Below are 115,343 nucleotides of genomic sequence, written 5' to 3'. Positions count from 1 at the left end.
CGGGACCATGTACGCGGGCAGCGCGGCGCGCGCGTGCGCGAGCAGGTCGTCGACGTCCACCGCGGAGCCGGGCACCGGAACGACGTAGGCCACCAGCCGGTCGCCCGCGGACTGCCGCACCAGCGAGACCGCGACGTGGCGCACCTCGTCGTGATCGGCTAGCACGGCCTCGATCTCGCCGAGCTCGACGCGCTGGCCGCGCAGCTTGACCTGGAAGTCGGTGCGGCCCAGGTATTCCAGCGCCGGACCGTCGCCCTCGGCACGCCAGCGCACCACGTCACCGGTGCGGTACAGCCGTCGGCCGTCCTCATACGCGACGAAGCGCTCCGCGGTGAGCGCGGGGGCGCCGTGGTAGCCGCGGGCCAATTGCACGCCCGCGACGTACAGTTCGCCCGCCGCGCCGAGCGGCACCGGGCGCAGCTGGCGGTCGAGCACGAGCGCCTTGGTGTTGGCCACCGGCGTGCCGATCGGCACCGCGGTACCGCGGTCGGCCCGGCCGGGGTGCGCGGTGACGACCGTCGCCTCGGCGGGGCCATACCAGTTCACCAGCTCGGCCGAGGGCAGCGCGGCGGCGAAGGCCTCGGCCGTTTCCGCCGAGAGCGCCTCACCGGCCGCGAACACGCGCCGCAGCGCAGGGTACTCGGTGTGCTCGTCCGTGCCGTCCAGGAAGGCGTCCAGCATGGACGGCACGAAATGCACCGTGCTGATGCCGTATTCGGCGATGACGCGCGCCAGGTAGGCCGGGTCGCGATGACCGTCGGGCTCGGCGATCAGCACGGCGGCGCCGGTCTGCAAGGGCCAGAACAACTCCCACGTCGAGATGTCGAAGGTGATCGGCGTCTTGTGCAGCACCACGTCGGAGCCGTCGTGCGGGTACGTCCGCTGGGCCCAGCGGAACTGGTTGGCCATCTGCCGGTGCGTGATCGCCACGCCCTTCGGGCGGCCGGTCGAACCGGAGGTGTAGATGACGTAGGCGACGTTGTCGGCCCGCACGTCCGCCGGCAAAGCGACGCCCTCGGACGCGGAGAACTCCAGCGTGTCCACCGCGATCACCGGAACGCCGGTTGCCGTGCCGAATCCGGTACGCGCCGTGGTCAATACGCACACCGGTGCGGCGCCGGCCAGCACGTACTCGCTGCGCTCGACCGGATGATCCGGATCGACCGGCACGTACGCGCCGCCCGCGCGCAGCACGGCGTAGATCGCGACCACCAGGTCCACGCTGCGCCGCATCGCCACGGCCACCAGCGATTCCGGTCCGACGCCGCGCGCGGCCAGCTCCCGCGCGAGCCGCCGCGACCTGGCGTCGAGCTCGGCGTAGCTGAGCCGGGCGCTGCCGAAGATCAGCGCCGTCGCGTACGGGGTGCGCGCGACCTGGGTATCGAACAGCGAGAGCAGCGTCGAATCGTCCAGCAGCTCGGGCACTTCGGTGGCGTTGCGGGTGGCGAGCGCGGTGCGCTCCCGAGCCAGCAGCGCGTCGAGCTCTCCGATCCTGGCGCGCGGCTCGGCGACGAACGCGCCGATCAGCATGGCGAGCCGGTCGGCGAGCGTGCGCGCCGCGGCCTCGTCGAACAGATCGCGCAGGTACTTGATCTCGACGTGCAGCTGCTCGCCGAGCGCCACGATGACCGACACCGGGTAGTGCGTGCCGTCGGCGACATGCACGCCGCTGACGCTCATGCCGTCGATCGCGCTGGCGCGTCGCAGTCCCTCCCGGTCCACGGGGTAGGACTCGAACACCACCAGCGAGTCGAACAGCCCGTCCACGCCGATGGCGTCCTGGATCTCGCTCAGGCCGAGGTAGTGGTAGTCCAGCAGCGCGGCCTGCTCGCCCTGCAACGTGCGCAGCAGCTCGGCCACCGTCTGCGCCGCGCCGAGGCGCACCCGCACCGGAATGGCGTTGAGGAACAGGCCGACCATGGTCTCCACGCCGTCCAGCTCGGCGGGCCTGCCGGAGACGGTCGCGCCGAAGACCACGTCGTCGCGGTCGGTGAGGCGTCCGATGAGCAGCGCCCACGCGGCCTGCACCACGGTGTTCACCGTGACGCCTGCGCGCGCCGCGGCGCCGGTCAGCGCCGCGGTCTGATCCGGCGAGAAGACGAAGTCGACCTCGCCGATGCCCGCGGAGATCTCGCGGTTGGCCGCGACCGCGAGCGGCGTCGGCTCGGTGATACCCGCGAGCGCCGAGCGCCACGCCTGCCTGGCCGCGTCCTGATCCTGCGCGACCAGCCACTCGAGGTAGTCGCGGTACGGCCTGACCTTCGGCAGATGACGGGAGCGGACGCCGAGCGCGTAGATGGTCAGCAGCTCACGCATCAGCAGCGGCACCGACCAGCCGTCCAGCAGGATGTGGTGGCTGGTCACGATCAGGTGGAACCGATCGGTGGCCGTGCGCAGCAGCGTGAAGCGCAGCAGCGGCGCGGTCCGCATGTCGAAGTGCTGCGCCATGTCGGCGGCCTTGATCCGCTCGGCCTCGCTCGCGGCGACGGCCGGATCGAGGTGGTCGAGCGCGATCTGACGCCACGGCACCGCGACCGAATCCGGCACCACCTGCACCGCGCGGCCGTCGCCGGTGTCGGCGAAAGCGACCCGCAAATTCGCGTGCCGGTCCACCAGCGCCTTGGCGGCGGAGTGCAACCGGTCCGCGCTCACCCTGCCGTCGAGATCCAGCACGAACTGCAGCATGTACGCGTCGATCGAGGCGTCGGCGAGCTGCGCGTGGAAGAGCATGCCCGACTGCAACGGCGTCATCGGCCAGACGTCGCCCAGTTCCGGGTACGCGCCGCCGAACCGGTCCAGATCGGATTGGGTGAGCCGCACCAGCGGGAAGTCCGACGGCGTGTAGCCGCCCGCGCCGGGACGAAGGGCGTGTTCGGCGAGCCCGCCGAGGGCCCGGACCCAGTGCTCGGCAAAGGTTTTCACGTCGTCGGCGCCGCACGCGGCCGCGGCGAAGTCGAACCTGGCGCGCAGCCCTTCGCGGGTTGTCTCCACCACGATGTCGAGCAGCAGGTCCTCGGCCGCCGCATCGGTGTGCATCTTCGCCGGACGAAGGTCGCGGTAGCGCAGCCGGATCAGGCCCGCTCCCGGCAGTTCCGCCGCGCCGTTCAGGTAGCGCAGCAGGCCGTAGCCGACGCCGCCGGAAGGCACCGCGCGGCGCAGCTCCTTGATCTGGCCCAGCGCGGCGCCCGCGGCCGGACCGCCGACCAGTGCGTCGGCGATGTCGACGCCGGAGAGCCGCAGCGGCAGCGGGTAGTCGGTGGTGAAACCGCCGACCAGGTCCGAATGCGCTCGGTCGCGTGCGTCCGCGGTGAGCCGGACCACCGAACCCGCGGCGCGCGCGAAGTTCTCCTTCTCGGCCGTGCGCAGTGCGATGGCCAGCGCGGTGAGCAGCACCTCCTCGACGGTGGCGTGGTAGGCCTGCGCCATCGTGGTCACCGCGGCAGCGCCTTCGGAGGTGATGGTGAGCGACACCCGCGACCGGATCGAAAGATCAGCTCCCGCAGGCTGTTCCGTGATCGCATCGGCCAATGTCCGCTGCCACCAGGCGAGTTCGGCCACGGTTGCCGGGTCCTCGGCCTTCGCGGCAAGGGATCGCAGCACCGTGCCGAGACCTGATTCGTTCGCGTCCGGTGCGGCGTGACGGTGTCGCGACCAGCCCGCGGTGAGCTGATCGATGACCGTGCGCCACGAGAGGTCGTCCACCACAAGGCCGTTGGCGACGACGACCAGCTGCGCGGCCGTGTCCGGACCCATCCGGACGAACCGGATGTTGCGCCCCTGCGTCGGGTCCAGCGCCGCGGCGGCGGCCTGCACCACGTCGTCGAGCGGGACGGCGGCGGCCGCGGTGTCCTCCAGCAGATAGAACGGCTGGTCGGTCGGCATCGGCGCGGCGGGCAGATCGAAGGCGGCGGGGACGCCGTCGGCCGCCGGGCGCAGCTGCACCCACAGCATCGGGTTCTGTTGCAGCACCGCGTCGATCGCGGCCCGCACCATCGGCACCGGGCGGTCGGCGGGCACGTCGAGCACGATCGCGCGCACCTCGACACCGTCGGGCCTGGCCGCGAGCAGTCGAGCGGCCTCCGGCGTGAGCGGCAGCTCGCCGGTCTGCTCCTCCGCGGCCGTCGACGCCGAGGTGGCGATCGCGGCCAGCGCCGCCACTGTGCGGGCCTCGAAGACGTGGCGCGGGGTGAACAGCACGCCCCTGGCGCGCGCCCGTGCCACCACCTGGATGGACACGATGCTGTCGCCGCCGAGGGCGAAGAAGTCGTCGTCCGCGCCGACGCGCTCGATGCCGAGCACCTCGCCGATGACCGAGGCGACGACCTCTTCCTCCGCCGTGCGCGGTGCGCGGTATTCGCGGGTCGGCAGCACCGGCTCGGGCAGCGCCGACCGGTCCACCTTGCCGACCGAGGTGAGCGGCAGTTCGTCGAGCACGACGACGGCCGCGGGCACCATGTACTCGGGCAGCTGCTGGCCGAGCTGCGCGACGAGCGCGTCGGGGTCGAGTCGCGTGCCCTTCACCGGCACCACGTAGGAGACGAGCGTCATCGCGCGTGCACTGGTTTCGCGTCCGACGGTGATCGCGAAGTCGACGCCTGGCTGCGCGGTCAGCGCGGAGTCGATCTCGCCGAGCTCGATGCGGAAGCCGCGGACCTTCACCTGGAAGTCGGTGCGGCCCCGGTACTCCAGCTCGCCGTCGACGTTCCAGACCACCAGGTCGCCGGTGCGGTACATGCGCGCACCCGGCTCGCCCGAGACCGCCGCGGCGATCGGGTCAGCGACGAAGCGGTCGGCGGTGAGACCGGGCCGCGCGAAGTAGCCGCGCGCCAATTGCGCACCGGCCAGGTACAACTCGCCGGGCACGCCGACCGGGACGGGACGCAGCATGGCGTCCAGCACGTAGACGCGGCTGTTCCACTCCGGCACGCCGATCGGGACGGAGCCCGCGTCGGCATCGGTGACCGGATGGTTGGTGATCGACACCGCCGCCTCGGTCGGGCCGTACAGGTTGAACAGCTCGGTGCCGCCGGCGCGGACCCGCTTGGCCAGCGCGGCGGGCAGCGCCTCACCGATCGCGAGCACCCGGCGCAGCGATTCGGGAAGCCGCCCTTCGGATTCGGTGAGCAGCGCGTCCAGCATCGACGGAACCACGTGCAACGTGGTCACACCGGTCGAACGCATCAACCCGTTCAGGTACGCCGGATCACGGTGACCGTCTGCGGTCGCCACCACCAGGCGGCCACCACTGACCGCGGCCGACCAGAACTCCCACACCGACAGGTCGAAGGTCGCCGCCGTCTTCAGCAGCACCACGTTCTCGCTGTCGAGATCGAATTCCGCTGTCTTCCACAGCAACTGGTTCACGATCGCCCCGTGCGGCACCGCCACACCCTTGGGCTGACCCGTCGAACCCGACGTGAAGATCACATACGCCGTATTCGCCGCGACCAGAACGCCATTGCGCTCGCGCGCCGCGATCGGCGCGGACGAGTAGGCGGTCAGGTCGAGCGTTTCGAGCGACACCGTCTCCGCGGCGGCGCTGGCGAAACCTTCGGCCGCGGTGGTCAGCACGCAGCGCGGCGCGGCGGTGTTCAGGATGTAGTCCACCCGCTCGGCAGGCTGGGCCGGGTCGATCGGCACATACGCCGCACCGGCCTTGGCGACCGCGTACATCGCGATCACCAGATCCGCCGACCGGCGAATCGCCAACGCCACCCGATCCTCCGGACGCACACCGCGACCGATCAGGTACCGCGCCAACCGGTTCACCCGAGCATCCAGCTCGGCGTAGGTCAGCTCGAGCAGGCCCGCGGCGGTGTCGGCGACGAGCGCGGGGGCCTGTGGCCAACCGGCCACGGTCGCGTCGAGCAGCGACACCAGGGTCGCCCTGGCGTCCACCGAGCGCGCGGTGTCGTTCCAGGACCGCAGGATTCGCTCGTTCTCCTCGGCGGAGAGCAGATCGATCTCGCCCACCGACACGGCGGCGTCGGCGATCACGGCGTCCAGCACCCGCTCGAACCGGCCCGCGAAGCCACGCACGGTGTCCTCGTCGAACAGGTCGGTGGCGTAGCTGAAGTCGGCCACCAGCTCGGCGGGTGCGCCGTCGGGGGCGTAGCGGTCGGTCACCGTCAGCTGCAGATCGGTCTTGGCCAGCCTGGCGTCGAAATCCACCGCGCCGACCGTCAATCCGGGCAGCTCGAAGGTGGTCTCGGCGAGGTTCTGGAACGACAGGCCGATCTGGAACAGCGGATTGCGCGCCGTCGACCGCGCCGGGTTCAGCACCTCGACCAGCCGCTCGAACGGCACGTCCGCGTTGGCGAACGCCTCCAGGTCGCGTTCGCGCACCTCGGTGAGCAGGTCGGCGAACCGCTCGCCGGGGCGCACCCTGGTGCGGAACACCACGGTGTTGACGAACATGCCGATCAGATCGTCGAGTTCGCGTTCGCCGCGGCCCGCGAGCGGGGTGCCGACGGCGATGTCGTCGGTGCCGGACAGCCGCGCGAGCAGCACCGCGAGCGCCGCGTGCACCACCATGAACAGCGAGGCGTGGTTGGCCCGCGCCAGCTCTTGCAGCGCGGCGTGCCGGTCCGCCGAGATCACGGTGCGCAACGCGGCGCCGCGGAAGGACTGCACCGGTGGACGCTGGCGGTCGGCGGGCAGCTCCAGCTGATCGGGCAGCCCGGCCAGCGCCGTCCGCCAATAGGAGATCTGCTGGGCGGCAATGGATTCCGGGTCGTCCTCGGAGCCGAGCACCGCGTCGTGCCACAGCGCGTAGTCGGCGTACTGCAGCGGCAGCGGCGCGAACACCGGGACCGCGCCGGCGGCCCTTGCCGCGTACGCCGTCATGACGTCGCGGGCCAGCGGGTTCATCGACGCGCCGTCCGCGGCCACGTGGTGCACCACGATCGCGAGCACATGCTCGGTGGGCGCCAGCCGGAACAGCGTCACGGCGAACGGGACCTCGGCCGTCACGTCGAACGTGGTCAGCGCGAAATCGACCACCGCGGAGTGCAACTCGCCCTCGGGGATGTCGACCGGGACCAGTTCGGCGGGCAGCTCGGACGCGGGATGGATCAGCTGGCGGGGCGCCTCGTCCGATCCCGGGTAGGTGGTGCGCAGCACTTCGTGCCGGGCGACCACGTCGGCGATCGCCTGGCCGAGCGCGTCGACGTCGAGCGCGCCGATGAGCCGCACCGCGAGCGGGATGTTGTCGACGGCCGACGCGGCGGTGTCGAACTGGTTGAGGAACCAGTAGCGCCGCTGCGCCGGCGAGAGCGGAATGATCTCCGGCCGCGGACCGGCGACCAGCGCGGGCCGCGCCGGTGCCGCCGTGTTCTGCGCCAACCGCGCGGCGAGGCCCGCCACGGTGGATGCGTTGAACAGTTCGCGCACCTCGAGACGACCGCCGAGCGCGCTGCCGAGGCGAGCCATCACCTGGGTGGCGATCAGCGAATTGCCGCCGAGCGCGAAGAAGTCGTCGTCCGCGCCGATCGGCTCCTCCGAGCCGAGCGCCTCACCGAACAGGTCGGCGATGAGCTCCTCGAGCGGACCGCTCGGTGCGCGGAACTCCGTGACCTGCAATTGCGGTGCGGGCAGCGCGCGCCGGTCCAGCTTGCCCGCCGGGGTCAGCGGGATCTCGTCGAGCACGGTGACGGCGGTCGGCACCATGTGGCGCGGCAGCGTCTCCTCGGCGAACGCGGTGAGCGTCGCGACATCCACCAGCGCGCCGGGCGCTGCGTGCACGTAGGAGGCGAGAATCGTAGTGCCGCTGTCGAGTTCGTGGCCGACGGTGACCGCGAAGTCCACGCTCTCGTGCGCGGCGAGCACCGCGTCGATCTCGCCGAGCTCGATGCGGAAGCCGCGCACCTTGACCTGGAAGTCGTTGCGGCCCAGGTACTCCAGATCGCCCTTCGGGGTCCAGCGCACCAGGTCGCCGGTGCGGTACATCCGCGAGCCGTCCGCGGTGAACGAGTCAGCGACGAAGCGGCTCGCCGTCAGGCCGGACTGGCCGCCGTAACCGCGTGCCAGCTGCGCGCCGGAGACGTACAGCTCACCGGCCACCCCGGTCGGTACAGGACGCATCCGCTCGTCGAGCACGTACGCGGCGACGCCGCGGATCGGCGCGCCGATGGTCACCGGCAGGTCCGGCGTCATCGAGGAGGTCACGTTGGTCATGACCGTCGCCTCGGTCGGACCGTAGGCGTTGAAGAACTGCCGCATGCCGTGGCCGACGGGAATCACCCAGCGCCGCACCAATTCCGGCGGGCACGCCTCGCCACCGGTGATGAGCACGCGCAGTTCGTCCAGACCGGCCGGGTTCATGGACGCGAGCGCGGCGGGCGTCACGAAGGCATGCGTCACCCGCTCGCGCCGCAACAGCTCCGCCAGACCCGCGCCGCCGTAGACCTCCGGCGCGGCGACGATCATGGTCGCCGCCCCGCCCACCGCGAGCAGCAGTTCGAGCACCGAGGCGTCGAAGGACGGGGACGCGAAGTGCAGCGTCCGCGAATCGGGGGTCACCCGATAGCGTTGCCGCTGTTCGTCGCAGAAGCCCGAGAGACCGGCGTGGGTGACGACGACGCCCTTCGGGGTGCCGGTCGATCCGGAGGTGTAGATCACGTAGGCCGGATGCGCGGGCCGCAGCGGCCGCACCCGGTCCGCGTCGGTGATCGGCGTGGCCGAGTACACCGCCAGCCCGCTGACGAATTCGATGTCGTCGAGCAGCAGCCATTCGACCAGCCCTGGCAGCGCGCGCTGCGCGTCGGAGACCGTCAGGCCGAGCACCGCGCCCGAGTCCTTGACCATGTGGCCGATGCGTTCGGCCGGGTAGTTGGTGTCCACCGGCACGAACGCGGCGCCGGTCTTGGCCACCGCCCACACCGCGAGCACCGATTCCACCGAACGTGGAATGCCGACGGCGACCACGTCGTCCGGGCCGATGCCGCGGTCGATGAGCAGCCGCGCCAGCAGCGTCGAGCGCAGATCCAGTTCGGCGTAGGAGAGCCGGGCGTACCGCTCGGCGGCGTCGGCCACCACGACCGCGATGCCGTTCGGGTTGGCCTGCACGGCGTTGCGCAGCAGCTGCGGCAGCGTGATCTCGCGCGACACCGGAATACGGTTGGGGCGCAGCCGGTCTCGCTCGACGGGCTCGAGCAGGTCGAGCGCGCCGACGCGCTGCTGCGGGTCGGCGGCGACCGCGCTGGCCACCATCGCCAGGCGACGCGCGAACGAGCGCACGGTCGCCTCGTCGAAGATGTCGGTGGCGTAGGTGAAGACGGCCGCGAGCTCGGCGGGCGAGCCGTCCTCGCGGTGGCGCGGTTCGACGTTCAGCAGCAGGTCGAACTTCGCCGCGATGGACTCCGAGTCCAGCACGCCGACGGTCAGACCGGGTAGCTCCAGCGTCGGGCGCTCCAGGTTCTGGAAGGCCAGAACCGCTTGGAACAGTGGATTGTTCGCGCTGGCGCGGCCGGGCGCGACGGTCTCGACCACACGCTCGAACGGGATGTCCGCGTTGGCGAATGCCGTCAGGTCGGTCTCCCGCGCCGCCTGGACCAGCTCGGCGAAGGTGGCGTCCGGATCGACCGTCGTGCGCAGCGTCAGCGTGTTGACGAACATGCCGACCAAGTCGTCGAGCGCGCGGTCGCCGCGGCCCGCGATCGGGGTGCCGATGGCGACATCGGAGTCGCCGGTGAGGCGCGCGAGCAGCACGGCGAGCACCGCGTGCAGCACCATGAACAGCGACGAGTTCTGTTCCCGCGCAAGGCGAGCGAGCTCACCGTGCACCTCGGCGGGCAGCCGGAAGCCGACCGAGGCTCCGCGCATCGACGGCACGGGCGGGTGCGGGCGGTCCTGCGGCAGCGCCGCGGCGCCGGTGAGGCCCGCGAGCTGTTCGGTCCAGTACGCCAGCTGGCGCGCGGCGACGGAATCCGCGTCGTCCACGACGCCGACGACCTCGCGCTGCCACAGCGCGTAGTCGGCGTACTGCACGGTCAGCGGCGCCCAGCCCGGCGCCTCGCCCTCGGTGCGGGCGATGTAGGCGGTCATCAGGTCGCGGGCCAGCGGCGCCAGCGAGGCGCCGTCGGCGGCGATGTGGTGGGCAACGAGGACGAGCAGGTGCTTGTCCGCGACGCCGCCGTTGAGCAGCGCGATCCGCACCGGAGGCTGTGCGGTGACGTCGAAGCCACCCGACATCAGTTCCACGACCCGGCCCATGATGTCGGTCGGCTGTTCCACCGCGAGCCCGCCGGGCAGCGCGTCCGCGACGGTCAGGATCTCCTGGTACGGCAGCTCGCCGACGGCCGCCGCCGGGTAGCGGGTGCGCAGCGCCTCGTGCCGCTCCAGCACGTCGAGCACGGCCTGCTGGAGCGCGGCCACGTCGAGCCTGCCCGCGAGCGTGATGGCGAACGGGATGTTGTAGGCGGCCGAATCCGGATCGATCTGGTTGAGCACCCAGATGCGCTGCTGGGCCAGCGAAAGCGGCACCAGCTCCGGACGGACGGCGGGCACCAGCGGCGGACGGGCGTCACCGGACTCGCCCGGCACGACGCGCGCGGCGAGCGCGGCCACGGTCGGGGCCTCGAAGATCTCGCGGACCTCGATGTTCGCGTCCAGCGCCGCGTTCAGCCTGGCCACCACCCTGGTGGCGAGCAGCGAGTTGCCGCCGAGGGCGAAGAAGTCGTCGTCGAGGCCGACCTCGTTCGCGCCGAGCAGCGCGGCGAACACCTCGGCGACGGCCTGCTCGATGGGCGTGCTCGGCGCACGGAACTCGGCGCCGCCGCCGAACACGGGCGCGGGCAGCATCTTGCGATCCAGCTTGCCGCTGGGGTTCAGCGGGAAGGCGTCCAGCACGACCAGCGCCGCCGGCACCATGTAGCCGGGCAGCACCGCCCCGAGCTCCTTGCGCACGGCTTCGGCATCGAGCGACGAAACCGGCTCGGGCACAACATAACCCACGAGCTGATCACCGGCGTGCGCGTCCGAGCGCAACACAACCACCGACTGCGCGACACCCGGCTGCGCCAGCAGCGCCGCCTCGATCTCGCCCAGCTCGATACGCAGACCACGCAACTTCACCTGGAAGTCGGTGCGGCCCAAGTACTCCAACTCACCAGCGGCAGGCCCACCCGTCGCCCGGCCACCGCTGCCCAACGAATCGCTCCGCGATGGGGGCAGCCATTTGACCAGGTCGCCGGTCCGGTACATCCGGGAACCGGCCGGGCCGTGGGGATTCGCCACGAAACGGTCGGAGGTCAGGTCACTGCGGCCCAGGTAACCCAAGGCCAGCTGGTCGCCCGCGAGATACAGTTCACCCGCGACACCAGGTGCGACCGGATGCAGCCGCGAATCCAGCACGTAGAGCTGGGTATTCCACACCGGGCGACCGATCGGCACCGACGCCTCGTCGGCGTCGACGACCTCGTGGTACGTGACGTCGACCGCGGCCTCGGTCGGCCCGTAGAGATTGTGCAATCGTGCACCGGTCAACTCGCGCAACCGGTGCGCCGTCGGCGCGGGCAACGCCTCACCCGAGGCGAACACCTGACGCAGCGCGGGCACCGCGGCGCCGTCGCCCAGCGTCGAGACGAACACCGACAGCATCGACGGCACGAAATGCGCTGTAGTGACGTTCTGTTCGGCCATCACCGTAGCCAGATACACCGGATCGCGATGGCCGTCCGGCTTCGCCACGACCAACCGCGCGCCGACCTGCAAGGGCCAGAAGAACTCCCACACCGACACGTCGAACGTCGCTGGCGTCTTCTGCAACACCACGTCGTCCGCGCCGAGCGGGTACTCGTGCTGCATCCACAGCAGGCGGTTCACGATCGCGCCGTGCGTGACGGCGACGCCCTTGGGGCGGCCGGTGGAGCCCGACGTGAAGATCACATAGGCGGTGTCGCCCGGCCGAATCGGCCGCACCCGTTCGAAATCCGAGACCGGCGCGGACTCGAAGCCGTTCAGGTCGAGCGTGTCCACCGCGAGCACGGGCGCGGCGGTCGTGGTGAAATCGTCGCGCTCGGTAGTGAGCACGAGGGCGGGCCTGGCCGTCTCCAGGACGTAGTCCACCCGCTCGGCGGGCTGGTCCGGGTCGAGCGGAACGTAGCCCGCGCCCGCCTCCAGCACCGCGTACATCGCGACGACCAACTCGGTCGAACGCCGGATCGCCAGCGCCACAAGCGAACCGGGGCCGACGCCGTCGGCGAGCAGCCGCCGGGCCATGCGGTGCACCCGCGCGCCGAACTCCGCGTAGGTCAGTCGTTCGTCCTCGAACACCAGCGCCGTCGCGTACGAAGTCGCGGCGCGCTGGCGCTCGAACAGCGAGACAAGCGTGGCGGCGGGCACCGGGCGTGCGGTGTCGTTCCATCCGGTGAGCACCGCGGCGCGCTCGTCGGCGGTGAGCAGATCGATGTCGCCGATCACGGCGGTGGGATCGCCCGCGATCGCGGCCAGGATCAGCCCGAAGCGGTCGGCGAACCCGCGGATCGTCGCGGCGTCGAAAAGGTCGGTGGCGTAGGTGATCTCGGCCGAGATGCCCGCGGGGGCACCGGTGAGGTCGAGCTGTTCCGCCAGCGACAGCTGGAGGTCGAACTTGGCCAGCGGCACCGCCATGTCCACGCCGGACACCGTCAGGCCGGGCAGCTCCAATTCGGTCCGCGCCAGGTTCTGGAAGGTCAGCATCACCTGGAACAGCGGGTGACGCGCCGCCGAGCGCACTGGGTCGAGCAGTTCGACAAGTCGCTCGAACGGCAGGTCGGCGTGGCCGAAGGCGGCCAGGTCGCCGTGGCGGACCGCGTCGAGCAGCTGGTCGACGGTTGCGGCCGGGTCGACGTCGTTGCGCAGCACCAGCGTATTGACGAACATGCCGATCAGATCGTCGAGCGCGGCGTCACCGCGGCCGGCGACCGGCGTGCCGATCGCGATGTCCCTGGTGCCGGAGAGGCGGGCCAGCAGCACCGCCAACGCGGTGTGCACCACCATGAACAGCGTCGAATGGTGGCGCTTGGCCACCTCGCCGAGCGCGGCGTGCACGTCGGCGTCGACCTCGAAGCGCAGCACGTCACCGCGGTACGAGGCGACCGAGGGACGCGGGCGGTCGGTGGGCAGCTCCAATTGTTCGGGCAGCCCGGCCAATTCCGCGCGCCAGAAGTCGATCTGCTGCGCGAGCACCGATTCGGGGTCGTCCTCGTCGCCGAGCACCTCGCGCTGCCACAGCGTGAAGTCGGCGTACTGCACCGCGAGCGGAGCCGGCTGCGGCGCGCGTCCCGCGGCGCGGTCCGCGTAGGCGGTCATCAGGTCGCGAGTCAGCGGGCCCATCGAGAAACCGTCACCGGCGATGTGGTGCACCACGCACACCAGCACGTGCTCGGTCTGGCTCAACGCCAGCAGGCGCAACCGGATCGGCGCGGCCGCGGTCACGTCGAAACCCTCGGTCACGGCGGCCGCGACCAGGTCGAACACCGCCGCCTCGGTGGCGGGTTCGGCGACCAGTTCCGGCAGCGCGCGCGGATCGTCGGCGGGCAGCACGAGCTGGTATCCGGCGCCGTCGAATTCGGGGTAGACCGTGCGCAGCACCTCGTGCCGCTGCACCAGGTCCCGCACCGCGGCGCCGAGCGCGGTCACATCGAGCGCGCCGGACAGCCGGACGGCGACGGGAATGTTGTTGACCCCGCTGGCCGGATCGAAGCGGTTCAGGAACCACATGCGCTGCTGGGCGAACGACAGCGGAATCCGCTCCGGACGCGGCTGCGGCTCCAGCGCGCGGCCGAGCGCCGACCCCGCGTGCTGCTCCAGCTGCGCGGCAAGACCGGCCACCGTGGAGGCGTCGAAGAGCAACTGCATCGGCACCCGCGCGCCGAGCGCGGTGCCGATCCGCGCGATGGCCTGCGCGGCGAGCAGCGAGTTGCCGCCCAGGTCGAAGAAGTCGTCGTCCGCGCCGACGCGGGCCTCCGGGTCGTCCGGCAGCAGCAGGGCCGCGAACACCTCGGCGACGATCTCCTCGGTCCTGGTCTCGGGCGCGCGGTACTCCTTGACCTCGAAAACGGGCTCGGGCAGCGCGTTGCGATCCAGCTTGCCCACCGGCGTCAGCGGGATCTCGTCCAGCACCATGATCACCGCGGGCACCATGTAGGCGGGCAGCGACTGGCCGACGAACGCCGAGAGCGCGTCGGTGTCGACGGTCGCGCCCGGCCGCGGCAGCACGTACGACACCAGCGCCGTCGCGCCCGAGGGCAGCGACCGGCCGAGCGTCGCGGCGAAATCGACGTCCTGGTGCGAGGTCAGCGCGTTGTCGATCTCGCCGAGCTCGATGCGCAGGCCGCGGATCTTCACCTGGAAGTCCGAGCGGCCCAGGTACTCGATGGTGCCGTCGGTCTCGCTGCGGCGCACCAGATCACCGGTGCGGTACAGCCGGGCGCCCAGCTGTCCGGTCTCCGCGCCGAACGGGCTGGCGACGAAGCGTTCCGAGGTGAGGCCTGCGCGGTTCAGATAGCCCTGGGCAAGCGCGGGGCCGGACAGGTACAGCTCGCCGACGACACCGGCGGGCACCGGACGCAACCGGGTGTCCAGCACGAACGCACCGACACCGGGGATGGCCGAGCCGATCGTGATCGGCTCGTCGGGGAGCATCGGCGCGGTGCTGGTGGCGAGGATGGTGGCCTCGGTCGGGCCGTAGCCGTTGTAGAACTCGCGCGTCCCGTCGGCCCAGCGCGCGACCAGTTCCGGGCCGAACTTCTCGCCCGCGACCACCACGACGCGCAGGTCGTCGAGACCGGTGGCGTCCACCGATTCCAGCGCGCCAGGCGTGATCAGCATGTGCGTGACGGCTTCGCGGCGCAGCAGATCCGCGAGCTCGTAGCCGCCGAACACCTTCGGCGGCGCGATCACCAGGGTCGCGCCCGCCGAGAAGGTCAGCAGCAGTTCCAGCACCGACACGTCGAAGTTCGGCGAGCAGACGTGTAGCACGCGCGAATCGCCGTCGATCCCGTAGTGGTCCCGCTCGGCGGCCACCAGACCGGCGAGGCCGGAGTGCGTGACGACGACGCCCTTCGGCTTGCCGGTCGATCCGGAGGTGTAGATGACGTAGGCCGGGTGCTGCTCGTTCAGGGCGCGCACGCGGTCGGCGTAGGTGATGGGCCACTCTTCCCGGTCCAGGATGCGCCCGGCCACGACAGGGTCGTCCAGCTCGATCCAGTAGACGCCGGTGCCGAGGGCCCGCCGGTGCGCCTTGGTGGTCAGGCCGAGCACGGCTCCGGAGTCGGAGACGATGTGCGCGATCCGGTCCGGCGGATAGCTCGGATCCACCGGCACGTAGGCCGCGCCGGTCTTGGCGATCGCCCACACCGAGAGCACCGACGCGACGGACCGCGCGATACCGATGGCCACCACGTCGCCGGGGCCGATGCCCCGATCGATCAGTTCCCTTGCCAGGCGCGAGGAGTCCTCGTCGAGCTGACGGTAGGTCAGCTCGATGGCGGTCTCGGGATCGTTGGCGGGGTCGAAACGCACCGCCACCTCATCAGCCGCGGACTCCACCGCGGCAGTGAGGAGCTGCCCGAAGAGGGGACTACCTGGCCTGCGGCGACGACTACCACGTGTAGAACGGCGGGCAGTTTCCATTCGAGCGTATTCACCTCTCGTCGAGCTATCACCGCACGACCGAACGCAGATCAGTCCCCCGTCCCATCCTGAACTGCCATGGGTCGGTGCGGTCCGAGCAATCACATCAGTGTAAGCGGGCAGCCGCAACAGGCCGACCGGTCTGATCGACTCGGATATGAACCCAATCGCGGACGCCGCGCCGCGGCGTTACATTCCCGCAGAGGCTACCGTCAGCCACGTTACCGCCGGGTACTGTGTCACCGATTTCCGTCCAGCAGGGCCGCGAGCACCGGTCCCACTTCGGCGAGCGGTTCAGGGGTGGTCATCGCCCGGTGCGTCGACGCGATCGGGTGCACCTCGATCACGCCGGACACGTGCGGCTCCCACGCGGGCGCACCGCCGTGGCCCCGGCCGTTCGGGTCCGGGATCGTTGCGCGGAAATAATCGACACGCCCCTCGAACACGCCGGGCCTGGCGGCCGTCGCGATCTCCACCGTGCGCAACGCGCCGCGGTAGATGCCGCCGATGCGCTCGGCGGTGAGCACCGCCGAGTCCCAGGTGAGCGCCTCGCCCAGCGTCGCGAGCGCCGTTTCGTCGAGTTCGGCGAGGTCCTGTTCGGCGGGCAGGGTGATGCCGAGCGCCTCGAAGCCCTCCCTGATCTCGGCGTGGAAGTCGGCGATGTCCACGTCGGGGGCGCTGTCCAGGATCGCGAGCAGGTCCACCCTGTCGCCCTCGGCTTGCAGGTCGATCGCCACCGCGTGCGCGAGCACTCCACCGAGCGACCAGCCGAGCAGCCGGTACGGTCCCTCCGGCTGGACCGCCTTGATCTCCGCGACATAGCGGCGCACGATCTCCGCCGCGGCGACCGGACGGTAGTCGGGCTCGGTCAGCGCGGGCGACTGGAGTCCGTAGATCGGCTGGTCGGCGGGCAGGAACCGGGCCAGACCCGCGTAGGTCCATGACATGCCCGACATCGGCGGCAGGCAGAACACCGGCGGACGGGTACCGCCCGCCCGGATCGGCAGCAGCACACGCAGCGCGCTCTCGGCGTTCGCGTCGTAGTCGTGCCCGGCCTCGAGCGCCGCGGCGACCTGCGCCGCGATCCCCGCGACGGTGGGATCGGTGAAGAAGGACGCCACCGTAAGCTCCGCGCCGGTACGAGCCCGCAGCCGCTCGACCACCTGGGTAGCCAGCAGCGAGGTGCCGCCGAGGGAGAAGAAGTCGTCGTCCAAGCCGATCCGCTCCGCGCCGAGCACCTGCTCGAAGACGGTGGCGACCGCCTCCTCCAGCGGCGTCGACGGCGCGCGGAACACGGCCTGCTGGAACACCGGTTCCGGCAGCGCGCGCCGGTCCAGTTTTCCGACGGGCGTCAACGGCACCTCGTCCAGCACCACGACGGCCGCGGGCACCATGTATCCGGGCAAGCTGCGCGCCGCGTGCTCGGTGAGCGCCGCCGGGTCGATCCGGCGACCGGCCGCGGCGAGCACGTAGGACACCAAGGCGGTGGTCCCGGCGGGCGTTTCCCTGCCGAGGGTGAGGACGAACTCGACATCCTCGTGGCGGCCGAGCACCGCGTCGATCTCGCCGAGCTCGATGCGCAGCCCGCGGATCTTCACCTGGAAGTCCGAACGCCCCGCGAAATCCAGCTGCCAATCCATCGCGCCGACCGCGGCATTGCCCGCGCGCTCCCCCGGTTCGGCGAACCAGCGCACCACATCGCCCGTGCGGTACATGCGGTCGCCGGTCGCGCCCCACGGATTCGGCACGAACCGTTCCGCCGTGAGGCCCGGCCTGCCGTGATAGCCCCGCGCCAACGCCGCGCCCGCCAGATACAGCTCACCGGCCACGCCCGGCGGCACCGGGTTCAGCCGCGCGTCGAGGACATACGCGGCGATCCCGCGCACGGGCCTGCCGATGGTGATGTGCCGTCCGGGCAGCTGCGCGCCGTAGGTGGTCATGACGGTGGCCTCGGTGGGACCGTACGCGTTGACGTACTCCCGGCCCGGCTGCCACTTGGCGAGCAGCTCCGGCGAGGTCACGTCGCCGCCCACCGACAGCACCTCGAGGTCTTCGACGCCAAGCGGGTCGACCGTGCCGAGCACCGCTGGCGTGACGATGGTGTGCGTCACGCGTTCGGTGCGCAGCAACTCGGCGAGCTCGGCGCCGCCGATCACCGACGGCGGCACGACCACCAGCGTCGCGCCCGCGTACGCCGCGCACACCCACTCCAGCACCGACGGGTCGAAGCTCGGCGAGCAGATGTGCAGGAACCGATGCCGGGATTCCAGCCGGTACAGGTCCGTGGCCAATCCAACCAGCAGACCGAGGCCGCCGTGAGTCAGCGTGACGCCCTTGGGCTTTCCGGTGGAACCCGAGGTGTAGATGACGTACATCGGATGGCTCGGGTGCAGCGGCGCGAGCCGTTCCTCCGGCGCGACGGGCGCACCGGATTCCGCGGCGACCCGCGCCGCGAACACCGGATCGTCCAGGGTCAGCCACTCGACGTCGGCGGGCAATGCCGCGCGGTGCGCCGAACCGGTGAGACCGACCACCGCGCCGGAGTCGGTGACCATGTGCCGAATCCGGTCCTCGGGGTAGGCCGGATCGACCGGCACGTGCGCGCCGCCCGCCTTGGCCACCGCCCAGAACGCCGCCACCATCTCGTAGGAGCGCGGAAACGCCAGCGCGACAATCCGTTCCGGACCGACGCCGTGCGCGATCAGCACCCTGGCCAGCCGCGAGGAGAACTCGTCCAGCTCCCGGTAGCTGACCGAGCGGCCGTCCACCCGCACCGCGGTTCGCTCCGGATCGAGCGCCGCGCCGGCCGCCAACAGCTCCGGCAGCAGACCGGCGTAACGAGCCTCCGGTCCGCTCATACCGGTGAGCAGGTCGTATTCGGCGGAGTCGAGCAGCGGCAGGTCTCCGACCGGCCGGTGCCGGTCCGCCGCGACGGCGCGCAGCAACCGCACGAACCGGTCCGCGAAGACTCGCACCGTGTCCTCGTCGAAAAGGTCACGGGCATAGGAGAACTCGGCGAACATGCCGCCGGGTTCCGCGCCGCCGGTCGGCCGCACGATCAGCGCGAGGTCGAATTTGGCGGTGTCGTCGGCGAGATCGACCGGGCTCATGCGCAATCCGGGCAGCTCGAATTCGCCGCCGGGCAGGTTCGCGAACGACAACGAGACCTGGAACAGCGGATGCCGCGCGGTCGAGCGCGGCGGATTCAGGATCTCCACGAGGCGCTCGAACGGCATGTCGGCGTGCGAGAAGGCTTGCAGGTCCGTCTCTTTGGCGCTCGCCAGCAGCTCGGCAAAGCTGTGCGCGCCCGAGACGTAGGTACGCAGCGCGAGCGTGTTCACGAACATGCCGATCACGTCGTCCAAGGCGGCCTCACCGCGACCGGCCACCGGCGTGCCGATCACGATGTCCTCGGTGGCGGACAACCTCGCGAGCAGCACCGCCAACGCCGCGTGCACCACCATGAACAGCGTCGCGTTCTCCGCACGCGCCAGCTCCGCCAGCGCGCGATGCACGTCCGCGTCGATCTCGAACGCGACGCGACCGCCCGCGAACGACGGCGTCGCGGGCCGCGGCCGGTCGGCGGGCAGGTTCAGCTCGTCGGGCACACCCGCCAGGGCGGTGCGCCAATACCCGGCCTGCGCCGAGATCAGGCTCTCTGTATCGGATTCCGAGCCGAGCACCGCGCGCTGCCAGACGCTGAAATCGGCGTACTGCACCGGAAGCGGGGCCCACTCCGGTGCATACCCCGCTGCCCGTGCCGCGTAGGCCGTCATCACGTCGCGTGTCAACGGACCCATCGACCAGCCGTCGGCGCTGATGTGATGGGCCACGAAAACCACCACGTGCTCGGTCTTTTCGGTGTCCTCGACGCGCAGCAACGCCACCCGCAGCGGCACCTCGGCGGTCACGTCGAACCCGGCGGCGGCCACCGCGCGCACCCGTTCCGGCAGCCGCTCCGCCCTCACCGGCTCGACGACCACCTCGGGCAGCGCCTGGTCGAGCGGCAGCACCCGCTGCTCCGGACCCTCTTCGGTCGACGGATAGACCGTCCGCAAAACCTCGTGCCTTGCCATCAGGTCGCCGATCGCCCCGACGAGCGCCGCCACGTCCAGGTCACCGGTCAGCCGCACGGCGGCCGGGATGTTGTAGACGGGCGAGGACGGGTCGTAGCGGTTGAGGAACCACATACGCTGCTGGGCGAGCGAAAGCGGAATCCGCTCCGGGCGCGGGCCCGCCACCAGCGCGGGCCGCCCTCCCCCGCCCGCGTGCCGCTCGACGCGCGCCGCCAGCGCCGCCACCGTGGATGCCTCGAACAGCAGCCGCACCGGCACCGCGGTGTCCAACGCCGCGCCAAGCCGGGCCGAAACCTGCGTGGCCAGTAGCGAATTGCCGCCCAGCGCGAAGAAATCGTCGTCGAGACCGAGCCGACCGGCGTGCTCACCCGCCGCGCCGACGCCGAGCACGTCGGCGAACACGCCCGCGACGACCTGCTCCACCGGAGTGCTCGGCGCGCGGAACACGGCCTGTTCGAAGACCGGCTCGGGCAGCGCCCTGCGGTCGAGCTTTCCGTTGGGGTTCAGCGGCATCTCGTCCAGCACCACCAGCGCGGCGGGCACCATGTAGGCGGGCAGCAGCGCGGCCGCGCCCTCGCGGACCGCCGCCACGTCCACCGTCCGCCCCGCGGCGGGCACGACGTAGCCGATCAGGCGATCTCCGGTGTGCGGGTCCGAGCGCACCACCACGACCGCCTGTGCCACCGAATCGTCGGCGCGCAAGGCGGATTCGATTTCCGGCAGCTCGATGCGCAGGCCGCGCAGTTTCACCTGGAAGTCGGTGCGGCCCAGGTAGGTCAGCGCGCCGTCCGGTCCGCGGCGCACCAGGTCGCCGGTGCGGTACATGCGTTCGGCGGGCCCGCCGAACGGGTCGGCGACGAAGCGGTCGGCGGTCAGATCGGGGCGGCCGAGGTAGCCGCGCGCGATCTGATCACCCGCCAGGTACAGCTCGCCCGCGACGCCGGCAGGCACCGGGTGCAGCCGCGCGTCCAGCACGTAGGCCCGCGCGTTCCACACCGGCGCACCGATCGGCACCGCGCCGGTGACGTCGTCGGCGACCGCCGCGTGAGTGGCGTGCACGGTGAACTCGGTGGGTCCGTACAGGTTGTGCAGCGCGGCGCCGGTGACGCGCCGCACGGCGGTCACCACCTCGGGGGTGAAGGCCTCGCCCGCCACCAGCAGTGCGCGCAGCGAGGTCAGCGCCTCGGGCCGCGCGGCACCGGCGAAGACGGTGAGCATCGAGGGCACGAACGACGTGACCGTGACGCGCTCGGCCGCGATGGTCTCGGCCAGGTACTGCGGATCGCGGTGCCCGTCCGGTGTGGCGACGACCAGCCGCGCGCCCGTCGCCAGCGAGCCGAACAACTCCCACACCGAGACGTCGAAGGTGGCCGGGGTCTTGAACAGCACCGTGTCGGCGCGGCCGATGCGGTATTCGGCGGTGAGCCAACGGATCTGGTTCACCACCGCGGCGTGCGACACGGCGACGCCCTTCGGCCGCCCGGTGGAGCCGGACGTGAAGATGACGTACGCCGGGTGCGCGCCGCGCAGCGGAGCGCGGCGCTCGGCGTCGGTCAGCGGCGTGGCCGGGTAGCCGGACAGGTCCTCGGAATCGACGGTGATCGTCGGCAGCGCGGTGTCGAAATACTCGCGCGCGGTGGTCAGCACGCACACCGGTTTCGCGGTGTCGAGCACGTATCCGACGCGTTCGGCGGGCTGGTCGAGGTCCAGAGGCAGGTAGCCGCCGCCCGCCTCCAGCACCGCGTACATGGCGACGACCAGGTCGACCGAGCGACGCATGCCGAGGGCGACCAGCGTCTCGGGGCCGACGCCCGCGTCGACCAGCCTGCGCGCCAAACGGTAGACGCGGGTGGCGAATTCGGCGTAGGTCCACTCCCGCTGGCCCGACGCGGCGCGATCGATGATCGCGGTGGTGAACGGCGTTGCACCGGCCTGCGCTCCGAACAGGTCGACAAGCGTTGCGGCCGGACGGTTCTCGGTTGCAACCCGGCCGGACGGTGCCGGTTCGATTTCCACCGACTCGGGTTGAGCGGTGAACGCCGAGAGCAGCTGGGCGCGTTCGGCTTCGGCGAGCAGATCGATATCGCCGATCGCGGTGTCGGGCCGGGCGGTGACGCCGTCGAGCAGCCGGACGAAGCGCTCGGCGAAGCCGCGTACCGTGTCCTCGTCGAAAAGGTCACGCGCATAGGAGAACTCCGCGTGCAGCGCGGAACCCGACTCTCGCACGGCCAGCATGAGATCGAATTTGGCCGTGTCGATGTCGAAGTCGACACCCTCGACGCGCAGACCGGGCAGCTCGAAGGAGGCTTCCGGCAGGTTCTGCACCGACAGCATGACCTGGAAGAGCGGGTGCCGCGCAGTGGAACGGACCGGGTCGATGATCTCCACCAACCGCTCGAACGGCAGGTCGGCGTGTGCGAACGCAGCCAAATCGGCCTCACGCACCCGGTCGAGCAGTTCGCCGAAGCCCGATTCGCCCGGCACCGCGCTCCGCAGCACCAGCGTGTTGACGAACATGCCGATCACGTCGTCGAGTTCGGCCTCGCCGCGTCCCGCGACCGGTGTGCCGATGGCGATGTCCTCGGTTCCCGAGAGCCGTGCGAGCAGTGCCGCGAGCGCCGCGTGCAGCACCATGAACAGCGTCGCGTTGCGCGCGGCGGCCAGGCCCGCGAGGCGGTCGGCGAGCTCGGCGTCGATGGTGAAGGTGTGGGTGGCGCCCGCGAAGGACTGCGCGGCGGGCCGCGGCCGGTCGGCGGGCAGGCTCAGCTCGTCGGGCAGCCCGGCCAGCGTGTCACGCCAGAAGGCGATCTGCGCCGAGACCAGGCTCTCCGGGTCGGTCTCCGCCCCGAGCACCGCGCGCTGCCACACGCTGAAGTCCGCGTACTGCACCGGCAGCGGCGGCCATTCGGGCGCGCGGCCCGCGCACCGGGCGGCGTAGGCCAGCATGACGTCGCGGGTCAGCGGCCCCATGGACCAGCCGTCGGCGGCGATGTGGTGCGCGACGACCACGAGCACGTGCTCGTCGGTCCCGTCGACCTGGAACAGCTCCGCGCGGAAGGGCGGTTCGGCGGTGACGTCGAATCCCGCGCCGACCACCTCGGCGATGCGTGCGGGCAGCGCGACGGGCGCGACGGTCCGCGACAGGAGTTCGGTCGTCGCCTGATCGGCGGGCAGGATCTCCTGCCGCGCGACGCCGTCCGCTCCCGCCGGGTAGCGGGTGCGCAGGGTCTCGTGCCTGGCGACCAGGTCGGCGATGGCCTGGCGCAGCGCGTCGGCGTTCAGCTCGCCGGTCAGCCGGACGGCCACCGGCAGGTTGTTCACCGCCGAGCCGGTGTCGAAGCGGTTCAGGAACCACATGCGCTGCTGGGCCAGGGACAGCGGGACCGGGTCGGGTCGCGGCCCGGCGGTCAGCGCCACCCGCGCGTGCCCGTTGCCGACGAATTCGGCTGCCGCGAAGGCCAATTCACCGACCGTCGGGTATTCGAAGACGCTGCGCACCGGCACCCTGGCGCCGACCACCGCGCCGAGCCGGGCGGCCACCCTGGTCGCGACGAGCGAATTGCCGCCCAGCTCGAAGAAGTCGTCGTCGGCGCCGACCCGCTCCAGCCCGAGCACCTCGGCGAACACTCCGGCCACGGCGCGCTCCAGCTCGGTGGCCGGTTCCCGGTAGGCGCGGCGCGCGAACTCCGGCTGCGGCAGCGCCTTGCGGTCGAGCTTGCCGCTGGCGTTCAACGGGAAGGCGTCGAGCGTTACGACGGCCGAGGGCACCATGTAGGACGGCAGCGTCGCGCGGACGTGCGCGAGCAGTGCCGCGTCATCGATCGCCGCGCCCGCCGCCGCGACGACGTAGGCGACCAGCCGGTCCCCCGCGCCGCCGCGCACCAGCGCGACCGCGGCCCGCTGCACCGAGTCGTGGCCGAGCAGTACCGCCTCGATCTCGCCGAGCTCGATGCGCTGACCGCGCAGTTTGACTTGGAAGTCGCTGCGGCCCAAGTACTCCAGCGCGGGAGTCGGCCCGTCGACGCGCCAGCGCACCACGTCGCCGGTGCGGTAGAGACGCGTGCCGTCGTGATGCGCGACGAACCGCTCGGCCGTCAGCGCGGGCGCGCCCGCGTAGCCGCGAGCCAGCTGCACGCCCGCCACGTAGAGCTCGCCTGCCGCGCCAAGGGGTGTCTCGCGCAGGTGCCGGTCGAGCACGTGGACGCGGGTGTTGGCGACCGGCGCGCCGATCGGCACCGCGACACCGGCGGCATCGGCGGCCGGGTGCGAGGTGACCACGGTGGCCTCGGCGGGGCCATACCAGTTGGCCAGGTGGGCGCCGGGCAGCGCGGCGGCGAAGCGCGCCGCGGTCTCGGTGGACAGCGCCTCACCCGCCGCGAAGACGTGCCGCAGCGTGGGATACGCACCGGTCGCGCTCTCGAGGAAGGCGTCCAGCATGGATGGCACGAAATGCACTGTGCCGACCGAGAATTCCTCGATGACCCGGCCCAGGTATGCCGGATCGCGGTGGCCGTCCGGCTCGGCGATCACCACCGTGGCGCCGGCTTGCAGCGGCCAGAACAGTTCCCAGGTGGAGATGTCGAAGGTGATCGGGGTCTTGTGCAGCACCACGTCGCCGGGACCGTGCGGGTACACGCCCTGCGCCCAACGGAATTGATTGACCATCTGCCGGTGCGTGATGACCACGCCCTTCGGCCTGCCGGTCGAGCCGGACGTGTAGATCACGTACGCCACGTTGCCGGGGCGCACCGGCGGCGCTTCCACGATCGCGCGGCCTTCCATCGTCTCCATCGCGAGCAGCGGCAGGTCAACGGCGGTGTCGAACCGGTCCGCGGTCCTGGTCAGCACGCACACCGGCGCGGCGCTCGCCAGCACATGGTCGCTGCGTTCGGCCGGATGGTCCGGGTCGATCGGCACATACCCCGCGCCGGTCCGCAGCACCGCGTAGACGGCGACAACCAGTTCGATCGAGCGCCGCATGGCCACCGCGACAAGCGATTCCGGTCCGACACCGCGATCGACCAGTTCACCCGCCAGCGCCAGGGAACGCTGCCGCAGTTCCGCGTAGCTCAGGGTCTCCTCGCCGAAGCGCACGGCGGGCGCGTCGGGGGTGCGCGCGACCTGGGCGTCGAACAGGGTGATCAGCGTCGCGCCGTCGAGCAGATCGGGCGCGTCGGTCGCGTTGCGGGCGGCCAGCTCCGCGCGCTCGGTGTCGGTGAGTACGTCGATCGCGGCGACGGGGGTGTCGCGGTCTCGGACGAAGCGGCGCAGCAGCGCCGAGAAGCGTTGCGCCAGTGTGTGAACCGCGTCCTCGTCGAACACGTCGCGCAGGTACTTGAACGAGAGCTGGAGGCCGCCGTCGGGGATCACCATCACCGTCAGCGGATAGTGCGAGCCGTTCACCGCGGTGGCGCCGGTGACGGTCATGCCGTCCACGATCCCGGCCGCGGCGCTCAGCGCCTCCCGGTCGATCGGGAAGGACTCGAAGACCACCAGCGAGTCGAAAAGGCCCTCCACGCCGACGATCTGCTGGATCTCGCTCAATCCGATGTAGTGGTGATCGAGCAGCGCGGCCTGCTCCGATTGCAGCACGCGCAGCAGATCGGTCACCGTGTCGGTGGCGCGCAGCCGCACCCGGACCGGGATCGCGTTGAGGAACAGGCCGACCATGGTCTCGACCCCCGCCAGCTGCGGCGGGCGGCCGGACACGGTGGCACCGAGCACGACGTCGTCGCGGTCGGTGCTGCGCCCGATCAGCAGGCCCCAGGCCGCCTGGACGACCGTGTTCACGGTGACCCCGGCCTCCGACGCGAGCTTCCCCAGCGCGGCGGTCTCGTCTTCGGAGAGCCCGAGTTCGACGACGCCGACGCCCGAGGCGATCTCGCGGGCCGGGTCCACCGGCGCGAGCGGCGTCGGTTCGGTGACACCCGCCAGCGCGGTCCGCCACGCGGCGCGGCTCGCCTCGGCGTCCTGGGCGTCGAGCCAGGCCAGGTAGTCGCGGTAGGGGCGGGCCTGCGGCAGCCGTGCGCCGTCCGCGCCGAGCGCATAGAGCGTGAGCAGGTCACGCATCAGCAGCGGCATGGACCAGCCGTCGATCAGGATGTGATGCGCGGTCACCAGCAGGTGGTAGGCGTCCGGCGCGGAACGGATCAGCGCGAACCGCAGCAGCGGCGCGACGTCCATCGGGAAGCGCCGCACCAGATCCGCGGCCACGACTCGCTCCAGCGCCACGGCGGGATCGGATTCGTCGGCGAGATCGAGGAACTGCCAGGGCAATTCGACATGGTCCAGCACGATCTGGAGCGGATTGCCTTCCGCGTCCTCGGCGAAGGCGACGCGCAGATTGGGGTGCCGCTCCAGCACGCCCGCCGCGGCGGCGCGCAGCCGGTCCTGATCGACCGCGCCGCCCAGATCGATGACGAACTGGGTGATGTAGGCGTCGATCGAGGATTCCGCCAGCAGTGCGTGGAAGAGCATGCCGGACTGCAACGGTGTCAGCGGCCAGATGTCTTGCAGGCCGGGATGAGTGGCCGCGAGCCGCGCCCGTTCGCCCTCGTCGAGCCGCAGCAGTTCGCGGGTCGCGAGGTCGTCGGTCTCGGCGGCGGGCTCGCCGGACCGCGCCAGTTCGGCCAGCGTGGCGACGGTGCGCGCCTCGAAAAGGTCACGGGGCGTGCAGATCACCCCGCGCGCACGGGCTCTGGACACCACCTGGATGGAGGTGATGCTGTCGCCGCCGAGGGCGAAGAAGTCGTCGTCGAGGCCGATCCGGTCCGCGCCGAGCACCTCTCCGATGACCTCCGCCAGCACCCGCTGGACAGCCGTCTCCGGGGCGCGGTACTCCTTGTGCTCCAGCACCGGTGCGGGCAGCGCGGCCCGGTCCAGCTTGCCGACCGGCGTCAGCGGGATCTCGTCCAGCGCCATCACCGTGGTCGGCACCATGTGCGCGGGCAGACTGCGCTCGGCCCACCGGGTCAGCTCGGCGGTGTCCACCACGGCACCGGAGGCGGCGTGCACGTAGGAGGCGAGAATCATAGTGCCGCTGTCGAGTTCGTGGCCGACGGTGACCGCGAAGTCCACACTCTCGTGCGCGGCGAGCACCGCGTCGATCTCGCCGAGCTCGATGCGGAAGCCGCGCACCTTGACCTGGAAGTCGTTACGGCCCAGGTACTCCAGCGCGCCGGTCGACGTCCAGCGCACCAGGTCGCCGGTGCGGTAGAGCCGGGAGCCGCTCGGCTCGAACGGATTCGCCACGAAGCGGGCGCCGGTCAGCGCCGGGCGGCGATGGTAGCCGCGGGCCAGCTGCGCGCCGGTGATGTAGAGCTCGCCGACCACACCGCTCGGCACCGGATTCAGCCGTTCGTCCAGCACGAACTCGGTGATGTTGCGGATCGGCGCGCCGATCGTCACCGGTTCGCCCGGCGTCAGCGGGTCGCTGATATTGGTCATGATGGTGGTCTCGGTCGGGCCGTACCCGTTGAAGAACTCGCGGACGCGCCCCTGCGAGATCGGCAGCACCCAGCGGCGCACCAGCTCCGGCGGACATGCCTCACCACCCGCGACCACTACGCGCAGCTCGTCGAGTCCGGCCGGGTCGACCGAGGCCAGTGCGGCCGGGGTGATGAAGCCGTGCGTGACGCGCTCGCGCCGCAGCAGCGCGGCGAGATCTTCGCCGCCGAACACCGTCGGCGCGGCGACCACCATGGTGGCCGCGCCGCCCAGCGCGAGCAGCAGCTCCAGCACCGAGGCGTCGAAGGACGGCGAGGCGAAATGCAGTGTGCGCGACGCGCTGGTCACGCGGTAGCGCTCGCGCTGTTCCTCGCAGAAGCTCGCCAGCCCCGCCTGGGTGACGACGACGCCCTTGGGCAGGCCGGTGGAACCGGAGGTGTAGATGACGTAGGCGGCGTCCTCGGCGCGCACCGCGCGGGAGCGATCCGCGTGCGTCACCGGCTCGGCCGAGTACTCCGCCAGCGGCAACTCCGGCGCGTCGACGACCAGCCATTCGACCCGGTCGGCCAGCCGTTCGCGCACCGCGGCGACGGTGAGGCCGAGCACCGCGCCGGAATCGGACACCATGTGCTCGACGCGGTCGGCCGGATAGTTCGGGTCGACCGGTACGAAGCCCGCGCCGGTCTTGGCGACGGCCCACACCGCGACCACCGAGTCCAGCGAGCGCGGCACCCCGACGGCGACCAGATCGCCCGGGCCGACGCCCCGGTCGAGCAGCAGGCGGGCGAGCCGGGTCGATCGCGCGTCGAGCTCGGCGTAAGTCAGCGTGCCGAGCGTGGCCTCGGCGTCGGCGAAGACCACCGCGACACCGTCGGGAACCGCCTCGACCGCCGACGCCATGAGCTGCGGCAGGGTGGTGACACGTTGCCTGCGCGTACGGACGGGCCGTGTCCGAACCGTGCTGGTCATACCTCTACCACCTCACAAAATCACAGAACTCATTCACATGGGGGCGGCAACGCGCCCGCCCGCCGAACATCGATCGCGCCCGTTTCGGGTGCCCGGCACACAGCGCCGTGGCGACGCTTCTGTGGGTCGCCGGGCGTATCACGGCCGCGAGTCACACCCGCATCGGTAGCAATTCGGCCAGTGCGACAACCAGTTCCACCGCGCCGACGGTCGGTGGAATCTCCGTGTCGTCGACGACAACGACCCGCAGATCCTCCAAGTCGTCGGTCCGGATCGCGTCCAGCCGCATCCGGTCGGCAAGCAGGTGGGTGACCCACTCGTCGGCCAGCGCTTCCGACAGCTCGGCTCGCGGATCGGGAACGAGCACCACCGAAGCGCCTGCGATGCCTGCCGCCACCAGCTCCAGCAGCGCCGCGAACGAACCGGGCCTGCCGCCGTGATAGGTGCGCGATTCGAACGTCAGCTCGGTCCGCGCGCGGAGCCGGGCGACCGCCGCGGCCAGCTCGTCGTAGCTGCGGACGACGTCGACGGACACGAACGCCGGATCGGCGCCGCGCAGCGCGCGCGTGCGATGGGCATAGGTCACCGGGCGCGCCGACTGCGCCGCCGCTTCCGCCAGCACCGCTGGGTCGTCGAGCGCCAGCCAGTCGATGCCGCCGGTGAGCACCGGCTCGCCCGCCATCAGGCCGATCTCGACGGGCAGCCCCGTGGGCACCCCCGCTTCGGCTTCGGTCGTCGCCACCACGGCGGCGCCCGCCTTGAGCACGGCCCACGCGGCAACCGCCCAGGCGACACCGCGTTTGAGCTGGATTGCGACGCCGGAGCCCGGCCCGACGCCCCGGGCGATGAGCAGTCGCGCCAGCCGCGAGGACCGCGCGTCGAGCTCCTGGTAGGAGATCTCCTCCTCGCCCCAGGCCAGCGCGGGACCATCGGGATCGTCCTCGACGGCCGCGGTGAACGCCTGGGCGAGCGTCGTCCCACCGGTGGTGGTCGCGGGCTCGGCCGTGCTGCTCGCCGCGCCGCCGAGCAGCCGCTCGCGCTCGTCGGCGTCGAGAATGTCGATGTCGCCCACCAGAATCTGCGGGTCGGCGACCACGGCGGCCAGGATGCGCTCGAAGCGGCGGCCCAGCGTGTGCACGGTCGCCTCGTCGTACAGGTCGGTGGCGTAGGTGAAGACGGTGGCCAGCCCGCAGGGCGCGCCCTGCTCGGAGTAGGTCGGCGCGACGTTCACCTGAAGGTCGAACTTGGCGGCCACCGCACCCGAATCCACCGCGGCGACGGTCGATCCGGGCAGCGCGAGCCGCGGCGTCTCGGTGTTCTGGAAGTTCAGCACCACCTGGAACAGCGGGTTGTGCGCGCTGCCACGGCCGGGCGCGGCCACCTCGGCGACCCGCTCGAACGGGACGTCGGCGTTGGCGAACGCGCCGAGATCGGTTTCCCGCGCCCGCTCCACCAGCTCGTCGAAGGTGGCCGACGCGGCGACCGGTGTCCGCAGGGTGAGGGTGTTGACGAACATGCCGACCAGATCGTCCAGCGCCCGCTCGCCGCGACCGGCGACGGCGGTGCCGATCGCGATGTCCGAAACGCCGGACAGCCGCGCCAGCAGCACCGCCAGTGCGGCGTGCACAACCATGAACAGCGACGACCTGTGGTCGCGCGCGATGCGTTCCAGCCCGGCGTGGATCTCCGGGGCGATCCACAGATCGGCGGTCGCGCCGCGCGTCGAAGGCACCGCGGGCCGCGGACGATCCTGCGGCAGTTCGAGCAGGCCCGGCAGGCCCGTGAGCCGTTCCCGCCAGTACACGAGCTGCCTTGCCGCCAAAGAGTTCTCGTCGTCCTCCGCACCGACAACCGCGCGCTGCCAGAGCGCGAAATCGGCGTACTGGACCGCGAGCGGCGGCCAGGCCGGTTCCTGTCCCGCGGTCCTGGCGAGGTAGGCCGTCATCAGGTCGCGGGAGAGCGGGGCGACCGAAGCGCCGTCGGCGCAGATGTGGTGCACCACGACGACGAGCAGCCAGCCCGCATCGTCGGCGAGCAACCGGATACGCACCGGAACCAGTTGCGTCACATCGAATCCCGTGTCGACGAGGGCAGCCGCGGCGGCCTGCGCGTCGTCGACGGTCGCCACCTCGAGCCCCTCCGGCAGCACCTCGCGCACCGAGAGGATCTCCTGGTACGGAGCCTGCCCGTGCCCGTCCGCAGGGAAGCGCGTACGCAGCGACTCGTGCCTGGCCAGCACGTCCTCGACCGCGGCGGAGAGCGCAGGGACATCCAGCGCGCCGCCGAGCCGGATGACGAAAGGGATGTTGTACGACGCCGAGGCCGGGTCCAGCTGGTTGAGCACCCACATGCGCTGCTGGGCCAGCGACAGCGGCACCCGCTCCGGTCGGGCCGCGGCGGTCAGCGGCGGACGGGACGCACCGCCGGTCGCGCCCGGCACCACCCGGGCCGCCAGCGCGGCGACAGTCGATGCCTCGAACAGTTCGCGCACCGAGATCCCGGTGTCCAGCGCCTCGTTGACGCGAGCGACGGCGCGGGTGGCCAGCAGCGAGTTGCCGCCGAGTGCGAAGAAATCGTCGTCCAAGCCGACCGTCTTCGCGCCGAGCAGTTCGGAGAACACCTCGGCCACCGCGAGTTCGATGGGCGTGACCGGTGCGCGGTAGGCGGCCGCACCGGCGAAGACGGGCGCGGGCAGGGCTTTGCGATCCAGTTTGCCGGAGGCATTGACCGGGAAGGCGTCCAGCACGACCAGCGCGGCGGGCACCATGTACCCGGGCAGGGACGCGCCGAGGGCGGCGGTCAGATCGCGGGTGTCGATCACGGTATCCGGTTCGGCGACAACGTAACCCACCAGCTGATCACCGGCGTGCTGATCCGAGCGCACCACGACCACCGACTGCGCGACACCCGGCTGCGCCAGCAGCGCAGCCTCGATCTCACCCAGCTCGATACGTAGGCCACGCAACTTCACCTGGAAGTCGGTGCGACCCAAGTACTCCAGCTCACCTGTGGCGGGCCCACCCCTCATCGAATCGGTTCGTGATGCGGGCAGCCATTTGACCAAGTCACCCGTGCGATACATCCGCGAACCGGCCGCACCGTAGGGGTTGGCGACGAAACGATCCGACGTCAGATCGCTGCGACCCAGGTACCCGAGCGCCAGCTGATCGCCAGCCAGGTACAACTCACCCGCCACACCGGGCGCGACCGGGCCGAGCCTGGCATCGAGGACGTAGACCTGCGTGTTCCACACCGGACGACCGATCGGCACCGACACCTCATCGGCGTCGATCACCTCGTGGTAGGTGACGTCCACGGCCGCCTCGGTCGGGCCGTAGAGATTGTGCACACGCGCACCGGTCAGCTCACGCAACCGCTGCGCCGTCGGCGCGGGCAACGCCTCACCGGACGCGAACACCTGACGCAGGCTCGTCGTGGAAGCGTGTGCGCCGCCACGATTTTCGTCGCCCAACGTCGAGACGAAGACGGAGAGCATCGACGGCACGAAATGCGCTGTCGTCACGCCCTGTTCGGCGATGACTTGCGCGAGGTACATCGGATCGCGATGACCGTCCGGCTTCGCCACGACCAAGCGCGCACCGACCTGCAACGGCCAGAAGAACTCCCACACCGACACGTCGAACGTCGCTGGCGTCTTCTGCAACACCACGTCGTCGACGTCCAGCGGGTACTCGTGCTGCATCCACGCCAGGCGGTTCACGATCGCGGCATGGCTCACGGCGACGCCCTTGGGCCTGCCGGTGGAACCGGACGTGAAGATCACGTAGGCGATGTCACCGGGCCGGATCGGGCGGACGCGTTCCCGGTCCGTGATCGGCTTGGCGCCGAACGCATTCGATTCCAAGTCGTTCAGGTCGAGCACGGTCGTCCGCTCGGATCGGAAGTCGTCCCGCGACGTCGTCAGCACCATTGCGGGCCGAGCCGTCTCCAGCACGTGATCCACACGCTCGGCGGGTTGATCCGGATCGAGCGGGACGTACCCCGCGCCCGCCTCCAGTACCGCGTACATCGCGACGACCAACTCGGTCGACCGTCGAATCGCCAGAGCCACAAGCGAACCGGGGCCGACACCGCGCGCGTGCAGCGCTCGCGCGACCCGGTGCACCCGCACCGCGAACCGCGCGTAGTTCAGCCGTTCGCCCTCGAACACCACGGCCGTCGCGTACGGCATCGCCGCGGCTTGTTTCTGGAACAGCGAGACCAGCGTCGCGGCGGGCACCCGGTGCGCCGTGTCGTTCCAGCCGGTGAGCACGGCCGCGCGCTCGTCGGCGGTGAGCAGGTCGATGTCACCCACCGGCATTCGCGAATCGGCGACCACGGCGGTCAGCACGCGCACGAACCGCTCCGCGAAACCACGGACCGTCGCCTCATCGAAAATGTCGGTGGCGTAGGTGATCTCGGCCGAAATACCCTGCGCCGCATCGCGGCGATCGCCGCGTTCGGCGAAGGCGAACTGCAAGTCGAACTTGGCCAGCGGCACCGCCATGTCCACACCGGACACCGTCAAGCCGGGCAGCTCCAACTCGGTCCGTGCCAAATTCTGGAAGGTCAGCATCACCTGGAACAGCGGATGACGCGCCGCCGAACGCACCGGGTCGAGCAGCTCGACCAGCCGCTCGAACGGCACGTCGGCGTGACCGAAGGCCGCCACGTCCGTGGCGCGCACGGCAGCGAGCAGGTCACCGAAACTCGCCGACGGGTCGACGTCGGAGCGCAGCACCAGGGTGTTGACGAACATGCCGATCACGTCGTCGAGCGCCGCGTCGCCGCGACCGGCGATGGGCGTGCCGATGGCGATGTCCCGCGTGCCGGAAAGACGGGCGAGCAGCGCGGAGAGCGCCGCGTGCACCACCATGAACAACGTCGAATTGTGTTCCTGTGCCAGCTGATTCAGCGCGGCATGAACTTCGGGCGCGATCTCGAAAGTGTGCGCGCCGCCGCGATAGGTGGCCGCGGCGGGACGCGGGCGATCGGCGGGCAGCTCCAATTGCTCGGGCAGCCCGGCCAATTCCGCGCGCCAGAACTCGATCTGCTGCGCCAGCACCGAATCCGGATCGTCCTCGCTGCCGAGCACCTCGCGCTGCCACAGCGTGAAATCGGCGTACTGCACGGTGGGTTCGGGAATTCGCGCCGCGCCGCCGGACAGACGTCGACCGTAGGCTGTCATCAGATCGCGCGTCAGCGGGCCCATCGAGAAACCGTCACCGGCGATGTGGTGCACCACGCACACCAGCACGTGCTCGGTCTCGCTCACCGCCAGCAGGCCTACGCGCACCGGAGGGGCGGACGTCACGTCGAAGCCGGTGGTCACCGCGGCCGCAACCAGGGCGGGCACGTCGGCCGACGTCGTCGTTTCGACCGCGAGCTCCGGCACCGCGCGCGGATCGTCCACGGGCAGCACCCGCTGGAAGCCTTCGCCGTCGACGTCCGGATAGACGGTCCGCAGCACCTCGTGCCCCGCGACCAGATCGCGGACCGCACCGCGCAGCGCCTCGACGTCCAGCGGACCGGACAGCCGCACGGCCACCGGGATGTTGTTCACCGCGCTCGCCGGATCGAACCTGTTCAGGAACCACATCCGCTGCTGCGCATAGGAAAGCGGAATCCGCTCGGGGCGGGTCCGCGGCCCGAGCTCCTGCCCGCCCGCCGACCCGGCCCGCCGCTCGACCAGTTCGGCCAGCGCCGCCACCGTGCTCGCCTCGAACAGCAGCTGCACCGGCACCCTGGTGTCGAGCGCGGCGCCGATACGGGCCGCGGCCTGCGCGGCGAGCAGCGAATTCCCGCCGAGCTCGAAGAAGTCGTCGTCCGCGCCGACCCGGGCGGCGTCGGGCGCGCCCACCAGCAGGAGCGCGCCGAACACGTCGGCCACGATCTCCTCCACCGGCGTCGAGGGGGCGCGAAACTCGCGCGCGGCGAACTCCGGCTCCGGCAGCGCGGCGCGGTCCAGCTTGCCCACCGGGGTCAGCGGGATCTCGTCCAGCACCACCAGCGCGGCGGGAATCATGTAGCCGGGCAACGAGTCCCCGAGCTGGGATCGCACGGCGTCCACGTCCAGCGTCGCGCCCGCGCGCGGCAGCAGGTAGGCCACCAGCGCGGTCGCGCCGGAAGACAACGTCTTTCCGATGGTCACCGCGTAATCGATGTCGGGGTGCGCGGTCAGCGCGTTGTCGATCTCGCCGAGCTCGATGCGGAAACCGCGGATCTTCACCTGGAAGTCCGAGCGGCCGAGGTACTCGATGACGCCGTCGGATTCGCCGCGGCGCACCAGGTCACCGGTCCGGTACAGCCGAGAGCCCAGCTGCCCGGTCTCCGCGCCGAACGGGCTCGCCACGAAACGTTCCGCCGTCAGGCCGGGACGGCCGAGATAGCCCTGCGCCAGCGCGGGTCCGGCCAGATACAGCTCGCCGACCACGCCCGCGGGAACCGGACGCAGCTGAGTGTCCAGCACGAACGCACCGACACCCGGAATGGACGTGCCGATGGTCACCGGCGCGTCCGCCCGCATCGGTGGAGTGCTCGTCGCCAGGATGGTGGCCTCGGTGGGGCCGTAGCCGTTGTAGAAGCGGCGATCGCCGACGGCCCAGCGGCCGACGAGCTCCGGGCCGAACCGGTCACCGGCCACCACCACGACGCGCAGGTCGTCCAGTCCGGCGGGATCCACCGACTCCAGCGCGCCCGGCGTGATCAGCATGTGCGTCACCCGTTCGCGGCGCAGCAGATCGGCGAGCTCGAACCCGCCGAACACGCCCGGCGGCGAGATCACCAGCGTCGCACCGGCCGAGAACGCGAGCAGCAACTCCAGCACGGACACGTCGAAGTTCGGCGAGCACACGTGCAGCACACGCGAATCGCCGTCGACCCCGTAGTGATCGCGCTCGGCGGCCACCAACCCGGCCAGTCCGGAGTGGGTGACCACGACACCCTTCGGCCTTCCGGTCGAACCGGAGGTGTAGATGACGTACGCCGGATGCCGCTCGTCCAGGGTGCGCACCCGGTCGGCGTAGGAGATGGGATGCGTGGGCAGCCCGGCGATCCGGGCGCTGTGTCCGGGATCGTCCAGCGGCAGCCACGCGATCGCGTCGTCGAACGCGGCACGGTGCGCCGCTGTGGTGAGACCGAGGACGGCCCCGGAGTCGGACACGATGTGCGCGATGCGCTCGGCGGGATAGGCCGGATCGACCGGAACGTAGGCGGCGCCGGTCTTGGCGATCGCCCAGACCGACAGCACCGACTCGATGCCGCGGGCGATCCCGATGGCCACCACGTCGCCGGGACCGATGCCGCGCCCGATGAGCTCGCGGGCCAGGCGAGAGGACGATTCGTCCAGGTCACGATAGGTGAGCTCGCGGTCGTCCTCGGGCGCGCCGGTCGGGTTGTAGCGCACCGCAATCGAATCGGACGCCGACTCCACCGCCGCGGTTAGCAGCTGACCGAACAGCGGGCTGCTCACCCTCCGGCGACGGCTGCCACGGACCGAGCGACGGGCTCCATCCATCGAGTTACTTCACCTCTCGCATCGCGAGGCCGTCCGACCACGCTGTCGAACCGTCCCCACCCCTGCAGTTGGGCCCTGAACCGCGGCCCCGTGCCGCAGACCAATATACGCAGACCGATCGCACCGTCTGCGCGAGCGTGGACGCGCGCGCAGACGCTGATAGCCGCCCGCAACCATTGGTCTGCAGCGGAAGTGCTGTGAAAGCCACAATCCCGCTAAACAATTAGTGTGTCAGCTCACAGCCAACCGCGGCGGGTGGCTTGTACGCCCGCTTGGAATCGGGTGCTCGCGCCGAGTCGCTCCAGCAGCCGCGCGGTGCGGCGCACCACCGTGCGCCGGGACATGCCGAGCCTGCGGGCGATCGTGTCGTCGGTGGCGCCGAGGCCCATGAGCGTGAGGATCGCCTTGTCACGGTCGTCGAGTTCGTCGGCGGCGGGGTTCACCGAGATCGGCGCGGCAAGCGACCACAGCACGTCGAAGGTACGCACCAGCAGCCGCAGTGCGGGAGATGCGGTGAAGCGCAAGCCCATCGGGTCGGGGCGGCGTTCGTCGGCGTGCAGCACCAGGTTGGCGCGCTCGTCGTCGACGATGATCAGCTTGAACGGCGGTTCGGGCAGCGTCCGCGCCTGCGCGCCGCTGGCGTTGGTGGACAGCGCGTGACGTAGTCGTTCCGCGTCCTGGTAGATCGTGTCCTGGTAGAGGGTTTGGTAGCGGATGCCCTCGCCGATCCTGGCCCGCTTCAACAGGTACTGCTGGTTCTCGCGCTCGACGTCGCTCAGATAGGGGCCGCGTTCGATGATCTTGACCGAGTTGCGCGCCGAGGTCTGCATCTCCTCGAAATCGGCCAGCATCTCCAGGCGTTCGAAGACCGGAACGATCGAACCGTTGCCGCGCGGCGACCGTCGCACCGAGCGGAACGTCTCGCTGAGCCGGGCGGCGGCGGCGTGCATCTGATTGATCTCGTGCTGGCGGCGTCGAGCCTCGGCCTCCGACAACGATTCCGGGGCGTGCGCGTCCCAGATCGGTTCGCCCTCGGAATCCTCCAGCCGGACGGCGGCCTGCAACGCGCACAGGATCTCCAGCGTGGCGGCCGCCTCTTCCGGCGTCACGTCGAGATAGCGCGCGATATCGGCCAGGCCGGATCGGGGATGGTGCACCAGCACGGCGTAGGTGCGCCCGTGCGGTGATCCTGGCTCGAAGATATCGCCCAGCTCGGTCACGGCCCGAGCCTAACCGGCGCAGCCGGACGAGCCGGAGCGGATGCGGAGGTACGCCTAACCGGCACTGCCGGAAGGCAATCCGTCGAGTGGAGGGGAAACTTCAAGCCGGGCAGCGGGTTCAGTGCGCGGACGGGCCCCAGTGCATCGGGACGCCCTTGGACGCGAGATACGGCATCGGGTCGATCTTGGCGCCGTTCCGGTCCCAGATCTCCAGGTGCAGGTGCGGGCCGGTGGACTGGCCGCGGTTGCCGACGGAGGCGATCACGTCGCCCGCGCGGACCCGCTGGCCCTCGCTGACGAACATGTCGTTGACGTGGCCGTAGACGGCGGTGGTGCCGTCGTCCTGCAGCACACGCACCCACAGGCCGAAGCCGGACGCCGGGCCCGCCTCGATCACGGTGCCGTTGCTGACGGAGTGGATCGGCGCGCCGAGCTGGTCGGCGAAGTCGATGCCGTAGTGGAACTGGCCCCAGCGGGTGCCGTATCCGGAGCTGATCGCGCCCGCGACCGGACGCACCGCAGGCGCGGGGGCGACCTGCTGGTGCACGCCCTTGAGGACGTCCTCGACCTGGGCCAGCGGGCCCGCGATCTCGGGCGGCAGGTTGTTGAAGCCGAAGGGAGCGGCGACCGGCGCGGCCACGGGGGCCGCCTCGGGCGCGGCGACCTCGGCCACCGGCGCCGCGACCTGCTTGGCCGCCGCGACATTCTGGATATCGGCGGTGCCCTTGAAGGTGATCTCGTCCGCGGCGTTGTCGGCGTCGCGCGAGGGCGCCAGCGGGGAGGCGTTGGCAATGGCCGGAGCGAGCTGGGCGACGCCGCCGATCAGCGCGCCTGCGGCGACAGCCGCACCCGCGGCCACGCGGACCCGCTCGATCTGGCCCGACTCGGCACGGTGCCGCGTCCGCCGACCCGTAACGCCATCGCCGATGAGGCTCTCGACCGTAATGGAACTGGGGCCTACCCGGTGCTGCGACAAAGCTTCGTCCTAGCGTCCGACAATATTTGTGAACGAAGGCCGCCGCGTCGCGAACGTGATACCGGTCCGGCCGAAACCCGCGATGTCCGAGGGTTCGGATTTCCCGGTGACCGAAGTTTGTAACGTTTCGGCATCCGTTGTGACGGGAACTCTACCCTGTCGTGACCATTCCGCAACCTTCGATGGTGAAATCGCAGGTGAGAGCTGGGTACTGGTCTCGATGGGCGAGACTTGGGCCGTGATCATCGATGAATTACGCGTCCCGATCGTGCTCGCGCCCATGGCGGGCGGACCCTCCACCCCGGAGCTGACCGCCGCGGTCGCCGACGCGGGCGGACTCGGCGTCCTGGCCGCCGGTTACCTGAGCGCGGCCGACACCGCCGACCGAATCGCCGCGACCCGCGCGCTCACCGACGCGCCGCTCGGCGTGAACCTCTTCGCACCGGGACCGCCGGCCCCGCCCGCCGACTACGCGGACTACCTCGCCGAGCTCGGCGCCGGGCACCAGCTCGGCACGGCGAAGCACGACACCGACGACTGGGACGCCAAGCTCGACCTGCTCGTCGAGACTCCGGTCGCGGTCGTCACCACGACCTTCGGCTGCCCCACCGCCGCCGAGGTGCACCGGCTGCACGCGGTGGGCACCGAAGTCTGGGTGACCGTGACCTCGGTCGCCGAGGCCGAGATCGCCGTCGCCGCGGGCGCCGACGTGCTGGTCGCCCAGGGCGCCGAAGCGGGCGGGCATCGCGCCACCTTCGTCGACCGGGTCGCCGACGACACGGTCGATCCGCTCGGCCTGCTCGCCCTGCTGCAACTGCTCACCGCCGCGGTGCACGTGCCGATCGTGGCCGCGGGCGGAATCGCCACCGGCGCGGGCATCGCCGCCGCACTCGCCGCGGGCGCGTCCGCAGCGCAGTTGGGCACGGCGTTCCTGCGCTGCAGGGAAGCGGGCACCAACCCGGTGCATCGCGCGGCCGTGCCGAGCGAAGCGCCCACCATGCTCACCCGCGCCTTCACCGGACGCCGCGCCCGCGGCCTGCGCAACGAGTTCATGGTCGAGCACAGCGCGACAGCGCCCGCCGCGTATCCGGAAATCCACTACGCGACAGGACCGTTGCGGGCCGCCGCACGGGCCGCGGGCAACCCGGAGGAAGTGAACCTGTGGGCTGGCCAGACCCAGGCTCTGACGCCCGAGCTACCGGCTCGTGAACTGGTCGCCGAGCTGGCCGCCGCGACGAAAACCGCACTGGAATCGGCACTTTCGCGACGAATCCAGGATTGTTGACAACCACTTTCGATTAGACTCATGGCGCATCGCACGGCATCCACCCCATCCCAAGGAGGAGAGCGCCATGTCCCTCGACGTACCTGCCGCACTGCTGGAACGCGCCGAACGCGGCGAGATCGACGACGCCGATTTCGTAGAATGCGTCCGGAACTCGCTTCCCTACGCCTGGGAGGTCGTGAGCCGGGTGGTCGGTGAATTGAAGTCGGGCACCGCCGAATTCGCCGACAACGTGGTACCGCCGCCGGACGAGGTGGCCCGCGGCCAGCTGCTGCGCGCCCTCGCCTCGGACGCCATCCGCGGCGGCCTGGAGCGGCACTTCGGTGTGAAGCTCGCCTTCCAGAACTGCCACCGTGTCGCGGCCTTCCCGGTGTCCTCGGTCGGCGGCGAGACCTACACCACGTTCATCGGCACCAGGGCCCAGCTGCTCAACCAGAGCCCGGAGCTGCGTAACTGCTGATCACAGCAGGCGACTCGCCCCGTCCGGTCGGTGCAGGGGCCGACCGGACAGGGGCGAGTCGTGTGTCAGGCGGTGGCGCGGGCCTCGTCGTAATCGGACGGGTCGAAAGTCCTTGTCTTCCAGCGGTAGAGGACCGTGGCGCCCGGCCAATTGTTGGTGATGCGCCCCGCCGCGTTGCGGTACCAGCTGGAGCAGAAGTTCCACGGAGTGTCCTTCAGCCTGCGCTGCAGCCAGTCGTCCCAGTCCTGTTCGACCTTCGCGCGGGCGGCGAGACAGCGGCCGGGATGCTTCGCCAGGTACTCCACCACCTGCCGGATGTAGCGGGCCTGGGATTCGAGCATGTAGATGATCGACCCCGAGCCCACATTGGTGTTCGGGCCGTACATCATGAACAAGTTCGGGAAGTACGGAACCGAAAGTCCCAGGTAGGCGCGGGCTCCCGCGTCGCCCCACACGTCGGCGAGCTTGCGGCCGCCGACACCGTAGATGTTCATCGGGGCGAGGAATTCGGTGCCCTTGAAGCCCGTGCCGTAGACGATCACGTCGACCGGGTGCTCGACGCCGTCGACGGTGCGGATGCCGGTCGGCGTGACGGCTTCGATCGCCGTCGTCTCCACGGTGACGTTCGGCTGGGCGAGCGCGGGGAAGTACTCGTTGGAGAACAGTCCGCGCTTGCATCCGGCGGCGTAGTCGGGCGTCAGCTTCGCGCGCAATTCCTGGTCGGGCACCTGTTTTTCGCGATGCCGGTCGGCGAGGGCGATCACCGGGGTCTTGATGGCCGGTATGTCGGTCAGCGCGAGCGCGAGCACCTCGAAGAACGACCAGATCGCGAACCGCTCGGCCCATCGGCTCGGCGGGAAGTACTTGAACAGCGCGTGATGCAGTGCGCTGTACTCGACGTCGGGCTTGGGCAGCACCCAGGCCGCCGAACGCTGGAAGAGCGTGAGGTGCTCGACCTTCGGCTGGATGCGCGGAATGTACTGGATCGCACTGGCTCCGGTGCCGATGCAGGCCACCCGCTTGCCGGTCAGGTCGATCTCGTGGTTCCACTCGGCGGAGTGGAAGGCGGGTCCGGTGAAGGTGTCGATGCCGGGCAGGTTGGGCAGCGCGGGCCTGGACAGCTGGCCGACTGCGGGGATGAGAATGTCCGCGCTCAGCCGCGTTCCCTCGGCGGTGCTGATCTGCCAGCGGCCGGTTCGCTCGTCGAATTCGGCGTCGGTGACCTCGGTGCCGAAGCGGATGTAGCGGGCCAGGTCGTGCTTGCCTGCGACTCCGCGCATGTAGTCGTGGATGTCGCGCTGTTCGGAAAAGCGCCGCGGCCAATCGGATTTGGGTTCGTAGGACCACGAGTACAGCGGCGAGGGCACGTCGCACGCGGCGCCGGGATAGGTGTTCTCCCGCCAGACCCCACCGAGATCGGCGGCCCGTTCCAGGATGGTGAAGTTCTCCAGCCCGGCGCGCCGCAGCTCGAGCGCCATGCCGAGCCCCGCGAATCCGGCCCCGATGATGATGATGGTCGGCGTTGACATGTTCCGAGCGTAAAGCGGGCGACCGGCCGCCACCGAGGCATCAGCGGTCACCTAATCAACATTTCCGGCCACATCGCAGGCATACCCCGGAGCGTCTACATGTTCTATTATCTGCGTATGAATGCAGATAACCAGCCATTGCGGCCGCCGATCGCCGAGGACCAGGTCCGGCTGGTCGTCGAGGTGTTCCGCATGCTGGCCGACCCGACCCGGGTGCAGATCCTGTGGGCGCTTGTCGATCGCGAGCTCTCGGTGAACGACCTGGCCGGACAGGCGGGCAAGCCCTCGCCCTCGGTCTCCCAGCACCTGGCCAAGCTGCGCATGGCGCGTCTGGTGCGCACCCGCAGGGCGGGCACCACGATCTTCTACAGCCTGGAGAACGAGCACGTCCGCCAGCTGGTGGTGGACGCGGTCTACAACGCCGAGCACGCCGGACCCGGCATCCCGCCGCACCACCGCGGCGCCGGCGCGGTCCTCGAACTGCCGGAGCGGAATCGAGCGACGCCGTGAGTCATACGAAACGACCATGGGGACAGTGGCATTCGCCGACCCCCGAGCTGATCGGCCGCGACTCCGAGCGGGAGGGCGAGGACCGGCACGGGCACGACCACGGGGGCGAAGCGGAACTCCAGCCGGGCCACACACACGACCAGAGCGACGGGCACACGCACGACAACGAACACGACGGGGACCGCAGACGCCGCCATGAGCGCAGCGACAGTCGCGCTCACGACCACGAGCACGGACACGCGCACGACCACGAGCACGACCACGACCACCCCGGCGGTCTGCGCGGCATCCTCCGCGAGATCTTCGCCCCGCACAGCCACGACGCCGCGGACAGCATCGATGACGCGCTCGAGGCCAGCGCGGTCGGCATCCGCGCCGTCAAGATCAGCCTCGTGGTGCTCGGCCTCACCGCCGCGCTCCAGGCCCTCGTCGTCGTGGTCTCCGGATCGGTGGCGCTGGCCGCCGACACCATCCACAACTTCTCCGACGCGCTCACCGCGGTTCCGCTGTGGATCGCGTTCGCGCTCGGCCGCCGGGCGGCCACCCGCCGCTACACCTACGGTTTCGGCCGGGCCGAGGATCTCGCCGGGCTCTTCGTCGTCGCGATGATCGCGCTGTCGGCGCTGATCGCGGGGTACGAGGCGGTGCGCAGACTCGTCCAGCCGGTGCCGATCGATCACCTGGGCTGGGTCGCGCTGGCCGGGCTGATCGGCTTCCTCGGCAACGAGATCGTGGCGCTGTACCGGATCCGGGTCGGGCGGCGTATCGGGTCGGCGGCGCTGGTCGCCGACGGATTGCACGCGCGCACCGACGGATTCACCTCGCTCGCCGTGCTGCTCGGCGCGGCCGGTGTGGCGCTTGGCTTCCCGCAGGCCGATCCGATCATCGGCTTGGTGATCACGCTGGCCATTCTGGCCGTGCTGCGTACCGCGGCGCGGGACGTCTTCCACCGGCTGATGGACGGGGTCGAACCGGCTCTCGTGGCGAACGCGGAGCGGGCGCTCGCGGCCGAGCCCGGCGTCGAAGGGGTGCGCAGCCTGCGCATGCGCTGGATCGGTCACCGGTTGCACGCCGACGTGGAAATCGACGTCGCGCCGACCATCACGCTGGCCGACGCGCACCGCCTCGCGCACGAGGCCGAGCACACCCTCACGCATGCCGTGCCGAAGCTGGACACCGCCCTGGTGCACGCTTATCCGGCCCACATCCTTTGAGCGATATAGCTTTTCGTTTGCCGTGCTGACCTGCGGAAACTGAGGGCGGATGCCCCTGTTTTCGATTTCGGTTCCGACCCGTCGCGGTGTGACCGCCCTTCGGTAGCATCGCCGATGTGACGTGGCTCATGCCGCCACTGAGGATGAAGGAGTTACCGATGTTGAGCACCATGCAGGACGAGCCGCTCTCGCTGGCGACGCTGCTGAAGTACGCCTCGACCTTTCAGGGCGATAGCACGGTGTCCACCTGGACCGGCACCGGCGTGCGGACCATGACCTACCGCGAGATGGGCGCCGAGTCGGCTCGACTGGCGAATGCGCTGCGCGGGTTCGGCATCGGCGTCGGCGACCGGGTCGGCACGTTCATGTGGAACAACAACGAGCACATGGTCGCCTACATCGCGGTGCCCGCCATGGGCGCGGTGCTGCACGCGCTCAACATCCGCCTGTTCCCCGAGCAGCTGGTCTACGTGGCCAATCACGCTGAGGACCAGGTCGTCATCGTGGACGGCACCCTGGTGCCGATGTTCGCCCAGTACCTGCCGAACCTGAAGACGGTGCGCCACGTCATCGTCGCCAACGGCGACGCGTCCGCGCTGCAGGCTCCCGAGGGCGTGCAGGTGCACTCCTACAGCGAGCTGCTCGCCGCCCAGCCGGACACCTTCGACTTCCCGGTGATCGACGAACGGTCCGCCGCGGCAATGTGTTACACCTCCGGCACCACCGGCGACCCGAAGGGCGTGGTGTACTCGCACCGCTCCAACTGGCTGCACGCCATGCAGGTCTGCTCGCCGATGGGCATGGGCTTCACCGGCTCCGACAACGTGCTGGCCATCGTGCCGCTGTTCCACGCCAACGCCTGGGGCCTGCCCTACGCCGCGCTGATGTCGGGCGCGAATGTGCTGATGCCCGACCGCTTCCTGCAGCCGGGCCCGCTGCTGGAGATGATGGCCGATCAGGTGCCGACCTTCGCCGCTGCCGTGCCGACCATCTGGGGCGGCGTGCTCGCGGGTCTGGCGGCCAAGCCGCAGGACATCTCGCACCTGCGCACCGCGGTGGTCGGCGGTTCGGCGGTGCCGCCCTCGATGATGCGCGCGTTCCAGGAGCAGCACGGTGTGCGCATTCTGCACGCCTGGGGCATGACCGAGACCTCCCCGCTGGGCAGCGTCGCGCACCCGCCCACCGGCGTCACCGGCGAGCAGGAGTGGGAATACCGTTACACCCAGGGCCGTTTCCCCGCCAGCGTGCAGGCGCGGCTGGTTGGTGACGACGGCGTGGTGGTGCCCAACGACGGCGAATCGCTGGGCGAGCTGGAGGTTCGCGGTCCGTGGATCACCGCCTCCTACTACTCCCCCGAGGGCGGGGTCATCGACCCGGACAAGTTCGACGACGGCTGGCTGCGCACCGGTGACGTCGGCAAGATCAGCCCGAACGGCTACCTCACCCTGGTCGACCGCTCCAAGGACGTGATCAAGTCCGGTGGTGAGTGGATCTCCTCGGTGGACCTGGAGAACGCCGTCATGGGTCACGCGGCCGTCGCCGAGGCCGCGGTCATCGGCGTGCCCGACGAGAAGTGGGACGAGCGGCCGCTGGTGGCGATCGTGCTGAAGGAGGGCACCGAGGCCAAGGCCGAGGAGCTGCGTGACTTCCTCGCCGACAAGTTCGCCAAATGGCAGCTGCCCGAGCGGTGGACGTTCATCGCCGAGGTGCCCAAGACCAGCGTCGGCAAGTTCGACAAGAAGCGCCTGCGCGCCCAGTACGCCGACGGCGACCTGACCGTCACGACGCTTTCCTGAGCGTCCACGAAGCCCGGTCACGTTGCGCGCGACCGGGCTTCGTGCCGTCAGGTGTCCGGATCGGTCCCGGCTCGGCGGGCGCGCTTGGCCTGCGCCCGGTCGATGCGCGGATCCTCGGTCACCTCATAGCGTTTCAGGTAGAGGCTCACGAACGACTGCACCGTGGCGATGGCCGGGATGGCGAGCAGCGCACCCACCGCGCCGAGCAGCGCACCGCCCGCCAGCACGGCGAGCAGGGCGACGGCCGGATTGACGTCCACGGTGCGCGCTGTCAGCTTCGGCTGCAGAACATAGTCCTGCAACTGCTGGTAGATGATGACGAACAGGATCACCCACACCGCGTCCAGCGGCCGGATCGTGAGCGCGACCAGGACCGGCAGCGCCCCGGCCAGATACGTTCCGACGGTCGGCACGAACGAGGCGACCACACCGAACCACACGCCCATCGCGATGGCGTTGGGCACGCCGAGCACCGCGAGGAAGATGCCGTGCGCGACCGCGGAGATCACCGCGAGCAGCGCGCGGGAATAGAGGTAGCCGCCGGTTTTCTGGATGGCGAGATCCCAGGCGTGCAGCACCGCGTTCTGCTTGGTCGGCGGCAGCAGCGAGCACACCGAGTGCCGCAGCTTCGGCCCGCCCGCGGTGAGATAGATACTGAACAGCGCGATGAGCAGCACCTTGGCCAGCCCGCCGACGATAGTGGCGGACAGTCCCCACACGTGGCCCGCGGCGTGCTCGGCGTATCCGGTGAGCGTGTCGGTGTCCTCGGTGAGCTGGCCGCGCAGTTGATCGAGGGTGAAGTCTTGGCGGAAGGTGCGATTCACCCAGTCGACCGAGTCGTTCACCAGCCGCGGCAGCGCGATCACCAGGTCGTGGACGGTCTCCACCAGCAGCGTGCCGAGCGCCACGACGAAACCCGCGGCGAACAACGACACCAGCACGAACACCACCGCCGTGCCGAGCCCGCGGGACATACCGCGCGCGGCCAGGCTGTCCACCGCGGGTTCCATCGCCAGCGAGACGAAGAACGCCACGAACAGCACGACGATCAACCCGATCAGCCGGTGCGCCGCCCAGTCGAGCAACTGGAACGCGCCGAGCAGCAAGAAGGCCAGCACCAGCGCCCTCGGCAACCACGGTGGCATCCGGCTGCGCACGGTTTCCGGGGCCGGCTCCTCGCGCGCCGCGACATCGGAGCCGGTGGGCTCCGATGCCTCGGGACCCGGCTCGGCGTCGGGCGGGTGGGCGACCACGAGCCCAGTGTGGCCGATCCCGCCGCGAATTCGCGGTTGCGACCCGCGGCCGGATCGGGGTGCTACCGCTGCGCTCGGTCGCCGGTCAGGAAGTCCGCGATGGCGGCGCCGACCGCGTCGGGTCGATCGAGCATCGACAGCACATAGGCGTCCTCGATCTCGATCAGCCGGGCGTGCGGGATCAACTCGGCCAGCCTGCGGCCGTGCTCGCGCGGCATCACCTTGCCCTCGGCCGACCACAGGATCAACGCATCGCCCGAGAAATGTTGCAGCGCTTCGGTATTCGCAATGAGCTCGGCTTTGGGGAAACCAGACTTGGTGTAGGCGAGCAGGTCGCGGCGGATGCATTTGTCGCGCAGGCCGGGTTCGGTCCAACCGCGCACCAAGTCGTCGGGCAGCGGCCTGCGCGCCATCCACCCGAACAGCAGCGGCGAGGAGCGCAGCCACCGCACGCGTAATTGCCGCAGCGCCAACGATATTCCGCCCGGCATCGCGGTCGCGACCATGGCCATCTTGCCGGGAAGGCCGGGCGGGAAGTTGTCGAAGGCCTCGCACGGCAGCGCGATCAGCCTGCCGACGCGCTCGTCGAGACCGTAGGCGGTGAGGAACAGCCCGCCACCCCAGTCGCTGTGCACCAAGGTGACATCGCGCAGATCGAGCGCGGCGAGGAAGTCCGCGATGAGCTGATTCAGCCCGCGCAGGCTCAGGTCGACATCCGGTTTCAGCGGGATCGGATGCGCGCCGAGCGGCAGATCGGGCAGCACGTAACGGAACCCTGTCGGCAGTTGATCGAGCACCGCGTCCCACACCGTGTGATTCATCAGCAAGCCGTGCAACAGCACCACCGGCGGGCCGTCGCCGCGCTCGACATAGTGCACTTGACCAGCGGGAAGATCGACAGTTGGCATCGAATTTCTCCATTCGAGCGTTCGCTCTAGAGTGTTTGCTCTAGTCTGGAACGGTGACCGAGAAGATGTCAACAAGCACCCGCGATCGCCTCGTCACGGCCATGGCGGAACTGATGCGCACCCGGGGCTACAGCGGCACCAGCGTCAAACAGGTCACCGTGGCGGCGGGCGCGCCGATGGGCTCGCTCTACCACCACTTCCCCGCGGGCAAGCCGCAAATCGCCGCCGCCGCCCTGCGCACTTCCGGCGCCGCCTACATCCAGCTGCTTCCCCTTTTGATGGACCCGCACGACGATCTCCGCGCAGCGGTGCCCGCCGCCTTCGCCGCCGCCGCCGAACAGATCGAGCAGACCGACTGGATCAACATGTGCCCCGTCGGCACCGTCGCCGGCGAGATCGCCGACAGCGAGCCCACCCTCCGCGCGGTCGCGGCGGAGGTCATCGGCGACTGGGTCGAGCAAGGAACGAACTACTTCGTCCGCCGCGGCGTCGAACCCACCGCGGCCCGCGACCTGATCCTGGCGATCCTCAGCGCCCTGGAAGGCGCGTTCATCCTGAGCCGCACACTGCGCACGGCAGAACCCCTGCATTCCGCCAGCCGCGCGATGGGCGCGCGAGTCACGGAGTTGCTGGCCGGATCTCGCAACGGAATTCGCTTGCGATAGAACGCCGCGACCCGAGCCAGGCCGCCCATACGCAAGCACTACAGGCGTTCCAACAAGGCCGACGCGCTCCACCGACTCGGCCGCCCGCGTCTCGCCGCCACAAAGGCTTCATACGCGCCACATAGGCACCGCCTGTGTGACGCGTATAGAAGGTGTGTGAGGCGAAGCCGGAGCGAGTGGGTAGTAGATCTGGCATCGCCGATTGAGCTGGCGTCGGCGCATCGGGTCAGTTCGTGGGCTTGTCCTTACACGACCAGGAACGGATATCGTTTCCCCGCGGACGGAAATCTGTCCACCTGTCGGCCAGCTCCTTGAAGACTTCGGTGAAGTCGCGTTGCCAGTCGCTGCTGATCACATAGTTGTAGATGGCGTCCGCCAGTTTCTGGCAGTCGGCCCGATGTTCCTTACTGATGCCGATACCGTAGAAGTTGGGTGAGCCGATGGTCACATTGGCTAACACCTCGAGCGCCGGGTTCTCTTGAGCGAAGCCGTAGAGGATGAGCTGGTCAGTGGAGGCCGCGTCGACTGCGCCATTCGCGAGTGCGCTGATACAGGTCTGCGCGTCTTCCATTACCTGGGTGTGAAATTTCTCCTTGTAGTTCTGCAATACGATGTCGGAAGTTGTCCCCTCCCAGGTGCAAACGGTCTTGCCATTCAGATCGTTGATCGTGTTGACCTTGGGACCGCCCTTGCGAACCAGGAAGCCCTGTCGGGTGGCCGCGTACGGTCCGGCGAAATCGATCTGCGCCATACGCTCGGGAGTGATCGAGAAGGTCGCTATCACCAGATCGACGCGGTCATCCTGGATCGCCTGCACGCGATCGGCCGAGGCAATGTCGTTGTAGACGACTTTGTTGGGGGCAACGCCCTCCTTTCCGGCGACGTGATACGCCACCAGGATGTCGAACCCGGTGCGCTTGTATCCCTCCCATACGCTGGTGCCCGGCTGGTCGTTCTTGACACCCACGACCAATCGATTCTGGGTGAACAAACTGGGTTGGTTGTCGGCACCGCAACCGACCCAGAGGAGGGTCGGCGCGATAAGAAGCGACGCGATCCAGCGTCGGCACGAAGTCGTGAACATGTTTCCTTTCACCTGTCCCGCAGGATCGCGCTGTCGACCTGGAGATCGACTTCACAACCTTGGTCGGTGACGGCGGTGAGGTTCAGTTCCACTTTCGTCCGGTTGCGGTCGAGCATGATTGTTGCCACCTCGTGTTCCGCCACCCGTACCTGGCCGTCCACTAAGGGTGCGGAGGCATATCCGTGGCGCGTGTTGATCTGAACCATGGTGTGCGGCACACACATCTGGCCTCGGTAATGTTCGGAAAATCGGAAGCTGATCGCCAGGCTGGAGCGTTGCGTGGGAATGTCCACGATCAGAGTCTGGGGTTTGTCCTCAGCGAGTGGTTGATCGGACGACTGGTGAACTCGCCCGCTCACGTCGATATCGCCGTGATCCGATGCCCAGACCAACTGCACTCCGCTGGTCACGGCCAGGATCACAGCGGTCGATAGCGCAACCCAGCGCCAGTTATCCTTTGTCGCAGGGAAGGCCGAACTCGCAATGAGCGCCAGGATGCCGGGGACCAGATAACAACCCATCTGCCAGCCGTTACCCGGCAGGCGATAAGCGAACGCTGCGGCAAGCGTCGCCAGCGCGAGGAGGGGCAGTACCCAATTTCCCCCGGAAGCGATCTGCTCCAGGTACTGGTTGACGGTGATAGTAATGTCCCGCGCCAAAACCTTGCGTAAGTAGATGGCCAGAGCATGCGGAGTGGGTTCGCGGTTCGGGCTCATGGGTGTGAGGCATCACCGCGACCGGTGTTGATTTCCTCGAACGACATTTCATCGGCACGCAACCTGCGCGCTATGACACCGCGGATCCCCTTGAACCGCATCGCTCCGACCGTTTCCGCATCCGCAATATCGAGACCAGGCAACGGATCTGGGGCAGCCGCAGGTGCGGATTGGGCGCGCTGAGCCCATAGCGACGCCGCGAAAACCCCCACGGTCAACACCGCAACAGTTACCCACATCCATGCCGAACGATCCCCGCCGGTCGCATAATTCACCGCCACCGCCAGCCCCGTTGACACCCCCGCGGTCACCGCGGTGGGCGCCACCACCCGCCACACTGACTGACCTGAAGCCATTACAACCGTCCCTCCATTCGAGAACAATCCGAACCCCGAGCTGACCCACCGATCCTCACAGCACCACACCCCGAAAACCAGCCGATATCCCATAACGCCGCCAACCGGCAACCATCCGTTAAACATGCAGCGACACAACAGCTTTCACATCCTGGTCGGTCTCGAGTTTCTCCCGCTGGCCCAAACGCTCGTAATGCCGACAAGCGGACGTTTGTGCAGGTTTAGGCCGCGGCAGTACGCGTAGATATTGGTTCGACTACCCGCTCTGCACGCAACTCGATCTCACGAACGTCCACAAGTGCCGATTCCGGCATGATTTCGCCGGAAGAGTTACGGTTCGTCGTCGGGCAGCGAAATACTTTGGGGCGGGGATGCTGCGGTGACTTGTCATGATTTGGCAGCATGGTTGCCGAAGTTCGCCCGGCCGTACATGACTTTCTCGAGCGCGATGCTCAGGTCGACCAGATGCGGAAGCAGAATCTTCAGATCAAGATCAGCACACCCGGATCATGACCGACTACTACCCGCTCGACCCCAAACATTCAGGGCGCCAGTCCACTCCGATGACGTTGCCACCATGGCGATAGCGATGGCCGCGGCGGCGAGGACGGCGGCGGCAGGCCAGCCGAACCAGCCGGCGGCGGCGGTGGCCAAACTGCCGCCGATGAAGTAGACGATCATGTAGGCGAGTTCCAAGCAATCCCGCGAATAGCCGACCCACACCAGCAGGTCCGCACCGAACCATCGCCCACCAACACGGGGGTCCGGGGGCGAAGCCCGCCGGGCGGGGCGTGGGGGTTGCACCTCCGCAAACTCGAGTGAAACGAGAACGGCCCACGCCCTTGGTGGGCATGGGCCAGCGACGAGTGGAACGGTGCCCTCGGCAGGATTCGAACCTGCGACACCCGCTTTAGGAGAGCGGTGCTCTATCCCCTGAGCTACGAAGGCTGGTTTGGTGGGACGGTCGCAGTCTACCGGGTCAAGCGCTCAGGAACAGCATCGTGCCGATCGTGCGGATGTCGGGTGGTAATCGGCCCGCCAGTACGCCGAGCTCCGCGCTCAGAACCCTCCGTCGAAACCGCCACCGTCGTAACCGCCGCCACCGTCGTAACCGCCGCCGTCGTAGCCACCTCCGTAGCCGCCCCCGTCGTAACCACCGTCGTAGCCGCCGCCGTCGTACGGAGCGGTGTCCGAACCCCAGTCGCCGCCCGCGTCACCCTCGCCCGCAGCGACTCCGTCCTGATACCCCTCGCCGTAACCGCTCTCGAATCCCTGCGCGCCGTACCCCACGCCCGACATTCCCGCGAACAGCGAGGTGAACAAGAGCGCGGAGCCGAGCCCCCATGCGCCGCCGATGAGCGCAGGCTTCCACCAGGGTTCGGAGTACCAGCCCGCGGGCACCGGTCGTCCGGCGACGCGGCCACCGGGATAGTAGTTCGGCGTGGCCGAGGACGGGTTGGGCGATGCGGCGATCTCTCTGCCCTCGAAGGCGATCACCCGATCCTCGCTCACTCGCCCGGCCACGGCCTGGCCGTCGAGCTCGGGGATCGAGGGGCCCGGATCCATGCCCATCGCGGAGCGGGCGGCCCGAATGTAGTAGAGACCTTCTAGCGCAGTCTGTTTCGCCAGCCGGGCCTGGGCGGGCGTGGCGGCCTGGTCGAGCTGTGACCCCGCGGCGGCGTACCGCTCCGAGGCGTCCACGAGGGCTTGTTTCGCCGCATCGTTGCTGCCGCTCAGGTTGTAGATCTGACCCGCGAGCCGCTCGTTCACCTGACGGGCGTCGGCGAGCGCGTCGGCCAGCTCGGTCTGCGTCCGCTGCTTGCCCTCGCGCCCACGCATGAGCAGCAAGATCGCCACGGACACGATCACGATCAAAAGCAGCAGCCACTCCATTGTCCGTCCGCCTTCCGTACACGGTAGGCCCCGAGTCCGAGTTTACTGACGGATTGCTGCTGCTGGGCCGAGCATCCAAGCTCCGCAGTGCCCACAAGCCGAGCCACCAGGCGACCATCAGTATCGGCGGGCGCCCGCGTAGGGCATCGAGGACATCGGCGACATCACGACGCCCGTACCGTACGTAGAGGCGTGGATCACCTGACCGTCTCCGGCGTACAGACCGGAGTGGCCGCCGCCGTAGAAGGACACGACATCACCCAGTTCGAGATCCTCCTGGGATACCGGCATGCCCGAGGACAACTGCTGGTAGCTCGTGCGCGGCACGTCGACGCCTGCCTGCTCGTAGGACCACTGCACCAGACCGGAGCAGTCGAAGACGTCGGGTCCTGTCGCGCCCATGCTGTAGTCGGAGCCGATCTTGCCGCGCGCCGCCTCGATCGCGATGGCGCCGTGGGACGGATGCTCGACGACCGGGGGCGTTGGTGCGGGCAGCACCGGTTCGAGCAGTCCGGCCAGGAACGGGAGATGGGTGCGCAGCAGATCGATGGGCGTCGTGGTCGCCGGGGCCTGCGGAGTCGCCGCGGGCCGCGGAGCGGTCGGCGCAGCCGGCTCGAATTCGATCACCGCCAGCGGGGCCCGGTACATGACCTCGGGGGGACCCGCGATCGCGGGAGCATGCGTCACCGGCAGCAACGACTCCGCCATCTGGATCATGCGCGGGAAGTCGGCAACGGCCGGAATGCCGAAGCCGGCCGAGGCATCCGTGGCGGCTGGAATCTCCATGGCGGCCGGAACACCGACCGCGACAGGAACACTCACGAGCGCCGGAACTTCACCAGCGGCCGGAACATCCACAACAGCCGGAACGTCCACGACGGACGGAGCATCCACCGCGACCGGAACGTCCACCGCGGCCGGAATGCCGACAGCAGCGGGCGCGTCGATGACGGCGGGAACGACATGGGATGGGCGTACTCGAATATCTGGATAATCGAATTCAGTGAAAGCGGGCGGTACCGGAATCACGTCCGGAACTTCGAACACTCCGATGCCAGGGACTTCGACCGGCTTGGCCGAGGCCTGTCCGGCGCCCAGGAGCAGGGCGCCGATTGCCGCCGCGGCGACGGCCAGGCCCCAGAAAATCGCGCGACGCAGAAAGCTCGAATATCGACCCTCAGCGGTTGATGCCATGATGCGGTCCTCCGATGCTCATATCGAAGGCTCTCGGCTCGGCCGTGCGGCGCCGCGATTTCTGGCGGGCAGGACGTCACCTAGTACCTTCGAATTCGATTCGAAAAACATCACGGTGTTCAGTCCAGCGGATCCGAGCGCCATCTTGCGCCGGTCGACAAAGATCGTAAACACCAACACGCCATTTTATGATAACGAAACAATAACCAATTATCATGAATTCGATTCAACGAAAATACGACGGCGCCCCGCGCGGAATTCGCTTCCGTAGCGGGGCGCCGTTTTCGCGAGGAGGTCAGGCGGTGATCTGCTCCTCGATCTGTTCGGCGAGCGTGCGCAACCGAGCCGCGAATTCGCGGGCCGCGGCCGGATCACCGCTGGAACCCTTGACGACCCGCCTGCTCAGCGCGACAAGGCGCGATTCCATGGTGGAAAACAGATCGACTGACCGGTGGCCGCCCGCCTCGGTCAGTTCCCCGCGCAGCCACGCCTGCAGCCGCGCGATCACCTCGGCCTCATCGAAGCGGTCGGGCAGCAGCGCGATCGCCTCGCGCAGCTTGCCCGCCGTGACCTTGCCGCCGGGACCGCCCGCGATCGTCGTGTACACGGTGACGGCCGCGTCCTCACCGTGTTCCGCGGCCACCGGGAGCAGTTCGCGCACCTGCCCCTCGTTGATCGTCGGCGCGACTGGGTGCAGCCGGGCGGCCAGCGGCCACGCGCGAATCAGCTTGTGCGCGTAAGAGCGCTGCATATCCCAGCGCTGCTCGACGTAGTCGTCGAAGCTGGGGTGCTGGTCACGGTAGAGGCGCCCGTCCCGGACGATCTGCAACGCGCGACCCGCCGCCCAGAACGCGATGCGCAGCGAGTCGATCGAGGACTCGCAGGCGCTGAGCTGCTCTTGTTCGCGACGGTTCAGCGGTCCTTCGCCCGCCGTTGGCAGCGGCATCGTGAGCACGTCGGTCAGCTGTTCCGTCTCGCTTGGGTTCGGATTCGCGACAACCGGCGGCATCGCCTGCGCCCCTGGCGGGACAGGCGGCATCGCTTGCGCTCCCGCTGGGACGGGCGCGACCGGCGGGATCACTCGCGTCTCCACCGCGACCGGCGCGGCCGACCGCATCGCTTGCGTGTCCGTTGGGACAGATGCGGACTGACGGAGTGGCTCAGCCACCGGCTGCGGATCCGCGACGGACGGCTCGGCACCCTGCGGAAACTCCTCCGCGACCGGCCGGAGCCGCTCGGACCGCCATTCGGCGTCGCGCAGCGGCGAGACCGGCGGCGTGTGTTCGGCGCTGTCGGACAGCGGATTCGCGGCCCCGCCGATGGACCCTTTTCTACGTTGCGGAGGCATCAGGCCGACACCTCCACCGCTAGCCGGTACGGTGCCACCAATTCGTCGCCGACCTGCTGGTATTCGGCGAGATCCGCGATCGGGTTCTCGGCGCCCTCGCCGACCTCACCGTCCGCGGCCTCGCGATACCACTTCCACGCACTCAGATACGCGCCGAACACGTCGTAGCCCGCGTCCTCCAAATTGCCGCGCTGCGTGCGGTATTCGGTGGAGACGTTCACGCCGTTCTTCATGGTGACCGGCACCTTGGTCATCAGCACTCGCACCCGGATTTCCCGGTCGTGCCCGGCGGCGGCCTCCGCTGCGGCCTGATAAGTACTCGGCACACGCTTGACCTCCGACGGACTCACACTGGTCAGCAAAATGAGTTCGTCACTGACCGGAATAGCCGCCTTGAAAATCTCGGCCGACTCGCCGCCCGCATCCACGATGACAACATCGAATTTGTGGGCGTTGTCGCGGATGCAGTCGTCGACGTGCCGGGACGGAAAAGCGATCAATTCGAACGGCACCTCGACCCGGCCTTTGATCAGCCTGCGATACCAGGAATATCCGGTCTGACTGAGCGGGTCCGCGTCGATGACCAGCACCCGCAGGTCGTGCACCCTGGCGAAATAGGAGGCCAGGAAGAAGGCTGAGGTGGTTTTTCCGACACCGCCCTTCAGATTTCCCAACGTGATCACCAAGGGTTTGGGCAGTTCGAGTGGCGCAACAGAATTCGTCATGGACAGTCCTCCGATTGTGAGGAGTGCAAGAAACTCTGGCGCAACGAGTCTTACACAGTGCAAGCAAACTACCGTTGATTGCGACGCGTCTTTTTCCGAGACGTGACCGTGTCCAATTGGACACAGCGGCCGGGCGGCCGGTCAGGCGCCCGGCGCCGTGAAAATCTGCTCGGTCGAACAGACACGCCCGAGTCGCGGGAAAAACTTGGTGAACGAGTGCAGAGGCAAGACCTCGTCGGTGTCGGTGGTCGCGTTCTCGGCGACCTCTCGGCTTCTCCCGAAAAGTCATCTGATTAGCAAAGCTAACAATATTTCCAAGAGCGCCCTTACCAGCGCCACCAACCGCTGCGTCGACCGTCACCGGTCAATACCTCGGCGTCAGCAGAACCACCGCGAACCCACGTCGCATCGCCTCCACCCCAGGTCAGCCGGAGATTAGCGGACCGGGCAGCGGGTAGCTCCCGACCATGGACCACTCACGAGCTCCCCTGGTGGACGCACTCGCCGCGTATCACCGCTCGGGCCGCTACGGGTTCACCCCGCCGGGTCACCGGCAGGGCCGCGGTGTCGACGAGCGCGTGTTGGACGCGATCGGGCGGGATGCGTTCCGCTCCGATGTGCTGGTCGGACCCGGTCTGGACGACCGCCTGTCCCGGGGCGGCTATCTGGCCGAGGCCGAGGAACTGATGGCCGACGCGGTGGGCGCCGAGACGGCCTTCTTCTCCACCTGCGGCAGCTCGCTGTCGGTGAAGGCCGCGATGATGGCGGTGGCGGGCGGGCAGGGCGGCGGTTTGCTGGTGGCCCGTGACAGTCACAAATCCATCGTCGCCGGCCTGATCTTCGCTGGCGTCCGGCCGCACTGGATCACCCCGCGCTGGGACGCCGAGCGGCACTTCTCGCATCCGCCCTCGCCGCAACAGGTGCGCGAAGCGTGGGAACGCACTCCCGACGCGGCGGGCGCGTTGATCGTCAGCCCGAGCCCATACGGCACCTGTGCCGACATCGGGCGCATCGCCGACGTGTGCCACGAGCGCGGCAAGCCGCTGATCATCGACGAGGCGTGGGGCGCCCACCTGCCTTTCCATCCCGAGCTGCCCACCTGGGCCATGGATGTGGGTGCGGACCTGTGCGTGGTGAGCGTGCACAAAATGGGCGCGGGGTTCGAGCAGGGCTCGGTGTTCCACCTCCAGGGCGATCTGGTCGACCCGGCGCGGCTGAGCGCGTGCGCCGACCTGCTCATGACCACCAGCCCGAGCGTGCTGGTCTACACCGCGCTCGACGGCTGGCGCAGGCAGATGGTGCAGCACGGGCGCGAGTTGCTCGACGCCGCGCTGCGCGTCGCGGACGGGGCCCGCGCCGACCTGGCCCGGATACCAGGCATCGACGTGATGGAGGACGAACTGCTCGGCGTCGAGGCATCGCACGATCTGGATCGGCTCCAGGTGCTGATGGACGTATCCGCCACGGGCGCAACGGGTTACGACGCCGCCGACTGGCTGCGCGAACACCGCGGCATCGACATGGGGCTTGTCGATCACCGCCGCATTCTCGCGACACTGTCGATCGCCGACGACAAGGACACCGTCGCTTCCTTGATCGACGGCATTGCCGCGTGGCGTGACCAGCTGAAGGACCCGCGGCCGTCGCGCATCCGGTTGCCATCCCCCGAAGAGCTACAGCTCGAGACGGTGGAGCTGCCGCGCGAGGCGTTCTTCGGTGACGTCGAGATCGTCCCGATCGCCAAGGCGCCGGGACGGATCGCGGCCGAGCAGCTCACCCCGTACCCGCCGGGCATTCCGGTGGCGGTGCCCGGCGAGCGGCTCAACGATGCGGTGGTGGAGTACTTGCGGTCCGGTCACGAGGAGGGCATGAACGTGCCGGACGCCGCCGATTCCAGTCTGGGGACGGTGCGCGTCGTTCGCGAGTGAGTCCTCCGTCGCCGCCGCTCCGGTCGGAGTTCTTCCGGCCGACGTCCCGCCGCGGCGATCCTCGCACCATCGGCACGACTCGGCCCGCGGTGCTGTGACGTCCCCCAAGGCGGCATCGGCGGACTCCACCCGCGCGCTCCCTGGCCGTAAGGTGGCGATCATGTCGAAGCCCGAGATCTCCGAGCTCGTCCAGTCGGTGGTGGAGTCGTATCTGCTCGACGGCGAGCGCAGGTACAACCGCGCCGAGGTGGCCGAGCGGTCGGGGGTGTCCCCTTCGATCTCCCGGCGATTGTGGACCGCGCTGGGCTTTCCGGAGAATCCGGCAGACGCCATCGACTACACCGAAGCCGACGTCGACGCGGTCCGGCACTTCCGCGGCCTGAAGGTGGTCGCCGCCTCCGATCTGCGCCAGCAGGCCGCGGCCGCGCGCACGCTCGGTCAGTCCATGGCGCGGCTGGCGGAATGGCAGGCCGATCTGGTCATCGCCGAGATCACGACCAAAGTCGCCGACGCCACCCGCGAGGACGGCGCCGACACGGCGGAGATCGCCAGGCTCGCCACCGAGGAGACGATCTCGGTGCTCGAGGAATTGCAGACGTACGCGTGGCGCCGCCATCTGGCCGCCGCGCTGGCCCGCTCCTTCGACAACGAAAGCCCCGCCGAGGACTCCACCAGGGAGCTGGCGGTCGGCTTCGCCGACATGGTCGGCTACACCCGGTTGACCAGGCACCTGCACCCCGACGAGCTGTCGACGCTGCTGGAGGCGTTCGAGTCGACGACGAACGCGGCCATCACCGAGAACGGCGGCTGGGTGATCAAGCACGTCGGCGACGAAGTGATGTTCGCGGCGGAGACCGCCCGGGCGGCCGCGCGCATCGCGCTGGCCATCCAGGAGTCGACGATGATGGTCGGCGGCACGCCGGATCTGCGGGTCGCGCTCGCGTACGGCCCCGTGTTGCAACGGTTCGGCGATCTCTACGGCTCGGTGGTCAATATCGCCTCCCGCCTGACCGGCGTCGCCCGTCCCGGCACCGTCCTCATCGACGACGCCGCCGCCGGAGAACTGGCCGACGATCCCGAATTCGACGTGCGCCACCTCCGCAGCGTCCGAGTCCGCGGCTTCAACCGGCTGCGCCCCCACGCCCTGCGCCGCGGCTGACTTCCTGCCACGCACTTCGCCTACGCCGCACAAAGCCGGTACCTGCACGGGATGTGGGAGCGGCTCGGCGAGCACGTAGGGTCGTGCGGATGGGTATCGAGTGGGCGCGGTTGCGGGAGGACTGTCTGATCGCCGAGGACGAGGCGGTTCTCGCGTTGAACAAGCCCGCGGGAATTTCGGTCACCGGGGAGCGGCACGACACCGACATCGTGGAATTGGCCGCGGCGGCAGGTGAGACGTTGTACCCGGTGCACCGGATCGACAAGGTGACCTCCGGATTGGTGCTGCTGGCCAAGGATCTGGGCGCGCACGGTCAGCTCACCAGGCAGTTCAACAAGCAGACCGCGGACAAGGCGTACCTGGCGATCGTCGATTCCACGGGGTTGCCCGAGCGCGGCGTCATCGATCTGCCGTTGAGCGTCGGCCGGAAGAACCGGGTGCGGATCGCGGCGCAGCGCGAAAGCATCCGCGCCGAGGGCGGGCGCTGGTTCGTGAACGAAGCCGATCTGCTCGACACCAAGAACTATCCGTCGCTGACTCGCTTCGCGACCGTGCTGCGCACCGAGCGGCACACGGTGCTCGCGCTGCGCCCGGTGACCGGTCGCCGCCACCAGATCCGCGTGCACCTGGCCTGGATCGGGCACCCGATCCTCGGCGACCCGCTCTTCGACAAGTCCGGCGCCTATCCGCGCGCGCACCTGCATTCGTGGCGGCTCGGCCTCGCCGCCTCCTGGCGCACCCCGCCCGAGCTGAACCTGGACGCCCCGCCCGGTGCGGACTTCTGGGCGCCGGTCGCCCCGCCCGATCCCGCCGCACTCCTCGGCCGCGCGGCCGAACTGCTCCGCACGGTCTCCTGACCCTTTCGCACCACGAACTACTCTGCTCGAATTACCTACGCGCGCAAGGAACTCGGCGTCCACTCTGGCGCGCGCCCGAGCTGCCGCAATACCCGGTCCATGGTCGAACCCGCGTCGTCCGCCGTCAGCGCGGGGGCGAACGCCGCGCCGGGCTCCGAACGCTCCGGGCCGTCCGGAACCGCCGCCGCGACCTCGAGCGCCATCAGCGCCAACTCCGGGTCGGGGTCGACGGTCTCGCCGATCGACCGCGCCACGTCCCACGCGTGCACGACGCTGTCGACCAGGTGAAACCGGATGACGGTCGCGGCGGGAAACCGATGCCGGGTGGAGAACTCGGGAAGCAGCACGGTGCGCTCGAAGACGCCGGGCTCGGCGAAGGCCGTGACGACCTCCTCCGCGGCGGCCAGGTAGTCGGCCACCGGATCCGCCGCCTGCCGCACTTCCCACGCGCCGGGGTCCTCGGCTCCGCGCACCGCACCCGCGAACCCACGGTCCTGGGTGGCCATGTGTGCCAGCAAGGCGCGCAAATCCCATCCCGCACAGGGTGTTTCGACGGATAGCTGCGCGGCGTCGACCCGCGCGACGGCCCCCGCGCTCAACCGCACGGCCCGAGCGTGCAGCTCACGCAGCCGCTCGTTCGATTCGGTCGTGTCGATCGCTTTTCCTTCGGATTCAATACTCATGCGCTTATCGTAAGCACTTGCCTACGATCTGCCAAGAAGTATTTTCTAGGCATGCCAGACCCCGACCGACCCGATCTCGCCGCGATGGTCGTGCCGCTCGGCCGCGCCCTCGTCGCAGCCGAACTGCCCGTCCTGGAACGCAACGGGCTCACCATGTGGGCCTACGGAGTGCTGCTCGGCCTGGAACCGGAGCCGGTGTACACGCAGGCCGCATTGGCCAAGGCCATCGGCGCGGACAAGACCCGCATCATCGGCGTCCTCGACGACCTGCAACGGCGCGGCCTCATCGAACGCGCGCCCGATCCCACCGACCGGCGCGTCAACCTGGTCTCGCTCACCGCGGAAGGCAAGGCGGTCCGCGACCGCGCCCAGCGGGAGATTCGCGCGCAAGAGGACGAAATGCTCGCGGCGCTCCCGCGCGCCGATCGCCAGGTATTCCTCCGCACCTTGCGCACGCTCTGGTCGAACGCCACCGCCGAGACTCGTGAACCTCCCCGAGTGTGACTGTCGCCACTATTCGACGGTGATGCCTCGCGCGGTGGCGAGCCTCATGAAGACGGACAATGCGCAGGTCATCTAGCCTGGGAAAGTGCCGAGCACACGATGTGGGCACACTCTGACGCAACGCAGCGATCCCTCAGAGAAAGCGAACGCCGATGATCCTGGTGGCACAGGTCAGCGATACACACTTCGATCTCGGCACCCGTAACGCCGAACGCGTGGAGCGGGTGATGGCCTTTCTCGCCGACCTACGCCGCAAGCCCGACGCCATCCTGGTGACCGGCGACATCACCGATTCCGGCAAAGCCGAACAGTACGCCGAGGCCCGCGTCGCGCTGGCCTCCGACATTCCGGTCTACGCCCTCCCCGGCAATCACGACGACCGCGCCAACTTCCGCACCGCACTGCTCGGCGAGCCCGCCGCGACCACGCCGATCAACCACGCGCACCGGATCGGCGAACTGACTGTGGCCCTGTTGGATTCGAGCATTCCCGGCGAGGCGGGCGGCGCGCTCGGCGAGGAGACCTACGACTGGCTGCGCGGCGTGCTCGCCGACGCGCCCGCCGACGGCCCCATCCTGCTCGCCATGCACCACCCGCCGGTGCACCTGCACAGCCCGATCATCGACGGCATCACCCTCGCCGACCCCGAGCGCCTCGCCGCGCTGGTGGCCGGGGACGAGCGCATTCTCGGCGTGCTCACCGGACACGCCCACTCCGCGGCGACCACGACCTTCGGCGGTCGCCCGCTGCTGGTCGCGCCGAGCACGGCCTCGGTGCTCGGCGGCGTATGGGAGCTCGAATTGCCGGACCACGTGATGGATTACGCGCCCGACCCGGCCGTCGCGCTGCACATCATCGACGAGAACCGCAGCCTGACAACACATTTCCGCCCGGTCCCGATGGGCGGCTATCTCGGCGTGCAGCCGGGCTGATCAGCGCAGCGGCACTCGCTCGCGCCGGTACGCGGCCGGTGTCACCCCGGTCCAGCGCTTGAAGGCGTAGATGAAGGTGGAGGACTCGGCGTAGCCGAGGCGGATCGCCACGTCGCTCACCGAAAGCGGTGTGGCGGCGAGCATTTCCTCGGCGAGCGCGCGGCGCACCTCGTCCAGTAGTGCGCGGTAGCTGGTGCCCGCCGCGTCGAGGTGCCTGCGCAGCGTCCTGGTGCTCATGTTCAGCTCGCGCGCCACCAGGTCGATCCTCAGCGGCGCGGCGAAACCGTCCGCGCCGCCGGGCACCAGCAGCTCGCGCACCTCGGCGGCGATGCCGGTCCGCGCCCTGCGGCGATCCACCAGTTGACGGCACTGGGCCAGGCACATGGCCCAGGTGTGCTCGTTGGCCTGCGGCAGTGGCTGTTCCAGCATCGCGGGATCGATGGTGAACACGTTGTGCGCGCGGCCATACGCGGGACGGACGCCGAGCACCTCGGTCACTCGGCCGACGTATTCCGGTTCCGCGAAACGGAATTCGGCGCGCAACAGCGGCACCGGCCGTCCGAGCAGATCGCTCATCACCTGGTACATGGCCGTCACGTCGCGTTCCACCAGGAACTGGCGCACGTCGGCGGGCACCGACTCGTCGTGCACCCGCGCCACGAACTCCCCCGCCTCCCAGTGCGCGACCGGCAGGCAGAAGGTGAAACTCAGGTCGAGGAACCGCAGCGCGAAGGAGATCGCCTCGCCGAGCGTCGGGCTGCTCACGCACGCGAAGCCGAAAATGCCGAAGGTGGTGATCCGGTATCGCCTGCCCAGCTCGACGCCGAGCGCGGGCTCGTCGACCTCGCGGACCAGATTGCGGATCACCGCGAGCTCGGTGTGCGCGTCGATCTGGGCGTCGGGGTCGCGCAGCACTGCGTCGGTCAGTCCGGTGCCTGCCAGCATGCGCGCCGCGGGCACACCGTGCTCGCCCGCGTACCCCACCATCAGGGCCACGCTGGCGATCCCGCGCGGGAAGTTCCAGTCGCGGATTCCAGCAGCCAGCACCCGCTCCACAGCCCACATTATGGCCGAAAGTCTCGGTGCACCCGACGGCGCCGGTTCTAGAGTGGAGACATCGGATGTGGTGAGGAGTGTCACATGACAGCTGGCGACGAGCCATCGGTTCTCATCATCGGCGCGGGTTTCGGCGGCATCGGCGCCGCGATCGAGCTGCGGCGCAACGGTATCCGCGACATCACGATCCTGGAGCGGGCCGCCGACCTCGGCGGGGTGTGGCGGGAGAACACCTACCCTGGCGCGGCCTGCGACGTGCCGTCGCCGCTCTACTCCTACTCCTACGAACCGAAGCCGGATTGGCCGCAGCGCTACTCCGGCCGCGACGCGATCCACGACTACCTGCGCGGTGTCGCGCGGCGGCACGAACTGCTGGAGAACATCGTCTTCGGCGCCGACGTGACCGACGCCGAATTCGACGAGCAGGCCGGCCGGTGGTCCGTACACACCGCTGACGGCACGACCAGGATCGCCGATGTGCTGATCTCCGCGGTCGGCCAGCTCTCCCGGCCCAAGCTCCCCGACCTTCCAGGCATCGACACCTTCGCCGGTGCGTCCTTCCACTCCGCCGAGTGGGACCACGACGTCGACCTGACGGGAAAGCGCGTCCTCTGCATCGGCACCGGGGCCAGCGCCATCCAGTACATTCCCGAAATCCAGCCGAAAGTCGAGCACCTGACGCTGTTCCAGCGCACCGCGGCGTGGGTTATCCCCAAGTTCGACACCGACTACTCACCCATCCAGCACAAGCTGTTCGCGAAACTGCCCGGCGCGCTGCTGGTGGAGCGATTCGGCTGGTGGTCGGCGGGCGAATTCGTCTCGTTGGGTCTCGTCGAGTTCCCCGCCATCGCACGGATGGTCGGCCGCATCGCCGAGAAGCACCTCCGCAAGCAGGTCGCCGATCCGGAGCTGCGGGCCAAGCTCACCCCCGACTACCCGATCGGCTGCAAGCGCGGGCTGTTCTCGAACGACTACTATCCCGCGCTCACCCAGCCCAACGTCGCGGTCGAGACCACCGCGATCAACGAGGTCGTCCCCGAGGGCGTGCGCAGCGCGGACGGCAGGCTGCACGAGGCCGACGTGATCATCTACGGCACCGGCTTCAAGGGGACCGAATTCCTCTGGCCGATGCGGATCTACGGGCGCGGCGGCCGCAAACTCGCCGACGCCTGGGCCGACGGTGCGCACGCCTTCCTCGGCATCACCGTGCCCGACTTCCCGAACCTCTTCCTGGTCTACGGGCCGAACACCAACCTCGCCGCGGGCTCGATCATCTACATGATCGAATCGCAGGCCCGCTACATCCGGCAGGCGGTGCGATTGCTCGCCGATCGGCCCGGCCACACCATCGAGGTCCGCGACGAACTCGAGCGCGAATTCAACGACGCACTCCAGCGACGGCTGGCCCGCACCCCGTGGAACTTCTGCACCAGCTGGTACCGCACCGCCTCGGGCCGCATCACGAACAACTGGCCGGGCACCGTGTCCAGTTACCGCCGCCGTACCCGTCGGTTGAACCGCGACGACTACACCCTGACCCGGGTCGCCTGATCCGGCGAACCGGCCGCGCGGCGCGCCTGCTGGCAGACTTGTTGCGTGAGTGATCTGCCCACGGCCGACGGCCGGACCGGTTCCGCGGAGCGCGGCCCGCTGCGCCCGATCGAGCTGGCCACCGGCGCGGTGCTGGGCGGGGTGACGGTCGGGCTGGTCACCGTCGGGTCCGTTGTTCCGCTGGCTGCCGCGCTGCAAATCGTCGCGGCGGTTCCGATGGGCATGCTGGCGCACCGCTACCGGCCGCGCGCGCTGGTGACCGCGGCCGCCTCGGCCACCCTGGTCACCTTCGTCGCCGCAGGCGTCATGCCCGCGCTCGGTGTTGTCGCCTCGGCGACCATCGGCGGCATCATCGGCGGGGTCAAGCGCCGCGGCGGCGGGCTGTTCTCGGTGCTCTTCCTCGCGCTGCTGGCAGGCCTGCTGTGGGCCGCGTTCACCATCGGATCGCTGCTGGTGGCCGGGCGGACCAGGGAGCTGTTGTTCGACACCATCCGCAACACCGCCGATGGCGTGCAGCGGCTCGCCGAGCGACAGTCCGCGCTGGAACCGCTCGGCCGGGCCGCGTCGGAGCTCACCGACGCCGTGCTCGCCTGGTGGTGGGTCTGGATCGGCGCGGGCGTCGCGCTCGGCGTGGTGGTGAGCGCGCTGTTCTCCTGGTTCGTGCTCGGTTCGGTGCTGGACCGGCTGGCCTGGCTGCCCGCTCGGGATCGCCTCGACGCGCCGGTGGACGAGCGGCCGATCGGCCCGCTGCCGGTGACGCTGCACGCGGCGGGCTTCCGTTACCCGGGCGCGCGCACCGACGCGCTGAGCGATATCGACCTCAGCGTCCGGGTCGGCGAGTTCATCGCGATCGTCGGCCACAACGGTTCGGGCAAGTCCACGCTCACCAGGCTGCTGGCCGGGCTGCCGCCCACCTCGGGCGAGGTGCGCCGACCGGGCTCCGCGGGCCTCGGCCACCTCGGCGGGACGGCTCTGGTGCTGCAACGGCCGGAAAGCCAGACCCTCGGCGTCCAGGTCGCCGACGACGTGGTCTGGGGACTTCCCCAGGAACTCGCCGCCGAGGTCGACGTGGAAGCGCTGCTCGGCGAGGTCGGTCTGGCGGGCATGGGCGAACGCGAGACCACCACCCTCTCGGGCGGCCAGCAGCAGCGCCTCGCGGTGGCGGCGGCGCTGGCCCGCCGACCCGCGCTGCTCATCGCCGACGAGGCCACCTCGATGATCGATCCCGAAGGCCGCAGTGAACTGATCGCGCTGCTCGCCCGGCTGCCGCGCCGCCATCCGATGGCGGTGGTGCTGGTGACCCACCACGAGGCCGATGCCGCGGCCGCGGACCGGGTGGTACATCTGGCGGCGGGCCGCACCGTCGACCGGCTGCCCGCCTGGCCGCAGCCGGCGCGCGGCGGGCGCCGCGGTTCCGTGGGCGTACCTCCGCCTTCCGCAGCTCGAGGACGGACTTCGTCCGACAGCGTCGAGCTCGGAGCCAGCGTTCTGGAACTGCGCGACGTCCGGCACACCTACAACCGGGGCACGCCGTGGGAGGCGCCCGCCCTGCACGGCGTCGACCTGGTGGTGCGCCGCGGCGAGGCGCTGCTCGTGGTCGGCGGCAACGGTTCCGGCAAGTCCACCCTCGCCTGGATCATCGCCGGCCTGATCGAACCGAGTTCGGGGCGCTGCGAACTCGGCGGCCGCCCGGTGACGCGGCAGATCGGCCGGGTGGAGCTGGCGTTCCAGCATTCCCGGCTGCAATTGCAGAAGCAGACGGTCGGCGCGGAGATCGCCGACTGGGGCGGGCGGGCCACCGGATCCGGCGCGGTGGGCAGGGCGCTGGACGCCGTCGGCCTGGATCGCGCGCTGGCCGCGCGCTCCATCGAGGAGCTCAGCGGCGGGCAGGCCAAGCGCGTGGTGCTCGCCGCCATCGTGGCCAGCCGCCCGCAGGTGGTCGTGCTCGACGAACCGCTCGCGGGCCTGGATCCCGAGGGCCGCGCCGACATCGTGGAACTGCTTGCGCGGCTGCGGGATTCCGGGTTGACGCTGATCGTCATCTCGCACGACGTCGAGGACATGTCCGCGGTGTGCGACCGCACCGTGCACCTGAGCTCGGGTCGCATCCTGGAGACCCAGCCGGTCTCCGACGCCGCGCCCGCGGCGCATCGCATCGACCCGCACCGCGGCCCGCGATCGGACTCGCCATCGCCGCACTCCGGCGACGCGGCGTGGCGCTTCGGACACGGAGGCGCGAAATGAGCACGGTCCTGTTCCGCCAGGTGCCGGTGTCCAGCCCGGTGCACAACCTCTGGGCGGGTACCAAGATGATCGCCGCGTTCCTGATCAGCCTGCTGCTGATGTTCTGGCCGTCCTGGCCGGTGCTCGGCGCGATGGTCGTGTTCCTGCTGGCGATCGGGCTGATCGCCCGGCTTCCGCTCGGCACGCTGCCCCGGCTGCCGTGGTGGTTCTGGGCACTGCTCGGCGCCGGCGCGCTGATCAACGTGCCGGTGGGCGGCGCCGCGGTGTTGCGCTACACCCAGACGATGGTCTTCGGCCTGATCCTGGTGGCCGCCTCGTTCCTCATCGCGTGGACCACTCCGATGGGCGAGATCGCCCCGGCCCTGGCCAGATTGGGCGCGCCGCTGCGCAAACTGAAAGTGCCGGTGGACGAGTGGGCCGTGGTGGTGGCGCTGACGCTGCGCGGACTGCCGCTGCTGTTGGAGGAGATCCGGGTGCTGCGCGCGGCCCGGCGGCTGCGGCCCAAGGACCGGCTGCTGGACCGGGCATCCGACAGCCCGATCATCGACATTCTCACCGCCGCCATGGCCGTGGCCACCCGCCGCGCCACCGAACTGGGCGAGGCCATCACCGCCCGCGGCGGGACCGGCCAGCTCACCGCTCGGCCCAGCGCCCCGGGTCGCCGCGACGCGGTCGCGCTCGGCCTGGTCGCGCTCGTCTGCGCGGGTTCGGTGCTGCTCGACGTGCTGCTCTGATCCCGAACCGCCCAGCCGAGACGACGGCGCGATCCAGTGGACGGCACTGAAGGGTGCGCAGCGGCGGCGTCGACGCCATCGCTTCGGCCTTCCAGCGGCAGGACGAGCTGAACGCCAAGGCGATTCACAAGATCAGGAGTTCCATCGGGTAGGGCGCGCCGTCTTCGGCGCGTCCCGTACCACGCCTTGTAGCAAGTCTTCGGCTAATCAAATGAAATCGGTTTGACGTGCACATATAGCCAAGTGGCATATCAGCTTCGGAAACTGCGTGATGACCGCGACCGATAAGGGACGTTATTACCCGCAGTTTTATGGTCCAAACCCGCGATCGCCCAGTAATGTGACACCCGGCGCTGCTGTTCTCTGAATCACATCAAGGCTCCGCGCGCGTTGAGGGGGAAGGTTTTTCGGCGTGCGGGGTGTTCGTAGGGCATGAAATCCTGATGAAGATTGGAACACCGCAAAATGATTCTTCGCAAGATCACCGCGGCCGTCGTACCACTCGCCGCCGCCGTCGCCGTCGGCGCGGGCACTGTGCACGCACAACCGGCTGCCGCCCCCGTTCCCGACATCGGGTACGAGGCGAAACTGATCGGCGACACGATCATCACCACACTCACGAACGGTTCCTTCGAGCTGACCGGCAACTCGGTAGTCATCGAGGATTCGGCGGGGAACGCGGTCATCACTTTGCCGCTCGCGGTCCGTCAGAACGGACTGGAATACCCGCTGCCGCACAAGATCCGTGACGACGGCCGGGTGCTGGAACTGACGGCGGTCGCGAACACCGCGCAGGCGCGGCCCGCGCAGGCCATCCCGGTCGCGTCGCCGTTGGAGAACCAGCGGGCGATGGACTCGTTCGCCTCCCAGTTCGGAATCGCGACCGCCGTCGGCGGATTCATCGGCACCGCGCTCGGCGCTCTCATCGGTCTGACCGGCCTCGTCGCCGGTCCCGGCGTGATCGCCAGCGTCATCGCGGGCGCCGCGATCGGCGGCATCATCGGCACCATCGTCGTCGGAGGTCCGACGCTGGTGGTCGCCGGTCTCGATCTGCTCGGCACCTTGACCGCGCCGGCGGGTACCACCAAGTGGACGGATCAGGCTGGGCTCCCGGCGAACTGAACCGCCCTTTCCGAACGCGGCGCGCACCGACTCAACCCCTCGAGTCGGTGCGCGCCGCTTGTCGTCCGGGACGTGTCTCGGTCGCTCTCACCGGAGCGCTGCGACACTTGGTTCAGCGCGCGTGACACCCCGCCGCCACGGGTGCGCCCGCGAAGCGGTCCCCGAGATAGTTCATCGCTCCGAACGCCTCGACCACCGCGGTCGGATTGTGGCCGGGCAGCGTCGAATGCGTGACGGTCAGGTCGGCGCCGAGTGCGCAGTAGCGGTCCACCAGCGCGGTGAAGCCCGCGACGGGAATCACGTCGTCGGTGGTGCTGTGGTAGAGGTAGGCCGGGACTTGCGGCGCGGTCGCGCCCAACTCCTGCGCGGCCGTCGCAGCGAGGAAGGCCGGGTGCGACAGCAGATTCGGCTCGATCGCGAAATCGTCGACGCGCGTATTGGCGTACTTCAGCACCAGGTCCGTCCCGCAGGCCGACCCGTCCTCGGCCAGCATCGCGCGCCCCCGCTCGTTCAGCAGCTCGGCGACACCGTAGCTCGGGTGGTCACGGGCGACCGACAGCAGGATCAGCAGCGCCAGCCCGGCCTGCACGCCCCCGTCGACGCCGCGCGCGATCGCGGGCCAGTCGGCGGGCACCCCGCCCGCGGTGATGCCCGCGAAGTCGACGTCGGGAGCGTAGTCCGGTTGCATCTGCGCGGCCCACAACGTCGCGAACGCACCGCCCGAATACCCGTACGCGCCCACCGGACCAGCGGGCCCGACGCCGCCCGGCGCCAAGGCGCGAGCGGCCCGGATGCCGTCGAGCACGGCGTATCCGGCGTTCACCCCGTCCAGGAAGCGGGACCACGGTCCCTGGTGGTCGCTGACCACCAGCGCCCAGCCGCGACGCAGCGCGTCCGCCATGAAGGGTGTGTCGAGGTAGGTCGTGATGCCGCTCAACTCCCAGCCGCCGCGCAGTGCGTAAGAGGGCGCGCACTGGGTGCCGAGGCTGTCCTCGGGCACCTGGTAGGACAGCAACGGACGCTCCCCCGGGCCCCACCACGGCAGATTCGGCACCATCACGGTCGCCATGCCCGGCGTCGGAATGCCGTCCGCGTCGTTGGTCCGGTACTGCACCTGCCACGCCGAAACCGGCAGCGGCAGACCCAATAGCGTGATCGGCCGCGAGCGAACGAGCGCGCCCGCGGGGTAGTCGGCGAGGTCGGCGGGAGCCGCGTAGAAAGGATCGTCGTCGGGTCGCGGGACAGCCGCACTCGGCACGACGAAGCTCAGCGACATCACCGCCGCCAGCAGAGCGACGCCGAATGCGCGGAACCCGAGCCGTCTCCGAGCCCGCACCCTTCTCGGCAAACAGGAAAGCATGGCAAGCGTGCGCTCGCGGAGCGCACCGAAAGCCCGTGACGAACGTAGGCCTTTCGTACTCATCCCGACTCCAAGAATCACCGAGGCGCGTCCATCTCCGCCTCGACACACTCGACGGTACTGCGGGGGCGGCCGCCCGGCAACCACGTCGGCGCGCGTGGTTACAGTGGTGCGAAAGTGCCCTCAGCGCAACCGAATCGCCGCCCCGGAATCTCGGCGACGTTCGATCATCGAGAAGGAGAGCTGACCATGCGGTACGGCAACGGACTGGACATCCCCGAGGGGCTCGCCGATGTGTGCGGCCCGGATCGAATGGCGGTGATCGTCTACGACATGCAGGTTGGGGTGCTGGGGCAGCTGCCGGACGGCCCGGAGATCATCCAGCGGGTGGTGCCCGTGGTCGAGGCGGCCCGGCGCGGGGGCTACCCGGTGATCTTCCTGCGGCACTTCTTCCTACCGCACCGGCTCAGCGGCAAGTTCGCGCTCCGGATGGCGATGAGCTGGCAGCGGGTGGACTCGGTCGACGAGCTGAAACCCATTCTGCAGCGCGACACCCCGGCCTTCGAGCTGGTGCAGGAGCTGCGGCCGCGGCCCGACGAGATCGTCTTCGACAAGACCTCGATGTCGGCCTTCGAGGGCACCCCGCTGACCAGCACGCTACGGGATCTCGGCATCGGGGCGTACGCGATCATGGGCGTCGCGATGGAGATCGGCATCGCGCCGACCATCGCCCATTCCACCGACCTCGGGTTCGTCCCGGTGGTGATCAGCGACGCGTGCGGCGGCCGCGATCAGGACGCGATCGCCCGCGCCTACGAGGATTTCGAGTTCCACGGGCACGCGATCGTGACGGACTCCGCGACCATCACGCCACTGCTCGCGGGCGAGAAGGAGTGAGACCGTCCCGTCGTCCGGCGCGGGGCCGGACGACGGGATGATCCGATCAGCCTTCCTTTCGGATGGCTTTCTTGGCGGCGTTCTCGAGTTGAAACAACCGCGAATTCACGATACCGAGCCCGCGCGCGACCGATCTGGCAAACCATTGGCAATCGCTATCGCTCCACGCGTCAGCCGGTCTGGCTGACCCAACCCGGATGCCAGAGCCGACCGGCCTCGGTCCAGTTCATGAAGCGCACGGTGCCCGTGACTTTCGGGGTCACCCACACCGCTTCCTTGCATTCCTCGGCGGTCAGCGGATTGTCGAACGGGCTGGTCTTGCGTTCCAGCTTGCGCAGCCTGGCGGCCAGCTCCCGCATACCCGACTCGCCGAAACCGGTGCCGACGCGACCCACGTAGATCAACCGGTCCCGGTAGGGAATTCCGACGAGCAGCGACTTGAACTCGCGCGCATCGCTGCGCCGCCAGCCGCCGACCACCACCCGCTGGGTGCGCCAATTACGCTGTTTGACCCACGAATGTCCGCGCTTGCCAGGCAGATACACCGAGTCCTTGCGCTTGGCGACGACGCCCTCCATGGCGTGCTCCTGGCTGTAGTGCAGCGCCACGGACCCTGGACCGTCCAGCCGGGGCGGCACGCGCAACGAAGGCGCGTTGGCGGCGAGCGCCTCCAGCACTCGCCTGCGATCCGAATAGCGTTTGCGCACCAGCGAGGTGCCGTCCAGATACAGCACGTCGAAGGCGACGAAGACGGCGCGGGCCGCATCCGCTTGCAGCAGGCCCAGATTCGCGACGCCGTGGTCATCGAAGACGACGGCCTCGCCGTCCAGCACGACCCGGTGGCCGTCGAGCTCCTTCGCGAGCACCTGGAGACCCGGGTAGCGCGAGGTCACCACGTTGCCCGCGCGGCTGCGCAAGGTCGCTGCGCCGGAATCGATCTCGGCGATCAGGCGGAAGCCGTCCCACTTCGTCTCGAAGCACCATTCGACCTCGTCCAGTTCGCCCACGTCGCCGGAGGTCGCCAGCATCGGCGCGAGACCGCGGGGAAACGGCGCGTCGCTGCCTGCCGGTGCCTGCGGTTCGGTCGCGGCGGACTCGCCGCCGGATCCGTTGGACGACGCTCGCTTCCCCTTGCCCGGAGACGAATCCTGCTGTGTCTCGACATCTTCCGATTCCGGCTGCTGATCACGCATGAGATGCATCAGCCACTGGTTGCCGTTGGTCTGGATGAGCGCGTAGCGGCCGGTGAGCCGCTCGCCGTGGAACCGGACGATCACCTCGTCGTCGCGCCACTTCTCGGTCTCGTAAGTGCCGGTATCCCAGATGGTCATCTCCCCGGCGCCATACTCCCCCTTGGGAATCTCGCCGTGGAAATGCAGGTACTCCAGCGGATGATCCTCGGTGCGCACCGCGAGGCGGTTCTGCCGCGACGACGTCGGCGGGCCCTTCGGCACCGCCCAGGACACCAGGACGCCGTCGCGTTCGAGCCGCACGTCCCAGTGCAGGCGACGCGCGTGATGTTCCTGCACCACGAACCGATTTCCGGCGCCGGCGACGGGCCGCGCCGACGGCACCGGCTCCGGGGTGCGGGCCGGATCGCGCATGGAACGGTACTTGCTCAGCGCGTCGGCGCCGCCCGCATCCGGCGGGTCCAGCCCGGCGAGCAGATCGCCGTCATCCCGCCAGCGCGCGAGCACTTCGTCGAAACGCAAGTGCCGCAGCTTCTTCCGCTTCTCGACCTCTTCCCACGTGCGCGGCGCCGCGGCGTTGGGCTCGGTGCGTCCGCGCAGCGAATAGGGCGCGATGGTGGTCTTGGCCGGGTTGTTCTGACTCCAGTCCAGGAACACCTTGCCGCGCCGCACGGATTTGGCCATGGTGGCCGTGACCAGATCAGGGTGCAGCTTCGCCAGATTGCCCGCCACCTGCTTGGCCACCGTCGACGCGCCGCCGGGACTCAGCACTCGATCCAGCGGCACGTAGAGGTGAATGCCCTTGCTGCCGCTGGTGACCGGATACGCGTGCAATCCGATGCCCTCGACCATGTCCCGCACTGCGAGGGCGACCGTCGCGCATTCCGCGAGGCCGACGCCAGGCCCCGGATCCAAGTCGAAGACGAGCCGGGTGGCCGGACCCATCTCGTCGTCGTCGAAACGCCATTGCGGCACATGGACTTCCAGCGACGCCTGCTGCCCGATCCAGGCCAGACCCGCCTCGGAATCGATCAGCGGATAGACCACCCGCCGATCGGAATGCGCGAGCGCGCGGCGCTCGATCCAGGAGGGCGCGTGTTCGGCGAGATTCTTTTCGAAGAAGGAGGGGTGGTCGACCCCGTTGGGCCAGCGCTTTCTCGTCACCGGACGCCCGGCGATATGCGGCAGCATCGCCGGAGCGATGGCCGCGTAGTAGGCGATCACCTCGCCTTTGGTGGTCCCGGTCGCCGGATACAGCACCTTGTCGAGGTTGCTGAGTTCGACCTCGACATCGGGTCGGCCCGGACCACCACCGAATGCACGGCGGGACACCATGACTCGATAGTACGGCCGGGGACCGACAGGTCGGCGGTCCCCGGCCGTGCGATCCTCAGGCCTGCGGTGTCGGGCCCTGGCCCGGCTGGCCGGGCTGCTCCGGCGGAACCACCTTCTTGGCGGCTTCCTTGCCCTTTTCGATCTTGTCCGTGTACTTACCGTGCGTCTTCTGGTCGATGAAGTCGCCTGCCTTGTCGACGGCCTCGTTGATCTTGCCCGCGTTCTTGGCCGCCGCTTCCTTGCCCTTACCGACCAGGCCCTTCAGAGTGTCCGTCAGGCTCATCGCCCTCGTTCCTTTCCTGCCGCCAATCGGGTGTCGGAGATACCGACGGGTCAACCTACATTTTCCCACCACGAATCGCCGGGAGGCAGGGCGTTCGGCAACAGGCGCTGTCCCGGCATCGGCACCGCGATCGAGGTGCCCACGTCCTGCGCGGCGGCGACCATCCGGTGCACCGGCTCCGACCAGCCGTGGAAGGCCAGATTGAACGTCGCCCAGTGGATCGGCACCAGCAGGCCGTGGCCGGGATCGCCGATGCACAGATCGGCGTGCGCGCGCACCGCCTCCTCCGGGTTCATGTGCACGTCGGCCCAGCGCTCGTCGTAGGCGCCGATCGGCAGCAGCGTCAGGTCGAAGGGGCCGAGCGCCGCGCCCGCCTCGGCGAACGCCTTGGTGTAGCCGGTGTCGCCGCCGAAATACACCCGCCGCGTCGGGCCGACGATGGACCAGGACGCCCACAGCGTGGTGTTCCGTACCAGGCCGCGGCCGGAGAAGTGACGCGCCTCGGTGCAGGTGAGCACCAGATCGGACCCGTCCCGCTCCCGGCCCAGCGCGGCAAGCGAAATCGAACCGCCCCAATCCAATTCCACGATGCGATGCTCGGGGACACCCCAGTGCCGCAGGTGCGCGCCGATTCCGATCGGGACAAGGAACGGTGTGGACTGCCCGGCCACGAGCGCCCGGATGGTCTCCTTGTCCAGGTGGTCGTAATGGTCGTGGGAGATGATCACCGCGTCCACCTGCGGCAGCTCGGCGAGCGGGACGGGCACCGGATGCAACCGCGCGGGGCCGACCAGCGGCGAGGGCGAAACCCGTTCGCTCCATACGGGATCGGCGAGGATCCGGTATCCGTCCACCTCGATCAGCGCCGACGCGTGTCCGTACCAAGTCACCGCGAGATCGGCGGCCTCGGCGGGCGGCTGCGGCTTCTGCAGTGGAACCACCCCGCGCGGGCGCCCGGCGTTGCGCTTGGTGAACGCCGAATACAGCAGGGAGGGAACCGAACTCGCCGCGATCTGGGTGCTCGGCTCGTTATTGTGGAACTGGCGGTCGCGATAGCTCACCGCCCCTGCCGCGTACGGCTGGATGGCCGACATCGAGGCGCCGATCGCCTCCGGTATGCCCCACGCAGCCCTGACCACCCAGGTGAGACCGGCCGCTGCCGCTGCGAAACCGAGCATCTTCCTCGTCCTCATCATCGCCCCACGAACTTCGCCGCGCGCTTCTCCATCCGCGCCAACCACCCCTCTTTGGCGTCGGCGCTGGTCCACGCGGCCTCGAGCGCCGCGCGCTGCTGCACGGATTCCGGTTCGCGGGTGCCGTCGTCGTTGAGCACCAGTTTCATGTGGCGCAGCGAAAGCGGCGCCAGCTTCGCGATCGATTTCGCCCACTCCTGCGCGTCGGCGAGAGTGCCGAGTTTGTTGGCGAAGCCGAGGGAATAACAGTCGGCGGCCGGAATCCGTTCGGCGCCAAGCAGAACGGTGCGAGCCGGACCGCCGCCGATCAGCGAGACCAGCCGCCGCACAGTCCATCGGTCCACGGTGATGCCGAGCTTGGCGGCCGGAATGGCGATGTAGGCATCCGGCCCGATCACCCGCAGATCCGAGGCGAGCGCCAATTGCACGCCCGCGCCGAGCGCGCCGCCGTTGATCGCGGAAATCACCGGCACCGGGACCGACTCGATGGTGTGCAGCATGTCGAGCAGATCGGAGAGGAATTCGTCGGAGTGGACGCCGGACAGGTCGGCGCCCGCGCTGAAGATCGGGCCGCGCCCGGTGAGCACGATCACCCGCGCCTCGTCGGCGACAGCGGCTAGCACGGCCTCGCGCAGCCGGATCACGAGCTCGTGGTCGAGCGCATTGCGCCGCTCCTCGCGTTGTAATTCGATGGTGACGATGTCACCATCTCGGCTAACTCCGAGCATGCATCCTCCCCGACTGAAACGTGTCGTTTGGTTGCTTTTACTCTGCCATAGGCGGCAACGCGGGGTGTCGAAGGCGATACCATCGGCGGCTGTGCCGACCGACTTCGACATCCTGGTGATCGGCGCTGGTCAGGCGGGGCTGTCGGCCGGCTACCACCTCCGCCGCCTCGGGCTGCGCCCGGAGGCGGACTTTCTCGTCGTCGACCACGCGCCGGGACCGGGCGGCGCGTGGCAGTTCCGCTGGCCATCGCTCACGATCGCCACCGCCAACCGGGTGCACGATCTGCCGGGGATGTCGTTCGCCGAGACCCTGCCGCCCGGCTCGGAAAGCGTGCCCGCGGCGACGGCCGTGCCGCACTATTACGAGCTGTACGAGAAGCGCTTCGATCTTCGGGTGCGGAGGCCGGTGTCCGTCGGCGTGGTGTGCGACCGCACCGAGGACGGCCTGCGCTGCGACGGACGCGGGGCCGTCCTCACCGCCGAGACCGACACCGCGGGCACGATCCGGGTGCGCGGACTGATCAACGGCACCGGGACCTGGGAGCGGCCGTTCATCCCCCGCTACCGAGGTCAGGAGGCCTTCGCGGGGCGTCAGCTGCACACCCGCGACTATCGGACCGCCGAGGAGTTCGCCGGAAAGCACGTGGTGGTCGTCGGCGGCGGCATCTCCGCGGTGCAGCTGCTCGACGAGATCTCGAAGGTCACCACGACCACCTGGGTCACCAGGACCGAGCCGGTGTTCCGCGACGCGGAGTTCACCGACGAGGCGGGCCGGGCGGCGGTGGCGCTGGTGGAGGATCGGGTGCGTAACGGCCTGCCGCCGGGTTCGGTGGTCTCGGTGACCGGCTTGCGCTGGGACGACCGGCTGCGCGCCGCCGACGCGCGCGGCGCCCTGCGCAGGCAACCGATGTTCGACCACATCGAACCCGACGGGGTGCGCTGGGCGGACGGCACGTTCCAGCGTGCCGATGTCATCCTGTGGGCCACCGGGTTCCGCAGCGCGCTGGACCATCTGGCTCCGCTGCGGCTGCGCGGGCCCGGCGGCGGGATCACCATGACCGGGCGTCTCGCGACGCAGGTCGCCGTCGATCCGCGCATCCATCTGATCGGCTACGGTCCGTCGGCGAGCACCATCGGCGCGAACCGCGCGGGCCGGGCGGCCGCCGTCGAGCTGACGGAATACCTCGGTATCGGCGACCGCCGCTGAGCCGCCCGATCAGAGCCCGGCGGTGAAGCTGTCCGGGTTCGGGCCGAGGCGGCCGCCGCGGTCGAGCGCGTCGATGGCGTCGACCTGTTCGGGGGCGAGATCGAAGCCGAACACGTCGAAGTTGGCGGCCATGCGCGACGGCGTGACCGACTTCGGGATGACGATGTTGCCGAGCTGCAGGTGCCACCGGATGATCACCTGCGCCGGGGTGCGATCGAGCTCGTTCGCGATCGCGGTGATGGTCTTGTCCTCGAGCAGGGTGCCCTGGCCGAGCGGGCTCCACGCCTCGGTGGCGATGGCGTTCGCGGCGTGGAATTCGCGCAGCTCATGCTGGGCGAGACCGGGGTGCAGCTCGATCTGGTTGACCGCCGGGATCTCGCCGGTCTCCTCGATCACCCGGCGCAGGTTCGCCACGGTGAAGTTGGACACACCGATCGAGCGGACCCGGCCCTGGCGCTTGAGTTCCTGGAAGGCGCGGAAGGTGTCGACGAACTTGTCGGCGATGGCCACCGGCCAGTGGATCAGGTACAGATCCAGGTAGTCCAGGCCGAGCTTGGCCATGCTCGCGTCGAAGGCGCGGAACGTGGATTCGTAGCCTTGGTCGGCGTTCCACAGCTTCGTGGTGACGTAGACCTCGTCGCGGGGCAGGCCGAACGCGCGGATCGCCCGCCCGGTGCCCTCCTCGTTGCCGTAGATCGCGGCGGTGTCGATGCTGCGGTAGCCAGCCTCGAGCGCGGCGGTGACGACGCCCGCCGCATCCTCAGGCGGCACCTGGAACACGCCGAACCCGAGCTGCGGGATGACATTGCCGTCGTTCAGCACGATCGACGGCACGGCGGAGGTCTCGCTTCGGAAGGTCACCCGTCCGACCGTAGAAGTGCGCGGGCGAACCGTCAACGACGCTTACCCGCGTGTTCACTCGCGACAAAGCGCCTGAACTGGGTATTTCGCCCGCGCGCTCGGTCAGCCGCGCGGGAAGCGGATCTCGTTGCCGGTCGATAGCGGAACCCGTTGCGGATTGATAGCGGACGAGGGCGGTCCAGCGCGCGAGCTCGGTTCAGTAGGCCGCAGGAAGCCCGAGCCTGCGGTAGCGCTGGTGGCGGGCGCGTTCGAGATCGTGCAGGGGCAATGCGCGCAAGCGGGCCAGTTCCGCGCCGATGGCGGCGACCATGCGGAGGGCGAAGTCGACCGGTTCGTCGGCGGCATCGGGGTGCTCCGGGACGATGCGGTCGACGATGCCGTCGGCGAGCAGAGCGTGCGCGCTGATGCGTTGGGCGGCGGCGAGTTCCGGCGCGTGCTCGGTGTCGCGGAAGACGATCGCGCTGGCGCCTTCCGGAGGCAGCGGCGCGAGCCACGCGTTGGTGGCGGCCAGGACCCGGTCGGCGGGCAGCAGCGCGAGCGCGCCGCCGCCGGTGCCCTGGCCGAGCAGCACCGAGATGGTCGGGGTGCCCAAGGTCACCAGATCGGAGATGCAGCGGGCGATTTCGGGAGCGAGCCCGCGCTCCTCGGCCTCCTTGGACAGCGCCGCGCCCACCGTGTCGATCACCAGCACCAGCGGCAGTCGCAACTCCTCGGCCAACGCCATGCTGCGGCGCGCCTCGCGCAGCGCGGCAGGTCCCATGGTCTCCCCGAGCCGTCCGGTGCGGTCGTGGCCGAAGACCACGCAGGGCTGCCCGCGGAATCTGGCGAGTGCGTGCACCACGCTGCGATCGGTCTCGCCTTGGCCGGTGCCGCTGAGCGGAACCCGTTGCGTCACATGGCGCAACAGGTCGCGGAGGCCCGGGCGATCGGGGCGGCGCGAGGCCAGCACGGAGTGCCAGGCGGCATCGGCATCGGCGGCTGTGCCACCCGGATCCGGACCGGGACGCTGATCCGCGGCCTGCTCTTCGTCGCGTACTTCTCCGCTGAGCACGCTCAGCGCGCGATGGGCGATCCTGCGGAAGACGTGCACCGGCACTACGCCGTCGATGACACCGCGGTGGTACAGGTTCTCCGCGACCTGCACGCCCTCCGGGAAGTCCGTGCCGTACAGGGCCTTGTAGACGCGCGGGCCGAGGAAGCCGATCAGCGCACCCGGCTGCGCGAAGGTCATGTGGCCGAGCGAGCCCCACGACGCGAACACCCCGCCCATGGTCGGGTCGCGCAGGTACACGAGATAGGGATGGCCCGCGGCTTTGTGCGCGGCGACCGCGCCCGCGATCTTCACCATCTGCACGAACGCGATGGTGCCCTCCTGCATGCGGGTGCCGCCGGAGGTCGGTGACGCGACGAGGGGCAGGCCGAGTTCGGTGGCCCGCTCGACGGCCGCGACGATGCGTTCGGCCGCCGCGACGCCGATCGAGCCGGCCAGGAACCCGAACTCGCAGGCGATCACGGCCACCCGCCTGCCGCGCAGCAAACCCTCGCCGGTGAGCACAGACTCGTCGGTGCCCGCCGCCGACGAAGCCTTACGCAGATCCTCGCGGTAGCGCGGGGACGCGGCCACCTCGAGTGGTGGCCGATCCCAGCTGACGAACGACTCCGCGTCGAGCAGTCGCCCGAGCCACTCCCGCGCCGAAATTCGCATCGCGCGAGCATATCCGCACGGTCGGACGGCACAGCCGCCCGCGCCGCGGATCGTTCGATGACGAGACGGCCGCGGCGAGCCGCGGCCGTCCCCGTGATCAGTAGCCCTGCATCACCTTGCGCAGGGCGTATTCGGTGAGCGAAACCAGCGCCTGCTTGGCGGGCTCGCGCCGCCGCGCGTCGATGGACAGGATCGGCACGTCCGCGGGCACCGCGAGTGCCTGCCGGATGTCCTCGATCGGATAACGCGGTGCGTCGTCGAACTCGTTGAGCGCAACCAGGAACGGTAGGTTGCGCGCCTCGAAGTAGTCGACGGCCGCGAAACTGTCCTCCAGCCTGCGGGTATCGACGAGCACCACGGCGCCGATGGCGCCGCGGATCAGGTCGTCCCACATGAACCAGAACCGGTACTGGCCCGGCGTACCGAACAGATACAGCACCAGATCGTCCGCGAGGCTGATCCGGCCGAAGTCCATGGCCACCGTGGTGGTGGACTTCATCGGAATGCCGGTCAGATTATCGATTCCGGTACTGGCATTGGTCACCAATGCCTCGGTACGCAGCGGAACGATCTCCGAGACGGCACCGACCAGCGTGGTCTTGCCGACACCGAAGCCACCAGCGACCACGATCTTCGCCGAGGTGGGCTTGCTGGTGCGGGTATCGACCTGTGCCGTCGAATCAAATACGCCGGAGTCCACTGAGAACCCTTTCGATCAGCTCGCGACGTTCATCGTCGCTGGAATCGTCTTTCAAAGTCGCGGAAACGCGTACATGACCGGCCTCGATCAGGTCGGCAACGAGTACCCGTGCCACACCTATCGGAATTCCGAGTCGAGCCGCTACTTCGGCAACGGACGGCGATTCTCTGCACAACTCCACGATTGACGTTTCGATGTTGGTCAGTTCGAACTGCCGCTCCAGGGCGACCGGATGCGACGCGACGAGGGCCTCTAGCGCCAACTCGACCGTGGGCCTGGTGCGGCCCGCGGTCAACGAGTATGGGCGAACGAGGCTCGGCTCGGCGCTCCCCACGCGGTGATCTTCTATGTCCATCCCACCATCAGGAACCCATCGTGACGCGTGGCGTGGCCTGTACCGTCTGGCCAACACGCTCGACCAACAGAGCCATCTCGTAGCCGACCTGTCCGATATCGCAGGACGTGTTGGTCAGCACCGCGAGATAGGAGCCGTCGCCGACCGCCATCAGCAGCAGGTATCCGTGTTCCATCTCCACGACCGACTGCAACACCGTGCCGCCCTCGAACAGGTTCGAGACGCCGACCGAGAGGCTGGCCAGGCCGGCGGTGACCGCCGAGAGCTGTTCAGCGCGGTCGACAGGCAGCTGGGCGCTTGCGGCCATGAGTAGCCCGTCAGCCGAGACCAGGACGGCATGAGCTACGCCAGGAACCTCGTTGGCGAAGTTCGAAACCAGCCAATCCAGCTGACGGTTCGTACCACCTAGATCGGGGTTCATCGGTCTCCTTTGTCTCCGGTTAGGTTCATTTCTCTCATCGCACGGCCATCCCGGACGCCCTGCTGGTGACGGCTCAAGCTGGACCTGATCGATTCCGGATCTCGGCTCGCAGCCCGACCCGCGGAGCCGCTGACGGCGCCGGGGACCAGCCTCCCGCCCGGATTGCGTTGAGGCAAGCCCGCAGCCGTTTTTGTTTCCGCTTGCGCCTCACTGGCCCGGCGTGCGGCCTGCCAACCCTCGTCGCCCGGCGACTCGAAGGAGGCCGCGATCTGGGACCGATCCGGGTTCGGATCGGCCAGCCACGCCGACATCATCTCGGCGAAGATCGGGCTGTCCATCGGCGACCCGGACTCATCGGCGGGTTGCAGGCGAGTCTGGAAGAAGGACGCCGTCTTCGACGGGTTGGACCGGTAGCTGTGCTTGCCCGGGTCGCGGCCGGTCGTCGGGGCGCTCGGCGCTGCTTCCTGCTCCGCGTGGCTCGCGGCGGGCTGCACCGTCCGTTCCCGTTGCGGCAGGCCGACTCCCGGCGGCACCTCGCGCTGCGGCATCACCGTGGCGCCCGGCTCCCGCTGCGGCAGGCCGGTGGGCGACGGTGCCGCCGAAGGACGCTGCGGCAGACCGTTGGGGGCCTCGCGCTGCGGCAGGCTGTCCGCCGCGGCGGGCCGCTGCGGCAGACCACCCGCGGACGGGTCGCGCCGCGGTGCGCCGCTGGTGCCGGGCTCGCGCTGGGGCAGGCCGTTGCCGCCTTGCTGACGCTGCGGCAGACCGCCGGACGCCGAGTCACGCTGGTGTAGTCCACCGGAGGCCGAATCGCGCTGCGGCAAATTGCCGGAGGCGAAATCACGCTGCGGCAGACCGCCGGAGGCCGAACCACGTTGCGGCAAGCCACCGGAGGCGGCGTCACGTTGCGGCAGACCACCCGCGGCGGAATCACGCTGCGGCAAGCCACCGGAGGCCGACCCACGCTGCGATAGACCACCCGAGGATGGGCCACGCTGCGGTAGACCCGAGGAGGCGTCGCGTGCGGGCGCACCGTTCGCACCGGGCTCCCGCTGCGGCAGACCGTTGGGCGCCGCGTCGCGCTGCGGCAGGCCGGTCGGCGCCGCGTCCCGTTGCGACAGGCCGTTCGGCGCCTCGCGCTGCGGCATCAGGCCGTTCGCGGCGGAATCGCGCGGCGGCAGGCCGGAAGACGGTTTACGCGGCGGCATTCCGTTGGCGCCAGGCTGACGCTGCGGCAGACCACCCGCCGCGGAATCACGCTGCGGCAGACCACCCGCCGCGGGATCACGCTGCGGCAGACCACCGGCGGCGGAATCACGCTGCGGCAAGCCATTGGCTGCCGAATCGCGCGCAGACAGACCCGAGGCCGCGTCTCGCGCTGGCGCGCCGTTCGTACCGGGCTGGCGCTGCGGCAGGCCGCCGCCAGCGCTCGGATTCGGCACGCCGTTGGTGCCCGGCTGGCGCTGCGGGAGATCGCCGGACTTCGGCATCTCGCGCTGCGGCGGCGCATCGTTGCCGCCCAGCTTCGCTCCGCTGACGGTCGGCGGCGTCGGCGGCCGCGGCGGGCCGCCCGGGGTCAGGTTGCGCTTGGGCAGGCTCGCCGCGGCGAGCTTGCCGCGCTGCGGACCGCTGGAGCCGGGCTGCGGACGCAGGGACGGGCTCGATTGCGCCGAGTCCTGGCGCAGTCCGGTCGCCATCGAGTTGCCGGGCTGACGCTGCGGGAGTCCATCCGCGGCGTCGCTCGTCTCGGCGGGCTTGCTGACCGGAATCGGTCCGCTCACCCCGGGGTCGACGGTGACCATCATGTTGCCGCCCGGTGTGCGGGTGATCGAGCGCATCTGCATGGACGCCGGCGTCGACTGACGCTGCGGCGCGGCGGGCGACGGCGTCGGCGTCGGCGTCGGCGTCACGGGCTGCGGTTCCGAGATCAGCTTCCCGGCGACGACCAGTCCGATCGGCACGTGCACCGTCACCGTCACACCGGGATCGCGCGCGGTGTCGAAGGTCGGGCGCAGCCGCACGGTGAGTCCGTGGCGCTCGGCCAAGCGGCCGACCACGAACAGACCCATGTGCCGGGCGGTGTCGGGCCCCGGTTCCGCGGTCTGCTCGAGCTTCCTGTTGATCTCCGCCATTTCCGCGGGTGGCATACCGATGCCTCGGTCGGCGACCTCGATGAGCATGCCCTGGTCGTGCGCCTGCGCGAAGGTGAACTTCACGTCGGTCTCCGGCGGGGAGGCACGCAGCGCGTTGTCGAGCAGCTCGGCGAACAGGTGCGCGAGGTCGGAGGCGGCCGGTTCCTTCAGCGAACCGCGGGGTGTAGCGCCGAGCTTGACGCGCTCGTAGTCCTCGACCTCGGAGATCGCGGCGCGCAGCACGTCGGCGATCTCGACCGGCGCGGACTTGCCGCGGCGCTGTTTGGTACCCGCCAGAATCAGCAGGTTGTCGCCGTTACGGCGCATACGGGCAGCGAGATGGTCCAGCCGGAAGAGGTTCTCCAACAGGCGGGGGTCCTTCTCGTCGTACTCCATCGCCTCGATGAGGGTCAGCTGGTGGTCGACCAGCGACTTGGATCGCCTGGCCAGGGTCTCGAACATATCGTTCACCTGGCGACGCATCTGCGCCTGGTCACTCGCGAGGCGCAGCGCCTGGCCGTGGATGTCGTCGACGGCGCGGGCGAGCTGGCCGATCTCCTCGGTGCTTCGCACCGGCATCGGCTCCAGCGGCACGTCCTCCGGCTTGGCGTTGTTACGCAGCTGGGCGACCTCGTGCGGCAGGTCGCTCTCGGCGACGCGCAGCGCGGCGAGGCGCAGGCGGTGCAGCGGCACGATCATCGAGCGCGCGACGAACACCGCGAGCAGCAGCGCGGCGAGGATGGTCGCGATGACGATCGCGGTGTAGCTCCACGCGTCGCGGTTGGCGGTGGCCGCGAGCGAGTCCATCGCGCTGTCGATGTCCTTGGTCGCCTTGGCGACCACGAGCTCGTAGACGTCGACGCTGCCGGTCAGCGAGTTCTTCAGCTCGCCGAGCGGAATCTTGCCCGCCTGCGCCTCCGGGCTGTTCAGCAGCGAGAGGCGGTTCTCGATGCCCGCACGCAGATCCGCGATCGAGGCGTCGCCGTCGGGGAAGCGGTGCGCGAGCACGTTGAGCAGCTGCCGCTCGGAGTTGGCCGCGATCTGGAAGGACTGGATACCCGACTCGGTGCTGTGCAGCACGTCGTTGAACGCGGCCAGCTCGCTGACCAGGGTGGCTCGGGTGTTGAGCGAGTCGACCAGGCGCAGCTTCGCGGCGTCCAGCGCCGGGTCGGAGACCTGCGAGACGGTGCTCTCCACGATGCGCACGCTGTCGTTGCGAATCCGGTCGATGCCGCCGAGCGCCTCCACCGAGTCGGCGGCGGCCTTGCCCCTGGACAGGATCGCCTTGGCCTCGGTGATCATGTTCTGCAGCGCGGACTCGGCCTTCGGCTGACCGGACAGGTTGCCCACCGCGCTCTGCGCGGCACCGATCGCCTTGTCGAGGTCGGCGAGGTTCTGGTCGGTCACCACGCTCTGGCCTGGCAACAGCGAGACCATCTGCGAACCCGCGACCGTGGCCGCGTTCGCACTCAAGCCGGTGACGGCCGGGATCGCCTCGATGTTCTTGGCGACCCCTTCCAAGCGGTTCGCCTCGGTGAACTCCGAGGTAATCCTCGACACGCCGAGGCCCACCGCGACCGCCAGCGGCACGGCAAGAACCGCCGTAACCTTCCAGCGCAGGTCCCAATTGCCGAGCGCCCAGCGCTTCTTGCCGGACCTAGCGGCGTCACGCATCTCCCACTCACTTTCCAAACTGGCCCCATTCGCGCGCGCCATCAGCGAACCTCCACAATCGCATGCTGGCTCGACGGGTGGAGCTGGCCGAGAACTGCGGCTGGCCGAGAAATTGCGTCTACGACGGCCGAAATAAGTGACATCAGATTCTAACGGATCAATAACAGCTTGGGCGACATCGAGTATAGCCACGGGCCTTGACCTGCCCGTTCCAGGCAAAACCAAAGGTCGCGGCACCCACCCGGGCGTCGCGTGAAGTCTGCCACAATCATCCAGATCTATCGAGGCGGGCATCGAGGCGAAGCTAGGGAGTCACAGGTTTGAGCACAGCATCACAGGGTGATTCGGTGGGGGGCGGTGGCCGGTCGACTGGTGGGCACGCGAAGCACGACTACCGACCGGTCTATCAGACCAGCCTGGTCGATCCCGCCGAATTCTGGACCAGCGCGGCCGAAGCGATCGACTGGGAGGTGCCCCCCGGCCAGATCGTCGACCCCACTGCCAGGCCCGTAGCCAGGTGGTTTCCCGATGCCCGCCTCAATACCTCCTTCAACGCCCTCGACCGTCATGTGCGCACCGGCACCGCCGACGAGGGGGGTCTGGCCGATCGGCCCGCCCTAATATACGACTCCGCTATGACCGGCGCCAAGGTCGTTTTCAGCTACGCCGAACTGCTCGACGAGGTGGCCACCTTCGCGGGCGCGATGACCAGGCTCGGCGTCCGCAAGGGCGATCGGGTCGTCATCTACCTGCCGATGATCCCCGAAGCCGTGATCGCGATGCTCGCCTGCGCGCGGATCGGCGCGGTGCACTCGGTGGTGTTCGGCGGCTTCGCCGCCCCGGAACTGGCCGCCCGCATCGATGACGCCGAGCCTGTGCTGATCGTCACCGCCTCCGGCGGCATCGAACCGGGTCGCAAGATCGAATACCCGCCGATCGTGTTGCAGGCGCTCGACCTCGCGGAGACCACCGCGCCGCGGCACGTGATCGTCAAGCAGCGCCCCGACCAGTTCACCCCGATCACCTTCGCCGCGCCCCAGGCGGCCACCGAGACGCTGCCGAGCTCCGAAGCCACCGTCGCGGCGCAGTGGCTGGACTGGGAGGACGCGGTACGCGACGCGGAGCCCGCCGATCCGGTGCCGGTCGCGGCCACCGACCCGCTCTACATCCTCTACACCTCGGGCACCACCGGGAAGCCGAAGGGCGTCGTCCGCGACAACGGCGGCCACGCGGTCGCGCTGGCCTGGTCGATGCGCAACATCTACGACGTCGGGCCAGGCCAGGTGATGTGGGCCGCCTCCGACGTCGGCTGGGTGGTCGGCCACTCCTACATCGTCTACGCGCCGCTGCTCGTCGGCGCGACCACGCTGCTCTACGAGGGCAAGCCGGTCGGCACCCCCGACTCGGGCGCGTACTGGCGGGTGGTCGCCGAATACGGGGTGCGGGTGCTGTTCACCGCGCCGACCGCGCTACGCGCCATCCGCAAGGCGGACGGCGAGGCCAAATTGGCCCGCAACTACGACCTGTCCTCGCTGCGCGCGCTGTTCTGCGCGGGCGAGCGGCTCGACCCGGCCACCTACGAGTGGGCGACCGGGACCTTGCTGGCCGACCGGCCCGACTGCCCGGTCGTCGACCACTGGTGGCAGACCGAGACCGGCTGGCCGATCTGCGCCAACCTGCTCGGGCTGCAGGAGCTGCCGATCAAGCCGGGTTCGGCATCGGTGCCGGTGCCCGGCTATCGGTTGCGGGTGCTGGACGCCGAAGGCAACCCCGTCCCCGCGGGCACCGAGGGCAATATCGTCATCGGGCTGCCGATGCCGCCCGGCACGCTGACCGGGCTGTGGCAGGACGAGCCACGGTTCAGCCGCTCCTATATGTCGGCCTTCCCCGGGCACTACCTGACCGGCGACTCGGGCTACTTCGACGAGGACGGCTACCTCTACGTCCTCGGCCGCAGCGACGACGTGATCAATATGGCGGGCCACCGACTGTCCGCTGGCAGCATCGAGGCCGCTATCGCGGGCCACGAGGCGGTGGCCGAGTGCGCTGTGATCGGTCTGCCCGACGAGCTCAAGGGCCAGCGCCCGATCGCCTACGTGGTGCTCAAGGAAGGCGTCGAGGTCGACCCGGCCCAGTTGCGCGAGGAACTGATCGCCTTGGTGCGCGAGAATATCGGCGCGATCGCCACGCTGCACGACGCGGTCGTCGTCGCCGGGCTGCCGAAGACCAGATCGGGCAAGATCCTGCGCAAGACGATCCGGCAGATCACCGCGGGCGACACCTACGACATGCCCTCCACCATCGAAGACCCCGCGGTGCTCGCCGCGCTGGAGGATCAGATCATCACCACGAGGGCCGACGAGGAGGCGAGCGCGGCGTCGGACAACGGCGAGGCGACCCTGCCCGACTCGGACCCCGTTGCGCCGTCCTGATTCCCTTCCGGTGGCGATCGTGCCCTCAGAACTTTCTCAGGGATCGCTCACACGCGTGCCAGCGCTTCGCAATAGCGTCGGATGCGCTTTCGCTCGATCCCTCGAAGAACTGGAGGCATTCTCGATGAACTCTTTCCGTCGTCGCACCGGTCGTGCCGCGCTGGCCGCTGGCGGCATGGCCACGGTGGCGATGCTGCTCTCCCCGGCGCTCGCGTCCGCCGACCCGGCGGAGCTGGCCGCGCCGCTGCTCGCCTCGGACTGCACCTTCGCCCAGGTCGACGCCGCGCTGCACGACAAGGCGCCGCAGCTGGCCGCGATGCTCGACGCGAACCCGGCTCGGAAGGCGGAGCTGCAGCGCCGCTTCGACCAGCCGGTGGAGCAGCGCCGCGCCGAGTTCCAGCGCCTGGTCGACGAGAACCCGGGTGCCGCGCGCGAGGCGGAGAACGATCCGCGCGCGGCGGGGCTGCGCGAGACGATCCAGGCCGTCGCGGCGGCCTGCCACAACTACTGATCGACGCCTGACCGACGACCGCACCCGGGACCGGCAGAATGAACGACGTGACCACCTCGACGCCGACCGTCCTCGTTGTCGATGACGACGAGGACGTGCTCGCCTCCGTCGAGCGCGGACTGCGGCTGTCCGGTTTCCGGGTGCTGGTCGCCCGGGACGGCGCCGCGGCGCTGCGCAGCGTGAGCGAGCACGCTCCCGACGCCATCGTGCTGGACATGAACATGCCGGTGCTGGACGGTGCCGGTGTGGTTACCGCGCTGCGCGCCCTGGGCAACGAGGTACCGATCTGCGTGCTCAGCGCCCGCGCCTCGGTGGACGACCGGATCGCCGGGCTGGAATCCGGCGCCGACGACTATCTGGTGAAACCGTTCGTGCTCGCCGAGCTCGTGGCGCGGATCCGCGCGCTGCTGCGCCGCCGCACCGACACGCCCGCCCCCGCGACCCCCGGCGCCATCACCGTCGGTCCGCTCGAGATCGACGTCGCGGGTTATCGCGCCCTGCTGCACGGCACCGAAATCGAGCTGACCAAAAGGGAATTCGAGCTGCTGTCCACGCTGGCGCGCAATGTGGGCGTGGTGCTGAGCCGGGAGCGTCTGCTGGAACTGGTGTGGGGCTACGACTTCGCCGCCGACACCAATGTCGTGGACGTCTTCGTCGGTTATCTGCGCCGCAAGCTGGAGATCGGCGACACCCCCCGCCTGCTGCACACCATCCGCGGCGTCGGATTCGTCCTGCGAGCGCCGAAATGAATGCGGCCGTGCCGTGAAAACCCGTGGGAGCAAGACCTTTTCGCTGCGCACCCGAGTGGCGGGCGCGGCGGCCGCAGGCGCTGTCATCATCGTGACCGCGTTGAGCGCGATCACCGTGCAGGCGATCGAGCGCAACAATCTGCAGCAGAGCGACCAGCAACTCGCGGTCTCGTCCCGCCTCGTCCTGCTCGACCCGGTGATCGCGGTCGGCGTGCTCGGGCTGACCGGACTCAACGACGACATGGCGATCACGGTGCGCGACAAGGGTTCCGTGGTGGCGAGCAGCCCGGTCCAGCTCCCCGACCTGTCCACCGGATCGCGCACCGTCACGGTGGGCGGCGTCCCGTACCGCGTGCTCACCACGACCGAGAACCAACCGCCGGGCCGCACTGTCTCCCTTGGCATTCCGGCAGACGAAGCGGCTCGCGCCACGGCGGAACAGCAGCGCTGGGTGATGGGCGGCGCGCTGCTCGCGGTGGCGGCCGCGGGCGCGCTCGGCTGGTTGCTCGCAGGCCGCGCTGTGCGGCCGATCGTCGACCTCACCAGCCAGGTCGGCGCCCGCAGCGCCTTTCCCGATCGCGACAATCCGCAGCCCCCGGTCGACGGCAAGGGCATGCACGAGGCCGAGGAGCTGGCCGACGCGGTGAACCGCATGCTGCAACGGGTGGACCAGGCGCAGGAGGAGACCGCGGCCGCGCTGGAAACCGCGCGCGACTTCGCCGCCGTCTCCGCCCACGAACTGCGCACCCCGCTCACCGCCATGCGCACCGACCTCGAGGTGCTGCGCACCCTCGACCTGGACGAGACGCAGCGCGCGGAGATCCTCGCCGACCTGCAACGCAGCCAGGGCCGGGTGGAGACCACGCTGGCCGCGCTGGAACGTTTGGCCACCGGCGATCTCACCAACGAACGCGATCACGTGGACACCGACGTCGGCGACCTGTGCGACCAGGCAGCGCACGACGCCATGCGCCACTTCCCCGGCCTGACTGTGCGCATCGAGACCGACGCCGAACTGGTGACCCGCGGCCTGCCCGCAGGCCTGCGCCTCGCGGTGGACAACGCCCTCGCCAACTCGGTGAAGCACGGCGGGGCCACCGAGGCGGTGGTCTCCGCCCACCGAACGCCGTGGGGCCACATCGTGATCGCCGTCGACGACAACGGGCGCGGCATTCCGGTCGAGGAGCGCGACGCCGTCTTCGCCCGTTTCTATCGCGGCAGCCAGGCAAGCAAGGGCGGCTCCGGGCTCGGCTTGGCGTTGGTCGCCCAGCAGGCCCAGTTGCACGGCGGGCGGGCGTACTTCGAGGACAGTCCCCTCGGTGGCGCACGGCTGGTGCTGGATCTGCCGGAGCGGCATCGCGTCAGCGATCAGTTCCCGTCGAACGGGGCCGGTTACCGAAACCGCTGACAACCGTCGCGCGTCAGGACGCGCTTCGTCCGGATGTGGCGCACATCGCGTGAGCGCGGTTCGGCGCAACGAAATCCTTTGCGCCCTTACCGAACTCTCAGAGAAACGCCAACGGGAGCGTTAGCAGCGGTCCCTAGGGTCGGCTTTCGTGATCGGACATCGCGCCCGCTGGGCCCTGCTCGCCGTTGGGATCGTCACCGCAGGAGTGATCGGAGGTGGACTCACCGCCTGCGCGGGCCCGGGTTCGGCGCCGTCGAAGATAGCTCTGGTCAATGCCGACACCGGGCCGACGGGCGCGCGCATCGTGCAGGCACTGGAGCAGGACGGCGCCGGCTACGAGTGGACCATGGCGAAACCAGGTGAGGCCGACGCAGCCGACTACGCGGCCGTGATCACGCTGCCCGCCGATCTCACCCAATCCATGGGCACGCTGGCAGGCCCGCAACCGCAGCGCGCCATCGTCACCGTCGCCGCGCACGACAACGCCGACGGCGACCTGTTGAACGGGGCCGTCCAAGCGGTGACGCACCGCATCGGCGCGACCGGCGTCGACGCCGCGCTGGCCGCCGTCGCCCAGGCGCGCAGCCAGCTCACCGGCGTGCAGTTCACCGCCCAGCTGCTCAGCGCCGGGGTGAATGCCGCGGCCTCGGGCACCGATCAGTTCAGCGCGGGCGCCGATCAGCTGCTCGGCTTCCTGGAATTCGCGAAAGAGGGCTCCGCGCAGCTGACTTCGGCCATCGCCATGCTCAACGACACCGTCGACGGCGCGGCCGTGCAGGCGAATCAGCTTGCCGAGGCGCTGGATTCGACCGGGATCACGATCGCGCAGGTACAGCAGACCGCGGGCACCGTCAGCACCGGCCTGGACCAGATCCTGCCGCTGCTGCGCGCGCTGCCCTTCGCCAACGACCCCGCGCTGGCCGACGTCATCGGCAAACTCGATGCGCTACGCGCCGTTTCGGGTCAGGCAGGCTCCCAGCTGGACGGCCTCGACCTGCTCGTCGGCGGCGCAGTCGACCCGAACACCGATCTGGGCACGCTGCTGCGGACCGTCGTCGGACGCCTCCAGTCCGCCAGCGCCCAGCTCAACGAGGGCGCCAAGCTCGCAGAGGGCCTCCCCCAGCTCGCCGAACAGGGTGGCGCGCAACTGGTCGACGCGATCGGCCAGCTCACCGGCGGGGTCACCCAGCTTCAGCAGATCGTGACCAACCTCAACACGCAGACCGGCAAGGCCATGGACGCCCTACCGATGCGCAGCAGCACCCAGCAGTCCGCCATCGCCCTCGCCCTCACCGACCCGGTCGAAATCGTCCGCGAGTGAGCGCGGCTTCGACGCAGAGCCAAGCCGTTTCGGTTCCAGCTGATCGCCCCGAATACGACCGTGGCCCGCACTCCAGGGAGTGCGGGCCACATTAGATCCGAACCGAGCAAGGCGCATCAGCACCCACGCCCGGAGCGAGTCTTACGAGCGACCGTTCGCGGCCGTCTCGCTTCCGAGCGGTCGAAGCGCACGCGACGAAGTCGCAAGTCTCGACCGCTCGGACGCGAGACACAAGAGGCCGCGAACACGCGCGCGCCAGCGCGCCAAAGACGCCGATCAGCTCGCGTTCAGCAGGTCGATCACGAAGACCAGGGTCTTGCCGGAGAGGTTGTGGCCCGAACCAGCCGGGCCGTAGGCGAGCTCCGGCGGGATGGTGAGCTGGCGGCGGCCGCCGACCTTCATGCCGGGGATGCCGTCCTGCCAGCCCTGGATCAGGCCGCGCAGCGGGAAGGTGATGGATTCGCCACGCTTCCACGACGAGTCGAATTCCTCGCCGCTTTCGAACTCGACACCGACGTAGTGCACCTCGACGGTGCCGCCGGGCACGGCTTCCTTGCCCTCGCCCACGACAAGGTCTTTGATCACGAGCTCGGTGGGCGCGGGGCCCTCTTGGAATTCGACAACCGGCTTGGTCATTCGGCTATCCCCTTCGATAGGTGGGTTGGATTGTCAGCGGTTGGTGATCTCGCGGTAGTCGCGCGCGCCGTAACCGGTGTAGATCTGGCGCGGGCGGCCGATCTTCAGCGGCTCGCTGTGCATCTCGCGCCAGTGCGCGATCCAGCCGGGCAGCCGGCCCATCGCGAACAGCACGGTGAACATGCGGGTCGGGAAGCCCATGGCCTTGTAGATGACGCCGGTGTAGAAGTCGACGTTCGGGTACAGCTGGCGCGAGACGAAGTAGTCGTCGGTGAGCGCGGCCTCTTCCAGCGCCTGGGCGATGTCGAACAGTTCGTCGTCGCCGCCGAGCTTGCGCAGGATGGCGTCGGCGTGCTTCTTGGCGATGGAGGCGCGCGGGTCGTAGTTGCGGTAGACGCGGTGCCCGAAGCCCATCAGCTTCACGCCGTCTTCCTTGGCCTTGACCTTGCGGATGAACTCCTTGACGTTGCCGCCCTGGGCCTTGATGTCGTCGAGCATCTCCAGCACGGCCTGGTTGGCGCCGCCGTGCAGCGGGCCCCACAGCGCGTTGATGCCGCCGGACACCGAGGTGAACAGGTTGGCGTCCGAGGAGCCGACCAGGCGCACCGTGGAGGTGGAGCAGTTCTGCTCGTGGTCGGCGTGCAGGATCAGCAGCATGTCCAGCGCGGCCGCCACTTCGGGGTCGACCTCGTAGGGCTCGGCCGGGAAGCCGAAGGTCATCCGCAGGAAGTTCTCCACCAGGCTCAGCGAGTTGTCCGGGTAGAGGAACGGCTGGCCGACGGACTTCTTGTACGAGTAGGCCGCGATGGTCGGCAGCTTGGCGAGCAGGCGGATGGTGGACAGCTCGACCTGCTCGGGGTCGCGCGGGTCCAGCGAGTCCTGGTAGTACGCCGACAGCGCGTTGACCGCGGAGGACAGCACCGGCATCGGGTGCGCGTTGCGTGGGAAGCCGTCGAAGAACCGCTTGAGGTCCTCGTGCAGCAGCGTGTGGCGGCGGATCCGGTCGGTGAACTCGTCGAGCTGAGCCTGGCTCGGCAGCTCGCCGTAGATGAGCAGGTAGCTGACCTCGATGAAGGTCGAGGACGCGGCCAGCTGGTCGATCGGGTAACCGCGGTAGCGCAGGATGCCCGCTTCACCGTCGATGTAGGTGATCGCCGACTTGGTCGGCGCGGTGTTCATGAATCCCGGGTCGTAAGTGACGTACCCGGTGCTGGCCAGCATTTTGCCGAGGTCGATGCCGTCGTTGCCTTCGGAGGCTTCGGCGATCGTCATGGCGTATTCGCCACCGGGATAGCTCAGCACCGGTTTGGCGTCGTTGATGTGGTCGTTCTCGGGCACAGAAGGATCCCTCTCAGGCTAGGACCGTCGGCATCGAAGTGCGGTCGGCACGGCGGTGCGATTACCTAGACGCTAGTCGCTGTCCACGCGGCCCGGGAACGAGGGTGCCCACCGGGCGACCTCACAAACGTCGCGCCGTCACGTGAGGTTTCGTCGGTCATGCGGGCAGCGATTCGGGGTGCGCCCGGGCGACCCGGTAGCGAACGAATGCAGGGAAGGCCAAGGCGGCCAGCACGACACCGATCACCACCAGTACGCCGCCGCCCGCCGCGGCGACGGCCGTACCCAAGCTCGCCGCGGCAAAACCGTGGGCAACGTCACCGATCCGCGGGCCGCCCGCGACCACCACGATGAACACACCTTGCAGACGACCGCGCATCTCATCGGTGGCGACGGTCAGCAACATCGTGGTACGCAGCGCGGCAGACACCATGTCGACGGCGCCGCCGAAAGCGAGGAACGCCACCGCGATCCACAGCCAGACGCCGAGCCCGAAGAGCTGCCCGGCCAAGCCGACCGCGAGCCCGAAGCCGACCATCGCGACGCCCCACAGCGCGATGCAGACGATCACGGCGAGGCCTTGGCGTCGAATGCGCGGAATCCACCCGGAGAACACGCCGCCGAGCACCGCGCCCGCCGACATGGCCGCGAACAGCAGGCCGAGCGCCACGCCGCCGCTGGCCGGGTCGCCGAACGTCTCATGGGCGATCTGCGGGAACAGCGCGCGCGGCATGCCGAACACCATGGCGATGACGTCGACGAGGAAGGAAGCGAGCAGGATGCGCTGGGTGGCCAGGTAGGCGAAACCGTCCAGCACCGTGCGGAATCCGGCCTTGCGCGCATCGCCGGTCGGCGGGAACGCGGGCAGCCGCCAGACCGCCCACAGCGTGACCAGCAAGGCGATGGCGTCGACGAGGTAGAGCGTGGACAGCCCGATCAACGGGATGAGCGCACCCGCGAGCACCGGCCCGGCGATGGCGCCGACCTGCTGCACGGTCATGCTCAGCGAACTGGCGGCGGCGAGTTGTTCTGGCGGCAGGATGCGGGAGATGGCCGCGCTGCGGGTCGGCTGGTTCACCGCGAAGAACGCCTGCTGCACGGCGAACAGGACCAGCACCACCCAGACGTTGTCCATCCCGGCCGCCGCCTGCGCCCAGAACAGCACCGCGGTAATGCCGGTGCCGGCGGTGGTGATCACCATCAGCTTGCGCCGGTCCATGACGTCGGCGAGCGCGCCGCCCCACAGCCCGAACAGGATCAGCGGCACGAGTCCGAAAAGCCCGGAAAGACCGACATATCCGGAGCTTCCGGTGATCTGGAAGATCTGTTGCGGCACCGCGACCACCGACAGTTGGGCCCCGACGACGGTGACGATGTTCGTCGTCCACAGCCTGCGGTAGTCGGGATTGCGCAGCGGGGTCGTGTCGGCGAGCAGCTTCACCGGCCGGAGACTAGCGAGCTTCCGGTCGGCGAGACGACGCGAGATTCATCACATGATCAGCTCTTGTCATGGCTGCAAACGGTCGACCGTCATCCGTCCTCCGGCGATCAGCACCCGAATCCTGTTGTGCAGCCTGCCGCGTCGGCCCTGCCAGAACTCCACCTCGTCGGGGCGCAGCAGATAGCCGCCCCAGTGCGGCGGCACCGGGATCTCGTCGACGTCGGCGAAGCGCGCGGTGGTCTCGGCCAGCGCGCGATCCAGTTCGGCCCGCGACCCGATCGGGCGGGACTGCTGCGAGGCCCACGCCCCGAGCTGGGAGTCGCGCGGACGCGAGCGCCAATACACCGAGGTCTGTTCGGCGGAAGATCGCTCGACCGGCCCGCGCACGTGCACCTGCCTGCCGAGCGCGGGCCACAGGAACGTCGCCGCGGCGAACGGGACGGCGGCCAGTTGCGCGCCCTTGGCGGAGTCGTAGTTCGTGTAAAAAGTCACACCTTCCGGTGAGAGTCCTTTGCACAGCACCGTTCTGGCGACCGGTCGCGGTGTTCCGTCGGCCAGCGAGACCGTGGCGAGGACCATCGCGTTGGGCTCGGCGATGCCGACGGCGGTGGCCTGCTCGATCCAGTGGCGCAGCAGCGGCTCCCAGCCCCCGGCCAGCCACGTTTCGTCGAGGTCGATGTCCTCGCCGGAGCCGAAGGGCGCGCCGCCGTACTCGACCCGCATCGCGGACAGGTCGGTGTCGGCCGGGAGCTCGATCGCGTCGCGGCCCGGGTCCGGCGGGAGCAGGACCGGATCCGGCGCTGAATTGTCCAGGTCACGCATGGGCCAGACGTTACTCTGCGGTAGCAGGGAGCTAAGGTTTTGGTGATCGGCATGTGCTCGGCGAGCAGCACCCTCATCGGCGAGAACTCATGCGACCCGAAGTGCAAGGAGAGTCACAACATGACTACCAGCCCGGCCACCGTACCCAGCGATTTCGTCAGCGGCCTCGAGGGCGTGGTGGCTTTCACCACCGATATCGCCGAACCGGACAAGGACGGCGGCGCGCTGCGCTACCGCGGCGTGGACATCGAGGACCTGGTCGGCAGCCGGGTGACCTTCGGCGACGTGTGGGCGCTGCTTGTCGACGGTGAGTTCGGCCGCGGCCTGCCGCCCGCCGAGCCTTTCCCGCTCCCGGTGCACACCGGCGACGTGCGCGTCGACGTGCAGGCCGGTCTGGCCATGCTCGCGCCGATCTGGGGCTACCAGCCGCTGCTCGACATCGACGACCAGGAAGCCCGCGAGAACCTGGCCCGCGCCTCGGTGATGGCGCTGTCCTACGTGGCGCAGTCGGCGCGCGGCATCTACCAGCCCGCGGTGCCGCAGAAGAAGATCGACGAGTGCACCACGGTCACCGAGCGCTTCATGACCCGATGGAAGGGCGACCCCGACCCGCGGCACACCGAGGCCATCGACGCCTATTGGGTCTCCGCCGCCGAGCACGGCATGAACGCCTCCACCTTCACCGCCCGCGTCATCGCCTCCACCGGCGCCGACGTGGCGGCCTCGCTCTCCGGCGCGATCGGCGCGATGTCCGGCCCGCTGCACGGCGGTGCCCCGGCCCGCGTGCTGCCCATGATCGAAGAGGTCGAGCAGACGGGCGACGCCCGCGCGCTGGTCAAGGGCATCCTGGACCGCAAGGAGAAGCTGATGGGCTTCGGTCACCGGGTGTACCGGGCCGAGGACCCGCGCGCCCGCGTGCTGCGCGCCACCGCCAAGCGTTTGCAGGCCCCGCGCTACGAGGTGGCGGCCGCGCTGGAGCAGGCCGCGCTCGCCGAGCTGCGCGAGCGTCGTCCCGACCGCGCCATCGAGACCAACGTGGAGTTCTGGGCCGCGGTGATCCTCGACTTCGCCGAGGTGCCCGCGCACATGATGCCCGCCATGTTCACCTGTGGCCGGACCGCGGGCTGGTGCGCGCACATCCTGGAGCAGAAGCAGCTGGGCAAGCTGGTGCGCCCTGCCGCGATCTACACCGGTCCCGCCGCGCGCAGGCCGGAAGAGGTCGCGGGCTGGTCCGCCATCGCCCACCTCTGAGCCGACAACTTCACAGACGATCGCGAGCCGGGCGTCGCGGCGGGTCTTCCCGCTGTGGCGCCCGGCTCGTTCAGCATTGCAGCCAGCGGAGGCCCCTCATTCGTCGCCGAGCGAGGCCGCCCAGTCCACCGCGACGGATTCGCCGCGATCGACGGTGAAGAACGCCACCTCGAGATGCTGACCGAGGTCGACGAGGCCGATCGCGGCCAGCGGCACCGGCTGAACAAGGCGGACCCGCCACGGCCGCGATTCGTCCCAGGCCCGCAGCTCGAGATCGAGGCGAAGCACCGGATCGTCGCAGCCCGCGTAATCGGCGGCCACCGGCGTGGCGGCGAGCACGGTGGCGTCGGCCCTGCGGCCGTCGGCGAGGATCTTGGCGATGCTCACCCTGGTCGCCTCGTCCGCGTCGGGGATGTAGAGCACCAGCCGGTCCCGGTCCCCTGGATCGACGCGGCAGGCGACCACGTCGCCCGGTTGCATCCACTCCAGGTCCCCCTCGCGCATCCGCTGCCGAACCCCGGTCTCGTACGGCAGCGCACCGTCGATCTGCACCCGAACCCAGAACACATGGCCCGGCTCGCCCCGCCGCGGCTGCGGTCCCGGACCGGAGAACCGGACGAACGACGGCGCCGAGCTCGCGCGCACGCCGAGGATTGTCGCCGATCCCGCCGTGCCGTGGATCAGCAATTCGCGCCGCGCCGCGCCCGACAGCGCGCCCGCCCGCAGGCCGAAGTTTCGTGGCCGTCGTGCCCGCAACCGCCACCCCGAGTTAGCCGACGCCATGCCCATGGCCGAAAAGGGTAGCCGTACTGTGGCGTACGCCACAGCAATACGCCGTCTCTATGAGTCATTGATCACACCTTCGCCCATTTCCGGGACGTGGGCGGCCATGAGGTACCCACCCGCACGAACCGAGCAGGTCGGACACGCCTTACCCTATTGGCCATGACCTCTGCGTTCCCGACCATTCCCGACGACCTCAAGCCCGCCGACGGACGGTTCGGCTGTGGCCCCTCCAAGGTGCGCCCGGAACAGCTGGAGTCCCTCGTCAAGGTGGGGGCCTCGGTGTTCGGAACCTCGCACCGGCAGAAGCCGGTGAAGGACGTGGTCGCGCGCGTGCGCAGCGGCCTGCGCGAGCTCTTCGCCCTGCCCGACGGCTACGAGGTCGTCCTCGGCAACGGCGGCACCACCGCGTTCTGGGACGCCGCCGCGTTCGGCCTGATCCGCGAGCGCTCGCTGCACCTGACCAATGGCGAGTTCTCCAGCAAGTTCGCCGCCGTGGCCAAGGGCAACCCGTTCATCGGCGACCCGATCGTGGTCTCCTCCGAGCCGGGCAGCGCCCCCGAGCCGGTGGCCGACCCGTCCGCCGACCTGATCGGCTGGGCGCACAACGAGACCTCGACGGGCGTGGCCATTCCGGTGCAGCGTCCGGCCGGTTCGGAGCACGCGCTGATCGCCATCGACGCCACGTCCGGCGCGGGCGGCCTGCCGGTGAACATCGCCGACGCCGACGTCTACTACTTCGCGCCGCAGAAGTGCTTCGCCTCCGACGGCGGCCTGTGGGTGGCGCTGATGAGCCCCGCGGCGCTGGCCAGGGTCGAGGAGATCAAGAGCAGCGGCCGCTGGACCCCCGAGTTCCTCTCACTGCCGGTCGCGATCGACAACAGCACCAAGGACCAGACCTACAACACCCCGGCGCTGGGCACCCTGCTGCTGTTCGCCAACCAGATCGAGTGGCTGAACGCCAACGGCGGCCTCGACTGGGCGGTCAAGCGGACGCTGGATTCCTCCTCGCGGCTGTACTCGTGGGCCGAGTCGAGCGAATACGCGACCCCGTACGTCACCGACCCGGCGCACCGCTCGCAGGTCGTCGGCACCATCGACTTCGCCGACTCGGTCGACGCGGCGCAGGTCGCGAAGGTGCTGCGGGCCAACGGAATCGTGGACACCGAGCCGTACCGCAAGCTCGGCCGCAACCAGCTGCGCGTCGGCATGTTCCCGGCCATCGACCCGGAGGACGTGAGCCAGCTCACCCGCAGCATCGACTGGGTCGTCGAAAAGCTCTCCTGAGCGAATTCCCCGGTGCCCGTGGCCTGACCCCAGACCACGGGCACCGCGCTCGAATCACTCTCGAGCGAGCACCAACTCAAAGCGGTAAACCCCGCTTAACAACCGCAATTTCCCCGCACTACCAGCCCCGTCCAGGGCGAGTCTTACGAGCCCGTTCGCGGCCGTCTCGCTTCCGAGCGGTCGAAGCGCATGCGACGAAGTCGCGAGTCTCGACCGCTCGGAAGCGAGACATAAGGGCCGCGAACACGCGCGCGCCAGCGCGCCAAAAACACAGCCCCGGGCAAGTGCGCCAACAACCCGGTGAAGCCCTCGCGCGCCAACCAAAGAGCAAACACTAGCTGTTTCCGCCAGGGCGCGGCAGATTTTGGTGCCGCGTGTCTTGCCTCGAGATCATCGAATGTGCACTACTGTTTCGGAAAGTGGGCGGTGTCGCGAGCCGACGCGATAAGGAGGTAACGGTGCGTGAACTTCGAGTGATCGGGGTGACGCCCGACTCCACGCACATCGTGTGTATCGACACCGAGTCCGGCCAGAAGTTCCGGCTGCCCGCAGACGACAAACTACGAGCCGCCGCGCGCGGAGACCTTGCCCGATTCGGCCAGATCGAGATCGAAATGGAAGCGTCTATGCGTCCCCGCGATATCCAGGCCCGTATCCGTGCCGGGGCCTCCGTCGAACAGGTCACCGAAGAATCCGGCATGCCCGCGAGCCGGGTCGAGCGTTTCGCGTATCCGGTGTTGCTGGAGCGCGCCCGCGCCGCCGAGCTCGCGCAGAAAGCGCACCCGGTGCGCCCCGACGGCCCCGCCGTGGAAACCCTGATCGATATCGTCACCGCCGCGTTCACCGAGCGCGGGCACACGCTCGAGAATGCCGAGTGGGATGCCTGGAAGGACGAAAAGGGCTATTGGGTGGCCCAGTTGCAGTGGCAGAACGGACGTTCCGAGATCGCCGCGCACTGGCGTTACCAGCCCGACGCGCACGGCGGTTCGGTCTCGCCGCTCGACGATCCCGCCGCTGATCTGATCGATCCCGATTTCGGCCGCGCGCTGCGCGGTCTGGCGACCGTCCTGCCGCCGCAGGCCGAGCAGGAGGCGCCTGCGGTCGCCGAGCCCGTCGTCGAGCCGCGCAAGGAAACCCCCGCTCCCAGCACACGTCCCGCGACGGCCCGGCAGCCTCAGCCGACGCTGGACGAGTACTTCGAGGAGCGTGCGGTCGCCGCGGGCGGCAGTGCCGCGGCGATCCCGGCCGCGAGCAGCAGCACCACAACACAGGCGGCGAGCACGAACACCGCCCCGGCGGCGAGCGCTCCCACCAATGGCGCGCAGTCCGCAAACACCCCGGCGCCTGCGGCGAACCCCGCGCCCGCCGAGGAGAACGCCAAGTCCGGCAACGCCAACGGCAAGTCCGCACCCGCCAAGCCGAACCGCACCAAGCGCGGGAAGGCGCCCATGCCGTCCTGGGAGGACGTGCTGCTCGGCGTGCGCAGCTCCGGTCACTGAGCGGACATGACACGCCCCTGCGCGTGCCACGGTCCTGCGGAGTTTGCTGGATGACTCGCCCAGGTTGCTGAACCCGAAATTTTCGGTGCGCTGGCGTGTTCCGTCACGGAAGCCGCGTCGCGGGTCGTCCGAGGCGAGTAGATTTTTCGATACGTGCCGTACGACGCGCGCCGTCGCCGGACACGAAAGGTAGCGGGAAGTTCGCCGTGCGACCATCGGAGGTGCCGGAAATGCTGTCCAAAGCCTCGTCCCTCTGGTATGTCGACGCCCCCGACCCGTTGGCGGTAATGCGCGCTGATCACGACCCGGACCCCGAGGCCGCGCTGGCGCTGGCCAAGCAGCTCTACGCCGACCGAGACGTGGTGCCGATCATGGTCGGCACCCTCGGCGGCTGCGCGGGCCCCGACCTCGACGAGGTGTATATCGGCTGCTATCCCGGTGTCACCGTGGTGTGTTCGGCGCAGGCCGCACTGCCACGGCCGACGAAACTGCCGGAGTTGCTGGTCCGCCCGCTCGCCTCCGACCACACCTACCTGATCTCCTTCGACACCGCCCTCAATTGGGGCGCTTTCGCGCACTGGGAGCGCGGGGAATTCCGCCGGGCGTTCAGCTCGACCAGGGTGAACATCCTGGAGGACGAGGGCCTTCCGCTGGTTTGGGAGCGACCCTTCTGGGCGGGCGAGCATCCCGTCCGCTGGCATGCCGGACAGTTGCCCGAACCGCAGACGCTGCCCTTCGATCCGCCGGATTTCGCCGATGCCGCCAACAACGAATGGCTCGGCTTCCACTACCGCGCCCCCGCGGCCCAGGGCGCGCTGGTGCCCGGTGATATCGCGGTGTGCGGATTCACGCTGTACCCGAAAGGCGCGGCGCCCGACCACTCGACCCTGGTCGATTCCGAAAGGCTCCAGTCCGAGATCAAGCCGCGGCGTGGACTGTTCGGTTGGCTGCGCGGAGGCGATCGGGTCGGCTGAATCGGATCCGCATGGCGTTGGACCACCCCGGCTTCGGATCGGCACTGCGGCGGACCACCCCTGCGGCGGATTCCTGGCGTCGGGTTTCACAACGCCTACCTCACAGCGCCGACAGACCCTCGATGACGAGCGCCAGCCAGCCGAGCACCACGCCCACCCCGCAGCCGAGCAACACCCACCTGGTCACCGGTGTGAACCGCGCGCGCCACGCGGTCGGCGCGGCGCCACCCGCCGCCACCAGGTTCACCACTACGGCCAGCAGTGGATGCACCTGGGCGAGAGCGATGCCGAACGCGTAGACGGCCACGGCCGCCAACAGCGCGACCATCACCGTTACGGTGATGCCCGCGGCCCACGGCGTCGGATCTTGCGCGGGCGGATAGGGATGGTACGCACCGTTCGTCGGCTGATCCACCATGTCCTCGTCCCTCACGACGTTCTCACTCGTTCATAGAACGCCATCGCCGCGGCCGTGGCCACATTCAGCGAATCGGTGCCCGGCGACATCGGAATGCGGGCCCGCACATCGGTCGCGCGCATCGCCTCCTCGGTGAGGCCGGGCCCCTCCGCGCCGAGCAGCAGCGCGACCCGTTCGCCCGTCATGGCGGTGGCCAGATTCGGCGCCTTCGGGTTAGGGGTGAGCGCGATGATCTGAAATCCCTTGTGCCGCAATATATCCAGGCCATCGGGCCAGTCCGGCACCGGCGCGAACGGCACCCGGAGGACGTGGCCCATCGACACCCGCACGGCGCGCCGGTACAGCGGATCGGCGCAGCGATCGCCGAACAGGATCGCCTCGGCCCCGAGTCCGGCCGCGTTGCGGAACATCGACCCGAGATTCTCGTGATCGTTGATCCCCTCGAGCACCGCGACTGTGCGCGCGCCCTCGGTCACCTCGTCCAGGGTCAGCTCGGGCGGCCGCCGCGCCACCGCGAGCACCCCGCGATTGAGGTGGAATCCGACGATCTCCGCCATCACCTCGGCACTGGCCCGGTAGTACGGCACGTCCACCCCGGCCAGATCCTCGGTCAGCTGCTCGTATCGGCGGGTGACTCCGAGCAGCGCGCTCGGCCGAAACCTCGAGTCCAGCATCCGCTGCACGACCACAACGCCCTCGGCGATGACCAGCCCCTTGCGGCCGGGCAGGTCCGGCCGTCGATCCGCCGACGCCAGGTCGCGAAAATCGTCGACCCGGGGATCGGTGGGATCATCGATATCGATCACTTCGGCCACCGCCATATCCTGCCCGCCCCGGCCCGGCGCCGGAAACCGCACCCGGCCGCCGCTGTGCGCGCCGGTGATCCGGCAAGTCGAACGGCTGGATCAGCGGAAGAACGGTTCGCACTCCAACAGCAGCGCCGTCGCGATCCGGTCCTTCACCACGCTCCCGACGAAATCCGCACTCGCCGCAGAAGATCCCTGTCGCTACGGCAATCCCGAAGTCTGCTCGGAACAGAGGACTCGGCCCGGATTCGGCGTACGGACCGGCCGGTGCGGACATGGCGATCGGGGCTTCCCGACCGAGCTTCGGCCGGAAAAACGGGTGCGCGAGGGCGGGGAGTCATGTGACGATCTGCGCATGACGCTCGTACCCGGCATCACCGTCCGATCGGCTACCGAGGAGGACGCGGCAGGGGTGCGGCTACTCGTGGAGACCTCGTTCGGCACCAGGTCGGACGAGGCGTGGCTGGAGCGTTCGGCGCGGTTGTTCCCGCCGCGGGACGTCATCGTGGCGGTGGACGGCGACCGCGTCGTCGGGCATGTCCGATCGCGGGAGATGATCCTGACCGTGCCAGGGGAGCGGACCGTTTCGGCGTGCGGCATCGCCGGGGTCGGCGTCGCGCCGACGCACCGCAGGCGCGGCATTCTGCGCGCCATGTACACCGAGCAGCATCGGCGCACCGAGGCGCAGGGCCTGCCACTGTCCATCTTCACGGCCAGCGAGGGCGGCATCTACGGGCGGTTCGGGTACGGGCCTGCGGTGCGGCTGAACGCGGTCGAGATCGATCGAAGGTTCGCCGAATTCCTGCCCAGCACACCGGATCCGGGCGGCGTCGAGCTCGTGATGCTCGCCGACGTCACCGAAAAGGTGCGCGAGATCTACGACCGCTGGCGCAGGCCGACCCCGGGCGCGCAGGTGCGGCCCGACGCGTCTTGGGGCAACCTGTTCGCCGATCCCGAGCGGTTCCGCGGAGGCGGATCGGACCTGTTCACGATGCTGCACCCGGACGGCTACGCGCTCTACCGCTACTACCGCGAAGGCGGGGAGATGGTCGTCGACGTCGTCGAGATGCGCACGGCCACCACCGACGCGCACGCCGCGCTCTGGCGTGCGCTGTTCGGTCTGGATCTGGTGACGCGCATCAAGGCCGAGCTGAGCGACAACGACCCGCTCCCCTACCTGCTCAGGAACCCGCGGCTGGTCCGCACCACCGCTCGCTACGACAACCTCTGGCTGCGGGTCATGAACGTGCCCGGCGCGCTGACAGCCCGCGAGTATCAGGCCGACCTCGACATCGTCCTCGGCGTCACCGACCCCTTCCGCGCGGCCGGGGGCACGTTCGCGCTCACCGTCCGCGACGGACACGCCGAATGCGCGCCCACCGACCGGGCGGCCGATATCGAACTCGGCATCGACGTCCTGGGGAGCATGTACCTCGGCGCGTACCCGGCGCGCGCCTTCGCGGCGGCGAATCGGCTCCAGGTCAAGGATTCCGGCAAGCTGCGGACGCTGGAAGAGGCGTTCGGCGCCGACCGGGACGCGGTGCTCGGCTGGTTCTTCTGACCGAAGCTTCCTCCGGCAAGCAGGTCCGAGCCCGACCGGGATTGTCCCCACGGTCGGCGACAGGCTGGCATGCTTGAGGACATGAAGCCGCTTCAGCTGGTTCTCAACATCCTCTGGCTCATCTTCGCCGGGTTCTGGATGGCGCTCGGATACATCGTCGCCGGAATCATCTGCTTCATCCTGATCATCACGATTCCGTTCGGCATCGCCTCGTTCCGCATCGCGGCCTACGTGCTGTGGCCGTTCGGACGCACCACGGTGGAAAAGCCGGGTGCGGGCGCGGGCTCGCTGATCGGCAACATCATCTGGTTCATCGTCGCGGGCTGGTGGCTTGCCCTCGGTCACCTGCTCACCAGCATCCCGCTGTTCCTCTCGATCATCGGCATCCCGTTCGGCTGGGCCAACCTCAAATTCATCCCCCTCTCGCTCTTCCCCCTCGGCCGCGAGATCGTCGACTCCGACCAACCCTTCGGCCGCACTGCCTGACCTCGCAGACCGTGCGCACGCTTCGCAGCGCCCGCAATCTCTGCGAAGCTTGTGGAAAGGGTGCGAAGAGGGTTACTCCGATTCGGAGACGATGTGCTTCATGATGGTGACGGCCTGGGTGAGGACCGCGAGCTGGTCGTCGGTGAGCGTCGAGAGTTGCTCGGTCATCCAGGCTTCGCGGGCGCTGGCCTCGTCGGCGATCAGCGCACGGCCGGATTCGGAGAGCGAGACGATGATCTGGCGTCCGTCGGTCGGATGCGGCTTGCGCTCCACCAGGTTCAGGTCGGACAGCGACGCGATCACCCTGGTCATCGAGGGCGGCTGCACCCGCTCCTTGGCGGCCAGCGCGCCGGGTGTCATCGCGCCGTCGCGCGCCAGCGTGGCGAGGGCGGAGAGCTGGGTGAGTGAGATCTGTGAGTCGGCGCGGCGGCCACGCAAATGTCGCGTCAGCCGAACCACCGCCAGCGAGAGTTCACCGGCGAGGGCTCGAACATCCGATGGCGTTGTCACAGTGGCAAACGATACGGGACCCGCTGGCTGCGAGACGCCGGTTCCCGCCGCTACGCTGAGGCCGTGACCCAGAAAGTGCCGGAGATCCCGCCGCGGCTGACCGATCCGCGGCCGGTGCTCGCCGTCGGCAGCGCCCTGTGGGTGGTCGCCACCATCGTCGTGTGGGTGAGCGGCGAACGCTGGGAGTCGGCTCGGCCCGTCTGTCTGATGGGGCTGGTGGTCGGCCTGATCGGCTTGACCATCTTCCTGATCCAGCGCCGCGGCGCCCGGCGCGGCGACAAGGGCGCGCAGACCGGTCTGCGGTGATCAGCTCACCTGGAATTCCGCGCTCACTCCGGTGAACGGCCGCAGCGCACCGTCGGCGCCGAGGCTGTCGGCGAAGTGCACGAACCGGTAGTCGCCCGGCTCTGCGTCGACAGGCACGTCCCAGCTGAACCTGGCCACCGATTCGGCCGATCCGCGCTTGCTCCAGTGGTATCGCACCGCCCACTCCCCCTCGTTGGCGACGCGCACCCAACCGGTTCCGGTTCGGCGTTGCACCTCGAGGAAGGTGCCGTTGCGGCGCGGGTTGTGCTTCGGATGCGCCGAAACGAACTCGGCGACAACCCTTTCCCCCCGGGCACACGAGGCGGGCTGGGTCAGCACGTCGCCGAAGCCGCGCCCGGGCGGGGTGGCGTCCGGGCCCGGCGCGGGCACGAAGTTCGGCTGGAGATTCGACACGTCCCGCGGCGCCGGGCCACGCGGAATCGCAGCTCTGGCCGCGAAAGCCGTTGCCAGGCGGTGGAATTCCTGCTGGTAGGCGGGCAAGGTATAGCGCCCGTACAGCGTCGACGCGCCCTCGTACTGCTGGGCGTCGTATTCCTCCGGCGTGGTGACGTATTCGTGGTAGGCGTTGGCATAGCCTTGGAGCAGCACCTGTTCCAGGCCGACGCCAAGCGCGTCCGCCACGGCCAGGCGCACCCGCAACCCGGACACGATGGTGAACTCACCGCCCGCGGCCGCCAGGTACAGCTCGCCGATCCGCACGAGCTGGATCGGCACCACGCTCGGCACCCACGGCACCGGCGGCAGCAAACCCAGCGGCACGGCGATCACCTTGGGCGCCTGGGCATCCGCGAGCCACGCGGGCGCGGGCTGGTTCGGATCGCCGAGCGCACCCAGGAACGGATTGCGCACGCCCTCGGGAATCGGCCCGCCCGGCAGGCCAGGACCGTCCTCGACGCTGCCCGCGATCAGCGAGACGCCCGCGGCGGCCGACGCCGTGTGCCGCGGCTGCCCGTCCGGCGTGAAACGTCCGTCGACCGCGATATCGGCCAGATCGATGTAGCAGAGCACGGAATCGACGGGTCCGCTCATCGCGCGCGCCGCGGTCAACGCGTTCTTGGCGGCGCGGTACTGCCGCTCGCCGATGAGGCGAGTGTTCTCGAACTCGTCCTCGGTCGGCCCTGAACCGGGGCGCAGGTTCAAGTTCGGCGACATGTCGCCCGCGTTGGTCTGGGCGAAGGCGGACACGAAATCCGGTGCGCCGTCGAGGTATCGGACGCCGTGTTCGGTGTGCTCGTGGGCGAACGAGGCGTAGCCCTTGTTGTCGGCGCTGATCAACCGGTTCGCATTGGTCATCGAGGTGTTGTGCGTCGCGAACCAGGTGATGGCGCCGACTCGCTTGCCGCCCTTGGCAATCGAGAGCGTGGTCACGGCCGGGTCGATGGCGTCGGGGAAGTGCTCACGGTCGGCCGCGGGATTGCGATCGAAGGCGACGCGCGAGCGGTTGACGCTGGCGTCGTGCAGTTCCGAACGGCCGAGCGCGAGGGCGGCGGGCGCGAGATCGGCGTGCGCGGCCGCGATGGCCTCGACGATCCCGTTCACCTCGGCGTCGTACACCTGCTGCTGAAAGCCGAGGATGGACAGGTTGTAGGCGTAGTCGTGGCTGGAGCCGCCGCAGGTCGCGTGCGAATGGGTCGAGGTGAGCAGCACGTTCTGCTCGGTGTAGAGATCGCCGAAGCGGCGGGCCAGTTCCAGCAGCACGCCGCGGTGCACCGATTGGAAGATCATGCCGTTCTCGGCGACGACGAAGACCACGCGCCGACCGCCCGCGGCGATCACGTACGCGCGGGCGCGCGGACGCAGATGGATGCCCGCGGTCGTCTGCTCGAGCTGGGAGTAGCCCATCATCCCGCATTCGGCGGCCGGACCGGTGATGTCGGAGATCCCGACGCCGACCTGGTAGCCCGCGTCCGGTGCGGCGCCGGCGCTAGCGCCGAGTGTGGCGGTCAGCCCCGGCACGGTGCTCGTGGCTGCGAGCGCGGCCGAACCGACCGCGGTTCGAGCGAGAACCGTTCTGCGTGACACCGGCATCCGAGCCTCCGTTCTTCCGTTTGGCAGCGAACCACACAACTGGACGTTCGTCCAGTCCAGATTTTTTGGCGGCGCGAATTGACTGCGCGCGCTGCGAGCGCTTAACTCGCTGAGGTGTCCTCCCGATTGAGCGTCGAAGAACGACGGGCCCACCTTATCGAGGCCGCGATCGGCCTTGCCGAAAAAAAGGGCGTGGCAGGCGTGACCACGCGCGATGTGGCTCAGGCAGCCGGCGTCTCGCTCGGTGTGGTGCATTACTGTTTCGAAAATAAGGACGCGCTGATGACCGAGCTGGTCAAAGCGTTGTCGATGGAATTACGCGATTCCGTGGACGCCAATGAAACAGTTTGGCAGAACGTCGAAAGTGGAAAAGAAGCGCTTCAAAAATTGGTGCGCGCCGGGCTCGAACTGATGTGGCTCAACATCGAAGCCACACCGGAACGACAACTGCTCACCTACGAAACAACCACTTATGCGTTGCGCGAAGGGGAACAGACCCCGAAAAAACTCGCCATCGCGCGCGAGCAGTACGCCTTCAACGACTCGACGGTCGCCGACGTTCTCGATCACGCGCGCGACGCGACGGCCACCGAGTGGACGGTGCCGGTGCAGACCCTGAGCCGCTTCACCCTCAACGTCATCGATGGCGTCGTACTGCGCTGGCTCGTCGACAACGACAGCGAGGCGGTGCGCACCCAGCTCGACCTGCTGAGTGAGATGCTCACGGGGTACGCGGCGTAGCCGTTCAGGAAGCCGCGGGCGGCGTTCCCTCGACGACAGCGGCCGGCATGCGGACGTGCGTCTCGGCTCCCGAACGCCACCAGGGCACGGACACCGTCCCGGATATCGCACCCGACAGGCGTACCCGCAGGTCCTCGTGCAACACCAGCTCACCCTCCTCCGGTGCGAACGAGAACAGCTGGCGCAGAACGACTCCCAACGGGGCGGCGGACCACGATGTGCGCAGGCCCGCGCCGAGCACCTCGGCGGTGACCGACTCCGACACCAGCGGTAGGTCGAGCAGGCTCGCCAGACCCGATGCGGTCTCCTGATCGCCGAACACGAGGCGAACGGGCGGCAGCACGAGACCGAACCACGGCAGGTCCAGCACCATCGCCTCCGCCGCTGGCACCGCCGCGCCGGACAGCGCACGCACCCGTTCCGGCAGCTCCAGCTGGGAGAGGTCCAGCTGGTCCGCCGCAGCGGCCAGGTGGCGGTGCGTCCGCGAAACGACTTCCGGCTCAGGGTTGTTCGCCTGATCGGCCAGCGCGGCGAGCAGCGCGTCGGCCAGGTCGGGGGTGATCCGTTCCTGATTCGCGAGGACGGTGCGCAGCACCTCCAGGTCGGCGTGGCTCAGGCCGGGCACCGCGAATTCCGGGAGGAGTCCGGTGAATTCGGTGTCGTGGGGATGGCGATGGTGACCGAGCGGGATGCCGTCCAAACGGGCGTGTTTGCGCAGCCACCACGCGGTGTAGCCGTCCGGGTCGGCCAGCAGACGCCTGGTCCTCGGTTCGGAAAGCAGCTGGTGCAGGGCGTCCGGCCAGGCGATGTCGTCGACCAGGTCCAGGTCGCGGACGGCGGCGAATTCGGCAGGCTCCTCGGGCAAACCGGCCCACCAAGCCTCTTCGTCGTCCAGATGGTGATCGGGTCCGGTCGGATCGGACTCGGCGACGATGCCGAAATCCCAGCCGACACCGACGGCCCGCAGCGCCTGCGCGCCGTACTCGGCCACGACCTCCTCGGCGACGGTGCCGAGCGGCGCGTCCTCGACCAGCAACGCGTACAGCGGCGCCTCGGGCAGCAGCAGTTCGTCGGCGGGCAGCAATTCGCCTGTGCCGTCCGGCAATTCGATCATGCCGAGCCAGGGCGGCAGCGCGTCCGGATCGGCGTGCGCGGCCAGGCGCAGCACCGCGTCGACCAGGTCGGGATCGTCCGGATGGTCGGACAGGTCGGCGTGCAGCGCCGGATCGGCGAGCAGGTCCTCGGCGGTGGCCGATCGGGCGCCGAGGCGCGACAGCAGCGGGTGTGTGGCCTCCGGATGCACCAGGCGCGCCCAGTGCAACGGGATGGCGAGCTCGAGCATGTCGTCCAGGACGACGGTGCGCGGACCGGTCACCAAGCGGCCGTCGGCCAGCGGAACGGCCAGCGCCCCGAGTTCCTCGGCGGTCAGCGGGTCGACGACGAACGGTTCCAGCGCCGCGTACCAGTCCCGCCACCACGCGGGCGGACGATCCACACCGCCCGACAACTCCGCGAGCCTCGCCAGGCCGAGGCGGTGCACGTCGAGCACCGCGAGCGCCTCGGTGTGCGCGCGGCCCGACAGTTCGGGAATGACGAGGGGGGCGACCACGTCGTCCAGGAGGCGAGCCAATTCCGGTGTGAGGTCGGGGAAGACGCTCGCCCTGGTGGGTACGGCCGTGGGTACCGCGCCTGGGCCGGAGTCGATGCCGTGGCTCGAATCGAGGCCGAGTTCGCCGGCGAGACCGACCGTGTCCGGGGTATCGGCGTCCGCCGGGCCGTTTTGGCCGACCACCGGCAACCACGAGTGGGTTTGCAGTTCGCGGACGAGGGCCTCGCGAAGCAGTCCGTCGGCCTCACTGCGTGCGAAACCCGGTGCGGGGACCAGGACGAGCCGGTCGGCCGGGGGCAGCGCCCGCGCGAAATCGGCGTAGCCCGAGGCCAGTTCGACGACGCGGGCGCCAGGCAGCAGGCGGCGCCGGTCCGGTTGCATCGCGATGTCGGCGATCAGCAGCGCGGGCAAGGACAGTTCCTCGTCGGAACGAGTGGGTGCGCGCAGGACGTCGTGCGGTGCGGCATGGGGCTTGCCTTCGCGCAGCGGCAGCAGCCATCGGGCGCGCGGCGCGCGGAACTGCCACCAGGTGCGGCGGCGGCCGTCCGGACCGGTCACCCGCAGTTCCTCCAGGCCATCGCCGAGTTCGCGCACCACGGAGGTGAACTCGTCGTCGCCGATCCGAAAGGATTGCAGGGCGGGCAGTTCCAGGAGCAGGTCCGCGGCCTCGTCGCACATGGCGGCGAGTAGAGCGTCGGCGTCCACGTCGGCGCGCAGACGCACCACGACCTCGGTATCGAAGCCCGATATCGGGCGGGCATCGACGGGCCAGGTCAAGCGAAGCGCGGGAGGTTGGAAGGTCGGCGAGGACGCGGCCGGGTCCGCATCGGCAGGCCGCTCCGCGAGAACCGCAGTCGGCGCGGCTATTCCGCTCTCGCGCAGCGCCTCTCGTGTTCTGTCCCGGGAGAAGTGCAGGGATCCGGTGGTGGAGCGGAATTCGATGTCGTCGCTGACCGCGAGCACGGCGGTGAAGCCGACACCGAAACGACCGACCGTGATTGCCTCGGTCTTCTCGGAAGCCCGCAGGGCGGTGAGGGCGTGCACGCCGGAAAGATCGAGTGGCGCACCGGTGTTCGCTATGGTCAGCGTGCGACCTTCCAGCCGCACGCTGACCTTGCCCGGGATGCCCGCCTTGGCCGCGGCGTCGGCGGCGTTCTGCGCCAGCTCGGTCAGCAGCCGATCGCGGTAACCGGCGCGAACCAGATCCGCCTCGGTGGCGGAGTCCTCCCGAAGCCTGGTCGGCGAATCACGCCAGGAGGCGAGAACGGCGGCGCGCAGCCCTGTGGTGCCGAACGGGTCGGCCGAGCCGATCAATTCCGCGGCGATGACCCGGACTCCGATCGCGATTCCCCATCGTCGTCCGCACCCGCTTGCGCGTCGGGCTCCGAACCCGGCTCAGCGGCAGTGTCTTTCGCGGGCGCATCGGCGTCGATGTCATCCGAGAGCGACGGCACTTCACCCGTCACCGGCTCGGCAGCGACAGACTCCGAGGTCGCCGAGGCCTCATCCGAGTTCGAGGGCCGTACCTCGCCTGCTTCCACGCTCGACTCGGCGGCGGGCGTTGCGTCGGCCACAGATTCAGCCGAAGGGCTGGACTCCAGCGACGATGCTTCACCGATCACCGATTCAGCAGCGCTCGGCTCGGCGGCAGGTGCTGCGTCGGTCACAGATTCGGCCGCCGGGCTGATCTCCAGCGGCGATGCTTCACCAGTCACCGATTCAGCCGCCCCCGACTCCGGTGTCGCCGACTCACCGATCACCGATTCAGCCGCATCCGGCTCGACGGCGGACGCTGCGCCGACCACGGATTCGGCCGCAGCCGACTCCAGCGACGGGGCTTCGTCACTCACCGGTTCAGCTGCGCTCGACTCCAGCGACAGCGCCTCGCCGGTCACGTTCGCCTCCGAGGTGGCCGACGCGTCGGCGGCGGGCCGCTCCTCGGCTGCCGCTCCGCGCGCGCTGCTCTGCTCGGATGTCACGGCCTCGTCGGCAACCGAATCGGCCGGCTCCGCACCCTTTTCGGCATCCACTGCGGCGGCCACGGCCGACTCAACGGTGGTGGCGTCGGCAATCGCTTCCGGATGCGTAAGAGCCGAGGTGGATTCGGCGACGGCCGCGGTCTCGGCGACCGGCTCCGCCTGCTCGACGCCAGGAGCCTCGGCCGGACTCTCGAGCGATACGTCGTCGCGGCCGACCTCGGTATCGGCCCGGGTGCCGATGGTCGCGGTCTTCTCGGCGACCGAATCGACGGGAGCGGTGACGCTCTCCTCGTCGACGACCTGCGTCTCGGTCTCAGCCGCAGCGGAAACACCCTCGCCCGCAGCCGTTTCGGCGCTCTCGGTTTCGGGAGCGGACGGTCCCCCGCCACCGGCGGCCACGGCCGACGACTGGCCCAGCTCTTCGGGCGGAATCACGTCGAAGGCCGCGTCGTCGAAGGCCTCGTAGAGCGGGGAGCCGCTGCCGGTCGGCGCGACCACGTCGGAGTGGGCGCCGCAGCCGTATTCGGAGTGCACCACGCGGCCGTCGGCGCCCATGGCGTTGCCGCAGACGCCGAAGGCGGCGCGCAGCGCGCCCGCCAGCGGCAGGTAGAAGCCGCAGGTGCCGCAGGTGCCGGGGGCGGCCTTGGCCATGTCGGTATCGGGGCCGTATTCGGAGTACCAGCGTGCGGCGGCCTCGACGCGGCCTTCCTCGCTGAGCACCTTGCTGCGGCCGAGGCCGATCTCCAGCGCGACCTCGTCGACCTCGGGATCGCCGCTGGCCACGTAGCCGGGCACCAAGCGCGAATCGTCGTGCGCCGGGGCGAGCAGGTCGCCGGGCGCCAGGTCGCCGGGGCGGATGCGCTGCTCCCACGGCACGAAGTCGGGCGCGACGAGGGCATCCGGGCCGGGCAGCAACGCGGACTCGCTGACCGTCGCGTGGTCAGCGCCGGGCGGCGCCGCCACGACCACGGCCCACTGCCAGCCGCGATAGCCGGGCAGGGTGGCCTCGAACCGATGGGTCGCCGCGCTCTCGTCCTCGGCGCTGACGCCGAGGTGCGCGCCGACGGCGGATGGCTCGAGCGCCAGGAGCGCACGGCGGGCCAGGTCCACGGCTTCGGCGAGTACCGGCCGGACGTCGGGCTCCGAAACAGAAACTGCGCTCACGGCCTACATTTTGCCGTATGGAGCGGAATCCGCGTGCGTTGGCCATAGGTGTGCTGCTCGGTTCGCTCCTGACGGGCGGTTGCGGCGACGCCGAGCCGGAGCCGCCGCGGCTGCGGATCGAGGTCGTCGGCGTCCGCCCGCACGATCCAGGGGCCTTCACGCAGGGGCTCGAGGTGGACGGCGACCTCCTCTACGAAGGCACCGGACTGCGCGGGCGCTCCACCGTGCGCGCCACCGATCTGCGCACCGGCGCCGAGCTGGCCCGCGCCGAGTTGCCGGAAAAGTATTTCGGCGAGGGCATCGCCAGAGCGGGTGACACCCTGTGGCAACTGACTTGGCAGGACGGCGTCGCCTTCGCCCGCGATCCGGTCACCCTCGAAGCCCGGTCCCAGGCCGCGTACCAGGGCGAGGGCTGGGGGCTGTGCACCCGCGACGGCCGGCTGGTCATGAGCGACGGGACGAACACGCTGACCTTCCGCGATCCGGTCACCTTCGCGCCAACCGGTTCGGTCACCCTGCGGGATCACGGGGGCGCGCACCTGAACGAACTCGACTGCGCCGTGGACGGTTCGGTCTACGCCAACGACTACCCGACGAACCGGATCCTGCGCATCGACCCCGATTCCGGCGTCGTGCTCGGCGTCGCCGACGCCTCGGCGCTGCTCACCCGCGAGCAGCGCGCCGCCGCCGACGTGCTCAACGGCATCGCCCAGTTGCCCGGTACCGACCGCTTCCTGATCACCGGGAAATACTGGCCGGCCATGTTCGAGGTCCGTTTCGTACCCGGCTGAGCCCGTAGCGGGACGCGAGGAACGCCACTTCCGCCCCGCAACGTGGAGCGCCGGTGACTTCCTGTCGTCGCAGTACGACAGAATTGAGAGGTGACTACTCCGCGTGATCCCTTCGGTCCCGAGCGTGGTCGATGGGATGGCGAGGAAGCGCCGATCGAACGGCATCCCGGCTACGACCGGTATCCCCCGCCCAACGGGTCGCCCCGGCGCAGGCCGCTGCCGCCGCTCGATCCCAACCGCAACGCGCCGCGGCGCGGCCCGCTCGGCCCGTTGCGCAAGACGTCACCGCCCGACCCAGACCCACAGGGGCAGACGCGCAGGCTGCCCGCCCAGCCCGGCCCCCCCGACGAGCCGACCCGCAAGACCTCGCGCCGAGTCTTCCCGCACACGCCCGCGCAGCAGCCCGCCGACACCAAGCGCTTCGAGGCGCAGGACCAGCCGCCCGAACCCGAAGGCCAGGAACCCGCCGCACCGCCGAGCGGGCAGCGCACTCCGCGCAAGCTGACCGTCACCAGGGTCGCCGCACTGCGCGGCAAGGAACTCACCGAGAGGGGCATCGCCACCTTCCAGCGCGCCGCCAAGGCCGACGGCGCGGACAAGTCCGGCCTCACCGCGCTGACCTACGCCACCATGGCGAACTTCGCGCTGGACGCCGCGATCGCGGTGTCGCTGGCCAACACGCTGTTCTTCGCCAGCGCGACCGCGGAGAGCAAGTCCAAGGTCGCGTTGTATCTCTTGATCACCATCGCGCCGTTCGCGGTGATCGCGCCGCTGATCGGTCCGCTGCTCGACCGGCTGCAGCGCGGCCGCAGGCTGGCGCTGGCGACTTCGTTCGGCACGCGCGCCGTGCTCACGGTGGTGCTGATCGTGCAGTTCGACACCTGGGCGCTCTATCCGCTCGCGCTGTGCATGATGATCGGCAGCAAGTCGTTCTCGGTGCTCAAGAGCGCGGTGACACCACGGGTGCTACCACCGGACATCGACCTGGTGCGCACCAATTCCCGGCTCACCGTCTTCGGTCTGGTCGGCGGCACCATCGGCGCCGGAGCCGTCGCCGCGCTGTTCGCGGCCGTCGCGGGCTCCACGGGCGCGCTCGTGCTCGCCGTGCTGATCGCGGGCGCGGGCACCTATCTGAGCCTGCGCATCCCGCGCTGGGTGGAGGTGACCGAGGGCGAGGTGCCCGCGACACTGAGCTACCACGGCGACGACGCGCACACCGAGGTGCTGCGCCAGGGCACGCCGTCCCCGGTGCCCGCGCGCAAACGCAGGCAGCCCCTGGGCCGCGCGGTGGTGACCGGACTGTGGGGCAACAGCGCGATCCGTGTGCTGACCGGCTTCCTCACCTTCTACTTGGCGTTCGTGGCCAAGGCGACCGAGCATCGGCCGATGCAGCAGGCGGCGATGCTCGGCGCGGTCGGCGCGGCGGCCGCGATCGGCAACTTCGCGGGCAACGCCACCGGCGCGCGCCTCGCGCTCGGCAGGCCCTCGCTCATCGTGCTCGGCTGCACCGGCGCGTGCACCGGGGTCGCGATCTTCGCGGTGTTCGCCGACAACCTGCTCGGTGCGGCGGTGGCCACGCTGATCGCGGCGGGTGCGAGCGCGCTGGCGAAGGTGTCGCTGGACGCGTCGATTCAGGACGACCTGCCGCCGGAGTCGATCGCCTCCGGGTTCGGCCGCTCGGAGACCGTGCTCCAGCTGAGCTGGGTGGTCGGCGGCGCGGCGGGCGTGCTGCTGCCGACCGACTACTGGAAGGGCTTCGCGGTCGTCTCCGGAATACTCGTGCTCGGACTGATCCAGACCTTCGTCAGCTATCGCGGCCATTCGCTGTTGCCCGGCTTCGGCGGGAACCGGCCGCAGCACGCGGAACAGGAAGTGCCCGTGGCGCGTAAACCGCACGGCGACAGCATCCAACGAGAAACGGGAGATCCGATCTGGTGAACAAGCTCACTGGCCGCACCATCGCCGCGCTGTCCGCGGTCGCGCTGTTGCTGGTCGCCGCCACGGTCGCCGTCGTGGTGACCGTGACGGTGCGCAACGCGCCCGACCACGATCCCGAGATCACCGCCTACGCGCACGGCAGGTCGGTCACCGTGCCGCCGTACCAGTACTGCGACATCAGGATCGTCGGCGAGGATCAGCTCGACCTGTCCAATTGCCGCGGTGGCGAATCCATCGATCTCGAAGTGCCTCCTGGCTATCCGCTGCAACTGTCGCTGCCCCGCTCGATCGCCGACGCGCCGTGGCTGGCGCAGCTGGTCTACGCGCTGCCCAACGGCGATGTCGTCGACCGCGTCGTCAGCCACAACGACTACCCCGAGGGCGCGCTGGCGCTGACCATCGATTCGCGCCCGCTGCCCGAACTCCGGCTCATCGGCGTGGAATTGCAGCTGCCGGTACCCGCGATCGACGAGAAGGGCAGGGAGACAACCGTTCCGCACGCCGCCTGGTCGATCCGCACGGCCTGACCGCTCGATCCGCCGGGCGCACACGGCATCCCGGCGGATCGGTCACGACAGCGATCGGATCGTCGCGATGGAGCGAGCGTCCGTCAGTGGTCGAGTTCGCGCGCGACGGCGCGGACGACCTCGGAAATGGTGCGCGCGGACTTGCGATCCGGGTACCGGCCCTTGCGCAGGTCCGGCTGCACCTTGGTCTCCAGCAGGGTGATCATGTCCTCGACCATCCCGTGCAGCTCGTCGGGCGTGCGGCGCGGACCGGCGGGCTCCTTGCGGGCGTTGCGGTCGCGCTCCTGGCCCTGGCGCACCGACGGCGGCGCTTCGAGCAGCTTGAGGCTCAGCGCCTGTGGACCGCGGCGGCCTGCGGCCATGCCGAATTCCACACGCTGCCCGGGCTTCAGGCCTTCGACACCGTCGGGCAGCGCGGACGAGCGGACGTAGACGTCCTCA

General features: G+C 69.6%; 73 protein-coding genes and 1 tRNA gene (2 of these 74 cut by a window edge). 33 read left to right on the top strand and 41 right to left on the bottom strand.

Going from position 1 to position 115,343, the window contains the following annotated elements; genetic code table 11:
• From AB0H50_RS22420 to AB0H50_RS22400, 5 genes are all read right to left on the bottom strand, one after another.
• Positions 1-15,531, bottom strand: partial view of an amino acid adenylation domain-containing protein gene (locus tag AB0H50_RS22420; protein ID WP_357455792.1) — the 5' portion only. Its footprint begins 1,194 nt before the window's first position; 15,531 of the gene's 16,725 nt are visible here — the first part of the coding sequence; the start codon lies at positions 15,529-15,531; its stop codon lies beyond the left edge, outside the window.
• Positions 15,532-15,854: 323 nt separating this feature from the next.
• Positions 15,855-28,106 (bottom strand): amino acid adenylation domain-containing protein, encoded by a 12,252-nt coding sequence (locus AB0H50_RS22415; protein ID WP_357455789.1) that lies wholly within the window; start codon positions 28,104-28,106, stop codon positions 15,855-15,857.
• A gap of 151 nt (positions 28,107-28,257) precedes the next feature.
• Positions 28,258-35,622, bottom strand: a complete 7,365-nt coding sequence (locus AB0H50_RS22410) for an amino acid adenylation domain-containing protein (protein ID WP_357455786.1) — start codon at positions 35,620-35,622, stop codon at positions 28,258-28,260.
• A 236-nt stretch (positions 35,623-35,858) separates the two neighbouring features.
• Positions 35,859-36,842, bottom strand: coding sequence for a LuxR C-terminal-related transcriptional regulator (locus AB0H50_RS22405; protein WP_357455783.1), 984 nt, complete (start codon positions 36,840-36,842; stop codon positions 35,859-35,861).
• Between the two features lie 118 nt (positions 36,843-36,960).
• On the bottom strand, positions 36,961-37,701 hold the full coding sequence (locus tag AB0H50_RS22400; RefSeq protein WP_357455780.1) for a M23 family metallopeptidase: 741 nt from the start codon (positions 37,699-37,701) through the stop codon (positions 36,961-36,963).
• Between the two features lie 337 nt (positions 37,702-38,038).
• On the opposite strand from AB0H50_RS22400, the gene AB0H50_RS22395 reads away from it, so the two are divergent.
• Entirely contained in the window at positions 38,039-39,103 is a 1,065-nt protein-coding gene (locus AB0H50_RS22395; RefSeq protein WP_357455777.1) for a nitronate monooxygenase, read from the top strand.
• Positions 39,104-39,170: 67 nt separating this feature from the next.
• A complete protein-coding gene (locus AB0H50_RS22390) occupies positions 39,171-39,563 on the top strand; it encodes an SCO5389 family protein (RefSeq protein ID WP_357455774.1) in 393 nt (130 codons plus the stop codon).
• Positions 39,564-39,628: 65 nt separating this feature from the next.
• Here AB0H50_RS22390 and AB0H50_RS22385 read toward each other — a convergent pair whose 3' ends face one another.
• On the bottom strand, positions 39,629-41,092 hold the full coding sequence (locus AB0H50_RS22385; RefSeq protein ID WP_357455771.1) for an NAD(P)/FAD-dependent oxidoreductase: 1,464 nt from the start codon (positions 41,090-41,092) through the stop codon (positions 39,629-39,631).
• Positions 41,093-41,209: 117 nt separating this feature from the next.
• Between AB0H50_RS22385 and AB0H50_RS22380 the strand changes: the two genes are divergently transcribed.
• The 3 genes from AB0H50_RS22380 to AB0H50_RS22370 all read left to right on the top strand — a co-directional run bounded on the left by AB0H50_RS22380 (position 41,210) and on the right by AB0H50_RS22370 (position 44,612).
• Positions 41,210-41,602, top strand: coding sequence for a metalloregulator ArsR/SmtB family transcription factor (locus tag AB0H50_RS22380; RefSeq protein ID WP_357455768.1), 393 nt, complete (start codon positions 41,210-41,212; stop codon positions 41,600-41,602).
• A 278-nt stretch (positions 41,603-41,880) separates the two neighbouring features.
• Positions 41,881-42,816, top strand: coding sequence for a cation diffusion facilitator family transporter (locus AB0H50_RS22375; RefSeq protein WP_357456139.1), 936 nt, complete (start codon positions 41,881-41,883; stop codon positions 42,814-42,816).
• 158 nt (positions 42,817-42,974) lie between these two features.
• A complete protein-coding gene (locus AB0H50_RS22370) occupies positions 42,975-44,612 on the top strand; it encodes a long-chain fatty acid--CoA ligase (protein ID WP_357455766.1) in 1,638 nt (545 codons plus the stop codon).
• Positions 44,613-44,659: 47 nt separating this feature from the next.
• Here AB0H50_RS22370 and AB0H50_RS22365 read toward each other — a convergent pair whose 3' ends face one another.
• Positions 44,660-45,865: an AI-2E family transporter gene (locus AB0H50_RS22365; RefSeq protein ID WP_357455764.1), complete on the bottom strand. Its 1,206-nt coding sequence runs from the start codon at positions 45,863-45,865 to the stop codon at positions 44,660-44,662.
• A 62-nt stretch (positions 45,866-45,927) separates the two neighbouring features.
• Positions 45,928-46,773, bottom strand: a complete 846-nt coding sequence (locus tag AB0H50_RS22360) for an alpha/beta hydrolase (protein WP_357455761.1) — start codon at positions 46,771-46,773, stop codon at positions 45,928-45,930.
• A gap of 65 nt (positions 46,774-46,838) precedes the next feature.
• Here AB0H50_RS22360 and AB0H50_RS22355 point away from each other — a divergent pair, with 65 nt between their 5' ends.
• On the top strand, positions 46,839-47,438 hold the full coding sequence (locus AB0H50_RS22355; RefSeq protein ID WP_357455758.1) for a TetR/AcrR family transcriptional regulator: 600 nt from the start codon (positions 46,839-46,841) through the stop codon (positions 47,436-47,438).
• A 226-nt stretch (positions 47,439-47,664) separates the two neighbouring features.
• On the opposite strand, the gene AB0H50_RS22350 is transcribed toward AB0H50_RS22355, so the two are convergent.
• From AB0H50_RS22350 to AB0H50_RS22315, 8 genes are all read right to left on the bottom strand, one after another.
• A complete protein-coding gene (locus tag AB0H50_RS22350) occupies positions 47,665-48,522 on the bottom strand; it encodes a transporter substrate-binding domain-containing protein (RefSeq protein ID WP_357455755.1) in 858 nt (285 codons plus the stop codon).
• Positions 48,523-48,530: 8 nt separating this feature from the next.
• Positions 48,531-49,238: a hypothetical protein gene (locus tag AB0H50_RS22345; RefSeq protein WP_357455752.1), complete on the bottom strand. Its 708-nt coding sequence runs from the start codon at positions 49,236-49,238 to the stop codon at positions 48,531-48,533.
• Positions 49,235-49,537, bottom strand: a complete 303-nt coding sequence (locus AB0H50_RS22340; protein ID WP_357455750.1) for a hypothetical protein — start codon at positions 49,535-49,537, stop codon at positions 49,235-49,237. Before AB0H50_RS22340 ends, AB0H50_RS22345 begins: the two co-directional genes overlap by 4 nt.
• 932 nt (positions 49,538-50,469) lie before the next feature.
• Positions 50,470-50,542: transfer RNA gene (locus AB0H50_RS22335), tRNA-Arg, on the bottom strand.
• 111 nt (positions 50,543-50,653) lie between these two features.
• Positions 50,654-51,487: a DUF1542 domain-containing protein gene (locus AB0H50_RS22330; protein WP_357455747.1), complete on the bottom strand. Its 834-nt coding sequence runs from the start codon at positions 51,485-51,487 to the stop codon at positions 50,654-50,656.
• Positions 51,488-51,604: 117 nt separating this feature from the next.
• Positions 51,605-52,036, bottom strand: coding sequence for a C40 family peptidase (locus tag AB0H50_RS22325; protein WP_357456136.1), 432 nt, complete (start codon positions 52,034-52,036; stop codon positions 51,605-51,607).
• Between the two features lie 940 nt (positions 52,037-52,976).
• Complete coding sequence (locus AB0H50_RS22320; RefSeq protein ID WP_357455744.1) at positions 52,977-54,029, bottom strand: hypothetical protein; 1,053 nt, start codon at positions 54,027-54,029, stop codon at positions 52,977-52,979.
• Positions 54,029-54,754, bottom strand: coding sequence for a ParA family protein (locus AB0H50_RS22315; RefSeq protein ID WP_357455742.1), 726 nt, complete (start codon positions 54,752-54,754; stop codon positions 54,029-54,031). Before AB0H50_RS22315 ends, AB0H50_RS22320 begins: the two co-directional genes overlap by 1 nt.
• Before the next feature lie 467 nt (positions 54,755-55,221).
• On the opposite strand from AB0H50_RS22315, the gene AB0H50_RS22310 reads away from it, so the two are divergent.
• From AB0H50_RS22310 to AB0H50_RS22300, 3 genes are all read left to right on the top strand, one after another.
• Positions 55,222-56,682 (top strand): ornithine decarboxylase, encoded by a 1,461-nt coding sequence (locus tag AB0H50_RS22310; protein ID WP_357455740.1) that lies wholly within the window; start codon positions 55,222-55,224, stop codon positions 56,680-56,682.
• Positions 56,683-56,842: 160 nt separating this feature from the next.
• Complete coding sequence (locus tag AB0H50_RS22305; RefSeq protein WP_357455737.1) at positions 56,843-57,841, top strand: adenylate/guanylate cyclase domain-containing protein; 999 nt, start codon at positions 56,843-56,845, stop codon at positions 57,839-57,841.
• Positions 57,842-57,930: 89 nt separating this feature from the next.
• Positions 57,931-58,698: an RNA pseudouridine synthase gene (locus tag AB0H50_RS22300; RefSeq protein ID WP_357455734.1), complete on the top strand. Its 768-nt coding sequence runs from the start codon at positions 57,931-57,933 to the stop codon at positions 58,696-58,698.
• Between the two features lie 35 nt (positions 58,699-58,733).
• On the opposite strand, the gene AB0H50_RS22295 is transcribed toward AB0H50_RS22300, so the two are convergent.
• Positions 58,734-59,381, bottom strand: a complete 648-nt coding sequence (locus AB0H50_RS22295) for a TIGR03086 family metal-binding protein (RefSeq protein WP_357455732.1) — start codon at positions 59,379-59,381, stop codon at positions 58,734-58,736.
• A gap of 51 nt (positions 59,382-59,432) precedes the next feature.
• On the opposite strand from AB0H50_RS22295, the gene AB0H50_RS22290 reads away from it, so the two are divergent.
• Together AB0H50_RS22290 and AB0H50_RS22285 are read left to right on the top strand one after the other, a co-directional pair.
• The gene (locus tag AB0H50_RS22290) at positions 59,433-59,885 is read left to right on the top strand and encodes a MarR family winged helix-turn-helix transcriptional regulator (protein WP_357455729.1); all 453 of its coding nucleotides are present in this window, start codon (positions 59,433-59,435) and stop codon (positions 59,883-59,885) included.
• Positions 59,886-60,037: 152 nt separating this feature from the next.
• On the top strand, positions 60,038-60,817 hold the full coding sequence (locus tag AB0H50_RS22285) for a metallophosphoesterase (protein WP_357455726.1): 780 nt from the start codon (positions 60,038-60,040) through the stop codon (positions 60,815-60,817).
• Here the strand turns inward: AB0H50_RS22285 and AB0H50_RS22280 are convergent, their stop codons facing one another.
• Positions 60,818-61,882: an AraC family transcriptional regulator gene (locus tag AB0H50_RS22280; RefSeq protein WP_357455724.1), complete on the bottom strand. Its 1,065-nt coding sequence runs from the start codon at positions 61,880-61,882 to the stop codon at positions 60,818-60,820.
• Positions 61,883-61,957: 75 nt separating this feature from the next.
• Here AB0H50_RS22280 and AB0H50_RS22275 point away from each other — a divergent pair, with 75 nt between their 5' ends.
• The 4 genes from AB0H50_RS22275 (at position 61,958) to AB0H50_RS22260 (ending at position 67,524) form a co-directional block, all read left to right on the top strand.
• Positions 61,958-63,424, top strand: coding sequence for an NAD(P)/FAD-dependent oxidoreductase (locus AB0H50_RS22275; RefSeq protein ID WP_357455721.1), 1,467 nt, complete (start codon positions 61,958-61,960; stop codon positions 63,422-63,424).
• 45 nt (positions 63,425-63,469) lie between these two features.
• Positions 63,470-65,668 (top strand): ATP-binding cassette domain-containing protein, encoded by a 2,199-nt coding sequence (locus AB0H50_RS22270; protein WP_357455718.1) that lies wholly within the window; start codon positions 63,470-63,472, stop codon positions 65,666-65,668.
• Positions 65,665-66,402, top strand: coding sequence for an energy-coupling factor transporter transmembrane protein EcfT (locus tag AB0H50_RS22265; RefSeq protein ID WP_357455716.1), 738 nt, complete (start codon positions 65,665-65,667; stop codon positions 66,400-66,402). The genes AB0H50_RS22270 and AB0H50_RS22265 overlap by 4 nt, the downstream gene beginning before the upstream one ends.
• A 465-nt stretch (positions 66,403-66,867) precedes the next feature.
• Positions 66,868-67,524: an ammonium transporter gene (locus AB0H50_RS22260; protein ID WP_357455713.1), complete on the top strand. Its 657-nt coding sequence runs from the start codon at positions 66,868-66,870 to the stop codon at positions 67,522-67,524.
• Positions 67,525-67,636: 112 nt separating this feature from the next.
• Here AB0H50_RS22260 and AB0H50_RS22255 read toward each other — a convergent pair whose 3' ends face one another.
• Positions 67,637-68,800: a lipase family protein gene (locus tag AB0H50_RS22255; protein ID WP_357456134.1), complete on the bottom strand. Its 1,164-nt coding sequence runs from the start codon at positions 68,798-68,800 to the stop codon at positions 67,637-67,639.
• Positions 68,801-69,133: 333 nt separating this feature from the next.
• Here AB0H50_RS22255 and AB0H50_RS22250 point away from each other — a divergent pair, with 333 nt between their 5' ends.
• Positions 69,134-69,781, top strand: a complete 648-nt coding sequence (locus tag AB0H50_RS22250; RefSeq protein ID WP_357455710.1) for an isochorismatase family cysteine hydrolase — start codon at positions 69,134-69,136, stop codon at positions 69,779-69,781.
• Between the two features lie 170 nt (positions 69,782-69,951).
• On the opposite strand, the gene AB0H50_RS22245 is transcribed toward AB0H50_RS22250, so the two are convergent.
• From AB0H50_RS22245 to AB0H50_RS22230, 4 genes are read right to left on the bottom strand one after another with little or no spacing between them, the layout of a single operon-like run.
• Positions 69,952-72,306 carry an ATP-dependent DNA ligase gene (locus AB0H50_RS22245; protein WP_357455707.1) on the bottom strand — a complete coding sequence of 785 codons (2,355 nt, stop codon included), beginning with the start codon at positions 72,304-72,306 and terminating at the stop codon, positions 69,952-69,954.
• Between the two features lie 55 nt (positions 72,307-72,361).
• Positions 72,362-72,589, bottom strand: a complete 228-nt coding sequence (locus tag AB0H50_RS22240; protein WP_357455704.1) for an antitoxin — start codon at positions 72,587-72,589, stop codon at positions 72,362-72,364.
• Between the two features lie 50 nt (positions 72,590-72,639).
• On the bottom strand, positions 72,640-73,782 hold the full coding sequence (locus AB0H50_RS22235) for an MBL fold metallo-hydrolase (protein WP_357455702.1): 1,143 nt from the start codon (positions 73,780-73,782) through the stop codon (positions 72,640-72,642).
• Entirely contained in the window at positions 73,782-74,510 is a 729-nt protein-coding gene (locus tag AB0H50_RS22230) for an enoyl-CoA hydratase (protein ID WP_357455699.1), read from the bottom strand. Before AB0H50_RS22230 ends, AB0H50_RS22235 begins: the two co-directional genes overlap by 1 nt.
• A 91-nt stretch (positions 74,511-74,601) precedes the next feature.
• On the opposite strand from AB0H50_RS22230, the gene AB0H50_RS22225 reads away from it, so the two are divergent.
• Entirely contained in the window at positions 74,602-75,717 is a 1,116-nt protein-coding gene (locus tag AB0H50_RS22225; RefSeq protein ID WP_357455697.1) for an NAD(P)-binding domain-containing protein, read from the top strand.
• Positions 75,718-75,726: 9 nt separating this feature from the next.
• Here the strand turns inward: AB0H50_RS22225 and AB0H50_RS22220 are convergent, their stop codons facing one another.
• The 6 genes from AB0H50_RS22220 to AB0H50_RS22195 form a co-directional block, all read right to left on the bottom strand.
• Positions 75,727-76,578, bottom strand: a complete 852-nt coding sequence (locus AB0H50_RS22220; RefSeq protein WP_357455695.1) for an aldo/keto reductase — start codon at positions 76,576-76,578, stop codon at positions 75,727-75,729.
• Between the two features lie 196 nt (positions 76,579-76,774).
• A complete protein-coding gene (locus AB0H50_RS22215) occupies positions 76,775-78,283 on the bottom strand; it encodes a carboxyl transferase domain-containing protein (RefSeq protein ID WP_357455693.1) in 1,509 nt (502 codons plus the stop codon).
• 97 nt (positions 78,284-78,380) lie between these two features.
• A complete protein-coding gene (locus AB0H50_RS22210; protein ID WP_174414979.1) occupies positions 78,381-78,983 on the bottom strand; it encodes an ATP/GTP-binding protein in 603 nt (200 codons plus the stop codon).
• Positions 78,964-79,338, bottom strand: a complete 375-nt coding sequence (locus AB0H50_RS22205) for a DUF742 domain-containing protein (protein ID WP_067785475.1) — start codon at positions 79,336-79,338, stop codon at positions 78,964-78,966. The genes AB0H50_RS22210 and AB0H50_RS22205 overlap by 20 nt, the downstream gene beginning before the upstream one ends.
• A 7-nt stretch (positions 79,339-79,345) precedes the next feature.
• Complete coding sequence (locus AB0H50_RS22200) at positions 79,346-79,759, bottom strand: roadblock/LC7 domain-containing protein (RefSeq protein ID WP_011207200.1); 414 nt, start codon at positions 79,757-79,759, stop codon at positions 79,346-79,348.
• Positions 79,756-83,565, bottom strand: coding sequence for an ATP-binding protein (locus AB0H50_RS22195; RefSeq protein ID WP_357455690.1), 3,810 nt, complete (start codon positions 83,563-83,565; stop codon positions 79,756-79,758). The genes AB0H50_RS22200 and AB0H50_RS22195 overlap by 4 nt, the downstream gene beginning before the upstream one ends.
• Before the next feature lie 347 nt (positions 83,566-83,912).
• Here AB0H50_RS22195 and AB0H50_RS22190 point away from each other — a divergent pair, with 347 nt between their 5' ends.
• From AB0H50_RS22190 to AB0H50_RS22170, 5 genes are all read left to right on the top strand, one after another.
• On the top strand, positions 83,913-85,997 hold the full coding sequence (locus AB0H50_RS22190; RefSeq protein ID WP_357456131.1) for an AMP-binding protein: 2,085 nt from the start codon (positions 83,913-83,915) through the stop codon (positions 85,995-85,997).
• 124 nt (positions 85,998-86,121) lie between these two features.
• Complete coding sequence (locus tag AB0H50_RS22185) at positions 86,122-86,508, top strand: hemophore-related protein (RefSeq protein WP_357455687.1); 387 nt, start codon at positions 86,122-86,124, stop codon at positions 86,506-86,508.
• 38 nt (positions 86,509-86,546) lie between these two features.
• On the top strand, positions 86,547-87,257 hold the full coding sequence (locus tag AB0H50_RS22180; RefSeq protein WP_357455684.1) for a response regulator transcription factor: 711 nt from the start codon (positions 86,547-86,549) through the stop codon (positions 87,255-87,257).
• A 13-nt stretch (positions 87,258-87,270) separates the two neighbouring features.
• Complete coding sequence (locus tag AB0H50_RS22175; protein ID WP_357455681.1) at positions 87,271-88,665, top strand: HAMP domain-containing sensor histidine kinase; 1,395 nt, start codon at positions 87,271-87,273, stop codon at positions 88,663-88,665.
• Between the two features lie 148 nt (positions 88,666-88,813).
• Positions 88,814-89,986, top strand: a complete 1,173-nt coding sequence (locus AB0H50_RS22170) for a hypothetical protein (RefSeq protein ID WP_357455678.1) — start codon at positions 88,814-88,816, stop codon at positions 89,984-89,986.
• Between the two features lie 276 nt (positions 89,987-90,262).
• Here the strand turns inward: AB0H50_RS22170 and AB0H50_RS22165 are convergent, their stop codons facing one another.
• From AB0H50_RS22165 to pdxH, 4 genes are all read right to left on the bottom strand, one after another.
• Positions 90,263-90,622: an FKBP-type peptidyl-prolyl cis-trans isomerase gene (locus tag AB0H50_RS22165; RefSeq protein ID WP_357455675.1), complete on the bottom strand. Its 360-nt coding sequence runs from the start codon at positions 90,620-90,622 to the stop codon at positions 90,263-90,265.
• Between the two features lie 33 nt (positions 90,623-90,655).
• On the bottom strand, positions 90,656-91,960 hold the full coding sequence (locus AB0H50_RS22160) for a citrate synthase (protein ID WP_357455672.1): 1,305 nt from the start codon (positions 91,958-91,960) through the stop codon (positions 90,656-90,658).
• Positions 91,961-92,117: 157 nt separating this feature from the next.
• Positions 92,118-93,401 (bottom strand): MFS transporter, encoded by a 1,284-nt coding sequence (locus AB0H50_RS22155; protein ID WP_357455669.1) that lies wholly within the window; start codon positions 93,399-93,401, stop codon positions 92,118-92,120.
• A 66-nt stretch (positions 93,402-93,467) separates the two neighbouring features.
• Positions 93,468-94,124, bottom strand: coding sequence for a pyridoxamine 5'-phosphate oxidase (gene pdxH, locus AB0H50_RS22150; protein ID WP_357456128.1), 657 nt, complete (start codon positions 94,122-94,124; stop codon positions 93,468-93,470).
• 219 nt (positions 94,125-94,343) lie between these two features.
• Here pdxH and AB0H50_RS22145 point away from each other — a divergent pair, with 219 nt between their 5' ends.
• On the top strand, positions 94,344-95,474 hold the full coding sequence (locus AB0H50_RS22145; protein WP_357455666.1) for a citrate synthase 2: 1,131 nt from the start codon (positions 94,344-94,346) through the stop codon (positions 95,472-95,474).
• 96 nt (positions 95,475-95,570) lie between these two features.
• Here the strand turns inward: AB0H50_RS22145 and AB0H50_RS22140 are convergent, their stop codons facing one another.
• Positions 95,571-96,257, bottom strand: a complete 687-nt coding sequence (locus tag AB0H50_RS22140; protein ID WP_357455663.1) for a hypothetical protein — start codon at positions 96,255-96,257, stop codon at positions 95,571-95,573.
• Positions 96,258-96,419: 162 nt separating this feature from the next.
• Here AB0H50_RS22140 and serC point away from each other — a divergent pair, with 162 nt between their 5' ends.
• The 3 genes from serC (at position 96,420) to AB0H50_RS22125 (ending at position 100,017) form a co-directional block, all read left to right on the top strand.
• Positions 96,420-97,544: a phosphoserine transaminase gene (gene serC / locus AB0H50_RS22135; RefSeq protein ID WP_357455660.1), complete on the top strand. Its 1,125-nt coding sequence runs from the start codon at positions 96,420-96,422 to the stop codon at positions 97,542-97,544.
• A gap of 458 nt (positions 97,545-98,002) precedes the next feature.
• The gene (gene sepH / locus AB0H50_RS22130; RefSeq protein ID WP_357455657.1) at positions 98,003-99,043 is read left to right on the top strand and encodes a septation protein SepH; all 1,041 of its coding nucleotides are present in this window, start codon (positions 98,003-98,005) and stop codon (positions 99,041-99,043) included.
• A 230-nt stretch (positions 99,044-99,273) separates the two neighbouring features.
• Entirely contained in the window at positions 99,274-100,017 is a 744-nt protein-coding gene (locus AB0H50_RS22125; RefSeq protein WP_357455654.1) for a hypothetical protein, read from the top strand.
• A 100-nt stretch (positions 100,018-100,117) separates the two neighbouring features.
• On the opposite strand, the gene AB0H50_RS22120 is transcribed toward AB0H50_RS22125, so the two are convergent.
• Complete coding sequence (locus AB0H50_RS22120; RefSeq protein ID WP_357456125.1) at positions 100,118-100,435, bottom strand: DUF2537 domain-containing protein; 318 nt, start codon at positions 100,433-100,435, stop codon at positions 100,118-100,120.
• An 11-nt stretch (positions 100,436-100,446) separates the two neighbouring features.
• On the bottom strand, positions 100,447-101,250 hold the full coding sequence (locus AB0H50_RS22115) for an RNA methyltransferase (RefSeq protein ID WP_357455651.1): 804 nt from the start codon (positions 101,248-101,250) through the stop codon (positions 100,447-100,449).
• A 346-nt stretch (positions 101,251-101,596) separates the two neighbouring features.
• Here AB0H50_RS22115 and AB0H50_RS22110 point away from each other — a divergent pair, with 346 nt between their 5' ends.
• Complete coding sequence (locus AB0H50_RS22110; protein WP_357455648.1) at positions 101,597-102,802, top strand: GNAT family N-acetyltransferase; 1,206 nt, start codon at positions 101,597-101,599, stop codon at positions 102,800-102,802.
• An 81-nt stretch (positions 102,803-102,883) separates the two neighbouring features.
• Entirely contained in the window at positions 102,884-103,288 is a 405-nt protein-coding gene (locus AB0H50_RS22105) for a YccF domain-containing protein (RefSeq protein WP_357455645.1), read from the top strand.
• 72 nt (positions 103,289-103,360) lie between these two features.
• On the opposite strand, the gene AB0H50_RS22100 is transcribed toward AB0H50_RS22105, so the two are convergent.
• Positions 103,361-103,798 (bottom strand): MarR family transcriptional regulator, encoded by a 438-nt coding sequence (locus AB0H50_RS22100; protein ID WP_357455642.1) that lies wholly within the window; start codon positions 103,796-103,798, stop codon positions 103,361-103,363.
• A gap of 63 nt (positions 103,799-103,861) precedes the next feature.
• Between AB0H50_RS22100 and AB0H50_RS22095 the strand changes: the two genes are divergently transcribed.
• Entirely contained in the window at positions 103,862-104,104 is a 243-nt protein-coding gene (locus AB0H50_RS22095; RefSeq protein WP_357455640.1) for a DUF2530 domain-containing protein, read from the top strand.
• Here the strand turns inward: AB0H50_RS22095 and AB0H50_RS22090 are convergent, their stop codons facing one another.
• A complete protein-coding gene (locus AB0H50_RS22090) occupies positions 104,105-106,153 on the bottom strand; it encodes a neutral/alkaline ceramidase (RefSeq protein ID WP_357455638.1) in 2,049 nt (682 codons plus the stop codon). It abuts the gene before it with no gap.
• Positions 106,154-106,279: 126 nt separating this feature from the next.
• Between AB0H50_RS22090 and AB0H50_RS22085 the strand changes: the two genes are divergently transcribed.
• On the top strand, positions 106,280-106,894 hold the full coding sequence (locus AB0H50_RS22085; RefSeq protein ID WP_357455635.1) for a TetR/AcrR family transcriptional regulator: 615 nt from the start codon (positions 106,280-106,282) through the stop codon (positions 106,892-106,894).
• A 4-nt stretch (positions 106,895-106,898) separates the two neighbouring features.
• On the opposite strand, the gene AB0H50_RS22080 is transcribed toward AB0H50_RS22085, so the two are convergent.
• The gene (locus tag AB0H50_RS22080; RefSeq protein WP_357455632.1) at positions 106,899-109,817 is read right to left on the bottom strand and encodes an ATP-binding protein; all 2,919 of its coding nucleotides are present in this window, start codon (positions 109,815-109,817) and stop codon (positions 106,899-106,901) included.
• On the bottom strand, positions 109,814-111,646 hold the full coding sequence (locus AB0H50_RS22075) for a DUF3027 domain-containing protein (RefSeq protein WP_357455629.1): 1,833 nt from the start codon (positions 111,644-111,646) through the stop codon (positions 109,814-109,816). Before AB0H50_RS22075 ends, AB0H50_RS22080 begins: the two co-directional genes overlap by 4 nt.
• A gap of 17 nt (positions 111,647-111,663) precedes the next feature.
• Here AB0H50_RS22075 and AB0H50_RS22070 point away from each other — a divergent pair, with 17 nt between their 5' ends.
• From AB0H50_RS22070 to AB0H50_RS22060, 3 genes are all read left to right on the top strand, one after another.
• Positions 111,664-112,437, top strand: coding sequence for a glutaminyl-peptide cyclotransferase (locus tag AB0H50_RS22070; RefSeq protein WP_357455626.1), 774 nt, complete (start codon positions 111,664-111,666; stop codon positions 112,435-112,437).
• A 90-nt stretch (positions 112,438-112,527) separates the two neighbouring features.
• A complete protein-coding gene (locus AB0H50_RS22065; protein ID WP_357455624.1) occupies positions 112,528-114,375 on the top strand; it encodes an MFS transporter in 1,848 nt (615 codons plus the stop codon).
• On the top strand, positions 114,372-114,902 hold the full coding sequence (locus tag AB0H50_RS22060; RefSeq protein WP_357455622.1) for a DUF2771 domain-containing protein: 531 nt from the start codon (positions 114,372-114,374) through the stop codon (positions 114,900-114,902). Before AB0H50_RS22065 ends, AB0H50_RS22060 begins: the two co-directional genes overlap by 4 nt.
• Before the next feature lie 83 nt (positions 114,903-114,985).
• On the opposite strand, the gene AB0H50_RS22055 is transcribed toward AB0H50_RS22060, so the two are convergent.
• Positions 114,986-115,343, bottom strand: the 3' portion of a protein-coding gene (locus AB0H50_RS22055) for a cold-shock protein (protein ID WP_357456122.1). The gene runs 68 nt beyond the window's last position; the window shows 358 of its 426 coding nt (coding positions 69-426); the start codon falls outside the window, past its right edge; it ends in the stop codon at positions 114,986-114,988.

Source organism: Nocardia sp. NPDC050793, assembly GCF_040654065.1.
In the GTDB taxonomy this organism is placed as follows: Bacteria; Actinomycetota; Actinomycetes; order Mycobacteriales; family Mycobacteriaceae; genus Nocardia.
Note: the sequence above shows the minus strand (reverse complement) of the source record. Positions and strands in the feature narration are given on the sequence as shown.

Coding starts and splice junctions, on each gene's coding strand:
- AB0H50_RS22255 (WP_357456134.1), bottom strand. CDS start 68,800: ATGTCGCTGAGCTTCGTCGTGCCGAGTGCGGCTGTCCCGCGACCCGAC.
- AB0H50_RS22355 (WP_357455758.1), top strand. CDS start 46,839: ATGTCAACAAGCACCCGCGATCGCCTCGTCACGGCCATGGCGGAACTG.
- AB0H50_RS22295 (WP_357455732.1), bottom strand. CDS start 59,381: ATGAGTATTGAATCCGAAGGAAAAGCGATCGACACGACCGAATCGAAC.
- AB0H50_RS22235 (WP_357455702.1), bottom strand. CDS start 73,782: ATGAGGACGAGGAAGATGCTCGGTTTCGCAGCGGCAGCGGCCGGTCTC.
- AB0H50_RS22315 (WP_357455742.1), bottom strand. CDS start 54,754: ATGACGAATTCTGTTGCGCCACTCGAACTGCCCAAACCCTTGGTGATC.
- AB0H50_RS22410 (WP_357455786.1), bottom strand. CDS start 35,622: ATGGATGGAGCCCGTCGCTCGGTCCGTGGCAGCCGTCGCCGGAGGGTG.
- AB0H50_RS22275 (WP_357455721.1), top strand. CDS start 61,958: ATGACAGCTGGCGACGAGCCATCGGTTCTCATCATCGGCGCGGGTTTC.
- AB0H50_RS22110 (WP_357455648.1), top strand. CDS start 101,597: ATGACGCTCGTACCCGGCATCACCGTCCGATCGGCTACCGAGGAGGAC.
- AB0H50_RS22205 (WP_067785475.1), bottom strand. CDS start 79,338: ATGGACATAGAAGATCACCGCGTGGGGAGCGCCGAGCCGAGCCTCGTT.
- AB0H50_RS22260 (WP_357455713.1), top strand. CDS start 66,868: ATGATTCTTCGCAAGATCACCGCGGCCGTCGTACCACTCGCCGCCGCC.
- AB0H50_RS22330 (WP_357455747.1), bottom strand. CDS start 51,487: ATGGAGTGGCTGCTGCTTTTGATCGTGATCGTGTCCGTGGCGATCTTG.
- AB0H50_RS22300 (WP_357455734.1), top strand. CDS start 57,931: ATGGGTATCGAGTGGGCGCGGTTGCGGGAGGACTGTCTGATCGCCGAG.
- AB0H50_RS22140 (WP_357455663.1), bottom strand. CDS start 96,257: ATGGCGTCGGCTAACTCGGGGTGGCGGTTGCGGGCACGACGGCCACGA.
- AB0H50_RS22385 (WP_357455771.1), bottom strand. CDS start 41,092: ATGTCAACGCCGACCATCATCATCATCGGGGCCGGATTCGCGGGGCTC.
- pdxH (WP_357456128.1), bottom strand. CDS start 94,124: ATGCGGGTCGAGTACGGCGGCGCGCCCTTCGGCTCCGGCGAGGACATC.
- AB0H50_RS22105 (WP_357455645.1), top strand. CDS start 102,884: ATGAAGCCGCTTCAGCTGGTTCTCAACATCCTCTGGCTCATCTTCGCC.
- AB0H50_RS22305 (WP_357455737.1), top strand. CDS start 56,843: ATGTCGAAGCCCGAGATCTCCGAGCTCGTCCAGTCGGTGGTGGAGTCG.
- AB0H50_RS22090 (WP_357455638.1), bottom strand. CDS start 106,153: ATGCCGGTGTCACGCAGAACGGTTCTCGCTCGAACCGCGGTCGGTTCG.
- AB0H50_RS22350 (WP_357455755.1), bottom strand. CDS start 48,522: ATGTTCACGACTTCGTGCCGACGCTGGATCGCGTCGCTTCTTATCGCG.
- AB0H50_RS22380 (WP_357455768.1), top strand. CDS start 41,210: ATGAATGCAGATAACCAGCCATTGCGGCCGCCGATCGCCGAGGACCAG.
- serC (WP_357455660.1), top strand. CDS start 96,420: ATGACCTCTGCGTTCCCGACCATTCCCGACGACCTCAAGCCCGCCGAC.
- AB0H50_RS22195 (WP_357455690.1), bottom strand. CDS start 83,565: ATGCGTGACGCCGCTAGGTCCGGCAAGAAGCGCTGGGCGCTCGGCAAT.
- AB0H50_RS22370 (WP_357455766.1), top strand. CDS start 42,975: ATGTTGAGCACCATGCAGGACGAGCCGCTCTCGCTGGCGACGCTGCTG.
- AB0H50_RS22070 (WP_357455626.1), top strand. CDS start 111,664: ATGGAGCGGAATCCGCGTGCGTTGGCCATAGGTGTGCTGCTCGGTTCG.
- AB0H50_RS22200 (WP_011207200.1), bottom strand. CDS start 79,759: ATGAACCCCGATCTAGGTGGTACGAACCGTCAGCTGGATTGGCTGGTT.
- AB0H50_RS22165 (WP_357455675.1), bottom strand. CDS start 90,622: ATGACCAAGCCGGTTGTCGAATTCCAAGAGGGCCCCGCGCCCACCGAG.
- AB0H50_RS22180 (WP_357455684.1), top strand. CDS start 86,547: ATGAACGACGTGACCACCTCGACGCCGACCGTCCTCGTTGTCGATGAC.
- AB0H50_RS22415 (WP_357455789.1), bottom strand. CDS start 28,106: ATGACCAGCACGGTTCGGACACGGCCCGTCCGTACGCGCAGGCAACGT.
- AB0H50_RS22345 (WP_357455752.1), bottom strand. CDS start 49,238: ATGAGCCCGAACCGCGAACCCACTCCGCATGCTCTGGCCATCTACTTA.
- AB0H50_RS22265 (WP_357455716.1), top strand. CDS start 65,665: ATGAGCACGGTCCTGTTCCGCCAGGTGCCGGTGTCCAGCCCGGTGCAC.
- AB0H50_RS22395 (WP_357455777.1), top strand. CDS start 38,039: ATGGGCGAGACTTGGGCCGTGATCATCGATGAATTACGCGTCCCGATC.
- AB0H50_RS22310 (WP_357455740.1), top strand. CDS start 55,222: ATGGACCACTCACGAGCTCCCCTGGTGGACGCACTCGCCGCGTATCAC.
- AB0H50_RS22215 (WP_357455693.1), bottom strand. CDS start 78,283: ATGCGAATTTCGGCGCGGGAGTGGCTCGGGCGACTGCTCGACGCGGAG.
- AB0H50_RS22120 (WP_357456125.1), bottom strand. CDS start 100,435: ATGGTGGATCAGCCGACGAACGGTGCGTACCATCCCTATCCGCCCGCG.
- AB0H50_RS22250 (WP_357455710.1), top strand. CDS start 69,134: ATGCGGTACGGCAACGGACTGGACATCCCCGAGGGGCTCGCCGATGTG.
- AB0H50_RS22145 (WP_357455666.1), top strand. CDS start 94,344: ATGACTACCAGCCCGGCCACCGTACCCAGCGATTTCGTCAGCGGCCTC.
- AB0H50_RS22390 (WP_357455774.1), top strand. CDS start 39,171: ATGTCCCTCGACGTACCTGCCGCACTGCTGGAACGCGCCGAACGCGGC.
- AB0H50_RS22240 (WP_357455704.1), bottom strand. CDS start 72,589: ATGAGCCTGACGGACACTCTGAAGGGCCTGGTCGGTAAGGGCAAGGAA.
- AB0H50_RS22230 (WP_357455699.1), bottom strand. CDS start 74,510: ATGCTCGGAGTTAGCCGAGATGGTGACATCGTCACCATCGAATTACAA.
- AB0H50_RS22360 (WP_357455761.1), bottom strand. CDS start 46,773: ATGCCAACTGTCGATCTTCCCGCTGGTCAAGTGCACTATGTCGAGCGC.
- AB0H50_RS22125 (WP_357455654.1), top strand. CDS start 99,274: ATGCTGTCCAAAGCCTCGTCCCTCTGGTATGTCGACGCCCCCGACCCG.
- AB0H50_RS22280 (WP_357455724.1), bottom strand. CDS start 61,882: ATGTGGGCTGTGGAGCGGGTGCTGGCTGCTGGAATCCGCGACTGGAAC.
- AB0H50_RS22245 (WP_357455707.1), bottom strand. CDS start 72,306: ATGGTGTCCCGCCGTGCATTCGGTGGTGGTCCGGGCCGACCCGATGTC.
- AB0H50_RS22320 (WP_357455744.1), bottom strand. CDS start 54,029: ATGCCTCCGCAACGTAGAAAAGGGTCCATCGGCGGGGCCGCGAATCCG.
- AB0H50_RS22285 (WP_357455726.1), top strand. CDS start 60,038: ATGATCCTGGTGGCACAGGTCAGCGATACACACTTCGATCTCGGCACC.
- AB0H50_RS22290 (WP_357455729.1), top strand. CDS start 59,433: ATGCCAGACCCCGACCGACCCGATCTCGCCGCGATGGTCGTGCCGCTC.
- AB0H50_RS22185 (WP_357455687.1), top strand. CDS start 86,122: ATGAACTCTTTCCGTCGTCGCACCGGTCGTGCCGCGCTGGCCGCTGGC.